We start from the raw sequence: 115,343 nt of genomic DNA, 5'->3' as shown, positions 1-115,343 counted from the left end.
ATTGTGTTAATGCGAAAAGGCAGAGACAAAAAAGCAGGCCATCGCCTGCTTTCTAATCAGTGGTGTTCTTCGTTGAGCAAATCATCTTTGGCAGCCATCAGATATTGGGCCATCGACCAGTATGTCAGTACAGTGGCAACATACAGTGCAGCAAAGCCAACCCAAACCATCCAATCGTCGTAACGCCAGATCAGTACCCATAAGGCGAACATTTGGCTGACGGTCTTAACCTTACCTACCCAAGATACCGCCACACTCGCTCGTTTACCAATTTCCGCCATCCATTCACGCAGTGCGGAGATGATAATTTCACGAGCTATCATAGTGACTGCAGGAATCGTTACCCAGATCGTGTGGTAGTGCTCTGTTATCAAAATGAGTGCGGTAGCAACCAATACTTTATCAGCGACTGGATCAATAAAAGCCCCAAAACGAGAGGTTTGACCTAGTTTTCGCGCCAACATACCGTCGAGCCAATCAGTAAACCCTGCGACCCAGAATACCATTGCTGCTGCAAAAGGAGACCAGCTATAAGGTAGATAAAAAACAACGACAAATACTGGAATCAAGAAAAGTCGCAACAAAGACAAGATGTTAGGGATATTTAAACGCATATTTTTAAAAGGCTCTTTTTGTTTGCGTATGGCTCTATTTGATATTTCAAACAGCGCCTTATGGTGCGGGATTTTTGCTATTGTTTCAATGCTTGATAAATGTTTTCTGCTAAAGAAATACTAATCCCTGGCACTTTGGCGATTTCTTCTACACTCGCTCGTTTCAATTCTTGCAAACCACCCATGTATTTTAACAGAGCTTGGCGACGCTTTGGTCCTACGCCTTCAATACCCTCTAAAGCACTCGTTCTACGGGTTTTTCCTCGTTTTGCCCTATGGCCAGCAATCGCATGACTATGGCTCTCATCACGGATGTGCTGCATTAAATGCAGTGCTGGTGCGTCACTAGGCAAATTAAATTCATCACCTTCGACGGTGATCAAAGTTTCGAGACCAGGTTTACGCGTGACACCCTTAGCAATACCAATCAAATGCGGGCGTTTTGGCCAATCTCCCCAGTAGCGAGAGATGATCTCATGAGCCCTGTTCAACTGACCTTTACCACCGTCGATAAAAACAATATCAGGGATTTTTTCTATATCGAGCTGCTTTGAGTAACGGCGTTCAAGTGCCTGCCCCATTGCTGCGTAATCATCACCACCCGTGATGCCCGTGATATTATAACGACGATACTCTTGCTTAACGGGGCCTTCCTGATTAAAAACCACACAAGAGGCAATTGTGCTCTCTCCCATGGTGTGTGAGATATCAAAACATTCCATTCGCGTAATGCTTTCCATATCAAGCAACTCTCTCAACGCTTTGAAACGTTGAGATATCGTCATCTTGTGATTGATCTTAGTCGTAATCGCAGTCAAAGCATTGGTGTTGGCCAGTTTAAGATAACGCCCTCGAGTGCTGGTCGGATTGACATGGAAGTGGACTCGGCGTCCCGCTAAGCTCGTTAAAGCCTCTTCCAACGGCTGTGATTCGTCAATTAAGCCCGAGTTGAGGATGATACGAGTCGGAATAGTTCGCGCCTCATTGTGGCTCAGGTAATACTGGCTCAGGAAGCTATAAAACACTTCTTGCTGAGTGGTATCGTTGGGTATTTTCGGAAAGTGGCTGCGACTTCCCAGAACTTTACCCTGACGAATCATAAGAATATGAATGCACGCAATGCCATTTTCTTGAGCAAAACCAAGTACGTCCATATCGTCCATCGAATCTTCCGAGACAAACTGTTGCTCTTGGACACGGCGAATAGCCTGAATTTGATCGCGGAATTTGGCGGCCTGTTCGAAGCGTAGTTCTTGACTCGCCACCTCCATCTTTTCGACAAGAGAGGCAAGCACTTGCTGATCTTTGCCCTGCAAAAACAGTCTTACGTAACCAACCAGTTCAGCGTAATCCTGTTCAGAAATAACACTACTCACACACGGCGCAGCACAACGACCGATTTGGTACATTAAACAAGGTCGAGTTCGATTACTGTAGACAGTATCTTCACACTGTCGCACCGGAAATATCTTTTGAATTAGATGCAAGGTCTCACGCACAGCGCCTGAATCTGGGTAAGGTCCAAAGTATTCGCCTTTACGCTTTTTCGCCCCTCGATGCATCGACAAACGTGGGTGTTTGTGTCCACTAATAAAGATATAGGGATAGGATTTATCGTCACGCAACAGTACGTTGTATTTAGGTAGGTACTGCTTGATGTAGTTGTGCTCTAAGATCAAGGCTTCTGTTTCGGTATGCGTCACCGTTACATCAATCTTGGCGATGTTGCTGACTAAAGCACGGGTTTTTTCACTATCAACTTTGCTACGGAAGTAGCTGGAGAGGCGTTTTTTGAGATCCTTCGCCTTTCCTACATAGATAACAACAGACTCGGCGTTATACATACGATAAACGCCGGGCTGGTTTGTTACTGTTTTAAGAAAGGCGGCTGAATCGAATTGGCTCATACCAATACCATTAGCTGAAGATTAAAATCACTGATGGTATTGGCACCTTATAGTGTCTCGGTATCTATCATTCCGTGTCGAATTGCTAAGTGAGTCAACTCAACATCACCGCTAATATCAAGCTTGTTAAACAAGCGATAACGGTAACTGTTTACTGTCTTAGGACTAAGATTCAACTGCTCAGATATGTCAGTGACTTTTTGCCCTTTAGTAATCATCATCATGATTTGCAGTTCACGCTCAGACAAATCAGCAAATGGGTTTTCCGATGCCGGAGAAAATTGGCTAAGAGCCATTTGTTGAGCGATCTCTGGTGATATATAGCGTTGTCCACTATTAACCATACGAATTGCGTTGACCATTTCATCAGGGCCAGCGCCTTTAGTCAGGTAGCCTGCGGCTCCTGCTTGCATCACTTTAGTTGGAAACGGATTTTCCGTATGAACAGTTAAAACGATGATTTTCACATCAGGATTAAATCGCAGGATCTTTTTGGTAGCCTCAAGACCACCGATACCAGGCATATTCATATCCATCAAAATGACGTCAGCATGGTTGCTTCGACACCATTTTACTGCTTCTTCACCGCTGTCAGCTTCCCCTGCTACGTTCATCCCACGGACGTCTTCAATAATACGTCGTATCCCTGTGCGAACCAGCTCGTGATCATCTACAAGGAAAACATTTATCAAACTTGTATCTCCACACTTTTTACTTGGCTCTGCACCCACATAGAGTGGATTACAGCATTGCTGCCTAGTCTAACTTAAAATTAAAATTTTGCTTACTCTGAATATGTGCTTAAACGCAAACTTTAGCAAGTAGTAATTTTCAGATCTGGTACTTAAATTGTTATTAATCTATTAATCAATCGCTTAGGTCAGTTTATTGGTTATTTTTCTACCAATTTCGCCTTAGATATTAGGTCTATTTCTTACCTTTGTATTTAACTTTTTCAGCATGTGATACTCTAGCCCTACTGTCTTGATCTCGCTTCAATCTAACCACCCTATTACGCACAATGATTCATAACGGTTTCTTACTCACTCGGCAGGCACGTGATGTCAGTGGCCAAACTCAAATCGAGCTGTGGCTATCAACGCCTCAAGGCCCCTCTCAACTCATTATTCGAGGTGAGAAGCCCGTTTTTTTTGTTGCACAAAGTCAGTTAGAACAATGCAAGTCTATCGCTGAACAAGAGAATCTTTTCGCAGAGTGGCGTCCACTGGAATTGACCAGCTTTGATCTGGAGCCACTAGCCGCTTGTTACACCACAACTATCAAACACTCTCAGCAGCTTAGCCGTGCATTACAGCTGGCAGATATTACGGTACTCGAAGACGATATTCGTTTGGCTGACCGCTATTTGATGGAACGTTTTATTAAAGGCGGGGTTGAGTTTAGTGGTATTGAGCAACTGGCCCCTCAAAGCCGACGATTCACATCAGTCAAGTGTCGTCAGGGGAGCTACACGCCCGATCTGAAAGTCGTCTCCCTCGACATAGAATGTTCTGAAAAAGGCATTCTCTATTCCATTGGACTTGATAGTCCGATGGATAGCCGTGTGATCATGATTGGTGATAAGCAGCCCGCCGAGACCCCTATAGAGTGGGTAAAAGATGAGAAAGCACTGCTAAACGCTCTCGTTAGCTGGTTCCAAAAGTATGACCCAGATGTGGTTATTGGCTGGAACGTTATTGACTTCGATTTTCGACTATTACACAAACGGGCAGAATGGAATCAAGTCAAATTGATGATAGGCCGTGGCCGTCAAGCGAGTTTTTTCCGAACCTCCAATACCACCCAGCAAGCCTTCGTTTCTGTGCCCGGCCGCGTGATTATGGATGGCATCGATACGCTCAAAACCGCGACCTATCATTTCCGTCGCTGGTCACTTGAATCGGTATCGCAAGAGCTGCTTGGTGAGGGGAAGCAGATCCATAATGTTCATGACCGAATGGATGAAATCAATCAGATGTTCCGTCGTGATAAGCCATCACTAGCGAAATACAACTTGCAGGATTGTATTCTGGTCAACAAGATATTTGCTCACACGCATCTACTCGAGTTTGCCATCGAACGCTCTAGACTCACAGGCGTCGAACTCGACCGAGTGGGCGGTTCGGTCGCCGCCTTTACTAACCTTTACTTGCCGCAAATTCATCGAGCTGGCTATGTTGCACCTAATCTGCAACCTGAGAACTGGTTGGCGAGTCCTGGCGGATACGTCATGGATTCGATTCCAAACTTGTATGACTCTGTATTGGTTCTCGACTTCAAAAGTCTTTACCCATCCATCATTCGTAGCTTCTTAATCGATCCAATAGGACTGATTGAAGGCCTTCAACTCGAAGTCGGACGCAAAGCTTCTCAAGCAGTGCCAGGGTTTCGAGGTGGCCAGTTTCACCGCTCTCGGCACTTCCTCCCTGAGATGATCGAAAATCTCTGGGCCGCCCGTGATGCCGCAAAGAAGAACAACGAAAAGGCATTCTCCCAAGCCATAAAGATCATCATGAACTCTTTCTATGGTGTATTGGGTTCTTCGGGCTGCCGCTTCTTTGATACTCGCCTTGCCTCGAGCATCACTATGCGTGGCCATGAGATCATGAAACAAACCAAAAAGCTTATCGAAGATAAAGGTTATCGCGTCATCTACGGTGATACCGATTCAACCTTCGTCTCCTTAAACGGTCAGTTCAGCCAGCAACAAGCTGATGAGATTGGTCTCGAACTAGTCAACTATATCAACCAGTGGTGGACGACACATTTAGCGCAAGAGTATCAGCTCGATTCAACGCTCGAACTGGAGTACGAAACTCATTACAAGAAATTCTTAATGCCAACCATCCGAGGACAAGAGACGGGATCGAAGAAACGCTACGCAGGGCTGATTGGAGAAGGCGATAGTGAGCGGATCATTTTTAAGGGCTTAGAGAGCGCTCGAACCGACTGGACGCCACTCGCGCAAGAGTTTCAGCAAACCTTATACTCGATGATTTTTCATGGCGAAAACCCGAGTGACTATGTCCGTGAATTTGTTGAGCAAACCAAAGCCGGAAAGTTCGATGACAAACTGACCTATCAAAAGCGCTTGAGACGAAGGCTGCATGAGTATCAGAAAAACGTTCCACCTCAGGTAAGAGCAGCCAGAATGGCGGATGAGATGAATGCCCAGCTTGGTAGACCTTTGCAATACCAGAACAAAGGGCAAATTGAGTACGTCATTACACTCGCAGGACCTGAACCCAAGGAGTATCAAAAAAATCCAATCGATTACCAACACTATATCGATAAGCAGCTTAAACCGGTTGGCGAAGCGATATTACCCTTTATCGGTATAGACTTCAGCTCACTCAGTGAACCTCAACTTGGGCTATTTTGAAGCATAATCGATGAATTTGTCTAAAGGCAGTGATTTGGCGTAGTACCAACCCTGCACAGATATATCAGAGTCACGACAAATATGGTCGAGCTGCTCTTTGGTCTCGACACCTTCGACAATTACCTTTAGATCCAATTGCTTCGCAATCGACAGAATGCTGCCGAATACTTTTTTGCCTTTTAGAGTACTCAGTGCCAATACAAATGAACGATCGATCTTTAGATAGTCGATCTCAAATTTATTGAGATAGCTGAGAGACGAAAAGCCAGTTCCAAAATCATCGATGTGGATCTTCGCGCCCAGATTATGTAGGCGGTTAAACGCAACAACCAATGCAAGTTCATCCTCAAGTAATGACTCTTCTGTAATTTCAATATGGATATACTGCGCATGGTGCTGAATGATTTTCTCCAATTCATCAATGTAACTAGGGTCAACTAATGTTTGAGGAGTAATGTTCACACTGACTGGAATGAATAGACCCGATTTCTGCATCCGCCGTATATCTTTGATCACCTGCTTAAAAACCCACAGATCGACATCTTTCATCAAATTGGCCTTGTCCAGCCATGGAATGAAAGAGTTCGGATATTGGAGTTTACCATCTTTATCAATTGAACGAATCAGCGCTTCACAGCCAACTGTCATCTCGCTATCACGCGACACTTGCGGCTGATACTCGATACAGAAGTCGCGCGAACTCAGTTGCTCAAGCTGATGTTCGATAAAAATGGTGCTTTTTTCCCTCTCGACAGCCTGCATAATGGGATCATCCATTAACGTGCGTGCTTCTTCTTGACGCCGAGCATAAAAGGTATCAAACACAGGCAACGATACTTTCTTCTCGCTTACACTCTGATTAAGTGCCCTAACCGACGGAAGATATATCACGACACCAATGGCGATATTGACAAGCTGAAGCACAACTGCCGCCCAATCACCTTGTGTCGCCATCCAAGCATTTAACAATATTGGGCTATTAAACGGAACAGAGACAGTGGGCGTCACCACCCATCCAATCGATACCGCAGCCATGCTGACGACAACGTTGGTCACCGGCGCCAACAGAAACGGCAGAAATAACCTAGGGTTGAAAATAATCGGCAGACCGAACAATAAGATCTCATTAATATTGAGCAAGCCTATTGGAATGCTCGCTAACGCAATCAACTTAAACCCATGTTGTTTGGAACACAGCAACAGCGCAATCACCAGCGACAATGTTGCCCCACTGCCACCAATAAACACAAATGCGCCCATAAAAGACAAGTTCATCAGATAATGAGCGTCGCCTCCTACCAGTACAGTGGCATAGTTAAGGTTGCTCGCTTCTTCTAGCAAATCAACTAACGGAAGTAATGCGTAATACCCATGAATACCAATAAACCACAATATCGAATTGAGTGTCGCGAAGAGAACACCAAAGGTGGTTGGCTCATTGGCATAGTCCGTCGTCAACACCGAAGAGTAAGCAACCGCCGATAGACCGAGCACGAGGATGTGGTTAATGACCACCACCAACAAAGCAGTGATGAACGCAGGAATCACCATATTCAACGACTCTTTGACAATCTGCCCTGCGGACTCGGTTCTTGTCAGTTTGAATATATCAAAGCGGAGTAAATAAGCTAACAGCGGAACCGCGTACAACGGCGTTATAATCGCTAAGATTATGTGGAAGGTGAGCAGTACTTTGCTATCTGGAATTGTCTGTTCAGTGATTAATAGCAATGTAATCATCAAAAGTGCGATTGGCGGTCTTGGCAAACGCCACTGCATCGCTAAAACATAGGAGATAGTGGCGGTCATTAAAAATGGAAAAAACCGAGCGATAGCATCATGCAAATCATACAGTTGGGATATCCAAACATTGCGCCCTTCTAATATAAACTCACCAATGCTGGCAAAGAAAAGCGCAAAAGATGACAACATTAAACAGGGAATAAGCCAAACCATTCCCTCTCTAATGGCCTGCAAAGAAGGGATAACAAATCGGTGATAAAGAGAGTAATTAGAAACACCATTTAATTGGCGGTTATCCGTTCCTTGGTACATGCTAACCTCAATATGTCCATACATATAAAAGCTAGCACAATTAAACGCATAAGAAGACTTTTCTCGATATCTCCTTAGCCGATTCTAAACTCGGTCTTTTTATACTGTTTTGCTAGCCAGTCACCAAAACCATCAAGAATGCCAATGACTGAGCGCTTCGCAATCACCCTTCCTGACAACAGAATACCCAGTCTTTCAATCTCGACTTGTTTGTCAGGATAATAACGTAAAAATTGCTGACCACATTCGATAGGATCTTCGAACCACTGTTTGTCTTTGTACATCACCAAAGAATAGCTTGCTCGCAATAACTTTTTCGCGATAATTCTCTGTGCTTTGACCTGTTCTTCTGGCTTATCCGCTCGAGCAATACGGTTACGATATACGGCTACCCAATCTTCTACGTCCATATTCCAATGTTTGGCAATCTCCCAGCTAGGTTCGTAATCACCAAAACACTCAGATAAATCTTCACCATACACACACACCGCACAGTGGCGTAATAGGAATCCCCACGAGAAAATACTGTCAAGACTCGCAACATCTTGTGCCAGTGCGGTTTTAAATGAAATTTCGGTAATATGGGGATGAGTTTTCTGAAAGCGCCATTTGATTGAATTAAATAGGGTTGTTCTGAGATCGGAGAATCCACGGTGAGTCACCACAACCACATCGATATTCGATTGATTTGGTTTGGCGGTTTTACGTGCCACACTACCATACAAGTAGACGCTGTGAAGGTTATCCCCTAACCCACTGGTTAAAAAGCTCACCAAATCATCAATGGCGGGTTGATATTTAGGCTGAAAGGCTTGTTTTGGGTCAATAGTGGATAAATGCATTTGATTGATAACAAAATAATCGAACTCAATGCCTTAATGTTCGCTCACCACGATGGATGAATCAAGATATTCCTTCCTTAACAGGGTCAGTATATAATGCTGCCACTACCTAACATACTAAGGAATATTGTTCATGCCAAAGGCAAGTGAGCTTAAAAAAGGTTTTGCTATCGAATCTAATGGTAAAACATTGTTAATTAAAGACATCGAAGTAACCACTCCTGGTGGTCGTGGCGGCGCAAAAATCTACAAACTGCGCTGTACAGACCTAACAACAGGTGCTCGCGTTGACGAACGCTACAAATCAGATGACGTTCTAGAAACTGTCGACATGTTCAAACGTGCTTCTTCTTTCTCATATGTAGATGGTGATGAATACATCTTTATGGATAACGAAGACTACACTCAATACACATTCAAGAAAGAAGAGATTGAGGACGAGTTGCTATTTGTAACTGAAGAGATCCAAGGTCTACATATCATTCTTGTTAATGGCAATGCGGTTGGTCTGGAACTTCCAGCATCAGTAGAGCTCGTTATCGAAGAAACAGACCCGTCTATCAAAGGCGCATCAGCTTCTGCTCGTACTAAACCGGCTCGTTTTTCTACAGGTCTTACTGTTCAAGTACCAGAGTACATTGCAACGGGTGACCGCATCGTGATCAACACGACTGAACGCAAATACATGAGCCGCGCATAGTCATGGCTGAATTAATGTCTTACGACGACGCGATTGATACCGCTTACGACATATTCTTGGAAATGGCGCCTGACAATCTTGAGCCAGCTGATGTGATCCTGTTCACTGCGCAATTTGATGACCGTGGTGCTGCGGAGTTAGTTGAAACAGGTGATGACTGGGCAGAGCATGTTGGCTTTGACGTCGACAAAGAAGTTTATGCTGAAGTGCGTATTGGTCTCGTAAACGAAGAAGACGATGTGCTTGATGATGTTTTTGCACGACTTTTGATTAGTCGTGATCCTGAACACAAGTTTTGCCACGCTCTTTGGAAACGTGACTAGACTTAGCGCACAAACAAAAACACCCTAGCCTTGGCTGGGGTGTTTTGTTATTGAGACCTAGGAGCGTGGAATCACACGCTCAATGCCTAATCTATCAAGCAGGATAAACTGAAACTTATCAGAGGCTTAGTCATCAACCTTAATATTTTCAACGCGGGCTTTTAATTTCTGCCCTGGGCGGAAGGTTACTACGCGACGAGCACTGATGGGAATGTCTTCACCTGTCTTCGGGTTTCGACCTGGACGTTCATTCTTGTCACGCAGATCAAAATTACCAAATCCAGACAGTTTTACCTGCTCGCCACTTTCGAGTGCCTTACGAATTTCTTCGAAAAACGCCTCAACCGTTTCCTTGGCATCCCGTTTACTGTATCCAAGCTTTTCAAACAGGTTCTCAGCCAAATCGGCCTTTGTGAGCGCCATAAAACTTTCCTCAAAGCTGTGTTAAACATTGCCACCCAAAGGCAGCGCCAAAACTTTTAACCAAGCCAATCAACAACCTATCGGCTTTACCTTGGAAAGTGTATGCCAAGCTTATGATTTACGCCAACTTTTTTCTTCAATGAGCAGAGTTTAACCACTTAAAACAACAACATAGATGCTATTTACAACAGTATTATCTATGATTTATGAGTAAATACCCCTTAAATATCAGAAGATTAAGCCATTACTGACACTTAACTCAGTAATAAAAGCTTAAATCCACTAACTTTTACAATTAAGCTGTTGATGTAGAAAGAGAAACAAAATACCCCTATTGGGTATGGGTTTTAACAAAGCACGAAGTAATACGGCATGCTCGGGAGGTACCTACTTCGCCATTTTGAGAACAGTGATTGTGTAACACAACAACCAATTTCTAGCGGCGAAGTAGGGAGTCATTTAATGATGATAACGGGTAGGTAGTTAGACAAATCAAATGAAAGTCGTTAGTTACACTTCCTTCACGCATAATGCCGTTACGTTAGTATAATCATTACCATCTTGTTCGAAATTACCTCTATGACCGAAATATTTCAAAAGATGCACACCTGGTTTTCCTGTGTCGTCTAGTAGCCAATGTCTAGCTATTTGCGGCCAGCCATAGTCGAGATAGGGACCATGAGGTTGTGTGACTCCAGAATTAATTTGTTTTTCAAACGCATAATGTTCCGACCAATATGGCAAACGATAGCCTTGCCCTAGGCTAGCACAATAAGAAACTGCGCTGTCGAACTTAAACAGAGGAAGAAAGGCATTAATGATTCCAGCAGCATAGGCGCCTGCGGCCTGAGTAGATATATAATCGCCTACGTCTTTTCGACCGACAGGGGGACAACGAAACATCAAAGATTTCCCGGTATCGGGTATGGATATTGTAATTGTTTCAACGCCACAGCCAACTTTCTCGCCTAAATTCAATAGGTCTTTAACCTCTATATCAATGGATTTAGTGAAACCCGCATATTCGGCAGTGATGGTTGCTTTGCCAGCCCCCGTACTTCGTAGGGTCTTACTTAAAACTCCCGCAATTCCAGGTGTGAAAATGATGACACTACTGTCGCTTGTCGTCCAATTTGCCTTTTCAGTGACATCAATAATTGAACCATTATTCATGATAGCTTTGAGATAGATTTTGCGCGATGCCCACTCAAGTTTAGGAGCATGTGATAAAACGACAGGATTTGCGTAAGACACTAATTTTGTATCAGAAATATACACAGGTTCGATATTAACCACTAATTCATTAGAGGAGAGGGTCTCATACTGTGCGCGAATCGTCGCTCTTGTGATTTTGCTTGCTGAGAAGAAACCATTAGTCCCTTGCCCAAAACTAATAGCAGAGGGATCCGAAAATTTCCATGTAACAGATTTAGGATCTAACAGATAAGAATTTCCATTTGTATCGATTACTTTTACGGTAGGATCAAATGAACTGCCTATCGATAATTGTTTATTATCAAGTTCAATAGAAAGACTAGACCATCTTATGCCTTTTTCATTATCGACTTCTGCAAATAGCTTTTCTTCACTTTTGCAGCCAAAAATTGCAGTAAGACAAATTAGCATTATTAACATCTTCATAAATAAGCCTTAGTTTGGACGATATGATTTAATTATTACCCTGCGTTCTTCTTGGTAACCATCACCATTACTTTTTGCAGAATAAGGAACGGTATAAGACATATTAATAATGTCGATTTTTGAATTGGGATAAAGCTCTTTTAAAGCACTTTCTACTCTTCGTGCCCGATCGATAGAAACAATAATGTCTTCGTTGTAACTCCTATATCCATATACAACGAAGTAATCGCCATCTAGAAATTGCGTTAGGTCATGGGAGGAAGTTAATAAACTTGATGATTCATCAAAATATAGAGTTGTGCTTACCACTTGTTGGTAATCAATGTTACTTTTATCCTGACTATTCTCTATCGCATTTTTGATTCGACGCTGAATTTGACTTTTCGAAAATGAGACACCAAGTAACAACATGTCAAAGTCTAAACCGTAAAAATTAGGAAAGTATTTAACGCTAGAACTGACATTAAGATCTAATAAGTTGACGTATCTTTCATACGCCAACATAAGGTATGCTGAGCTACCGACATGTTCACTGTCACTGATGCCGTATTGTTTGTCCTTCCATATAGAGAGCCCAATACCAAAATCTAGGCGAGAGTCGTGACCAAGTGGGTACTTGTATTTAGTAACGGTATTAAGCGACTTGATATTGAAGTCTTGTCGATTCTGAGTTTTTTCAGATTGAGCCTCGAAGTCATTGGCGATTAAAATTGAGCTACCCAGAGCTAAATTATGTGATTCAAAATCGATCCCAAATTCGTAATATATTGAATTTAAGTCACACTGATAGTAGCTCTCTGAGCACCCATCAGTACCGATAAGTAACCCGCTTCCAGCCGATAATCTTACATCCTCAAGCTCTATCGCATAACTAATTGTTGATATTATAAATAGCATTACGCATGAGATCGAACCAATGTTTGTCATTGCTTTTTTTCCTCCACTAAAGAAAATTTTATTAAATGACAATTTTGTAATTTAAATATTCTTTATAATAGGTTAGTCTAATGATAATAAAAAATTCTAATGATAATATAAAATCCTAATGATAATAAACAAAATTAGAATAAACTGGGCCTATATTTAATGTCAAATTTAATTGAGTTTAAAGTGGATAAAGTTACAAATCATAAAAATAGTGTGATCACGAGTCAACATACATATAAGTCGGATTTTTCCCACACAACCAAAGGATATTTCCCATGCACTAATAACGCTTAAGTTATTAATATTTAAGTGCTGAAGGATTTTTTAGCTGAAATATAGATAAACAATATTATTTTATAACCAAGGGAATTATCTAATATGATAATAAAAATATTTAAGTTAAGCATCGTGACGTCGTTAGTCATGTCGTCTTCGCTATCATATGCCGCGATGGAAATTGAGAGCTATTTAGGGTCTAGAGAGGAAACGCCAGTAGGCATACCTATTCTATCTAGCCCAGAGAATGGCCCGATTAAAAAGTATAACGATGATGGAAGCGTGAACCAGTTCGCGTGGATTGATAGTAGTGGACAAGTACAGTCAGACAACCTATTTTTTGCTCCGAGTCACAAGTTGCGTGGTAAAACCATCAAACTTTGTAACATCGATAATGTAAATATGGAATGTTCTAATGAACTTACAGTTGTACCCAATATTCGTCAACGTATGACGAGAAGCAATGTACTAAACTTCGAGGAATATTGGGACTTCAGCAATCAGTTTACCGACGATTTTATTCTTGATTCTGCGACTACAGTAAATACCAAAGCGACTTTTACTTACAAAGGGCCGGTAAATGCTTCAGCTGGACCTAAACCAGTAGGTATCCTTCGAGCCTTGTTTAATGGAAATACCGCGCTAACCACAGCACAATTGGAAGAGCTGACGCCTAGTTATGCTACATTTGAACATGAACGTGCATTTACTACAGATTTAAAGACCAATAACGTTGAACTACTCGGTTTGTGTTCGTCGGTGGTATTGACTGACGCCACCGTTGGCTACTTTACTCCCGAGTGTGATGAAAGATTAGTGCGAGATAGTGATATCGAGACGAATGATACGGTTTATTTTTATCCGCCATCGCCGGAACAGTTTTCAGCGCTATTCCCTAGCGAAACAATGAAGAAAATTGAATCTGTCACGCATAATGGTAAAACCAAGCGATATGTTTATGCCCCAAGAGCACGAGGAAACAACAATCTTCTGGAGACATACTGTGATGCGATCGGTGAATCTATTAAACCAATGACAGAAAGTGAAATGCTTGCTTTTGCGATTAGTCAAACGTTTAATCAATCTTGGCCAGGCTTTACTGGTTATTGGACCAAAGATAATGCTATTTTAAATACATGGTGGAGTAATGCAATCCCTGGGGGCAATGGTATTGTGGGTATCTTAACCGCATTAAACGCTAACCCAACGTTCACTCCTGCAGCCAACAGTTACTACCATGGTTTCTTTGCATGTAAGAAGGGTTAATTTCAACTAGTGTTTAACCATTAATAGAGTAAGCCGCATGAAACAAAGCGGCTTTTTTTATTCTTAGACTTTGATTTGATGGACGCACTTCCCTTCTAGCATTGATGTGCATAAGAAAAATGGTGCAATCGGTCTTAAAATCCTACAAGCATAGAGAATGAGCCTTGTTACCATACAATATGCTTTGTTATAGGGTGCTTTAACTGCGCGCCATTAGCCTCATTGGCTTGCTATTTAATCTAATACTAATGTGCTCAACATCAACTATTTGATTAATTATCAAGTTAAATATGAATTATTTATATCAATTTAGTTGCACACATACTCATCTGTATTAATACTAGCCATCTAAAAACAAAAATATACGACAAACGTCTATGGCTAACACAAACATCCCTGCTCCTGCCTCATCAGGAGTCGCGCACGACGCATACGCTTTATTTACGCAAATAGATCGGTTATTTGGCGATAACAGTGACTTGTTTTTCCAACAAGTACTCAATGAACGCCTACGTCTAGTCTGCGAAAGTGATCCGACATTGCAGGACAAAAACATCGCGACAAAGCTGATGTCTCCATTTTATTACGCGGAGCTAAAGCGCCCCCTCAGTATTGGTACAAAAGAGTGGCATCAAATTGAGCAAGATGCGCTTTTTCTGTTTGATGACTGGGCACAAGCTTGGTGCGGATATAAGATTTGGAAACTCAAAAAAGGCTACCACTCACTAAATGATTCCGCTCTTGACCAGAGACAGCGTAATCTCTCTCACAACGAAGCAGACTATTTTGACAGTGTGATCGACTGTATTGAGCAGCACAAAAAGCACTATTATACCTTGCACTGCCAACACGCTCTTACACTGCCCGATGCCATTGTATTGATTAACCTTTCGACCTTTGTCTGGCAACATAAATGGTATGAAATGCTTTATGAGATCAATCAATCAAGCTGCGGAACGCATTTCATTTTGGCAACTCAAGTCGCAGATTCAGATAGCGCGCTGATCGTCGCCAGCGCCAAAATAAATCACCATACACAGGCTGAACAGTGGCTCTACTTTTCCCCATTTTTTCAAACCGATAGTTGGCAATTGCTTGCAACAAAAAAAACCGTCGACCAACTTAGTGAGCACGGTTTGGTAGACAATCAAGACATTCCAAGGCATTCATCCGCCCATTTTGAAAACTCGTTGTGGCAGAAGATAGTGTCACACCAACAGTGTTGTGAAATCATCCGTCTTACCGTTAGCGGCAATCAGTCTCAGATGATTTTCTATCTCTATTTGGCTCAGAAGCGTTTAATGGAACAGTTGTTCTCACTCCGCTATAAAATTGCATTTGTTGTGATTGAGCAACCTTTAATGATTCAGTACTATTTGAGCTTAGGCGAAACGGTGTTCAGTCAGCTCAGTACGAGCCACGTTTCTAGTTCAGAGTTTGCTACCTATAAAGGACTGTGGTTTATCCAACCACTCAACCAAGAGCTAGCGAGAGCGAGCTATAAAAGCTACAAAAAACTCACCATCCGTCAGTTAAAAAAATATCGAAATCATGGACACAAACCTCACTATGCTTAGTTACTTAACCACTCATCTACTTTATCCAAAGGCAGTGGTGTTAATACTAACGGCACTACTGGTTTTTGTCTGGGCAGGCTATTTCTGTTCAACGCTGGCGAAAAAACATGGCTTTTCTAGCATCAAGCAGTATCTCTACTATGTGTCCTACACATTGGGCTTGTTTGTCTGGATTTGCAGCAACGCCTATTTCCATACTGGCTTGTTGCCCGATTGGGGAGCAAAAAGTGCCATTACAATGGCCATAATTGCTAACTTGTCCGCGCTGCTGGCCTTTGGCTCTGCCTACTTTTTTTCTGCAAAACTGAGAGCGCATTACACAGACAGCCATACCAGTCTGTGGCAGCTCGCCTTCGCCATCACAATTATTGTGATGTGTACTGTGGTAAACCTTATTCCCGGGTTGACTATCTTAGGTGTGACGATAGAGGGGCCAAGCCGATTTGTACTTGAATTTGGCCATTATACTCAACCATTCTTCATTGGTTTGACTCTGCTGTTTGCTTTAACGTTTGCCAATCTATTATCCATCAAGCAATCAAGTAACCGCATCCGTCGCACTCGGATTAACTACATGATCCTCGGAATGACCATTTTCATGGCCTCTACCGCGGTCATACAGTTGGGTTTCACTTACTTCTTTAATGACTTTTCCTTGACTTGGCTGCCGCCTGCATTATCAGTCAGTGAAATGCTATTTATGGGCTATGCGATACTGGCCTCTCGTTTTTACAGTTTTCGCTACCTGTGTTTGGTTGCTTGCTCTTTACTGCTTACTGCTGCGGCTTACACGGGAGTTATCGCGCTGTTTAAGCCCCTCGACTATCTCAGCACCGCTACGGTGATTACTTTGCTGATCACTATTGGTATTTCATGGCCATACGCGTCTCAAGTGATGAGAAGTTGTCTCAGCTTCGTTCTGTACGGTTCATCTACGCCCCCTACAGATAAAATTGCCCATTTAGAAGAAGAGTTTCAAAACTCACCATCGAAAGCGATCGAAGCATTGGCTAGCTACCTTGGTGTGCCAAGTGACAAGCTGAAATTACTCGATGACTATCAAGGGGCCAGTCTCTATCGCACGTACTTTGAAAATCATTCGACGCCTTTGGTGATCGACGAGTTGGAAGACGCAATAGAACAAACCAGTGACGCCGAGCTTTCCAATTTGCATACCAATATGAATCAGATGGATTCAGCATTGGTCTTGCCGATTTACGAAGGTAAGAACAAACTCTCTCACGTTTTAGTCTCAAGTCATAAACAAGGTGACGTTAATTTCTCATTCGAAGAACTGCGAGCGCTGGAGAGGGTACTGAAAAAAGTTCAAGTGCACATAAACTATGAGCGTAAAGTTAGACAGTCACAAGCACTTGCTAACTCTATCGCCCATGAGATGAGAAATCCTCTCGCACAAGTACAATATGAGTTTGAATCTCTGGAAAGCAAACTGAATAACATCAAAGATCAGAATGATCTGTTTCGTCATGTTCATAGTGGCAAGCAAGCGATTCGTCGCGGCAGGCAACTGATTGACATCATTCTGCGGGAGGTCAATAGCTCATCTCTCGATCAAGAGCCATCGGAAGCGACCTCTATTCGTCACGCCATTCATAGTGCGATCAATCAATATGGCTTTGAGAGCGAAGATGAATTTAATCGGATAGAGCTGAACCTTGAGAATGACTTTGTCGTTAAGATCAACGATACCCTGTTTAATTTTGTGCTGTTCAACCTATTACGCAATGCTATCTACTATTTTGATTCGTACCCAAAAAGCAGGATCGAAATCCGTACTGAAGTCGGCCTATATGAAAATCATGTCATCTTCCGTGACTCTGGCCCTGGTATTCCTCAGGTTTTACTCTCACGTATTTTCGATGACTTTTTCAGCCACAATAAGAGTGGTGGTAGTGGGCTAGGTTTAGGCTACTGTCAACGCGTCATGACGTCCTTTGGGGGTGGAATAAGTTGTCATTCTCTACCAGGCGAATTTACAGAATTTACTCTGACCTTCCCTTCTTCTAGCGTACGACTTGATGAAATAAAAACGTCACCTATCGCACCAACGGCGATCGATTTTGCCCCACCAATTAATCCTGAAGTGGCAAAAGGTGAGCTAGGTTTTGTTGCTAAGTCATCACATATGATTTTGGTCGTGGATGACAAAGAGATTCAGCGGACACTCGTTAAGCTCTATTTGGAGCAGCTTGGCTATGGTGTTGTGCTTGCTAACAACGGCAAAGTCGCAATCGAGATCATCCAAAGCAATCCCATTGATCTGGTGTTTATGGATATTCAGATGCCGGTTATGGATGGTTTTGAAGCAGCAAGCATTATACGTCAGTCATATCCAGCTATCCCTATCATTGCTCTTTCTGGTGAATCCGGAGAAAAAGATGTGCAAAGGATGAGCGAGCTTATGGATGGACGCCTATCAAAACCAACAACCAAAGACGCACTCGATACCATTCTGAAGTCGACTCTAGGACAAGAAATTCATTCGTAGCCACTGTATAGCAAAAGAGCAGATGCGCCTGTCAAACCATTGGCAATTCTGCTCTCAATTCGACTCGCATTTTGCATATCTGAAACCGTACCGCGAACCAATTTTCAGCAGTGGTATCCATCTCTATTAACGGCTAACGGCACCAATCATCGTGTTGTGATTAATTTGAACATCAAGTGGCACCGATTATGCTTCCTTTCGTACAACGAAGTAAAAGCGGCAAAGATTCGTCTTTGCGCTGATGTAAGAGGTACTGTTATGGAAGTTCAGCGTCACACCTACTATCGTCTGATTCATCACGGAATCAAGACTCTGCTCGTGGACCGTATTGGCCACTTTACCGAGCTTGAGTACCACGAATACCTCAACGGCATGACAGGCAAATCCAGTTGTTTTGCTATGAGTGACGAAGAGTTGCAATTTACGGTAGACAGTTTGCGTAGCGAAGGTTATCTCGAAGATTACAAGCGTTACATAGCCTAATCTCCCTACCTTGCTGTTAGTAGAGAAACCCGAGTTTGCCATTAAGCCCTTTGTCTTAACCAGAGATTTGGTTAGACTGAGGGCTTCTTGTTACACAAAAGACCATGCCAATGAAACAACTCATCGACTTCATCCCCCTAATTATCTTTTTCGCTTTGTATAAGCTGTTTGATATTTACGTCGCAACAGGGGCGCTGATCATTGCTTCCGCGGTTCAAATTGCTTTGACCTATATGATCTATAAGAAAATCGAGAAAATGCAGTTCATCACCTTCTTGATGGTTGCCGTATTCGGTGGAATGACAATTTTCTTACACGATGACAATTTCATTAAGTGGAAAGTGACCATCGTCTACATGGTGTTTGCTATTGGTCTTGCCGTCAGCCACCTCTTAGGCAAGTCTGCGATCAAAGGGATTCTGGGCAAAGAAATTTCTCTTCCTGAACCTTTGTGGGCTAAGGTCACTTGGGCATGGGTTGCCTTTTTCTCTTTCTGTGCCGCTTTAAACATCTATGTCGCATTTCAGTTACCATTGGATATCTGGGTAAACTTTAAGGTGTTTGGCTTACTCGCTGCCACGTTTGCGTTCACCCTAGTGACCGGGCTCTATATCTACAAGCATTTACCAAAAGAGAACAACGAGGCGAGCGCTGGCGAATAAGTGAATAGTTTTGTTACAATACCTCTTTTACAGCGACCACTTTGGTCGCTGTGTCGTTTGTAGTGGATGTCAAAATGAGCCAAGAAATTAATACACCAAAAGGTCAGCTCCTACTTAGAACCCTTGCCATGCCAGCCGATACCAATGCCAATGGCGACATTTTCGGCGGTTGGATTATGTCTCAACTTGACCTTGCCGGAGGGATTCTCGCCAAGGAAATTTCTTCAGGTCGAATCGTGACAGTATCCGTCTCTAGCATCACTTTTAAGAAACCTGTTCGTGTTGGAGATGTGGTTTGCTGTTACGGTGAATGTACACGTATTGGTCGTACATCAATGAGTATCGACTTAGAGGTGTGGGTGAAACCAGTAAAAGAGCACGGTCTTGAAGATCGCTTTATGGTTTGTGACGCCACATTTAACTATGTCGCTATTGACGCAGATGGCAAACCTCGACCAATACAATAAGTTCATGGCATAGACGAAATAACACCAAATCAATACTTTTAAAAACCAGTATTTAAGGTAGAGTAACCACCAACGGTTACATCATCGATATAAGGATATCTGTACATGTGGTATGTCATCTTTTCACAAGACGTAGAGAACTCATTAGAAAAACGACTGAGTGTCCGCCCTGCTCACCTAGAGCGTTTACAGGCACTGCAAGATGAAGGTCGTTTGCTAACGGCGGGGCCTATGCCTGCCATTGATTCTGACAACCCTGGTGAAGCTGGTTTTACTGGTTCCACCGTTATTGCAGAGTTTGATTCTTTGCAACAAGCGCAAGAGTGGGCTGATGCTGATCCGTACATTGAAGCTGGTGTATACGAAAAGGTTATTGTTAAACCTTTTAAGAAAGTCTTCTAATTATGCCATCTGTGTTTAAAACTCTCTCGATCTTAATGGTCGCACTGGTTGTTGCTGGATGCTCTTCTGCTTCAGCCGAGAAAGAGCGTCAACTCTCGCTGTTGGCGAATACTCGCGCTAATCTACTGGCGTCTAAGCTTCCGCTAGAAGCGGGGCCGCTTTCAATAATGCGCGCAAATTCTAATGGTTCAACCGTTGAGATTATGATGGTTTACAACGCTGATGCCCTCGGTGCAAAGCCTGCCACGCAGGTCATGAACAACAGCATCAACACGTATTGTACTGTTGCCGACACCAAAGCTAACTTAGAGGTTGGATTGAGTTATCGGATTAAAATGCGTAACAGCCGAGGCCAGTTGATTGCAGACGAGATTGTCACGCATGAACGCTGTTTGAACGCCAAACGCTAACCGCAGCTGTGTATACAAATTCAAAGCCTCGCTTATGCGAGGTTTTTTCATCCCCAAACTCAATGGATTGCTGTACAACAAGTTCAATAATATCGTCACACAGATCATATTTCACGCAGTCTTAACATACTGACTATGCTTACAAAGTAGGCTAATGCGGATACACATTGGTCTTTAATCTGGATACACAGCTAATACTTGGAGTTATTATGAAAAAAATTCTTACTGCAGTGGCAATCTCTACAGCGTTCGCCTCTTCTTTCGCTGTTGCTTCATCCCCAGTGATGTTCTCTTCTATCAATGATTTTAATGCACCAGATAACTCACAAGTTTCTGGCGTTCGTCTCGCAGCTCTACACGGTAAAGTAGACCAAGTGAAAGGTGTCGACTTTGCGATTGTCGGTATGTCTGAGACCAATACAACAACAGGTGTTAACTTTGGCCTCTTTTTAGGCGCTTCAAAAGTGAATCAAGAAATGACCGGCGCCTCTCTTGGTCTATTCAACTGGAATGAAGGGTTAACTACCGGGGTTAACCTTGGTGCGGTTAACATTACCAACAACGTGAATGGCGCAAACGTGAGTTTTGTTAACTACTCTGAAGGCGACACCATGGTCGACGTGGGGGCGGTTAACCTGTCGAGCGAGTCAACCGTTCAAGTAGGCGTGTTCAACAAGACAAGTAAAATTGAAGGGGTTCAAATCGGCCTAATCAACTGTGCTGATAACGGCTTCCTACCTTGTTTCCCAATCGTGAACTTCGCTAAGTAACACTCCAATCTTCATCTCAAACCAGTCGTAATATACGACTGGTTTTTTTTGTTCCCCAAATAGGCCTTAGTAGCAAATGATCACAAAGTAAAGTCGCAATAAATTTATGTGAATTTTTTATTTCACTACCCTTTTCAGTCTCAGTGCAACTCCCCTTCTAATTTCAATGCAATAGCCCATTTTGATCATGGTTTCATAACTGAAACAGAGTTCTTAAAAACTAAAATAGAACAAAAAATAATCAAATTAGATTGACGCTGGAAACATCCACTTCTAACTTTTCATATTAGTGTCATAACCAAGGAGGATCACCGCATGAAACGTGCTAGTAACTCATACCGTCTTCAGTTGATTAAAGAAGTTGCCACCAGGCAAGACCGGCTGAAAAGCGGTGATCCAATGGCAAGTTATATTCAGCATTTGATCGACGATCAACCCTCTTGCGAAAAGCATACCGAAGCTAACCATCGTTTCTCTGGTAGCCATTTTGATGAGCACGCCGGAGGATGGGTTAGCGACCGATGGGGCTTAAAGTAAGTAGGCGTCTATTTAACGGGATAGAGAGATTGTACGCACACTCTTAGTAAAATCTCTCTTTGTTCTGTCTCGGTCAGTTGGTACCAAAGATAACGTTCTTCACGGCTTCTGCCACAGCCTAAACAGAAACCTTTTGTGTCAACTTGACAATAGCCTATACAAGGGTTGGGTATTTGATTTCGTATATCCATACTACACCTTTAAATACAGTACACGATACTAAAGGTATAGCGGGAAAGAACAAAACTGTAAAGTATTTGATTTTAAAAAAGATCTTGTTGAGGGCTATCCGTACTATCTTGATCGATGCGATCTACTGAATCTCGTTTGATTTTTCTCAGGTATCGCTGTCGGCATAGCTTGATGACATGCAGTTGCTGGGCGGGCGTCATGGTTAACCAATTAAAGCGCTCTTCTCTTTTACGCATACACCCTTTGCAGTAGCCTTTTTCATCTACTGTGCATACGCCTACGCAAGGACTTGGTACGACAAAAAACTCTAACTGTTCCAAACGGTCACCCATTTGCTAAAAAGCACAAATTACACTCTACGGCATCTATAATTGGATGTTTATCAATAAGTTCCAATATGTGATTTAGACCAAACTATGACTCTCCTCTGACAAAAACAGTGTTTTATTAATTATACTGAAACCATCAAAGCCGAAGCTAAAAGGCTTATTATCTACTTATTGGAGTTGATTTATTATGAAGCTTAGTCCAAAAATGTTACTTGCAGCAATTACCCTACCTGTTGTAGTAACCGCATGTGCAAGCAATGGTGACGATGTGAAACAAATTACAGCTCAGGATCTCCAACACCACAACTGGGAGTTGGTTAGCATTGACGGTAAAGATATTGTACTAGAAGGCCGCCAGCAAGCTCCTCGCCTAGAGGTTGGCGAAAAGATGACAGCGAATGGTAACGCGGGCTGTAATAACTTCTTTGGTCAAGCTGAACTAAAAGACAACCAGTTCCGCATTGAAAAGATGGGCATGACCATGAAAATGTGTGTCGGCGATGTGATGGACGTTGAACAAGCATTTTCTCAAACACTCTCTGACTGGAGTGACATGACATTGACCAATGATTCAATGGTACTGAAAAACGACGTTCACACGCTTACGTTCAAATTGAGCGATTGGAAAAACTAATTCGACGCGTCAAGTCATCCTATTTTAGAAGCAGCCTTTCGGGCTGCTTTTTTACTTATTGCGACTCACTTTTTACACGATCCATCCACTTTTACCTCAAATATATAATAAACCTATCTTTTTTCAGTCATAATGAATGAATAAGTGAATTGTTCCGGTCTAACTCAATGGCCGATAGCAACAACCAACTAACAGGGACCATTATGACAAGGCTGATCACTTTACTTTCAACATTAATCGTGTCTTTTTCATCATTCGCAACTGATACTTGGCAGCAAACGATCGAACAAGCAAAAGGACAAACGGTATACTTCCACGCTTGGGGAGGCAGCCAAGAAATTAACCGCTATATCCAATGGGCGAATAGCCAGCTTCAATCTCAATACGGCGTCACACTGCAACACGTTAAAGTTACAGATATTGCTGAAACCACCAGCCGCCTAATTGCTGAAAAAGCCGCAGGAAAAAACAGCGGTGGTAGCGTTGATATGGTTTGGATCAATGGCGAAAACTTCAAATCAATGAAAGACAATCAATTGCTGTTTGGTCCATTTACAACTCGCCTACCTAATTGGCAATATGTCGACAAAACATTGCCGATAGACGTTGATTTTTCTGAACCTACAGAAGGCTTAGAAGCACCTTGGGGTGTGGGGCAACTGGTATTTATTCATGACAAGTTGAAACTCAATAACCCACCGACTTCGTTTAATGAGATGTTAAGCTATGCGAACGCTTTTCCAAATCGCCTAAGCTATCCTCGCCCACCAGAATTCCATGGCACCAGCTTCCTAAAAGCACTGCTGATTGAACTGACCAACAACGACGCTTCGTTAATGCAGCCAATTGATGAGAAGAGTTTTGCCATCATTACTCAACCGTTATGGCAATATTTGGATGAATTCCACAAAGTGGCTTGGCGTGGGGGTAAACAATTTCCATCAGGTACAACAGAGTCAATTCAGTTGCTCGACGATGGCCAGATCGATCTAGCTATCACCTTCAACCCTAATGCTGTGTATTCCGCCCAAGCAAATGGCAATCTTGCGAACTCAACCCAAGCCTATGCGATGGATAACGGTGCACTATCGAACATTCACTTCTTAGCGATTCCATGGAATGCCAACGCGAGCGCAGGGGCACAAGTCGCCATCAACTTTTTGTTAAGCCCAGATGCCCAATCACGCAAGGGGGATACTAAGATTTGGGGCGATCCATCCGTATTGAGTAGCCAATATCTCACTGGAACGGCCAAAAATACTCAGCAGTTCAAATCTATCGCCGAGCCTCACCCAAGTTGGCAAAATGCGTTAGAGCAAGAATGGCTTAAACGTTACGGAAACTAGAAGTGATTCGATGTTACGCGCAATCTACTTTTCTCTTATTCTAATTTGCATCTTGCCTACCATTCCGGGACTTGCCGGAGTGGTAGTGGCTGCGTTTGGTTATATTCCGCCCATTGGACTTGAGTCCTTTTCATTAAATGGCTTTGAGTCAGTTTTCGCTTGGCAGGGCATCGGACAGTCAGTGGGTCTCACGCTCTTTTCGACTCTTGCTAGTAGCTATCTTGCCTGCTTAGCGACCTTTGCGATTCTGCTTTCTAGTTGGCATCATCCATTTTGGCGTAAAATCGAGCTGACGTTATCCCCTTTACTCGCTATGCCACACGTCGCTTTTGCTATTGGTTTTGCCTTTCTTTTTTCTCCAACCGGATTGGTGGCTCGATCGTTGTACCATCTGTTTGGCTATGATCCGAATGCACAATCTGTCTCTGATCTCGCCTTTGTGATCAAAGATCCTTATGCAATAGGACTGGTTCTCATGCTGGCTATAAAGGAAATTCCCTTCCTATTGCTGATGAGCATCCCGATTCTACAGCAGCTAAAAGTGTCACAAACCGAAAAAGTAACCCTGTCACTGGGTTATTCTAGGGCGCAGACTTGGTGGAAATGCATCTTTCCACAATGGTTTGCCAAACTTCGCTTTCCGATGTTGGCTGTGATTGCCTACAGCCTTTCAGTGGTAGATGTCGCTTTGATTATCGGTCCAACCAATCCTCCAACCTTTGCTGTTTTAATTTGGCAGTGGTTTAACGAACCAGATTTAGATCAACTTCCTCGCGCTGCATCGGGTGCGACATTACTGTTTCTTATCGCCAGCGTACTGATTCTATTCGCCAGAATCGTCGAATGGGTGATCACAAAAGGGCTCAAACATTGGCAATATTCAGGGCGTTCAGGAATGGATCTGCCAGGTAAGTCCACCTTCAGCATTGTGCTCGTTTTAAGTCTGGCTATAGTACCCATTTTGGTTTTGTGGAGCTTTGCTCAGAGATGGCGATTCCCTGACCTACTTCCGACTCAGTTTAGTTTGCGCTTCTGGCAATATGAGTGGGCGGGTATTTTTAGCGCGCTCAATCAAAGCCTGTTAATCGCATTAGTCAGTGCCAGTATTGCTCTATTACTTGCGTTAGCGGCTCACGAGTACCACCAACGACATCATCGACAGATACCTGGATACGTGATTGCGATTCCAATGTTAATCCCACAGCTTTCGATTCTATTTGGTATTCAGGTAGTCACGCTCTATCTAAACAGCAGTGCTTACCTATTCTGGGTGTGCTGGGCACACGTATTTTTTGCCTTTCCTTACGTCTACCTCTCACTGGATGGCCCTTGGCGCAGCTTCGACAATGGCTTGACCCGTGTCGGTCTAAGTTTGGGTAAAAGCCCGATTCAAGTCTGGTGGCAGATTAAGTTACCGATATTGTTGCCCGCGGTGCTTTTTGCTTGGGCTATCGGTATTAGTGTCAGCTTGGCACAATACTTACCTACGCTAGTTTTAGGCGCAGGGAGGATAAGCACGATAACGACTGAAGCTGTGGCGCTTTCGAGTGGTTTTGACCGTCGTGTCACCGCAATTTATGCGTTGTGGCAAGCATTGTTGCCCCTCATTTTCTTCTCTATCGCTATGGTACTCAGCCGACTTCAGGTTAAATACCGTAGATTGTCTATTAAAGGATTGCTACCCAATGAGCCTTTGTCTCAAAAACCTCGTCATCTGTAACAAAAGTGGTGAGGTACTGTTTAACGCGCTGAACCTTCAAATCAATAACGGAGAAATTGTCACGCTAATGGGACCAAGTGGCTGCGGTAAATCAACTTTGCTTGATGCGATTGCCGGGCACCTAAGCAGTGACTTCACCTACCAAGGTCAAATCACGTTGAATCAAAAGCCGATTGACTCGTTGCCAGCGCATCAACGTCAGGTCGGTATTTTGTTCCAAGATGATTTACTGTTTCCACACCTTTGTGTATGGGAAAACCTCGCGTTTTCATTACCGAATGAAGTCAAAGGCGCTGCGCGTAAAGAGCAGGCGATGAAGGCCCTGAAAAACATTTCACTCACCAACTTAGCGGACTCTTTTCCCGACCAGATTTCAGGGGGGCAGCGTGCGCGAATTAGCCTAACTCGAATGCTACTCGCTAAACCTAATCTGGCCTTACTAGACGAGCCATTTAGTAAACTGGATAGAGAGTTGCGAGTTCAGTTTCGTCAATGGGTTGTGGAGCAACTCAAAAAAGCAGACATCCCTGCGCTTATGGTCACTCATGATGAAACCGACATTCCCGACAATAGCCGTTGCCTAACTTGGCCATGGGAGACGGTTCATGCTTGATCGTTTGAGTATCAAAGTTATTCGCTGGCCGTTGGCACAGTCAGCAAATCTCTTAGACCGATGTGGTATCACCGCAAACCAAACCACGATTTTTGGTTTTGCGCTTGGCTGTGTCGTCTTCCCTGCGTTGATTTTTGAGCAATATACTCTGGCACTGCTACTCATCATCGCCAATAGAATCTGCGATGGCCTGGATGGCGCTCTGGCGCGTATTCAAGGAATAACAGATGCGGGCGGCTTTCTCGATATTAGTCTCGATTTTCTGTTCTATTCGCTCATTCCTTTTGGGTTCGTATTGGCAAACCCTGAGCAAAATGCCGTTGCGGGTGCATTTTTGATTTTCTCGTTTATCGGTACCGGCAGCAGCTTTTTGGCCTTCGCAGTCATGGCAGGGAAACGAGGCATTGAAAATCCAGTCTATCAGCACAAATCTCTTTACTACATGAGTGGTCTGACAGAAGGGACAGAAACCATTGCGTGCTTTATCTTATTCTGCTTGCTTCCTAACCACTTTGCACTGATTGCCTATCTGTTTGGTGCAGCATGCTGGTTTACAACTCTAACTCGAATTTATTCGGGTTTTATGACTTTAAAACAGAGCCGTGATCAGGCTTAACGTAAGGCTTGAAACAGGCTCGCTAAATGGGCGCGAAGCTCTTTTTGAACAATGAGCGGGTAGCTCGTTTGGCTGATAGTGGCTATGGGCTGTCGTACGATAGAACGAAAAAACGGCCCAAATTGAGGGCCGTTCGTAAGAGTATGGTTCGCTATCCAGTGCATTCCAACCACTGTAAGTGATAGGGGTTGCCCTTAAAGGGCGTTTTTTATTTAAACAACATAACTTTTAATGACGCTTCACTGTCCACATCTGCGAATTCTGGTGGATTCTCAAGACGCTCAACAAAATTCAATGTAGGCGCTTCTTCCTTCATGCCATCGATCAAGAAATCGCACGTCACTTGCGGTGAGTTTACACACGCGAGCACTTGCCCATCCTCAGCCAAGAGTTCCGGAAGTTTTCTCAAGATACGTTTGTAGTCTTTAGTTAAAGCAAAGCTACCCTTTTGGAACGACGGTGGGTCAATAATAATAAGGTCGTAACGACCCATTTTTTTGATTTTCCCCCACGAGCGGAAAATGTCGTAGCCGAGAAACTTTACCTGATTAATATTGTGACCATTGAGTTTGTGGTTCTCTCTTCCTTTCGCCAGTGAACCTTTCGACATGTCAACGTTAACCACTTGATCAGCCCCCCCCTCAATCGCTGCCACGGAGAAACCGCAAGTGTAAGCAAATAAGTTGAGTACATTTTTATGTTTGGCGTTTGCCTTTACCCAGTCACGTCCATAGCGCATATCCAAAAACAGACCCGTGTTCTGGTTGCGTCCGATATCAAGCTGGTATTTCAACTGCGACTCAAGGACAACTGGACGACTGTTTAAATCGCCAAGCAGTACTTCAGAAGGCGCGCCTTCCGCATATCGGTGCTGAATGACTATTGCTTGCCCCTGTTTATCACTCCAGAGAGCAGACTGAGCAATCTCCATCAAACCCGCTTTAAGCGCTTTTAAAAATTGATCATCAACGGTTTTGAAGATACTGACAATCAACTGGCCTTGAATCCAATCACACGTTAACTGTTCTAAACCATCAAAACGACGCCCACGGCCATGGAACAAACGTCTTACTTCATTCGGCACCATCTCTAGTTGTGTGGTCAGTTGTGCAAAGAAACACGGTAAGTGTTCAGCCTGCATCGCGATTGGTGTTATTTGTTTATCTTCGGCCATGTTAACTCCCATGGTGTAAGCCAAGATTCGATACCTTGGCTGGTCATGTGTTGATTCCATTTTTCGCCACATTCGGCTCTGTTTCGTGGATCGCATACAAACTGATAGGCTTGCTGCTGATAGTCAAAACGAAGGGCAAAAGCATGGAGATAACCCCGATCAGCACTGTTGCTAGCGTTATAAATAGGGTCACCGGCAATTGCAGACCCTAACGACTTCAGCGCCACCCTAATCTGATGGGTCTTTCCCGTGTGTGGCCGACATAAAAACAACCTTTCCCCTGCCATGCCCGCTAGAGAGAAAAACTGTGTAATAGCAGGATTATCCTGTGTGTTGACCAATTTCCAAGCCGAACGTCGTGAACGTTGCATATCACCGCTAATAAGCCCTTGCTTCTTCTTTGGTTTATTACACCCAATAGCCAGATAGAACTTTTCCACTCGACGGTCAGCAAACTGTTTACTAAGTTCACTCGCCGCACCACTGTTGCGCCCTAATAGTAGGATTCCGGAGGTCATCTTATCTAGGCGGTGGATCAAATACAGTTTGTCATCACCCGTTAGTTTGGCGACTTCTGCAAGCAACATGGTATCGCCGTCATCTTTGTGTACTGAAACATTAGGATGTTTATTGATGACGATAAAATCGGGGTGGGTATATAAAATATCAAACATATATCGGGCTCCACTTTGGACGCATGAGTATACCCATTCTCATCGTGAAAACCAGTCTAACCACCCACGCTGCAAGCCTTACGCTAAAGTTGAAGCAAAAAAAAACCTCCTTTCGGAGGTTTTTTAAGGGTGGGTAATCCGATTACAGCTTTTTAGAGAAAACCGCTGTCAGTGCGATGATACCAAGACCTAACAGCATGATTTCACCTTTGCCACTATCGAAGCCTGACTTGACACCCATGAAGGCAACAATAGCGATAGCAACTGGAATTACGTATTTAACCAAGTTGTACCATAGGCCGAATAGTGGGAATGATACTTCGCCGTCGTTAGTGATTTCTTTCTCAAGGTCTGCACGAGATAGACGCCAGCCAGCAAAGATACACACCAACATACCGCCAACCGCTAGGAAGATCTTATCGGTTAACAAGTCAAAAATATCGAATGCACCTGTACCAAATAATGTTGGACCTACACCGCCTAGAGATAGTGAAGCGAACACACATAGTGAAGCCATTACTACGCTTGAGCTAAGTACTGCTGTTGAACGCTTCATGCCTTTTTCATCGATTAGGTAAGATACAACAACTTCAAGAAGAGAAACTGAAGATGTTAGTGCTGCTACCGTTAGTGCGATGAAGAACATTAGAGCGAATAGTAGACCGATTACGCCGCCCATTTCAGCGAATAGTTGAGGTACAACAACGAACACCAAGCCAGGACCTGCTGCGGGTTCCATACCGAACGCGAACATTGCTGGGAACATCGCGACACCGGCTAGGATCGCAACACCCGTATCCATAGCCGTCACCATACCTGTCGTCTGAACTAAGTTCTCTTTTTTCTTCAGGTAAGAACCGTAGGTCATCATACAGCCCATACCAAGACTTAGTGAGAAGAATGCCTGACCTAGCGCAGCTAGAACAACATTACTGTCTACTTTTGAAAAGTCTGGCATGAATAGGAATTCTAGACCTGCCATTGCACCTGGTAGCATCAAACCTTTTACCGAGACAACGATCAGAATTAGGAATAGAAGCGGCATTAGAATCTTACCCGCTTTCTCGATACCGCCTGAAATACCCTTCATTACGATAATGATGTTGAAAGCTAGATAGATACCCATCCACATAAGTGGCTGAACAGGATCTGAGATAAAGCTACCGAAGCTATCACCGATTGCTTCAGGTGTGCTTAGTAGACCACCACCCACTTTGAAGATGTATGCGAGAGCCCAACCACCTACGACAGGGTAGAAACCCATGATCAGTAGGCCACTTAGAACCCCCATTACCCCAGTAAAGGTCCAACGACGGTCAGTCGATTTGAACGCGCCTACTGCTGATAGACCTGTCTTACGACCAATAGCGAATTCTGTAAGCATTACGCTAAAGCCGATAAAAATTACAAAAAGTAGGTAAATTGCAACGAACGCACCGCCGCCACTCTCACCTGCTGTGTAAGGAAATTTCCATATGTTGCCTAAACCAACAGCAGAACCTGCTGCGGCCATGACGAAGCCTAGTTTAGACCCCCATGTATCACGGGGCTGTGCACTTGTACTTGTAGCCATGGTTACTCCATTAAATCATGTTTTAAGTTGTGTTTGCTTCTGTTAGGCGTCTTTAAAAGTGGTTGTATAATTTTTTTTACACTTATTAAACTTGTCAGTGACGCTAACGTTGTAGCAAGTAAAACAGTTTAAGATTAAAATTGGAAGCCCGAACAGTATATTTTTCCACCATAAATGTAAAGATTGTGTTTAAATGCTGTTTTTTTCACCTATAACACCCGCCAAACACCAGATTTTACATTCACATAACATATTTGTGCTTTTCAGCATTCATTCCGTATAGTTTCTACCGCCACTAATTTGTGACTTGTCCTAGCGCGCCGTGAGCTCTAATATTGGAGTGCTATATATTACCTAGGTATCTGAATGGAAAAGTTTTATCACTTCCTGACTCTCGCTGGCATTGTCTTTTACTGGATACTCGTTGCAGGTGTAACCATTCGTGTTGTACTAAAGCGCCGAGCGGTGAGTGTGTCGCTTGCCTGGTTAATGGTTATCTACATCATTCCGGTTGTAGGTGTCGCTTGCTATTTCCTATTTGGTGAACTCAACCTCGGCCGTAAACGGGCAGAGAGAGCAAAGGAGATGTTGTCTCCCTTTGCACAATGGTTCGCCAAACTCAATGACTGCCACGCTCACTCACCCGAAAGTTTCGGCCGACATATTTACCGTATAGACGAACTGTGTAATAACCGATTAGGCTTGCCTGCATTGTCTGGCAACTCCTTGTCACTACAAAGCTCGCCCGAACAAATCCTCCATTCGGTCATCGACGATATCGAAAATGCGCAATCAAGTATTCGAATGGTTTTCTATATTTGGCATCCGGGTGGACTAGCCGACTCCGTTGCATCTGCCTTAATCAAAGCTGCCAAACGTGGTGTAAATGTGAAGCTACTGCTTGACTCCGCTGGTAGTCCACGCTTTTTCCGCAGCGAGTGGTTAAAGATGATGAACAATGCAGGTATCGAAGTCGTTCAAGCTCTAGAAGTCAGTCCATGGCGTATATTCTTACGCCGCCTCGATTTACGTCAGCATAGAAAAATCATCGTTATTGATGAAAAAATTGCCTATACGGGCTCAATGAACATGGTTGATCCAGCGTACTTCAAGCAAGATTCTGGTGTCGGTCAGTGGATTGATATTATGGTTCGTATAACGGGCCCTACCGTCAATGTGCTATCAGCAATTCACTGCTGGGATTGGGAAGTGGAAACTGGCTCTCGTCGTTTTCCTCAGTTACCAGAATGCCGCATTAACCCGAACGAACCTCAGCACCCTATTCAAGTCGTTCCGTCTGGTCCAGGGATGCCTGATCACCTAATATCCCAGGTGCTCACATTAGCAATCAATCAGGCCAATCATTCCGTTCGAATTACTACACCCTATTTTGTGCCAAGTTCTGACTTACTAGAAACACTCAAAATGACCGCTCAAAGGGGTATTAAAGTTGAGTTGATCATCCCGCATAAGAATGACTCCATCATGGTTCAGTGGGCCTCTCGTGCCTTCTACAGTGAATTGCTTAGTGCAGGGGTCGAAATTTACGAGTTTTATGGTGGTCTACTCCACACTAAGTCAGTCGTGATCGATGAACAGTTCTGCTTAGTGGGCACCGTTAATATGGACATGCGTAGTCTATGGCTAAACTTCGAACTGACATTAGCAATTGACGATGAAGCCTTTACCAAAGAGATGTTGTGGCTTCAGCAAAGCTACATCAATCAATCTCATCAGGTCGACCTCGAACAATGGCAAAAACGCACTCTTTATTCGCGCTTTTTGGAACGAGTTTTTTACCTGTTTAACCCTCTACTCTGATCCGTGCTTGATATTGACGCCTTGCCATGGTTTAAATATGGCAATGCGTTAATAGATAAGGACTTCCAATGTCAGAAAGCAAACAGACCAAGTATGTTACGGCAGGCCGCGACAAAAAATGGACTAATGGGGTTGTCAACCCACCCGTTCAACGCGCTTCAACTGTGGTCTTCGATACCGTTGCGGAAAAACACCATGCAACCGTCAACCGAGCGAACAAGACTCTCTTCTACGGTCGCCGTGGTACCAATACGCATTTTGCTTTTCAAGACGCAATGACAGAAATCGAAGGCGGCGCTGGCTGTGCGTTATACCCATGCGGTACAGCAGCGATTGCTAACGCTATTCTGTCATTTGTCGAAACAGGAGACCATATTTTGATGGTTGACACCTGTTATGAGCCGACACGCGACTACTGTGACAAGATCCTCAAGAAGATGGGAATCGAGACCACCTACTATGAGCCAACCATAGGTGAAGAGATTCGCAGCCTCATCAAACCCAATACCAAGATCCTGTTTTTGGAATCTCCAGGCTCTATCACGATGGAAGTTCAAGATGTTCCTACCCTAGCGCGTATCGCTCATGAAAATGAGATGATTGTCATGCTCGACAATACATGGGCGGCGGGAGTGAACTTTTCACCGTTTGATCACGGCGTCGATATTTCTATTCAAGCGGCGACCAAATACATTGTCGGTCACTCAGACGTGATGCTTGGAACCGCGGTAGCCAACGAGAAGCATTGGGACCAACTTCGCGAACAAAGCTACTTAATGGGTCAGTGTGTTTCTCCGGATGACGCTTACCTTGGGCTGCGTGGTATACGAACACTCGACGTTCGCATGCGCCAACACGCAGAAAACAGCCTCAAAGTGGCACAGTGGCTCCAAACAAGACCTGAAGTTGACCACGTGCGTCATCCTGCCTTGGATTCTTGCCCAGGCCACGAATTCTTTAACCGTGATTTTACCGGCGGTAACGGCCTGTTTTCGTTTGTTCTAAAAACCAGCTATCCACGTGCAACTACCGCATTACTTGATGGTATGCAGCACTTTAGTATGGGTTACTCTTGGGGTGGATTTGAGAGTTTAATCTTAGCCAACGAACCTAAAAGTTTTGAGAACCTGCGCACCGTTGCCAATCCTAATTTTGAAGGCACACTAATACGTGTACATATTGGTCTGGAAAATGTTGACGATCTTATTGCAGACCTTGAAGCTGGTTTCGCACGTTACAACGCTTTAATTCTTGAGAAAGAAGCGACGGCTTAGTTGCGAAAAAGCCGCAGCTATTGGTAAGCCTCGTTCGCGAGGCTTTTTAATACCCTGATTTTATTGATAATTAACTTAGATACTTCACCACTCACTCATAGTGCATCAAAACTGTTGTTTTTTAGCCCGTCATCACGATTTAACATCTTATTAACCACTCTCTTTTCGTATTATCATTATTTTCTTCTACGGTTAAATATCTCATCAGAGGTCATACCAGAAGGAGTTAAACTTGAAACTGCTCTACTCCCTAGTCCTTAGCTGCACGTTAGCGGTTGGACATCCCATGCTAACCAATCTCGCGCACGCGAGCGGTTACACTCAAACTCACTACCCCATTGTGCTTGTTCATGGGCTGTTTGGTTTCGATTCTCTCGCCGGAGTCGATTATTTCTACGGCATACCTCACGCATTAACCCGAGACGGTGCCACTGTTTACGTCGCACAGGTTTCCGCGACTAACAGCACCGAAGTAAGAGGCGAACAACTACTTAGTCAGGTAGAGATGGTTTTAGCGGCGACAGGTACAGCCAAGGTCAATCTAATTGGCCATAGTCACGGTGGTCCAACCGCTCGTTATGTGGCGTCAGTACGGCCTGACCTCGTCGCCTCAGTAACCAGCATTGGTGGAGTGAATAAAGGTTCGAAAGTCGCAGATTTAGTTAGGGGAACCGTTCCTGAAGATTCAGGATTAGAAGGTTTGGCGGTAAAGCTCGCTGGAGGGCTAACCACACTGATTAATCTGCTCTCTGGTGGAACAGAGTTAGACCAAGATCCCTTGGCATCACTCGAGGCATTAACCACTGAAGGCTCGCTGGCGTTCAACCAAAATCACCCATACGGAATACCAACCACGGAATGTGGCAACGGAGACTTACTCGCTGACAATGGGGTTTACTACTACTCTTGGACTGGCTCTTCCACTTTTACCAATCTTTTAGATCCTACTGACGGAGCGTTAGTCGTCCTTGGCTGGGCTTTTAGTGAACCGAATGACGGTCTGGTGGGTGCGTGCAGTACTCATTTAGGTAAGGTGATTCGTGATGATTATCGAATGAACCATCTCGATGAAATCAATGGGCTTTTAGGGATTCACCATCTATTTGAGACCGACCCGGTCACTCTGTATCGTCAGCACGCGAATCGTCTGAAACAACAAGGGTTATAAGGATTACTTGATGAAAAAGGCCGCTCTCTTTACCATTATCATCATGACTTGTGTTGGTGTAGGCGCGGTCTTTTATCCATCTCCAGATCAGCAAGCCAAGATCTCAGACGCACCGTCCCAGCAAGATGTCGCCGCTGATACTGCCACGACAAAGCACTTCTTCGATTATTCATTGAGCAGCTTAGGGGAACAAAGCCTCGAAGAAATCACACAAAGAGTCAGTCAGAATGCTTCCACAGAGTTGGAGTCCACTCAACAACAAGCACTATTCTCACTCTACCTAGAATACAAACAGGCACTCACTGAACTTGAGCCATTAGAATCACAATCGATTACCGCGATCGATTTCGAACAATTGCACCTGCGTATTCTCGAGTTGCAACAGCAATTTTTTTCTCAATCACAAATTGACCTATTGTTCTCTGAGGAAAATCTTTTACGCGAATTGGCAATCAACAAGATGAAACTCCTTCATGACGATTTAGATAGCCAACAACAATTGAGTATAATTGAACAACAACTTGCAGATATGCCAGAGTACATTCAGACCGCAGAAATAAACAACCAACTGATCACAGTGCTTACTTCAATGTCAGCACTTGATACCCAAGCAAAGCATCTAGCCCGTGTTGAGCGAGTCGGTTCTGAAGCGGCCGCACGTCTTGAAACGCTCGATTTAGAGCGTGAAAGATTCCAAACAACGCTAGATTCCTATTTGCAGCAAAGGGAAGAGATTCTGACAGCCTCCTTCCTTTCAGAACAGGATAGAATCGAGCAAATCGCCCTCCTTAGAAAGCAAAGCTTCGATCCTATTCAACTGAAACGGGTTCAGGCACTGGAAAGGATTCATGATCAACAGCATTAATGTAACCATTGCTAACGGGATTTTTGGGGACAGTTAACTAGATGATCATCCACCATGCCTACCGCCTGCATAAAGGCATAGCAGATCGTCTCACCAACAAACTTAAACCCCTTTTTCTTGAGAAATTTGCTCATCGCTTTTGACTGTTCAGTAGAGACAGGCACATCACTCATCTCGGTCCAGTGATTGACGATGGGCTGTCCATCAACAAACTGCCACAATGCATCAGAAAGGCTGCCATACTCTTCCTTTAGGGCCAATGCGGCACGGGCATTACCGAATACCGAGGTGATCTTGCCACGATGTTTAACCACATCAAAATTCTCAATGATGCGTTCTACTTCCGATTCATCATATTGAGCGAGGGTTTCTAGATGGTAGTTTTCAAAAGCTGCACGATAGCCTGCTCTTTTTTTCAAAATAGTAATCCAACTTAGGCCGGCTTGCGCCCCTTCTAAAGTGATGAACTCAAATAACACGGTGTCGTCGTAAACAGGCACTCCCCACTCAGCGTCATGATAATTACGTTCAAGTTCATGGTTCATCGCCCATGCACAGGTTGTCTCCTTGCTCATTCCTTTTCTCCCTAAAAAAACAAACGCCCCCAACAGAGTCAGGGGCGCTTTTGTATTCAACCCGTTAGTTTGGCACTTTGACTTTGTGGAATAGACGATACAACACTGGTACGACAATAAGTGTCAGTACAGTTGCAAACCCTAAACCAAACATAATCGTCACCGCCATCGGCTTAAAGAAGATATCAGGTAAAAGAGGAATCATACCCAATATCGTGGTAATCGCCGCCATACATACAGGTCGCACACGGCTAAGTGCCGCATCTACGACCGCAACGTATGGATCTTTACCCGAATGCATCTCTATCTCAATTTGGTCAAGCAAGACGATACCGTTTTTCAGCAACATGCCGGACAAACTGAGGAAACCCAGCAAGGCCATAAAGCCAAACGGAGTATTAAGTGCCAGTAAGCCCGTGGTTACCCCAATAATGGCTAACGGTACAGTCAACCACACTATCAGTGGTTCTTTGACCGAGTTAAATAGGAACACGGTGACCAAGAACATGAACAGGTAACCCATTGGCATGGTAGTGAACAAAGATGCCTGTGCTTCACCAGAAGACTCGTATTCACCGCCCCATTCCAAAGAATAACCTGGTGGCAATTCAATAGCTTCTATCTGCGGCATTAGACGTTTCTGCAACGTCGCGGCTGTCTCTTCACCAAGTATGTCAGGGTCGGCCATTACCGTCAGCATACGTTTACGATTCTTACGCACAATAATCGGGTCTTCCCAGCGTAAGTCGTAACCCATAGTGACTTGTTGTAATGGAATGTACTCACCGAGTGCAGGACTCCATATCTTCATTCCTTCAATGTTACGGATATCGACTCGCTCATCTTCAGGTAAACGTGCCACGATCGGCATTAGCGTTGTTCCGTCTCGGTAGACACCTATCGATTTACCCGAGAACGACATTGCGAGGAATTCATCCACGTCTGATTTAGTGATGCCGTAACGTCGCGCCTGACTTTCGTTAAACTGAGGTTCAAGTACCTTAGTACGCTCACGCCAGTCATGACGAATGTTCGTCGCACCTGGGTCTGCATGCATGATGTCCGAAACTTGCTGCGCAATACCACGTAATACGGTCGGGTCAGAGCCAATGATTCTTGCTTCAATTTTTGCACCACCACCAGGACCTAACTCAATTTGTTTCAGCTTGTAGTTAATTTCTGGGAAGTTGTCTTCAAGGTGCTGCCTAAATTGCGTCATCAAATTTGCTAACTGCTCATAGCTGGCGACCCTAGTTGTAATCTCACCATAACCTGCGTAACTTTTTTCCGGCGCGTAGGTCAGCATAAAGCGCTGTAAGCCTTTACCTGCAGTCGTCGTAACGTGCTCAACGCCATCTTGGCTCGATAACCATGACTCTAACGCTTTTAGCTTGGTGTTAGTCGCTCGAATATCAGTCCCTTCAGGTAACCAAACATCGGTTTGGAAGATTGGCGTCGTCGACGATGGGAAGAATGATTGCTTAACTTGAGTAAATCCTGCGATGCTCGCTGCCAGACCAAGTATTAGAACCCCAACGGTCAGCCATGCTCGCTTCATACAGAACTCAAGGAAGCCTTTGTACATAACAAAGATCATGCCGTTGTATGGATCGCTCTCTTCACCTTCTTGCTTGAACTTTTGTCCCTTAAAGAAGATATCAGCAAAGAATGGTGTTAATGAGATTGCGGTAAACCAGCTTAGCATCAACGATATCAACAGTACGGTAAACAAAGTGCCACAGTATTCACCTGTTGCATCTTCAGATAAACCGATTGGTGCGAAAGCCGTCACAGCAATAACCGTAGCCCCTAGTAGTGGCCACTTAGTCTGAGTCACAATGTCGGTTGCCGCTTGCAACCTCGTTCGACCTTTCTGGGTTCCTATCAATATCCCTTCGACCACCACAATGGCATTGTCCACCAGCATACCCAAAGCGATAACCAGTGCACCAAGAGAAATCCTTTGCAAATCAATCGCGAAATACTTCATGAAGATAAAGGTGCCAAGTACCGTCAATAACAGAATCAATCCGATCAACAGACCTGAGCGCAACCCCATGAAGAAAAGCAGTACGATAATTACAATCGCCACCGCTTGACCAAGACTCACAACAAATCCACTCACCGATTTGTCGACTTCTTTTGGCTGACTGTATATCTCTGCAATATCGACACCCACAGGCTGCTGATATTTTAGCTCCGCTAAGCGGCGGTCGAAACGCTTACCAACTTCAACTACATTCACCCCTTGAGCAAAAGAGACCCCAAGGTTCAGCGCCAACTTGCCGTTAAAGGTAATAATATTACTTGGTACTTCGACATAACCACGTTTGATATCCGCGACGTCTTTCAAGTAAATCAAACCTTGAGCACCACTTTCGGTCAGAATCAAATCGCCCAACTGATCCACATTCTGGAACTCACCAGTCGGATGAATACGAATGTACTCATCACCAATTCTGATCGCACCGGCATCTGATACAACGTTTTGCGTCGCCAGTAAGTTGAACACCGTATTAGGAGACAAACCAAGACTGCTCATTCGCTTCATCGAGATTTCGATGAACACCTGCTCTTGTTGCTGTCCTGAAACGGAAATCTTGCTCACGCCATCGATAAGTTCCAAGTCTCGTCTTAGATAGTCGACATAATCGAGTAGCTCTTTATAACTGTATCCATCTCCCGTTACGGCCAGCAAAATACCATAAACGTCTCCAAAATCATCGATGACTTGCGGAGCATTGACGCCCGGTGGTAACTGCCCTTTCAAGTCATTCACTTTACGGCGCAGTTCATCCCAAATCTGAGGCAAATCATCAGGGCCATAGTTGTTTTTCATTGTCACGGTGATCTGCGACAACCCTCGGCTCGATATAGAATTGACTTCATCTACGTAGGTGAGTTGCTGAATGGCTTTCTCTAGCGGATAAGTCACTTCTTCTTCAACTTGCTGAGGTGTCGCGCCCGGATATGAGGTGACAACCATGGCATCTTTGATAGTAAAAGCGGGATCTTCTAACTGCCCCAATCCAAAAAATGCCGCTGTACCACCAATCAGAAATATCAGTGATATCATCCAACTGATAACACGGTTGCGAATAAAGTACGCCGCTATGCCGGTAATCTTGTCATCATCCTGAGGCAAGTTATTATTCACTTCACTCATTGCCTGCCTCCTGTTTAACCACTTGAACTTGCATTCCTTCTCTCAATCTCGACAGACCCGCAACCACCACGGTTTGATCTTGGCTTAAGCCATCTAAGATCTGGATTAGATCTTTACTAGCCTTACCTACAATCACTTGCTGCTTGGTCACTGTGCTATCCGAATTTAAGCGCCATACATATTTGTTCTCTTTATCCAGATCATCGCCATCCCCATTGAAAATGGCTTCAATTGGAATTTGAACCCCGAGGTTGAGCTTTAGACCGACATTCTCACCTTTCGATGTCACTTCCACAGGCATACCATCAAGAATGTACTCCTTTTCCGGCATTGGCATTGATAATGTCACCGTGAAGGTGCCAGTGGCAGGATCTGGCTCAGTGGTGAACTCTTTGATCTGAGCTGAATATTGATTACCACTCGGTACTTTTACGACCGCCTGAATTTTTGACAAGGTAGCCTGATTCGGCTGATTTGTATAAAGACGGTCAGGCAACTGAATCAGCACTTCAACACTGTCGACACTATGGATGTTGACCACTTGCTGCCCAACTTGAATGTTTTCAAACTGATCGGCATTGACACGAGAGATGATGCCATCCACCGGAGCATGAAGCTTGGTAAAGGACAAGCGTAGTTTAGCAAGTTCGAGCTCTGCGTAAGCGATTTGACGATTTGCCGCTATTTCATCGAACTGCGACTTAGCTAACAAGCCCTTATCAACTAACGGTTTAGAACGCTTGTATTGACTATCCACTACACTATAACGCGCCGAAGCATTGTCGACTGCAAGTTGGTAATCCGTTGGGTCTAACTCTGCAATTAAGTCACCCTGTTTTAATTGGTCACCTTCTTTAACATAGAGCCGACTAATTTCACCCGCGACACGAAAACTGAGATGTGAACGCTCAGCCGCATTTGCGACCGCTGGAAAGTAGAGTCTATCCTCAACAACAGACTGACTAGACAGATCAACGACTTTCACTTTAGGTGTACCAAAATCGACATACTGCGGTTCACCACCACATCCAGCCAACATGACTAAAGATGCGAGAGGACCGAGACATAACCACTGTTTCATCTTACAACCCTCGCTCTTTAATCCACTCGCGGACTTTGACACCCGCCTCAATACCACTGACACCAGACACAATAATTTGGTCACCTTCACTGAGGCCACTTTGCACCTGAAGTTTGTCGTTTATCTCGACATGGGCTTGAGAAACGATACCTTGGGAGTCAACACGCCAAACATACGTTTTTCCGTCTTGCTCCATTAACGCGGATTGAGGTATTTGAGTGGCGCCGGTGGATTCAACGGCAACGTGCACTGAACCTGCCATACCTGGCAGAATACCCACATCCTTAGGCCGTTCCATCACCATAGTGACTTTATATGATCCCGTTTTGGTGTCAGCTTCGGTATCCACTTCCTGAAACACTAAATCATATTGATTATTAGGGAAGGCATCGAAGGTCATGGTTGCGGTTAAATTTACCCCACTAGCAAACTTATTGAGCAAGTGATCGGGTAATTGGAAAATCACCTTCATTAGCTGGTTGGTCTGAACATTCATTACACCCTGTTTGGCGGCCATATACTCATGATTTTCCGCAGCAATAAGCGAGATAGTGCCATCATAAGGTGCAACCAGCTTGGTGTATCTGAGATTCGCACGGGCCTGCTCTAGCGTCGCTTTAGCAGAATTATGGTTAGCTTTGGCTTGATCAAAGTCTTGCTCTGAAACGACTTTATCTTCACGCAGCTTTTTATAACGCTGATATTGAACATCCGCTAAACGAAACTGGGCTTCGGCCTGCTTGGCGAGTAATGTGTACTCATCTGGATTGAGTGATGCCAGTACATCCCCTTTTTTCACCATCTGCCCCGCTAGGACATCGATGGATTGCATTTGACCGGGCACTCTAAACGCCAGCACTGCTTTATCACCGGCTTCTGACGTGGCAGGAAAATCACGTTCAAATTGGGCATTGCCGACAGAAACAGTAAATAATTTAGCAGGTCTGGATTCTGGTTCAGGGACAGGAGGGAGTTCCTTACCACAACCGCTTAGTGCCGAGGTTATGGCAAGCAACAACAAAGATTTATGCATGAGTCAATCATCCGTTTGTAGCTATTAGTTACAAAGATAGATGAATGATAACGCGACTTCCACAGCACTTGAGGTAAATTATTATGAAAATTAATAATTTGCCTTGATATGAGTATGGAGTCGCACTTTTGAACAATAGAACTATAAAGCCTTAAACTCTCTATCGACTTTAAAGGCATCTGAAGTGACATACGCTTCAATGTCACGGATTTGTGTTTCGAGCTGAGACAAATCCTTATCAATGGTATTAAGCAAAGAATCCGGCGTTTGCCCTTGCTGCCATGGTTTGTTTTTTAACTTATGCTCCTGCTGAGCCTTTATTGTCTCAACATAGTTCGCTGGCTGCTTTTCTATCATTAATGTCATCGCGACATAGGCGAGCAAAACTAAAAAACTCCCACCAAGCAGCGCCGCAGAAATGACCAGAATACGTACCAACCAAACTTCCAACGAAAAATAGTTGGCGAGACCCGCACATACCCCTGTAATTTTGCCATTTACCGTATCACGATATAGTTCTTTGCTACTCATAACGACGCCTCCAAGTTGGAGATTCTGCATCTAAAATGCGTTCTAGCGTTTCGACTCGTTTGTGCATTTTTTCTGCTTTATCGGAGAGTTGCTCTAGACGCTGAAGGTCTTCACTCGACAACCCTGTGCTTGCATTCTTCTTGCTGCGGTAATGAAGAAATAACCATAAAGGTGCAACAAAAATCAGAAAAACAATCAATGGCCCAGCAATAAGAAATGACGACATACAATAACTCCTTAGTAAAGGCAGATTGTTGGAACAAACCAGACTATCTGCCTATTTAAATTAACAAAACAAACCGAGAATTACTTTTTCTCTTCCATCTGCTGTTTGAGTTTTTGTAGCTCTTTCTCAATTTCGTCTTCGGCTTGCAACTCAGCAAACTCTTGATCCAAGGATTTGGCATTGCCCGTTTTAGCATAGAGATCCGCTTCGGCTTCCATCTCATCGATCTTGCGCGAGTACTGTTCAAACTTGGCCATTGCTTCACTGGTACGCGCCGTGTGAAGATGCTTTTGCACATCGCGACGATTTGAAGCCGTTTGGCTGCGAATCGCTAACGCCTGCTGCTTAGCGCGAGTTTCGGTAATTTTAGTTTCGAGTTTGCCGATTTCGCCAGTCAGCTTATCAATCGTCTCTTCCACTAATGTCTGTTCAGTGTGAAGACCTTTAAGAAGGTCTTGCAGCTTCTGTTTTTCAATCAGAGCCGCTCTCGCTAAATCTTCACGCTGCTTGGTTAGCGCAAGCGTTGCTTTTTGCTGCCACTCATTGATTGTGTCTTCAATAGACTCAACTTTGCGCGCCAATTCTTTCTTATCAGCAATCGCTTTCGCTGAATTGGTACGCACTTCAACTAGCGTATCTTCCATTTCCTGAATGATAAGGCGAATCATCTTTTCTGGATCTTCAGCTTTATCCAATAGAGCACTGATGTTTGAATTTACGATGTCTGCGAATCGAGAGAAAATACCCATAGCTAGGCTCCTTATTACAGTTAGCGAGAACCGATCTTCATCGGCTCAACAAAATACCTTGGTTCTAGTTCTATATAACAAATTACATGCCAAAAAAATAAACATTACAAATCAGTTATTTATAAAAACATACCAATACATACCATATCGATGTATGCTGAATTTAACCAACTATTGGTAAATTTCGCCACGGAGTCGCAGCATGCAGCAAAATCTCATCGGGGAATCCCCTGCTTTCCTATCGGTACTCGACAAAGTCTCGAAGCTGGCCGCCATAGAACGACCAGTATTAATTATTGGCGAGCGAGGTACGGGTAAAGAGCTGATTGCGCAGCGCCTACATTATTTGTCTAAACGTTGGGATCAGCCACTTATCTCACTCAACTGTTCGACGCTTAGCGAAGGTCTCATCGATTCAGAGCTATTTGGTCATGAACAGGGCTCATTTACTGGTTCAAAAGGCAGACATAAAGGGCGATTTGAACGTGCAGAAAATGGAACACTATTTCTTGATGAACTTGCCACCGCTCCACTACTGGTGCAGGAAAAACTCTTGCGTGTTATTGAGTATGGGCAGTATGAACGTGTAGGGGGACATCAGTTGCTTAACGCCAATGTGCGTTTAGTTTGTGCAACCAATGCTAACCTTCCTCAAATGGCAGAGAGTGGTGATTTTCGTGCTGACTTGCTCGACAGACTCGCGTTTGATGTCATTCATTTGCCTCCTCTGCGAGAAAGGCAAGAAGATATCTTACTGCTGGCAGAATATTATGCGATTAAGATGTGCCGTGAATTGGGCTATGAGTACTTTGTTGGCTTTTCCGCCCAAGCAGAGAAAAGCCTTCTCCATTACCATTGGCCAGGTAATGTTCGTGAACTGAAAAATGTCATTGAACGGGCCGTATACCAGCATGGTCAACAACAAGATCCGATCGACACCCTTGTCTTCGACCCTTTTCAATCTGGCTGGCAAACAACAGATTCTAGTGTGCAAGATGACGATATCTCTCCGGCTCACACGTTCACGTTCCCGCTCGACTACAAGCTGTGGCAAGAGCAGCAAGATCAACTCATTCTGACTGAAGCATTGAAACAGAGTCAGTTCAATCAACGGAAAGCCGCAGAAATGCTCGGGCTGAGCTACCATCAATTGAGAGGGATGGTTCGTAAGTACGACCTAACAAACCTCAATTAACCTTGCAAAACTGTACTTTTGCTTTGGTTACTGATTGTATTTAGTGGTAAATTATTAGGATCTTAAGGCATAATGATCAGTTCCATTATGCTTTGTCCCAGACAATTGTTCTTTCTATGAAAGCATTCATACAGTTTACATTAGGGTTATTTAGCCTCAGCCTCTTAGCTGGCTGCGGTGAAGAAATTGATCATAGCAAAATTCGTCAAAACGGTTTTGTTTATTGTGGTCAAGGCAGCCCAGCAACATTCAACCCGCAGTTGGTAGACAGCGGTATTACCTCTGAGACCTTGAGTCCCCAGATCTATAACACTCTGCTTACCTTAGATAATGATAATTACCAGCCCGTTGCAAGTCTCGCTACTGCTTGGCAAGTAAACAAACAAGGGACTGAGTACACCTTTGACTTACGTAAAGGCGTACAGTTTCAAACGACCGCTTGGTTTACGCCCTCACGCACCATGAATGCCGATGACGTTGTCTTCAGCTTCCATCGAATCATAGATAGCACCAGCCCATTTCATTATGTGGGCAGCGGCCTGTACCCTTGGTTTAGTGGTATCGACTTCAATAACCTTGTGATTGATGTGACTGCCCTTTCCGAGTACCGCGTCAAGTTTACTCTTAGCCGCCCCGACAATAGTTTTCTGTCTAACATCGCCACTAGCCATGCCGTGATTCTTTCAAAAGAGTATGCTAGTCAGTTAGAGCTGCGTGATGATAAAGGCATGATCGACTCTCATCCCGTTGGTACTGGCCCCTTCTATTTGGCTGAATATCAGGTTAACGATTTGATCCGCTTGAAGAAACACAAAGGCTATTGGAAATCGCAGCCAAAGATGGAACAAGTGGTATTCGATATTTCACAGCGTGGGACAGGAACGTTGGCGAAGCTGTTACGCAAAGAGTGTGATGTGCTCAATTCACCACTCTCAAGCCAGTTACCGATTATTGAACAGAGTGACGACGTTAAGCTGACAGCAAAACCTGCAATGAATATCTCTTTTGTTGCTGTAAACACCTCGCACCCAGCGTTGAATGATGCTCGCATACGCAAAGCTCTGAATTACGCGATAAACAGACAGAACATTCTCGATTCAGTCTACTATGGCACTGGCAGTCAGGCTTATTCTGTCTTACCTCCCTCGTCTTGGGCATATCAGAAAGACACTATCCAGATTCGTTATGACCGTAATTACGCCATCGCGTTACTACGAGAAGCGGGATACAGCAAAGGGTTAGAGCTGACAATGTCAGTGCCTCTAGAGCCACGTGCTTACAACCCTAGCCCTAGAAAAACGGCCGAATTAATCCAAGCAAACTTGGCCGATGTTGGCATAAAACTCAACCTGTTAACCAACGACCGCTACAGTCGTGGTGATGTGGATAGCAACGCCAATATTGACCTGTACTTAACGGGTTGGATTGCGAATACTGGCGACCCTGACAATTTTTTACGACCGCTGCTGTCGTGTGATTCAGATCGAGTGGGTCTTAATGTATCCAGTTGGTGTAACCCAGACTTCGATTTCTTACTCGACCTAGCGCTTGAAGTCGACAAACTTCGTTACCGAAAGAATCTGTATAAACAAGCGCAAAATATTTTGAATGAAGAATTTCCTGTTATTCCACTCAACCACGGAATGCAGTTGCAAGCGCACGATAGTTCATTGAAAGGATTTAAAGTGAGTCCGTTTAACGCTCAGCCATTTGATACCGTCGAGAGGGTTCGCTAATGCTGCTCTATGCTGTTCGACGACTCAACCTATTTATCATTACTCTGCTGATCCTGACCATGGTTGGCTTTAGCATCTTACGCCTAGAGCCCAACTCAGCGTGGGCGCTACAAGATTTTTGGAGTGGTTGGCTAACCTACCTCGGCGAGTTAATGCAACTTAATTTCGGCGTCAGTAAAACCGGCGTGGCCATCGTTGATGAGCTGAAAACCGTCTTCCCCGCAACGTTAGAACTGTGTTTGATTGCCTTTTCTATCTCTCTGTTTATTGGTATTCCCATCGGTACTCTGGCGGGTATGAAACAAGGTAAGTGGATCGATACGGCAATCTCATTTACTTCAATGTCAGGTTATTCGGCTCCGCTATTCTGGATTGCACTACTGATGATCATGGTGTTTTCCCTGCATTTTGAAATCTTCCCTGTTGCGGGTCGTTATGATCTGCTCTATCAGATCGATCATGTCACAGGGTTTGCCATCATCGATGCTTTCTTTGCTAATGGAGCTTATCGTGCTCACGCATTGCAAAGTGTTATTGAGCATCTCATTTTACCTTGTTTAGTCCTAGCACTGGCCCCAACAACACAGGTAATTGGCTTGATGCGTACATCGGTAGCTGAAGTGATGAGCCAAAACTACATTCGTGCTGCGCGCATAAAAGGTCTCTCGACCCACGAGATTGTCACTCAACATGTCCTGCGCAACGCTATCCCACCGATCATTCCAAAGATTGGTGTTCAGCTGTCTAGTATGCTCACTCTGGCGATCATCACTGAATCGATTTTTAACTGGCCTGGCATCGGTCGCTGGCTTCTTGATGCACTTTCTCAACAAGACTATGTCTCTATTCAAGCAGGGGTGATTGTTGTTGCTACCTTCGTGCTAACCGCAAACATCTTGTCGGATTTGATTGGCGCTATGATCAACCCGCTAGTAAGGAAAGAGTGGTATGCTAACCGATAACGTCTATCAAGAAGAACATATCCCAACCCAATTCGAGCGATTCTGGCGTAGCTTCCGCGCTAACAATTTAGCGATGTTCGGACTGTGGTGCCTATTATTCATCATTGTCATCACTCTGTTATCACCTTGGATCACGCCTCATGACCCACAAGCTCAAACTGGTGAGCTTTTGATCCCACCTTCATGGAATCCAGCGGGGACTGTTGAATATTTCCTTGGTACAGACGACCTAGGGCGTGACATATTGTCTCGCTTGATTGAAGGGTCAAGATTCACCTTTGGTGCCGCATTCCTTGTCACGATTATCGCCACTGTTGTAGGTTGTGTTATCGGCGTTCTCGCGGGTATGACGAAGGGTTTGTTATCAAGTACGTTAAACCATCTACTCGATACCGTGATGTCGATTCCGTCGCTGCTGCTTGCGATCATCTTCGTCGCATTTCTTGGTTTTGGCGAGTTCAATATCTTACTTGCGATCTGTTTAGCCCTGATCCCACGCTTTATTCGATCCGTCTATATTGCCGTCCACACAGAAGTCGAAAAAGATTACATCATGGCGGCAAGGTTAGACGGCGCGAACGACTTCTATCTGCTCTGGAACTCGATCTTACCTAACGTACTTGTTGTGGTCGCCAGTGAAGTAACCTTGGCTTGGTCTATTGCTATTTTAGATATCACTGCGCTTGGATTCTTGGGTCTGGGTGCACAAGCCCCCAGCACCGAGTGGGGTGCGGTATTGGGTGACTCTGTCGAGTTGATCTACTTGGCACCATGGACGGTGACACTTCCTGGTCTAGCCATCATGTTTACTGTAATTGTGATTAACCTCGTTGGTGAAGGTGTTCGCCAAGCGCTAAATGCGGGGATCGAGTAATGCCGTTGTTAGATATCCGCCACCTCACTATTGAGATCGAAACACCACAAGGCATGATGAAAGCCGTAGACCGAATGAGCCTAACCATGAATGAGGGCGAGATTCGTGGTTTAGTAGGTGAATCAGGTTCAGGTAAAAGCTTGGTCGCAAAAGCGATTGTCGGTGTCTGTAAAGACAATTGGAAAGTGACCGCGGACCGAATGCGTCTCGGCAACGTGGACTTGTTGCAACTCACGCCAAAAGAACGTCGCCGGGTCATAGCACGTGACATCGCGATGATTTTCCAAGAGCCATCAACCTGCCTCGATCCATCAGAAGAGGTAGGAAAACAGCTGATTGAAGCGATTCCTTCTCGTTCATTTGAAGGAAAATGGTGGCAACGCTTTAAATGGCGTCAAAAACAGGCGACCGCTTTGCTGCATAAAGTGGGGATTAAGAATCACCAACAGATCATGCGCAGCTACCCATATGAGCTGACCGACGGTGAATGTCAGAAGATCATGATTGCAATGGCAATTGCTGCCAAGCCAAAACTGCTGATCGCCGATGAGCCAACGAACGATTTGGATCCGATTACTCAGTCGCAAATTTTGCGTCTGTTGAGTCGAATGAACCAGATTCACAATACCTCTATCCTATTGATTGGTCACGACTTAACCACTATTACTCAGTGGGCAAATCGTATCACTGTTATGTACTGTGGTCAGTCAGTAGAATCAGCCGATACCAAAAAGATACTTAGCAAGCCGAAGCACCCTTATACCGTTGCGCTACTTAAAGCGATGCCTGACTTTAGTGATTGGATCCCACACAAAGAGAAGCTGCAATCGTTGCCAGGAACCATTCCTCCATTGCAGCACTTGCCAATCGGATGCCGACTTGGTCCGCGTTGCCCATATGCACAGCGCCAATGTGTAGAAATACCTATGACTCGAAGAATCAAGAATCACAAGTTTGCCTGCCACTTCCCGCTCAACATGGAGAAGAAAAAAGCATGAGTGCCCTATTAGAAGTCACCGACTTATCAAAAACCTTTGTCACTCGAGCCGGACTCTTTCGTAAAAAAGTTCACGAGGCGGTGAAACCTGTCAGCTTTAGTCTTGAGGCAGGGCAAACCATTGGCTTTATCGGACAGAATGGCTCAGGGAAATCGACCTTAGCACGTATGCTATCTGGCGTAGTCGAACCGACATCGGGCGAAATAAGAGTCAATGGTGAACGCTTAGAGCATGAAGATTACTCGACACGCTGTAAACTGATTCGAATGATTTTCCAAGACCCAAATACCTCATTAAACCCGCGCATTCAAATTGGTCGCATTCTGGAAGGGCCTTTGAAACGAAATACCAGCATGCCTCCTGAAGCGCGAATCAAACGTGTCAAAGAGACGTTACTGCGTGTCGGCCTGTTACCTGAACACGCGTACTTCTATCCGCAGATGCTTGCGACTGGTCAAAAGCAGCGTGTTTGTCTTGCGCGAGCGCTGATATTGCAGCCATCCATTATAGTCGCGGATGAAGCCCTAAACGGTCTCGACATGGCAATGCGTTCTCAAATCATTAACCTGTTTTTGGAATTGCAGGAGGAAATGGGCGTTTCCTTCATCTATGTATCGCAGCATATCGGCGTAGTAAAACACATTACCGATAAAGTGATGGTGATGCACGAAGGTGAAGTGGTAGAAAGTGGAGAGACTCATCAGGTACTCTCTTACCCAGAACACCCTATCACTCAAAGATTGGTAGAGAGCCATTTTAACAAGGCAACCTGCTTCAAATAGGATACGAGATGCTAAGGATAGCGTTAATCAGTCTACTCTCTTTCACGCTGCCTTCTGCGGCGCTCGCTTATTCCAATCAACAGACTTGGCTTGATACTCGCTTTGTCGAGAGTGCATTTGTCAATGTCGCCTTACGCAACGAGTATTCCGCAGGGAAAAAGCCTCTGGTGAAATGGAACAAGCCAGTGCGCATCTGGGTCGACCATAGGGTTCCTGACAGCGAACTGCATGATGAGTTAACCAATGCCCACATTCGTCATCTTGCTGCGATCACTGGCCACTCCATTACCCGAGTTTCATCACGTGAACAGGCAAACATTATCTGGATTTTTACTCAGGAATCTCAGTGGCGTGAGGACATTGAACGTGAGCTTGGCAAGCCTGCCTTGGATAATGTTTATGGTGCCATTTGTAAAGCGGGGTATCGGCTCAATCCCGATAGCTCTATGTCTGGTGCCGCCGTCATTATTCCTGTCGACCAAGCAAGAGAACACGGTAAACTGCTCGCTTGTATTGTTGAAGAAATCACTCAGGTCATGGGATTACCTAACGATTCAGAAAGTGCATACCCCTCTATTTTCAACGACCAAACCCCTGAAGATCTGCTGTCTCCACTGGATGTTATACTGCTCAAGTTACTCTATGAACCCGAATTAAAGACGGGAATGAGCGAACAGGAAGCGAAGCCAGTCGTTGCTAACATTTTGCGTAGATACAAAAAAAACGGCACGCTGGAACGAGCCGTTTCTGTTGCTAAAAGTGGCGAACTATTTCAGCTCATTGGCTACTAATTAGCGCGCTTTTTTAGTTCAAATTCGAATTCATCAGGGTAAAGAACGACCCCTTCTTCGTTGTCATTCGGGAAAACAACAACTGACAACTCATCATCTTCCAGACCATGCGTCCAACGGCTAAACCATTTTGCAGTCGATATTGATTCTGCTTTGCAATGTTCCCAGTCCCCCGTTGCCCATTGAGTTGCGAACTCCTCATGAGGCCAAACTGGGACACAGTCTTCATCTTCTGTATTGAGCATTACGCAGCCATGTTCATCGGTCAGAATCCATACTTGACGATGTTTCGCGATCTCTTTAATACAGTAATTAAATCGCTCATCAGGACGCATCTTGCTAACGGTTTCTAACTGCTCTTTAGATAGTGACATTTTTGTTCCTCTAAATAAAACGCCCACGGCGAAAGCCATGGGCGTTTAAAATTCATTGAGCTGGAAATTAAGCCAGTTCAGTTTGAAGCCAAGGCCAGCCTTGTTTCTTACGGCTTAGAGTGTTTTCCATCATAAGCATGCCATCTTTCTCATGCTTAACAAGCTTCTCTGCCCACTCACCCTTATAAAGTAGGCGAGTTTGCGCTGTTGTGATGTCGGTTAGCATTACTGCTGCAAACGCTAGGCCTTCTTCAGAACAACGACGCTCTAGGTCCGCTTCTAGTGCATCGATCATGCCGTCTACTTGCTCTAGTGTCGCAAGTTCAACCTGACCAACTACAACGTCACGACCGTTGAATGGGTAACCTTTTAGATCTTTTTCTACAAGTTGTGCCGCAGAAAGACCTTCGATATCTGTTTTAGCGATCAGTAGATCTTTAATGAATGCATCAACATCACATACATCAGCGATTTTGGCTAACTCTTCAACCGCATCTTTGTCTTTCTGAGTGCATGTTGGAGAAGCGAAACCTACTGTATCAGATAGGATAGCTGACATCATAAGCTTAGCAATTTGAGGCTTAATCTCATGACCTTCAATCTTAAACATGTTGAACAGTACAGTGTTAGTACAACCAACAGGCCAGATCCAAGCTTCCATTGGGTTCACTGTCATCACATCACCTAGACGGTGGTGGTCAACGATACCAAGAATTTCTGCTTCAGCCACATCATCCGGCGCTTGTGCTAGATCTGAGTAGTCTACTAACCAGATTTTCTCACCCGCTACCGAAGTACGTAGTTCAGGAACTTCTGCACCCGCAACTTCAAGAATATGTTGGGTTTCACGGTTAATCTCACCTTGGCGAATCGGCATAGCTTCAACACCACGAGCTTTCAGTAGCTCTGTCGCTACCAACGCACTACAGATACTATCGCTATCAGGGTTCTTGTGACCTACAACTAGAATCATCTTTTTTCCTATCTGACTAAATTTCTTCCCATACGATGGGTCATTACTCACGAGGGCAATATTTTACCTGATTCTGATAATTTGTCATCGCCTAGGCGAGAATATTTCGGCATAAGCAATGACTATTCGATTCATTGCACACCGCTCGACAATTAAGTTTAGCACTTATCACACTCTTTCGTGATTGAAGCGTCGCCCCCCTTTGGTCTCAAATACGCATCATCTTGCTAACCCCAATCATCAAGGAAAGTTAAAAATCATTATTGAAAATAATTCTCATTAGCATATTATTGATAATAATTCGCATTAAGGTTCGATATCTATGAGTCACTCACGCCTTTTACAAACCTTGCCGAACTGGCTAACACTGGCGCAGTTCGCTCCAGCTTACAAACGCTTGCTGCTGCCCGTTGCTTTAATTGTGCTCGTGGTTAATCCAACCACTAGGCTGGTTACTGTCAACACCCTATCAGACGCCTTCTGGGCTGTATCGAGCTACGTTGCCGTTACCCTCGCGATTTATCACTATCTATCGGGCTTTTTCAGTCAAAACAATCGCATTGTTAACCTTTATCAAAACTCACGAAATCATCAGGTCTTGTTTGCCGCACTACTTGGCGCGTTGCCAGGTTGTGGCGGTGCGATTATCGTCACCACACAGTTTGTCAGTGGGCGGGTTGGATTTGGCGCAATCGTTGCGGTACTTACCTCGACAATGGGGGATGCGGCGTTCCTTCTCCTCGCCAGTAAACCGGATATCGGTTTTGCGATTATCGGCCTTGGGGTAATCGTGGGCTGTGTTTCTGGCTGGATGGTGAACGAGATCCATGCCGACGACTTTTTACGACCCGACACTCAACGAATCACCCCTAGCGTAGATGTGTGTCGCATCGCGACCAGACGCGTTGAACTGCATGCCATCAATTTACAAGGTGTGTTTTGGAAGTGGCTATTGGTTCCAGCAACCGCCATCGCCTTTATGGGATCTTTTCAACTCGACATCAATCAAATACTCAGTTTGCCAACCATGACTATTGAGTGGATAGGAACGATATTGATCATCAGTAGCACTCTGCTCTGGTCTCTCACTAAAGAGATAAAAGACTACGAATCTACCGTGGCAGAAGATGCTAAGCAGGTCTCATCACATCCTATCCAGAAGGCAGCACAAGATACCAACTTTGTCACGGCTTGGGTGATCATTGCGTTTATGGCGTTTGAACTGTTTAGCTTCTTCGGACAAGTCGATATATCGACGAGCTTCGCGGGTTTAGGCGCTTGGATGCCCCTAATCGGTCTTGCTGTTGGGCTACTGCCAGGATGTGGGCCGCAAATTCTGGTAACCAGTCTCTATATTGCTGGCTTGGCGCCACTGTCCGCTCAACTAGCCAATGCGATATCTAACGATGGAGATGCGCTCTTTCCTGCTATCGCACTCGCTCCTAAGGCAGCACTAGTGGCGACCGTCTATTCAGCGATTCCGGCATTTCTCGTCGGTTACGGCTACTATTTTCTATTCGAAATTTAGCACTATCAGTGTCTAAGGCTAGGTCATAAGACCCAAATAGCGCCCCACTAGAGGGCGCACCTATTACGTTATCGATGAATCGCGAATATATCCTCGATGACAAAAAAGCCGCTTGTTCAGACTGCGGCTTTTTGTTTGACTTTTTTCGGTACGTCTATGTCGCCGAAACTACTTATGACGTTCCTTTAATTTGTTGATGACGTCATTCATCGACAAGCCCTGATCTTGAAGCAGAACCATCAAGTGATAAATAAGATCTGCAGACTCACAGATTAACTCCGCCTTATCGCCCGACGTCGCCGCAAGCGCGACTTCAACGCCTTCTTCGCCCACTTTTTGCGAAATACGCTTGGTACCACGGGAATATAAGTGTGCAGTATAAGAAGACTCAGGGTCGGTGTCCTTGCGGGCAACCAGTAGCTGCTCAAGTTGATGAAGCCACACCATTTGAGTCTCTTCTTGCTGATCGGCATCCCAACACGTTGTGGTTCCCGTGTGACAAGTTGGACCTATAGGATCGACTTTAACCAGTAACGTATCCTTGTCACAGTCAAGGGCAATATTCTTCAGTTGCAGAACATTTCCGGACGTTTCGCCTTTGGTCCATAGACGCTCTTTAGTTCGAGAAAAAAACGTCACCTGTCCCGTTTCCCCGGTTTTAGCCAACGCATCTTGATTCATGTAGCCCATCATAAGGACTTGGCTAGACTGAAAGTCCTGGACTATTGCTGGAACTAATCCATCCACCTTATCCCAATCAATTCTCTCTGCCAGTGTATTCACTTCCGCTGCGGTAAAACTCATAAACGCACCTCTACACCTTGTTGTTTCAGATACTGTTTTAGCTCACCAATGTTGATGACCTGCTTGTGGAATACCGAAGCCGCCAGCGCACCATCTACATTCGTTTTTTGGTATGCCTCAGCAAAGTGCTCCATTGCACCTGCGCCGCCGGAGGCAATCAGTGGTACTTTGCAAACTGCACGTACCATATTGAGTTGTTCCAAATCGTACCCGTTGCGAACACCATCTTGGTTCATCATATTCAATACGATTTCACCAGCACCACGCTGTTGTACTTCTTGTACCCAATCACGTGTTTCCCATTGAGTCGCTTTCGTACGCGCCTCATCACCCGTAAACTGATAAACCTGATACTTGCCTGACGCTTGGTCAAAGTAAGAGTCGATACCAACGACAATGCATTGTACGCCAAACTTATCCGCGAGATCGGTAATTAGCTGTGGATTCGCTAACGCCGGTGAGTTGATCGAGACCTTATCTGCGCCAAACTCTAAAATGCGAGCGGCATCTTCGGCAGACTTAATGCCACCAGCGACGCAGAAAGGTATATCAATCACTTCAGCCACTCGTTTAACCCAACTCTTGTCTACGACACGACCATCGCTCGAGGCAGTAATGTCATAAAAAACAAGTTCGTCTGCACCCTCTTCAGCATAACGCTGAGCAAGCGGTACAATGTCGCCGATGATTTCGTGATTACGAAACTGCACGCCCTTGACTACTTGCCCATCACGCACATCAAGACACGGAATTATTCGCTTTGCCAACATGCAAATGCCTCCTTTGCAGTAAACTTACCATCAAGCAGTGCTCGACCAACAATCACGCCTGCCACACCGCTGCCTTTCAGAGCTTCGATATCTGCCAGAGAACCAATACCACCGGATGACTGGAACTGAACTTGAGGGTACTGCTTACACAGATCAACGTAGAGTTCTACATTTGAACCTTCTAACGTACCATCACGCGAGATATCGGTACAAAGCACGTGTTTTAGCCCAACGGTTAGATAGTCATCGATAAGCGCCTCAATCGTGACACCTGAGTCTTCTTGCCAGCCAGAAATCGCGACCTTACGTACACCTTGTTCGTCAATATTAATGTCGAGTGCTAGAACAATTTTCTCCGCACCGTACTTTTCCATCCAACCCTTTACCAGTTCAGGCTGCTTAACCGCGGTTGAACCGACTACAACGCGTTGTGCGCCCGCTTCTAGCAGATCAACCACATCCTGCTCACTGCGCACGCCACCGCCAATCTGAATGCTCGCTGGCGTACTAGCCAGTAATTTGGCAATCAAATCCAGTTGGCGTGCTGTTGTATCTTTCGCACCAGTCAAGTCAACAAGGTGAAGCCAATCCGCCCCTGCCTTGTGATAGAGGTTGAACTGTTCGGCCGGATCGACTTTGTATTCTGTTACTTGGCCGTAATCCCCTTGATATAAGCGAACTACCTGGCCTTCAATTAAATCTAATGCTGGAATAATCACTAAACTATTTCCCTTTGATTCTTTAAATTACAGCTCTAAAAAGTTCTGAATAAGCTTCGAACCGGCTTTAGATGAGCGTTCTGGGTGGAACTGGACACCATAGTAATTGCCACTTTGAACCGCAGCGGTAAACGGATTACCGTAATCGCATTGTGCGATGGTGTATTCACCAACAGGCATGGCGAAACTATGGACGAAGTAAAAGTATTCTCCCTCTTCGATACCTCTAAATAGAGGGTGATCGGGTTTGGCTTTCACCGTATTCCAGCCCATATGAGGCAGTGGCAGATCACCAGTGTCCATCAGTCGGACTTCACCTTGACAAAGGCCAAGACACTCAACGATTTCGTCTGCTTTTTGGCCTTTTTCTTGCGAAAACTTACCTAAAAGCTGCATCCCTAAGCAAATACCGAGCAGAGGCCTTTCTACCTGTTTAACCAGCTCAATTAGGTCGCGCTCCTCAAGGTTTTTCATTGCTTCGCTCGCCGTGCCTACACCTGGCAGAAACAGCTTATCTGCGGCCAAAACGACTTGAGGATCTTTCGATATGCTCACTTGGTAACCGAGACGTTCAATGGCAAATCTCACTGAAGAAACATTGGCACAACCGGTATCAATAATGACAACTTTCTGATCTGTCATAACTCTATCCTTACAATACGCCTTTGCTGCTTGGTAACTCTGTGCCTTCTACCTTAATCGCTTGACGAAGCGTGCGACCAAAGGCTTTAAACAGACTCTCAATGATGTGGTGGTCGTTGTCACCGGCTGATGAAAGGTGCAAAGTACACGCTAATGTGTCAGTCAATGAACGGAAGAAGTGAACGACCATCTCTGTCGATAAGTCACCAACCTGTTCACGGCTAAACTGGGCATCAAATTTAAGATATGGACGACCCGATAGGTCCAGAGCACATTGAGCTAAACATTCGTCCATTGGTAAACTAAAGCCAAAACGGCCAATACCACGTTTATCACCCAGAGCATCTTTCAACGCCTGTCCTAAAGCTAGAGCGGTATCTTCAATGGTGTGGTGATCATCAATATGCAGATCGCCTTCAACCTGACAATTCATTTGGAAACCGCCGTGTGTAGCGATTTGATCCAGCATATGGTCGAAGAAACCTAATCCGGTAGAGATCTGGTTTCCACCTTGCTCATCCAGATTTACTTTGACTTTGATATCTGTTTCCTTCGTCGTACGAACCACTTCTGCGACACGAGCTTTTACCGTCAAGTCCTTGAGGATCTGCTTCCAGCCCATCGTTTCCGGGTTGTATTGAATACCGCGAATCGCCATGTTTTCAGCCAATTGCAAGTCTGTGTGACGATCGCCAATAACAACGGAGTTCTGGAAATCAACCTTACCGCCCTGCAAATACTCTTTAACCATGCCTAGCTTAGGCTTACGACATGAACAGTTGTCTTCTTCGAAGTGAGGGCAGATAAGAACGTCATCAAACTTGACGCCTTGCGACTCGAAAATGTCCATCATCATATTGTGCGGTGCATCGAAATCTTGTTGCGGATAGCTGTCCGTCCCTAGCCCGTCTTGGTTAGTCACCATAACTAAGCGATAGCCTGCATCTTGTAGCGACAGCAGACTAGGAATAACAAATGGTTCAAGCTTCAATTTGTCTAAACGATCCACTTGGAAATCAACCGGCGGCTCAACAATTAAGGTGCCATCACGATCAATAAAAAGGATTTTTTGCTGTTTACTCACGGGAACTTCCTTATTTCAAAATGGTTGGCAGCCGCAATCAGCCGCTGCCAATGATGCTTTAGTTATAATAATTTCTGATAAATCCGAGTGTCTTTTCACACTCATCACGGCTACCGATGCTGATTCGGACACAATTTTCAATTGGCGAATTACGTAAAATAATGCCTCGGTCCCAAGCGGCTTTAAATAGCGCATCACCATCAGGGAATTTCACTAATAAGTAGTTACCCCAACCTTCGAATATTTCTAGACCATGGATCATCGACAAACCAACCTGTAAGTAGGCGCGATTGGCATTGAGGTCCAATACCTGAAACTTAGCGCGTGCTAGGCCAGCTTCGGACAGAGCCTGAGTGGCGATTTCCGCGACAGGAATTGGCACGGGATAAGGCGCGATGACCTTGAGTAACACATTAATTAGTTCTTCGTTAGCGAGTGTAAAACCACAGCGAAGCCCAGCTAAGGCAAACGCTTTAGACAAAGTGCGTAAAATCGCCAAGTTCGGGTATTGCTCTAGCAGTCCGACGGTGGATGCCTCTGGACAAAAATCAATATAGGCTTCATCCATAACCACGATGGCTTTGTCTTTCGTCATTTCAAGTAAAGTGATGATATCTTCACGCTTGACTAGGTTGCCAGTCGGGTTATTCGGGCTACATACAAACACCAGCTTAACGTTTTCAAGGTTTTGTTCGATACCTTGTAAATCAAGCTGCCAATCCTGTGTCAGTGGAACTGTTTTGCGCTCAACACCGATAGTTTCAGCACTGATTGCATACATGCCATAGGTTGGAGGGCAATAGAGGATCGCATCCTCGCCCGGTTCACAAAACGCTCTAACGAGCAATTCGATACCTTCATCGGCACCACGCGACGTGAGTGTTTGCTCTGGTTTCACACCTGCGTATGCGGCATAAGCTGCGATCAGTTCTTTTGGCTGGCATTCGCTGTACCGGTTTAGGCGAGCGAAATCCGTTTTGTATTCATTATTAAACGGTGACTCATTGGCATTCAGCCATACATCCCCTGTCCCGCCAATGCGACGCGCAGAGAGATAAGGAGTGAGTTGTTGAATCTGTTTACGTGCTAGCTTTTCCATTGTCTCTACCTTACGCCTTTGCCAATTTTTCTACGCGAATTGTCACCGCTCTTTTGTGAGCATCTAGCCCTTCGGCTTCGGCCATAGTCACGACGGTTGGAGCAAGATTGATTAATCCTTCAGCAGACAGCTCTTGCACTGTCATGCGCTTAGAAAAGTCCGCTAAGCCGAGACTAGAATAAGTACGTGTGTAACCGTAAGTCGGTAATACGTGGTTAGTACCAGAGGCATAATCGCCCGCCGATTCTGGTGACCAATTACCCAAGAAAATAGAGCCTGCATTGTCAAGTAATGGCAGTAATTCTCTCGGCTGTTTGGTTTGTACTATTAAGTGCTCTGGACCGTAGTAGTTTGAAATCGATACCGCCTGAGTAATCGAGTCCGCGATAATAACCAAGCTTGAAGCCAAGGCTTTTTCTGCAATATCGGCACGTGACAACTGCTTCAACTGACGTTGTACAGCATCGATGACTTGATCGGCGATAATAGGTGATGGTGTCACAAGAACCACCTGAGAGTCTGGACCGTGTTCAGCCTGACTGAGCAGATCGGCGGCGATAAAGTCTGGCTCAGCTGTGTCATCTGCAATGACAAGTACTTCTGATGGTCCAGCAGGCATATCAATCGCAGCGCCACGGAAGTCGTTGCTCACCTGACGCTTCGCTTCCGTCACGTAAGCATTACCTGGGCCAAAAATCTTGTCTACTTTAGACACAGATTCGGTGCCGTAAGCCATCGCAGCGATCGCTTGGCCACCACCAACGTTATACACCTCATCAATACCACACAGTCTTGCGACATAGAGGATCTCATCCGCAATTGGCGGCGGTGAACATAACACCACTTTTCGACAACCTGCGATCTTTGAAGGAACGCCAAGCATTAATACCGTAGAAGGGAGTGGCGCACTTCCACCTGGGATGTATAAGCCGACCTTCTGGATTGGACGAGTGACTTGTTCACACAATACACCAGGTTGAGTTTCAACTTTAATTGGTTGCGGCTTTTGCGCTTTGTGGAACTTGGCAATATTAGAATAAGCTTGATTCAGAGCTTGCTTCATCGCATCCGTTAGACGATCACACGCTGCTTCAATTTCTTGCTCAGACACACGAATAGACTCGGGCTTAACGCCATCAAATTTTTCGGTCAGTTCGACCAAGGCTGCATCACCACCTGTGCGAACCTTTGCAATCACATCAGAGACGGCGGCAGTAATATTTGCACCTTCAGTAATCGCTGGACGCTCTAAAATCGAGTCCTGCTGAGATTCACTTAGCGATTGCCAGACAACTGTTCTCATGGTTGTTACCCCATCATTTTTTCGATTGGAAGGACAAGGATTGAGCTCGCACCCAGCTCTTTTAGCTGTTCCATTGTTTCCCAGAACAAGTTCTCTGTACTCACAAGGTGAACGGCAACTTTGTTTATCTCGCTTGATAGTGGTAGAACTGTTGGATCTTCCGCACCTGGAAGTAGCGCTTTGATTTTATCGAGTTTGTCTGTCGGCGCGTGCAGCATGATGTACTTAGACTCTTTTGCCTGCTGAACACCCTGCATACGAGTGAGCAGCTTTTCAATAAGCGCCTGCTTTTCAGCATCAAACTCACCAACACGTTGGATAAGCGTCGCTTTAGATTTGAAAATAATTTCTGCTTCTTTGAGACCATTGGCTTCCAACGTCGCGCCTGTCGATACCAAGTCGGCAATCGCGTCAGCCAAACCCGCTCGTGGCGCTACCTCAACAGAGCCAGTCAGCATACACGTTGAAAAAGGTACGCCCTGCTCGTCCATGTAGGCTTTAAGCAATTGTGGGTATGTGGTCGCGATACGTTTGCCCGCTAAATCTTGTGGACCGTTGTACTGAGCATCTTTGTCGATAGCAATAGATAGGCGGCAACCACCAAAGTCTAAGCGACGTAGTTGGACGAAGTCACATGGTTCACCCAGCGCTTTACGGTCAAGACGCACTTCTTCCAGTTCGTTTTCACCGATAAAACCAAGATCAACCACACCGTCCATAATAAGGCCAGGAATGTCATCGTCACGAACAAGCAACAGGTCAATCGGCATATTTAGTGAGTGAACCACAAGACGCTCACCCATGATATTGAATTTAACGCCGCACGTTTTTAGTAGAGTCTGACACTCTTTACTTAGGCGACCTTTCTTTTGGATTGCAATTCTTAGGCGTTGTGTTTGCATGACATTTTCCCTGTGCAAATATTTGAAATCGATAAACTTTTCAAGACTGTAAAACTGAAAAACCCTCGGAAGAGTTGGTCTCCCGAGGGTTCTAAATCTTGTAGTTTGCGATATTAGCCTCCGGGAGTTTCCTGTCTCCCGGGTATGCGTGCATCTCCCGAAAGACTAGACTGGGTGATGGTGATGATGAATATTCATGACTAAATTACGCATACTTAATAAGCTCTTCTGTTTCGCTTTGTTGTTATCCACACTAACTAAGCTATCAACATTTTTCAACCATTTATTTAAACTTTTTTCATTTTGTCATATACAAATAAAAAGGGAGCCGAAGCTCCCTTTAAATTTTTCGTTCAAATGATGTGGTTATGCGTTGTGGCAATTTGCCATTTTCGATTTAGACAATACCGAAAGAAGCACACAAATCGCGACGAAAGCAATCGAAGAAACCGCAAATGAAAGTCCAATTGAAGCAGTCATACCTAAGGTAACAAAGCCAATACACGAGACCGCCGCCACCGCCAGTGCATAAGGTAGCTGAGTGGATACGTGATCGATATGGTTACAACGCGCACCTGTAGACGACAGAATTGTGGTATCAGAGATTGGAGAACAGTGGTCACCGAATACCGAACCAGCAAGTACTGCACTTAGCATTGGCAGCATCAGCGCCAGATCCGTTGCACCAGCCATATCACCCGCAATTGGAAGCATGATACCGAACGTACCCCATGAGGTACCTGTCGAGAATGCCATTAAGCCAGATAGCAGGAACAAGATCACTGGTAACCAATGTGGGTTGATATTGCCTTGTGCAAGAGTCGAAAGGTACTTACCCGTGTTCATATCACCAATAACAGAGCCAATCGTCCACGCAAACACTAGAATAAGGATTGCACCAAACATTGATTTCGCACCAATCCAAAGCGTACGTGAGATTTCGCCCATCGCAATGCCCTGCTTAACCACGGTGAATAGTGCAAACGCAAGCCCGACTAAACCACCGTAGATAAGAGAGGTACCGACATCGGTATTCTCAAACGCACCCAGCAGATTAAATTCGACACCATCAGCAGCCAACGCTTGGCCACCGGTGTAAAGCATTGAAGCAACAGTTGCGATGATCAGGAATACAATTGGCAAGATCAAATCTAATACTTTACCGCCTTCGCTCTCGCGAATATCCAGCTCTTCATTCAACTCATGCGCTTCTTGGCTATCTTCAGCTTGTTCTGCGCTAAACCCATGTCCACGCGATGCTGCAATCTCATGCTCACGCATTTTACCAATGTCTAAGCCAAACCAAGCTACCGCAAACACCATTAGCAGTGCAAAAATCGCGTAGAAGTTCATTGGAATCAGACGTACATACGCACCAAGCGCAGAGTATTCAGTGATGCCATGAGAAACAAGAATGCCACCGATGATCGTCATGATGTAGGCACCCCAGCTCGAAGCCGGCATGATCACACACATAGGTGCTGCGGTTGAATCGAGGATATATGCCAGTTTCGCACGTGATACGTAAAAACGATCCGTCACAGGACGAGAGATGGCACCTACCGCCAAGCTGTTAAAGTAATCATCAACAAAAATGAAAACGCCTAAAAAAGCAGCCAGTAATTTTGAGCCACGTTTACTCTTAACACGTGTTTGTGCCCACTCAGCAAAAGCACGAGTTCCGCCGGAAAGCGTCAGCAATGCCGTCATCATACCCAACAGGATAAGGAAACCAACAATGCTCATATTCCAAACGTTTAAGCCGCCATCTTCAACAAAAACACTAGATACCGTTGAACCGACGTAACCCAGCGTATTTGCTGCAGAATAGTCATTTAGTAAGATAGCGCCAAGTAAGATACCGACACCGAGTGATACCAAAACGCGGCGCGTTACGATAGCAAGACTCAAAGCCACTAATGGTGGCAAGAGAGAAATAGGAGATGATGCAAAATCAATTAAATTCATGATCTTCAAAAACCAGTAATAAATGGTTAGAGATCTACTGCAGACTAATTGAAGGAAATCATTTCCTAACAATTAAGTGAAATTAGCGACGAGCAAGCGAATGCTTAACCCAGCCCTACAGTAGCGCTCCATAGTTTTACAAATTATAGACTATGGCAGTGTTACCCCTTTCGGGTGCAACCCCAGCAAGCATCGTTGATATGAATACTCACTTCGGCGAAATAACCTTTCCTGTTTGTTCATTGGCATCACCCCAACAAACATTACTGATTTATTCCGCGCCTCTACCGCGATGTGTAAAATATTAAACTACCGAAAAGTCAATTTAACAATAATTTAACCCGACAATCGCATTAGGTTCCAGCCATTGTACTTAACCTGAGAGTCGATTCAACATATTATTCGATTTTATTGTTAATTTGTCCCATTCGAAGCGACTGACTAAGATTCCATGACGGATGAATAGTCATCCGGTTTAATAGTCACTACTATTTAGCCGGTAATAATAGATGCGCAGGGAAAACAAGCTGACCCTATATGGTCTTTATTGACTCTGATTAACATACCCACATTAACAACGTGTATATATGTCTTAAAGTTAAAACAGTAACAACCCTACAATTAATAGGATTGATATATAGCTCTTCCCATATTGATATGAAACTGTAATAACAGTAACTCTGTCGTAATTTAATTAATCAGATTTACGACTCTATTGCGCTCTTCGCTTTTTAATTCATTGAGACAGCAACAGCGAAACATCCGCTGTTTTTTATATTTTTTATTGCAGAAGATTGTATTATTTAAATTTGAAGTTTATGATTCATTTATCGACAACTTATATACGAAGAGACGAATTAATGTCGGAACTAACTAAAACACTATTAAACATCCGTAGCCTACGTGCTTTCGCACGTGAACTAACACTAGAGCAACTTGAAGAAGCGCTAGATAAATTAACGACTGTTGTTAGTGAACGTAAAGAAACAGAAGAAGCTGAACGTGCTCAAGCTGCTGAACAAGAAGCGAAGCTAGCCGCAATTGCAGAGCAAATTGCAAGCGACGGTATCGACGTTGAAGCATTAATTTCTGCACTTGCCGGTGAAACTAAAGGCAAAGCGAAATCTAAGCGCGCTCCTCGTCCTGCAAAATATAAGTACACTGACAGCACTGGCCAAGAGAAAACATGGACAGGTCAAGGTCGTACGCCTTCTGCAATTCAAGAGCTATTAGACGCTGGTAAATCTCTAGACGATTTCCTAATCTAATCAGTCAACGTTTGTTACAAGCAATTAAAAAAAGCGCCCATTGGGCGCTTTTTTATCGCTAACAAACCTCACTCGAGTGAGGTTTGTTATTTATTCGTTGATTAACGTTCCCAATACGCTTCTTCCAAGCTATCTTCACGCTCAGGTAAACCACGAGACAAACGTGGTGAATGCTGAACTAAAACTTCATAACTCGCTCGGTTAGAATACTTACAAACTTGCGAGAAAGAGGAGTAAGTCAAATATGAGTACGCATGTTTACTTGAGTTAGGCACGTTTTCTTTGTGGTACTTATTTGCCGCCATATCATGCAATAACGCCGATAGTGCTGCATCCCCCGCTCCGTTGGTATTTTTGATTTTTTCCGGACCACCCATATATGGCGAAATATGAGAGTAAACTCTAATTGGATTCTCACACAAGTCTTTTGAAGCTGGTCGGCTAAATTCATAACGGTTGAATTCTGCAATACTACCAGGAAGAAGAGGCAAAGACGTTTCACGTTTAGCTGAATCCTCAGTGTAGCCAGCCATAAATAGACCAACAGGACCCGCAGTACATAATACTAAATCAACCCATTCCAGAGTTTTATCTGACGCCGCTAGAGGATCAGACTCACCCGTTAACGCTTCTGCTTCATCTTCATTCATTGCAACGACACTAACGTGATCACGTAAGAAATCCTGCCAGAATTGAGGATCGTCTTGAATCACAAACTTAGTTCCAAGTGTCAGTACGACCGGCACTTCATATTTCTTAGCATATTCAATCGCTCTCATCGTCGCTTCAGGCATCGGATCGCCCTCTTTACAACGAACCAAGTAAGCCGTTAGTACTAAAGCCGATGCGTTCTTGAATATTTTCTCAGGAATATTGTCAGGGTGAAGCTGGTTCATTTGCCCTTCACTGATTGCAAATGTGCGTTCACCATCTTCGGTAATAAGAGCAAAACAGCGGCCAATTGCACCATCAACACCTTGCAGATAATTGAGATCCATTCGGCTAGAGGTATTACATAGGTAGCGGTAGCCATAACTACCAATTTTAATATCTTGGCTCATTACACCCAGAAGTGTCGAACGATCATCCGCTAATACTGAGTAATTATGAAGCGTATTACCGATGGTACCACCAGCGTATTCATTGGTGATAAGTTGGCTTTCTTTCAACTCGTTATATAACGCTTCAGCTGTCTCATCATCAATAACCAGTGAGTGTCCCTTACTCAGCTTATATTTATCAATCAACTCGCTGTTTACTTTCGCTTCAATATCTACCAAGGTTTGATCGATACCAATAATGTGCGTACGCGACATTTTTTTGCTTTCTTGTGATTGAGTCACAAGCGGATCGCGAGCGTGAACAGGAAAGTAATGCTTCGATTTGCGTTGACCAGGAAATTTCATATTGATGATTCTGAATAAGGGATGAAAGGATGCCGGATTCTACCTCGCCCTTTTTAGCGCGGCAACTAGAGGAATTATAGCAAACGTTTGCAATCGTAATTAAATCTGAGGCGATTTAGTATGTATTAAATAAGAAGGGATTTTCATTAACAAAGTGGCTGATTGTTGCTACTTCGAGCACATTCGCTCTCCGTTCCCAAACAGAATGTCAGATCTCACATTCAATGTCACTGAGACCTGATCAAATGTGATATGACGGATTACTCGCCTTCCATAAAGCTAAGATCCGGTAAACTTGCTAGATTTTCAGAGTAACGCTTTAGGTTGAACTCACCGTCGTTTTTCATGACATCATAAATCTCAATAGCCACGGCACAAGCCATCATGGCAATGGCGTCTTCACGGGAGGTGCCTGTCATCATCAAACGCATCAAAGTCTCTTTGACTTTAATTGGGTTTCCATCCTCTAGCTGATTTTCAATCACCTCAATCAATTGTTGCTCTTCGATGATTTGGTTCTGGTCGCTCATTTCAGTTGCTCTGTGTAACTTGAATTTCTGCAACTATGCCATATATAGATTCTCTATACTCAATTATTCTCAGGTTTCTGTCAGTGATTGAGGGGAAATTGACCAAAATCGAAGTGTGAGTTCGATCTCGGATCTGTCCCCTTGCTATGCTTTCTGATAAAATCTGCCTCCAGTTTATTTAAGTGGTGTTTAGTAATGTCTGACAACTGTACTGATAACAGTCAAAAGAAAGTCATCGTTGGCATGTCCGGCGGTGTGGATTCATCCGTTTCTGCTTATCTTCTTAAGCAACAGGGCTATCAAGTTGAAGGCCTATTCATGAAAAACTGGGAAGAGGATGACAATGAAGAGTACTGTACAGCAGCTGAAGACCTTGCAGACGCGCAAGCAGTGTGCGACAAACTAGGCATCCACCTACACACCATTAACTTTGCAGCGGAATACTGGGACAACGTGTTTGAGTATTTCCTAGCTGAATACAAAGCAGGCCGCACGCCAAACCCAGATATCTTGTGTAATAAAGAGATCAAATTCAAAGCATTCCTCGAATTTGCTGATGAAGTTCTTGATGCTGATTACATCGCTATGGGTCATTACGTTCGCCGTACGTTCCCGACGGCTGAAGAGCTTGCAGCAGGTGAAAAACCTAAAATGCTGCGCGGCCTAGACAGCAACAAAGATCAAAGTTACTTCCTCTATACGCTAAGCAGCGATCAAGTGGCACGCAGCCTATTCCCTGTTGGTGAGTTAGAAAAGCCTGAAGTTCGCCGTATTGCAGAAGAACAAGATCTGATCACCGCGAAGAAAAAAGATTCCACGGGTATCTGCTTTATTGGTGAACGTAAGTTTACCGATTTCCTAGGTCGTTACTTACCTGCTCAACCAGGCGATATAGAAACACCTGAAGGTAAAGTGATTGGCAAGCACAATGGCCTGATGTATCACACTCTTGGCCAGCGTAAAGGTCTGCACATTGGTGGTCAGAAAGGCGGCGGCGGTAATGAAGACCCATGGTTCGTTGGCGAAAAAGATCTCAAACGCAACGTTCTTATCGCGGTGCAGGGTAAAGATCACCCAATGTTGAAGTCTCAAGGACTTATCGCTTCCCAATTGCACTGGGTTGATCGTGAAGCGATTAAAGAACCGTTACAATGCACTGTGAAAACTCGCTACCGTCAAACAGATATCCCATGTACTATCATCCCTATTGATGATGAGAACATCAAAGTCATCTTCGACGAGCCGCAAATTGCGGTGACACCGGGACAATCTGCTGTTTTCTATCAAGGTGAAGTCTGCTTAGGTGGCGGCATCATCGAAGAGCGAATTTAATTTATCTTAATCATTGGAGTAGAATTACGTGGCTAACACACTTTATGACCGCACTATCGCATTTGCTGGAATCTGCCAAGCTGTTGCTTTGGTACAACAAGTCGCTAAAAACGGTCACTGTGACTCTGACGCGTTTGAAACTTCATTAAAAGCGATCTTAAACATTAACCCTGCAAATACGGTCAGTGTTTATGGTCGTGAAGTCGATTTGAAGCTGGGGCTAGAATGTTTGGTCAAAGGAATCGATAGCACCCCTTCTGGCAGTGAGATTACCCGTTACATCATTAGTTTGATGGCATTAGAGCGCAAGCTTCAAAGCCGTAACGATGCGATGTCACAGCTCGGCGACCGTATCCAAATGCTCGAACGCCAACTCGATCACTTTGATTTACTCGACGAACAGATGCTGAGTAACCTTGCCAGCGTCTATCTTGATGTCATTAGCCCAGTGGGGCCTCGCATTCAAGTAACGGGGACACCTTCTGTGCTGCAACAGACTACAAATCAACATAAAGTTCGAGCTCTGCTGTTGTCTGGCATTCGCAGCGCGGTACTATGGCGACAAGTGGGCGGTAAGCGTCGTCACCTCATCTTTGGACGAAAAAAGATGGTAGAACAAGCACAGATCCTACTTGCGAGAATGTCATAATTAATTCCCAGCTCGTGCCTTAGCGCGAGCTGTTTCTTTATACCAAAATAAACCCCGCGCAAACGTTTGCGCAATATTCGTGACAAATCACTAAGATGCTGGTATAAAGCTCACAAAATTTCGAAACTCAATTCAGGAGAACATCATGGAACTGTCAGCATTGACTGCTGTTTCACCAGTAGACGGTCGTTACGGAAGTAAAACTATTGCACTTCGCAGCATCTTTAGTGAGTTTGGTCTACTAAAGTACCGCTCTATCGTTGAAATCCGCTGGTTACAAAAGCTAGCAGCTACAGATGCCATCGCAGAAGTCCCTGCATTCAGTGCAGAAGCCAATCAGTTCCTAGATGACCTAGCCGCAAATTTCTCTGAAGAAGATGCCGCTCGTATCAAAGAGATCGAACGCACAACAAACCATGACGTTAAAGCGGTTGAATACTTTCTGAAAGAGAAAGTTGCTGGTGTTCCTGAGCTACACGCAGTAAATGAGTTCATTCACTTCGCATGTACATCAGAAGATATCAACAACACCTCTCACGCTCTAATGCTGAAAGAAGCTCGCGACGAAGTTATTCTTCCTGAAATCAAAAACATCATCGACGCGATTAAAGCTCTTGCTGTTGAATACCGTGATATTCCACTACTGTCACGTACACACGGCCAGCCAGCTTCTCCATCAACCATGGGTAAAGAGATGGCAAACGTTGCGTACCGTATGGAACGTCAATACAAGCAGATCGCTAACGTTGAAATCCTAGCAAAAATCAACGGTGCTGTCGGCAACTACAACGCTCACCTATCCGCTTACCCTGAGCTAGATTGGCACACGTTCTCCGAAGAGTTCATCACCGAGTCGCTGGGTGTGACTTGGAACCCTTACACAACTCAGATCGAGCCACACGACTACATCGCTGAACTGTTTGATGCGGTTGCGCGTTTTAACACCATCCTAATCGACTTCGATCGTGACGTATGGGGCTACATCGCACTCGGTCACTTCAAACAAAAAACCGTTGCTGGTGAGATTGGTTCGTCAACGATGCCACACAAAGTTAACCCAATTGACTTTGAAAACTCTGAAGGCAACCTAGGTCTAGCGAATGCTGTATTCGGTCACCTAGCACAAAAACTGCCTATCTCTCGCTGGCAGCGTGACCTAACGGACTCAACAGTACTACGTAACCTAGGTGTTGGTGTTGGCTATGCAATCATCGCTTACACTTCTACTCTAAAAGGCATCAGCAAACTCGAAGTTAACCGTGAAGCACTACTAGCAGAACTGGACAAGAACTGGGAAGTTCTAGCTGAACCTGTACAAACTGTGATGCGTCGCTACGGTATCGAAAAACCATACGAGAAGCTTAAAGAGTTAACTCGTGGTAAACGTGTAGATGGTGAAGCAATGCGTCGCTTTATCGACGGTCTTGAACTTCCTGAGCACGAAAAAGCACGTCTTAAAGAGATGACGCCAGCAAACTACATCGGTCAAGCGATTGAGCTGACAGACAAGCTGTAAGTATCGAGTAGTGAGAGGGTTGGCGTTAAGGCGTCAACCCTTTTTATTTTGGTGAGCTGGATTATTATCTCGCTTTAGGAACGAGTCCTGTCGACACCTTCAAGACCAAAAGTTGGATCATTTTCCTACCAACACCCACTGCCAGTAGGGTGAAGCCCGAGCCAGTTATCCACAACTGTTTATTGCTTCTGGAAAAACAGGGTGATCGTGCCTACCTCAATGCCAAACTTTTTGATTTTGGTAAGGTTGAACACATGTTTGTCATCTTGTCTGTATAACCAATCATCGAAGGTCACCACCACCGTTGATTGTTCCATCTTCAATTCAAAATCATACTGCCATTGTAGAGCATTACCAACTTCTCGTCCTGTGGCAACACCAATAATGTCGTCGGCACGCCCTTGGTATTGACCACCACCAACCCGCTCGATTGACCAGATTCTCTGCGATGTCTCTCCGTCATCAAACACGAAATCTTCAACTAAGGTCAGCACATTGCCCGCTACGCTCCCTTTGATGTTAACTTCGAAACGCCGCGTCTGTTTACTGGAGTAGTCCTGCACCATTCCCCAAGCCGTCGACTCTCCCTGAAAATACTCGAACAGGTCAAATTTAGGTTGAGTAGATTGGTAATCATCCAATTCCGCCGCACAGCCTAGTAAAAACAGGATTACCAGAGTGGCGATAGCCGCACGTAGCTGAGTTATCATTGTGCTCTCCCAATCAGACGCTCTCTCAAGCTAGGATATTCAGTATCGGGCGAGAGCCAAATAGCCAAAAATGCATCATTAAGCTGTTCTTCTTCTATCACACCGATGAGCTTAACGCTCGCTTGCTGCTCAGAGAAATAAAACTGTCCCTGAACACCATCTGTTACATATGTCAAACTGTGTCCCTTCTTGATATTCGGGAAGATACTCGCTAAATGCTCTGCCCATTGCTGGGTTTGTGTTGCTTGGTAGCCGAGCTTTTGCCACTGTTCTAGCGTCGCATCGATCAATTGCTGCTGTGAAATCTCTCTTTGGTAGGTGATGGATAGTGCCAAAGGATGCGGGGTAATATCAGGGTCAAGTGTATATCGCCCACTCGGTGTAAGAAGCTGAGAGTGGTAAATATCAAAGAAAAGCATGGTAAGTTGCGCTTGTCCTACCTTTGACCAATTGCGCCAGTCTTGTTCCACCCTGTCAGAGACAACAGAAGCCAACGCACTAGCTGTCACTACTAGATAAGTGACGAGTATCAGGATGATTTTCATATCCGTACACCTTAAAAATCAATAAGACCATAATGGTCCACTCAATTAACAAGATGCCTGCTGTTAACACTATCGGCAATCCGAAAGTCACCGCGTTAAGCTTCTCACCGGCACTGTAACTGAGTGCTCCACCAATTCCACCTATGACTGATACGATAGATACTGGGTATTGGCTCACTACCGGATATAAAAAATAGCAGTACCAGACAAAAATAACCCATAGAGAGACTAACCATAACGGAAGGTACCCTTGCTCAAAATGCAAGAGTCCTAACGCCATATTAACCGAGTCTACGCTGATGCCCACTGCCACGATCACCGCGAGCTTTTTCCAAGCAAATTCGCTACGCATAGCGGTGATTAAGAGAGTAAAGGTGACTAACAACAACGTCAGCCAATGCCATGATGTTTGCCCAATAACAGCCACGAACCAGATAATCTGGAACCAAGTTGAGATGAGTATGAGACGCTTCATCAGCTCACTCTCTTTGTTAAGGACGTTGGAACGTCATGTGCACTGTACTGATCGATTTTGCTCGGAATCCGCCTTCACAATAGCAGAAGTAATAGTTCCACATGCGAATGAAACGTTCATCAAATCCGAGTTTATAAACCTGTTCTTGCGCAGCATTGAAACGCTCATACCAGTGACTAAGCGTGCGTGCGTAGTCCTGTCCTATGTCAAACAGATCTCTTAGTACCAAGTCACTATGCTTAGTGGTGGCTTGAGTTAAAGCGGTGATTGAAGGAAGAAAACCACCCGGAAAGATATACTTCTGGATAAAGTCAACGTTGTTGCTGTAGTAGTCATAACGTTGATCTGCAATGGTAATTGCTTGTATCGCCATCAGACCACCAGGTTTGAGTAACGATTGGCACTTCTGAATGTACGACGTCAAAAACTGTTTACCAACCGCTTCAATCATTTCGATCGAGACCAGCTTGTCAAATTCACCTTCAAGCAAACGATAGTCTTTCTTAAGTAACGTGATTCTATCGGTCAAGCCTTTCGCCTCTATGGCCTGTTTCGCATATTGGTATTGCTGCTCCGAAATCGTCGTTGTCGTAACATGGCAGCCATATGTTTCCGCCATATAGATCGCCATTGCCCCCCAACCCGTGCCGATTTCGATCACGCTATCGTTCGCTGTCAGCTTAAGTTGCTGACACAAACGTTCCATCTTGTTGATTTGCGCTTGCTCTAAAGAGTCACTGTCATCGTTAAACACAGCAGACGAGTAGAGCATTCTGGGGTCGAGAAATGTTTGGTAAAGGTCATTGCTCAGGTCATAGTGCGCTTCGATGTTTTTGGCTGAATTGGCCACCGTATTTCTGTTTAACCAATGGCTGACTTGATAAGTAAGCTTGGACAACAAACTAGAACGGCTCTCTATCGAGTCTAACGCTGACAAGTTGAGTGCCATCAACTCCATCAGTTGAGTAAGGTTAGGGCTATCCCACCAACCATCCATGTATGCCTCACCCGCAGCAATACTGCCCCCCTTGAGCAAACGGGCATAAAAGGCTGGATTCTTTACTTCTATGATAGCGCTGGGTTGACCTTCTTTAGGCTTGCCAAACTGCTCTCTTACGCGCAGTGCTGGTTCATCACTAAATGATTCAATCACAGTTAAAGAACCAACTTGTAGCTTGCAGAGACAAGAAAATGCGATATTTCGGGCTGTTTTTTGTACTGAACTTAACTGAACAGGCAAAGCCAGTGTCTGTGAGTTAATCATGTCATCGGTTCCTTGTTATTTTTTTAGTTCCGCGCCGCTGTTATCCGTTGAACTGTCAAGCCCTTGCTGATATTTAGGATGAGAGTAAAACGGTGCACCTTTAATCCAGAGCTTTAAAGCGTGCCAATAAATCCCTGTCATCACTTTTACTGCCATTATGGGTGTAACGATCAGGTGCTTGAGTAATACTTTTGAATTAAAAGGATGTTTGTTCATTTTAAGCGTAGCATCAAACTCCTTACTCTCTCGGTGACAAGCCAAGTGAACAGATAACTTGTCGCCCAGAGGTTTGATGTTCCAGTGGTATTGCTGTTCTAGCGGATTGAATGGCGAGACATGAAATGCTTTGCTGTGAGTCCAAGTATTCCGGTCATCAGCATCGAGCAGATAGTAGTGGCGCTCATTCCAAGGAGTATTACTGACTTCCGCAAGCAAGTATCTCCAATGACCTTGTTGGTCGTAAATGTAGTAAAAGTTCACCGGACTGAAGTAAATGCCAAAGTATCGAAGATGGATGACCGCTTTCACGGTTCCTTGAATCGGTTCTCCACCCAGCTGTTGAACCTTACTCAATACCGCTTGTTTTAAGTCCCCACTACCGAGATAGTCTTGGCGCTTAAACCTCGCCCAATGCCACCATCTCTGACCAAACCCCCACACTCTCTGTTGCAGAGCGTCGAGATCATCCAGATCAAGACAAGGCATAAATAGATGGTAGTTCAGCGCATGTTCAATGGGCGTAAAACGACGATGTCGGACGTTTCCAACCAGCAAATGGTTACGCTGTTCCAAGGACATCTTAAGCCGCTCCCTGAGATTGAAGGGTTTCACTGGCTAAACGTATTCCTCTCACGACATCCAATCCACTGCGAACGCCATCTTCATGGAACCCGTTGTACCAATACGCGCCACAAAACCATGTCCGAGACAAGCCATTAATTTCATTGCGTCTTGCCTGAGCGGCCATCGAGTCGCGGCTAAACACCGGATGGTGGTAGACAAAACTTTTCAGTATTTTGTCTTTGTCTATCTGATCGCTGCTGTTTAAAGAAACACAAAACGTTTTTGGCGCTTGGATGTGCTGTAGGATGTTCATATTGTAGGTCAACGTAGGTGGTCGAGATTGCTCTTGCTCACCGCCATCCAACCAATAGTTCCATGATGCCCATGCCGCTTTTCGTTTTGGCAGCAAAGATTCATCCGTGTGAAGCACGACTTCATTTGGCTGATAGGCTAAATCGGATAAGATTTCGCTCTCTACTGAGCTGATATCAGCCAACAAATGCTTAGCTTGATCGCTGTGACAAGCAAAAATCACTTGGTCAAAACGTTCGGTTTGACCATTAACTCTGACCGTAACCCCAGCTTGATCACGACTCACTGACTCGACCGGACTATTGAGTCGAATCTTGTCCGCAAACCCTTTAGTCAATGGCTTAATGTACTCTCTAGATCCACCTTTAATCACATACCATTGAGGTCTGTTTGTCACATCAAGCAGTCCATGATTTAAGAAAAAACGCGCAAAAAACTGGAGCGGAAACGCTCTCATATCTGCGAGAGTTGAAGACCAAATGGCCGCACCCATTGGAAGAATATAGTTGTCGCAGAAGTAATCGCTAAAACGGTGAGAGGTCAAGAAGTCGCCTAAGGTGTTCTCGCCCTTTGTTTGATCAACACACTCTTTGACTAGGCGGTTAAATCTCAATATTTCAAATATAAATGAGTAAAACTTAGGATTTAGCCAGTTTCTCTTCTGTGCAAATAAGGTGGTTAATGTGTGGCCATTATACTCAAGCCCATTACTGTCATTTCGGACGCTGAAGCTCATTTGGCTTGGTCTTCCTTCCACGCCAATCTCATTCATCAAGGCGATAAAATTCGGGTAGGTTCGATCGTTATAAACGATAAAGCCCGTATCAACGGAGTAGCGACTACCCTCAAGTTCGACGTCAACCGTCGCGGTATGCCCTCCAATATAATCATTCGCTTCAAACAAGGTTACATCGTGGTCACGACTAAGATAATAACCACACGTTAATCCAGAAATTCCACTGCCTATAATTGCGATTTTCATATCGTTACCTCTATCCCTGGGCGAGCAACTTTGCAGTCAGAGCATTTTGCCAACGGTATGGCAATGCACCAATCAATCGCAAAATTGATGTAAATTTAGTTGGAAAATAAATATGGCCTTTGCCCTTCGCTAAACCATGACGAATCTGTTGGGATGCTTGTTGCGCAGTCACCATCATTGGCATATCAAAGGTGTTCTTATCTGTGAGTGGTGTTTTCACAAAGCCTGGGTAGACTATCGAAACATCAATTCCCTGTGGTTTTAAGTCCAACTGTAAAGTTCTAGCGAGGTAGCTGACCGCCGCTTTTGACGCACCATAGGCTTCCGCTCTAGGTAACGCGACTTCACTGGCGATAGAGCCAATAATCGCCACCCTATGCCCCGCGCTGAAATTCGGCTGACACGCGTGGATAGCATTCGACAAACCAATCACATTGATATCGAAAACTCTCTTAATGAGTTCAGCGTCCAGTTGCCCATCTTCGATGTACTCACAATCACCCGCGTTGAATATCCATAACTGGGGCGTAATCGGCAAATGAGACAAAGCCGTTTTGGTCTGCTCAAGGTTTGTTTGATCAAAGGTTAGTGAAGAGATCGACGTTGACGACTCAACCATTTCATTGAGAACGGCAGTGTTACGTCCACAAGCAATAACATACCAGCCATTTTCGGCGTAATCTTTGGCTAACTGATAGCCAATACCCGATGTCGCACCCGTAATCAGAACGCAGTTCATTGGCCTAACCTCTGCTTGATGCTTTTTATAATTGAGCCAAGTAACGGTAGGTTCTCATACAGCATTTCACCCAAATCAAAATAGTCTCTGTGGTAGATGACTCGCCCTTCAGAAAACTTAATATGACTAACGCCATTGACATAAATCACCGTCCCTTTTGATAATTTTGGATGCTCTAATGCCATTCGCCAAGTGAGAAACCCACTATCATCCGTTTGCTGATGCTCCTGAATCTCAAAATCACAACGTGTCACGTTTTTGTAGAGTGTCTCAAAATAGCGCTCAAGCGCGTCCCAACCTTCCAAGCGGTGGGCAGCATCTTCAAACACCACTTCTTGATGATAAACATCCGACAGAAGGTGAAGATTTTCCTTGTTCAGTTGTTGATATACCTTGCTTACAGCTTGGACATCCATATGTCACTCCCTAAAAGCTATACATAAATCTTATTTGTATAACATGCAAATCATAGATGAAAAATTAAAGTTGTACAAAAATGATTTTGTATAACTTATGGCTTTTGTACGTAGGATTTTTCAAACGGATCAAAAAAGGCTTGGTTATAAACCAAGCCTTTTCAAATAATTATAGCGACAGATTAAGAATTGCGCAGTGCAGCAATACGTTTGTCTAGTGGAGGGTGGCTCATTAGTAGTTCTGTCATTGAACGCTTACCATTGATGCCAAACGCCATCATAGAACCTTCTAGCTGTGATTCATGACTTACTTTAAGACGTTCTAGCGCTGCGATCATCTTGTGCTTACCAACCAACTGTGCGGCACCTGAATCTGCGTGGAATTCACGATGACGGCTGTACCACATGGTAATAAAGCTCGCTAGGAAACCGAAGATGAGTTCTAGTACCATACTGACACCAAAGTACACCATCATATTACTACCACCTTCTTCTTCATTGTCGTTCGACGCAACAAGGTTAGCGATAAAACGAGATAAGAAGATAACGAAGGTATTTACAACACCTTGCATCAGGGTCATGGTAACCATATCACCATTGGCAATGTGGCTAACTTCATGCGCAAGCACCGCTTCTGCTTCATCACGAGTCATGTTGTGCAATAGGCCTGTCGAAACCGCGACCAAAGAGTCATCTCGTTTCGCACCTGTTGCAAAAGCATTGATATCCGCTGAATCATAGATAGCTACCGTTGGCATGCCAATACCCACTTGCTCAGATTGACGACGCACCGTTTCTAGCAGCCAATGTTCTGTTTCGTTACGCGGACTCTCAATAACCATGCCTCCCACTGAACGCAATGCCATACTCTTTGACATTAGCAATGAGATAAACGAACCACCAAAACCAAATACCGCGGCCATCACCAGTAACCCAGAAAGGCTGCCTGGTTGCATCCCTGTCACTGCATACACAATGTTGAGGACAACACTTAATACCAGTACAACAGCTAAGTTGGTTACAAGGAATAACATTACTCGCTTCATTACTTTTCTCCAAAAACGGAAGCTTTTTCTCTGTGCTGATGCATTCAAATCACGACCAGCTTGTTCTTTACCTAATAGATATAGTCTATCCCTTTTAATATCAAGGTTAAGCAGCAAATTGAAACATTTGATTTCTGGACGCAGCAAATTTCTCAATTTCATTACAATCAATGGATTAGCGCCATAATGTATCGTCAGCTTTCTCAACACCACGAGGCGTTAGACTTTGGTCGTATTGAGAGTCCAATCAAACATGCTAGATTTACTACTGATCCACTCCATGGGACATAGGGATAAGGGACAAAATCATGGTTGAAACTAACGACTATCAAATGGCTATTGATCTGTTGTGCTGCCACTTAGGGATCTCGGAAGATGAGGCAAAGCAGCAGTTAGGTATCTCTGTAGACAATCAAACACAAAAACGTATTGCAGAGACTCAAAGTGCGCTGATGGGGCTTAATCAAGAGCGATAATGCTGTTGACCAAATGCAAAAAGGGCTGCCAATGGCAGCCCTTTTAATATCTCTAACAGTCGCCCTTTAGCAAAGGCGTCACATCAATATACTTTGCAAGCCCTTTGCGCTTCACGCTTGGAACGTAAGGTATTTCACCAATTTTCGGAGCATCAATTTTTTGCTCTAGCATCTCAATGATATCAGCATAGTGCTCTGTGCCTGGGTTGATCCGGTTTGCGACCCAGCCGATGACTTGTAAACCGTCCGCTTTGATTGCATCGAGAGTCAACATTGCATGGCTAAGACAGCCAAGTTTAATACCGACCACAAGGACAACAGGTAGTTTTTCCTGCTGCACCCACGTTGACAAACAATCAGAGTCCGATACAGGTACTCGCCAACCGCCAGCGCCCTCAACTAACACGATATCCGCATTTTTCTTGTGCTGTGACAGCTTATCACTCAGTACGGCGTAATCGATGACGACTCCTTCTCGCTTAGCTGCAATATGTGGTGACGCTGGCAACGCTAGTGCGTATGGGTTGACGTCATCATACGCCACTTCCAACGTAGCGGCTTTTTGCAGATAGAGCGCGTCCGAGTTTCGCAATCCAAACTCCGTTTTCTCGCAACCCGCAGCGACAGGCTTATAGCCTATGGTTTTTAAATCCTTTTCCGCTAGCGCGTTTAAAATCGCTTTAGACGCAACTGTTTTTCCAACATCGGTATCCGTACCCGCAATAAAAAATGCATCAATCATAGATGAATAACCCCTAAACAGACCTGATATGTTGCAGGCAGAAGACCCTGATGATTTTGGTTTGTTTGATACTCTTGTTCGACACGTTGTAACGCTTTGCGACCAGTCAAGCCATTTGCCCTGCCACCCACATGCGTTGCACCAATGCCCTTAAGATCACGCATTAAAGAAAATGCCGTCTTGTACCAAACCGTAATGGTCGGTAAGTCTAGTTGATGCGTATGGCATTCAGATTGCGCTAACGCAATTTTTACCTGATTGACTGAGATAAATTGATTCACGTGTTGATATGAATCAATTTTGCTCCACGCTTGTTTTAGCTCGTTTAGAGAACCGTCGAGTAAAGTCGAAAAATAAATTGAACCCAGCGGTTTTATCACTCGACGCAGCTCACGAAGTGGCACGGATAAGTCATCACACCACTGTAGCGCTAAGCTGGAAAATGCAAAATCAATGCTATGATTTTCAAATGGCAACGCTTCGGCATCTCCTTGCAAGTACGTAGCCATCTCACCACAGCGCTGTTTAGCGGCGTCGAGCATCTGTTGCGACAGGTCAAAACAGATCACCGTCGCACCACGTTTTATCAGCTCTAATGAGAAATAGCCTGTCCCACATCCCAAATCCAATACCGTTTTACCCGTAAGATCTTGAGGCATTTTGGCCAACACACGTAAGCCCACATCACGCTGAAACTCTGCATGTTGATCGTACGTTTTGGCTGCTCTGCCGAATGCATCAGCAATCGCTGCTTTGTCGTTGACACAGTCAGGAGTAATCAATACCGCTTGTTCCATTAATCCACTTCCTTCAAAGCTGTTTTTAGCTGATTTGCCAATGCTCGTATGTGTGCTTTTTCATGGCTAGCCGTGAGAGTCACGCGCAGTCGTGCACTACCAACAGCAACTGTAGGGGGACGGATCGCCGTCGCCCAGATACCGTTAGCTTTGAGCTGTGATGCGATATTGATTGCCTTTTCACTACTACCAAGAATAAATGGCTTAATCGGCGTTTGAGTTGCACAGTAACCTTGTTCATTCCCTAACAGAGAATGGTAATACTCAGAGAGTTCGCACAATTTTTCTCTTCGCCATGACTGTTCCTGAATCATAGTGATCGCTTGAGTTAAGGCCACAGCCTGTGCAGGGGGCATCGCGGTCGAATAGACATGATGTCGGGCAAACTGAGTTAAATAGTCCCCCACCTCACGGCTACACATAATTGCAGCTCCAGATAGACCCAATGCTTTACCAAAGGTCACGACCAACAAATCAGGCTGAACCCCCGCATGATGGCAACTGCCACGACCATCTTTACCAAGCACACCAATACCATGAGCATCATCAACCGCAAGCCAGGCTTTTTTACGTGTCACTGAATAGATATCTGCCAATGGTGATAAATCACCATCCATGCTAAAAACCCCTTCTGTGACGACCAAAGTATTGCCATCAATGGAAGAGCAAAGGTGGTCAACATCGTTGTGTCTGAAACGCTTCATCTTCGCAGTCGACAACATACCAGCTTCGATCAGTGAGGCGTGATTGAGCTTATCTTGTAATAGCAGGTCATCTTTCTCTAATAGTGCAAATAGCATGGCTTGATTGGCAGAAAATCCCGAGCTAAACAATATCGCCCTTTCAAACCCCAGCCATTGGCATAAGCTCTGTTCTAGATCGCGATGAGCAGAGCTATGACCCGTCACCAATGGCGATGCCCCACTACCGTTGCCATAACGCTCTAGGCCTAGCTGCCACGCTTTGGTTAACTCTTTATCCGCGGCTAACCCAAGATAATCGTTGCTGGAAAAATTAAGGTAACTGTTACCTTCGTGAACTAAGTGGGTACGATTACCTTGTTCTATATTGAGTAAAGTACGGCTTAAGCCCTGAGTTTTACGTTGCTCAAGGGCTTTAGCAATTCGAGTATTAAACGCCTGCATCGTAGAATAAGTCGTCTTTCGTTGGGCGTGCAGCCACTCGTTCTACAACTCGATCAAGAAGATCATTCTCTTCGATTTCATCGGGCTTCTGAGACACTTGCTGGCTATTAATGCCAAGCTTATCGAACAGAAGCATATCTTTGTCTTCAGAAGGGTTTGGTGTTGTCAGCAGTTTACAACCATAGAAAACGGAGTTGGCCCCCGCCATAAAGCACAGCGCTTGCATCTGCTCATTCATGTTCTCACGACCAGCAGACAGGCGTACCGCAGACTTAGGCATCATGATTCGAGCAATCGCTATCAGACGGATAAAATCGAATGGTTCAACATCTTCTACCTTCTCTAGTGGGGTACCTTTCACTTTGACCAACATATTGATTGGCACACTCTCTGGGTGAGTAGGTAGGTTTGCCAGTTCAACAAGCAGGCCAGCACGATCATTGGCATTCTCACCCATACCAATAATACCGCCAGAACATATCTTCATGCCTGCATCGCGAACGTGAGAAAGTGTATCCAGACGGTCCTGATAAGTACGAGTAGTAATAATGTTGCCGTAGAATTCAGGCGAAGTGTCTAAGTTGTGGTTGTAGTAGTCTAACCCTGCATCGGCTAAAGCTTTCGCTTGATCCGAAGTAAGCATACCCAGCGTCATGCAGGTTTCTAACCCCATCCCTTTGACGCCCTTAATCATATCGGTCAGATGCGGCATATCGCGTTCTTTTGGGTTTTTCCATGCCGCTCCCATACAGAAGCGGGTCGAACCTGCATTCTTAGCCTTCTGCGCTGCATCTAAAACACGCTCGACTTCCATCAGACGCTCTTTCTCTACGTCCGTTGTATATCTTGCGCTCTGGGGGCAGTATTTACAGTCTTCAGGACAAGCGCCTGTTTTTATCGAAAGCAAGGTGCTGACTTGGACATGGTTGTGCTGCTGATATTGACGATGCACCAGTTGCGCTTCAAATAGAAGATCCATGAATGGCTTATCCATAAGTTCTCTAACTTGAGCAACTGTCCAGTTGTGACGTACTTCCACGGGGCTTCCTTTAATTATTGTCAGTTTGAATACTTGGCTAGTCTACTGACACAAGGTAGACTGTCAACACCCAGCAATTTCAAAAGTTTACACTTGATTAATTTTTAATCATTAAAATTTCAGGAACTGAACATGGATCTCGCTTTCGACCGCCGTCATATCTGGCATCCCTATACTTCAACGCTGACACCTCTGACCTGCTACCCAGTTGTTTCCGCCAAAGGAGTCATGCTGCAATTAGAGTCTGGTGAGCAGCTAATTGATGGCATGTCATCATGGTGGTCTGCGATTCATGGATACAATCACCCTTACCTAAATGCCGCAGCGCATGGCCAGATCGATAAAATGTCACACGTTATGTTTGGCGGGATCACTCATGATCCAGCGATTAACCTGTGTAAAAAGCTACTCTCATTTGCACCAAATAATCTTCAGCATGTCTTTTTGGCCGATTCGGGTTCTGTCGCGGTGGAAGTCAGCTTGAAAATGGCGTTGCAATACTGGCATGCAAAAGGTCAAGTGAGACCGAAGTTCCTAACACTCAGAGATGGCTATCATGGTGATACGTTTGCTGCAATGTCGGTAACTGACCCTAACAACTCAATGCACTCTTTGTATAAAGGATTTCTGCCTGAACACATCTTCGCCTCTTCTCCAAAAACCGGCTTCTGGGAGGAGTGGGATGAAGCTGATTTAGCCGACTTTAAGCACAAGCTCGCTCAAAACCATTCTCAGATAGCGGCCGTGATCCTAGAACCTATCGTTCAAGGCGCTGGCGGAATGCGAATCTATCATCCTCAATTTCTTAAAGGTGTTAGAGCATTATGTGATGAGTTTGGCGTGCTATTGATTCTTGATGAGATAGCGACTGGCTTTGGTCGTACCGGAAAAATGTTTGCCTGTGAGCACGCTGAGATATCCCCTGACATTCTATGTGTAGGTAAAGCATTAACCAGTGGCTACATGACGCTATCAGCAACGCTAGCCTCAAGTGATGTTGCGGATACGGTATGTGGCGGTGATGCAGGTTGCTTTATGCATGGCCCTACTTTTATGGCCAACCCGTTGGCCTGCGCAGTCGCGACAGCCAGCATGGAATTGCTAGAGCAAAATGAATGGCAGCAGCAGACAAAGCAAATCGAACAGCTTTTTTCTGAGTTACTGCCTAAGTTAAAGCAGCACAAGTTGGTAGAAGACGTTCGCTGGCTTGGTGCCATTGGCGTGGTTGAAGCCACGACGCCGGTCAATATGGAAGCGATTCAAGCACTGTTTGTCGAGAAAGGGGTTTGGATCCGCCCATTTGGCAAACTGATTTATATGATGCCGCCGTTCATTAGTGAACCTGAGCATATAGAAGCATTAGTAGATGCGGTTGAATGTGCGTTGAATTGTGAAGAATGCTTTAGTGGTTAACACTTAAGTTTCGAGCTGCGAGTAGCTCGCGACTCGAAACTTCAAGCTTTGTTTTACTCTTGGTCAATCATCCAACGGCGGAATTCTTTACGCTCTTGTTGAGAAGATTTTAGGTACCAAGCTTTTAGTTGTTCAACATTGCTTGAGGCAACAGGTTTAGCTGGAGACGTTTTTTCAACTTGACTTGCTGTTGATGTAACAGCTGTGCTTGTAGTCGCTACTGCAATAACTTGAGCTTCTACAGGTTTGTCAATTAGCTTGCCACCTTCAAAGAAAATTCCTTTTGACTGGTTGTACTCTGCAACTAGCTTATCCATGGCTACGTATGGAAACAAACTTCCGTTTGAAGGCAACAAGTCTTGAGTATAGTTCAGAGACTGGCCATCTTGAGACAGTTTCCACTCTGGCTGTTCTGACTTGAAAGCATTTACCGCTTCTTGGGTGCTTCTCGCTGTTGGGTGATCAATAACGATATCATTACCTGTCACGTTGAAATTAATAACGTATGGATAAGAAGTAAACACTTTTGCAGAATTACCACGACCTAGTTCTTTATCCATTTGAACAACCAATTGAACACTCCCTTGAGGTATATCCAATTTACCAATTTTGGACTCAGACTGTTCACCATTTATGTAAAGAACCGATAAACCTTTTGCTGGGGTTAAGACTGCAGCACTTGCTGTAAAAGAAAACAGCGCACAAAACGTTAGCATCCATTTCATCATAAAAATCTCTTTAATTCTGCGACAATTGGGGTTGATTTTAACAGCAGCTTAAACAAGTTAAAAGTAATAAGCCATTGTTATAAAAAATAAAAAGCCACCCCAAAGGGTGGCTTCGTGTTATTAATCAAAGACTTTCAATTAGAAAGAAGCTTTGATACCAACACCGTAACCTAGGTCAGTGTTGTCTTTGTCGTTGTCACCGATCTCTACGTAAACAGTAGTGTTAGGTGCAATACCGTAACCCGCGTTTAGGAACCACTGATCGAAGTCTTTTGTAGCTGCATCGCTGTAATCAGTTGTGCTGAAGCCACCAGCGAATGTAACTTTGTTCCATGTGTAGTCTGCAGCAACTGCTAGAGTATCTACATCAGAAGAAGCACCAGATTCTTTAGTGTCTACTTTGTAGTAACCTAGTTCTAGGTTTAGGTTTTCGATACCAGCGTAGCGAATCTCACCAGCGATTAGAGTTTCTTCTTTGTTTAGAGCAACAGAATCGCTGTCTACACCTTTAAGCTCTGCATCACCGTAGAAAACTGTGAAGTCGAAGTCAGCTACACGGTAACCAACTTTAGCGTCGAAGTAGTGACCATCTTCGCCAATAGCATCTTCATCGTGTTTGTCTTGGATTAGGCCTAGACCTGCGTAGAAAGAGCCGTTGTCGTAATCGTAACGTACTGCTTCATCACCACCGAAGCTAGCATCGTTGAAGAAAGAGTTAACACCGAAAAGGTAATCAGAACCGATACCAGCGTCGTCAAGTTGAGTATCTAGTTTACCAACTTTTAGAGTACCGTAAGCGTTGTGGTAGAAACCGAAGTAAACGTTACCTACAGAAGAGTTACCTTTCGCACGGTCATCGTTGTCACCAGAAAACTCAAGGAAAGCACCAACTTGGAAGTCGTCGTTTACAGCGTAACGAGTGTCGAAACCGAAATCAGCATCGTCGATCTCTTGCTTAGTGATTTGGTCTACGCCGATATCTTTTAGGTAACGTACTTCTACATCACCAGATAGGTTAACAGTTACACCGTCTTGGTTGTAAAGTTCGATTGCTTGAGCAGACGAAGCTGCTGCTAGAACTGAAAGAGCTACTAGAGTCTTTTTCATAATAATCCACTGCCTTTTCTATAGAATGGGAAATCCTTGTCCGGTTCCCTTTATGTTTTTGATGATGATTCCTTCCTCTAATGGGTCGGATATCAACGTCACTAAATTTCGAGGTCTAGATTGCAAAAGATTATTCGGCGTGTCAAATATTCTAAAAACAGAAAATAAAAAAACATTCATTCATTTGAAATCAATTAGTTACATAAAATTATGAGCAATTTTCGAGCGACTTCATAACTTTTAGCCTCGCAGTATCGAAAACTTAACAAACCATCAATACAGCATATAAACCCTAAAACTACATCCTGAAACATAAAAATCAGAATATTATTCCAGCCAAATCCCAAGTTTGGCGTGATATATTTTTTACATTTAGAATTAATTGTAAGTATCTGAAGGTTCAGTTTTTTTTTGTGAAGAAGATCCACATTTCGTTATTAAGGATTCTATTTCGTGAACTAAGTAGCGTTTAGCAAACTGTGCTATGATGCGTTACCCGCAATACAGGTCACAATATGAATACCAGTAAAATCCAACAATCCATTCGAACGAGTTATCAAAACCTCCAATCTCAGCTTGAAAACTTTGTGCCTCGTCGAGCTCAAAATTACCTCGTTGCGGAGATAGCGAAAACATTATGCGGTGAGTATCACAAATCTACCCGTATGCTCGTTGCAGAAGCTGGGACTGGAATTGGTAAGTCCCTCTCCTATTTAATGGCGACCATCCCTGTCGCGATTCATAACAATAGAAAAGTGGTCATATCTACTGCGACAGTGGCTTTACAAGAACAGCTGGTCAATAAGGATTTACCTTTATATCGCCGCCTGACTGATCGTGAGTTCTCTTTTATTTTAGCGAAAGGACGTCAGCGCTATTGTTGTGCCGAGAAACTTGCAACCGCCAGTGGCGTTGATGGTGGTCAGTTAGCCATGTTCGAGACAAAACCTAAGAAGAAAGATATCGAACAACTCGAAACAATGTACCGTTCGCTAGCGCAAAATAAGTGGGACGGCGATAGAGACTCCTGGCCTAAGCCAATCGCCGATGATATTTGGCAATTAATCGTTAGCGATAAACATAGCTGCAACAATAGTATGCCAGCGCATCGCAACTGTCCGTTTCAAAAAGCGCGCTCTGAAATGGATAAAGCAGATGTCATCATCGCCAACCATAGCTTAGTCATGGCTGATGCGGGCCTTGGTGGTGGTGTCATTCTGCCTGAACCAGAAAATACAATTTATGTTTTTGATGAAGCGCATCACCTACCACACGTAGCCAGGGACCACTCTTCTGCCGCAGCAAGCCTGAAGGGCGCGGCTAGCTGGCTAGAACGCCTTAACCAAGCGGTGACGAAATTTGCCAATATGGCAGACGAAAAACGTGTCGCTCGATTTCGAAACGAACTACAAGACTCAGTTCAGCAACTGATCCCATCGTTAACTCAGCTAGCAACTCGCTTTGATCCCACCCATTTCGAAGAAAACATTTATCGTTTTGAGAATGGCGAGTTGCCTCAGTGGCTCACAGAGGAATCTATAGAACTCAAAAAACTCAGCCACAAAGGTTCGCTAGCAGTCGCAAAAATTGCAGACCTGATTGCCGAACGAGTTAAAGAAGGTGAACTTTCAAATCGATTGGCAGAGCCAGCTCTTGCTGAACTGGGATTTTATATCCAACGTATGGATAATCTCGCTCAGGTATGGAACCTAATGGCCGAACCACAAAGGGAAAAAGGTGCGCCGTTAGCTCGCTGGTTGGAAGTCAGCCCCGAGCGTGAAGGCGACTTTATCGTCAACGTTTCACCTTTGGAAGTAGGCTGGCAACTTGACCAGCAACTTTGGAGTCGTTGCATTGGCGCGGTACTCACTTCTGCCACTATGCGTGCTTTAAACTCGTTTAGCTTTTTCTGTCGCCAAGCAGGCATCAGTGAGAAGGGCGAAGATGGTGTGCGATTTTTGGCTTTAGCATCGCCTTTTGACTATCAGAATCAAGCGGAGCTCTATGTCCCTAAAATGGCGTATGAACCGCAAGCACCCCAATTCACTGAACACTTGATTGAAAAGCTGCCTGATTTAATTGCAGACAAAAAAGCCAATTTAGTCCTGTTTTCTTCATACTGGCAGATGAATCAAGTCGCGCAAGCCCTCTCAACCGATTTCGTAAAAAGAGGCTGGGCACTGCAAGTTCAGGGTAAGGAGTCGCGCTCAGAAATACTCAAAAAACATAAAACCTTAGTTCAATGCCAAAAGACCAGCGTTTTATTTGGCACTGGCAGTTTCTCGGAAGGATTAGATTTACCTGGTGAATTGCTAGAAAACTTGATCATCACCAAAATCCCTTTCGCTGTACCGACTTCACCAGTAGAGCAGGCGCATGCGGAATACATAGAAAGTCGAGGGGGAAATCCTTTCATGCAGATCACGGTTCCTGAAGCGAGTAAAAAATTAATTCAGTCTGTCGGACGCTTGCTGCGTAAAGAGAGGGATTCTGGTAAAGTCATCATTCTCGATCGTCGCGTGATCACCAAACGCTATGGCAGCGCCCTACTCGATTCACTGCCACCATTCAAGCGGATCATCGAATAAGTATCCGTATTTATATAAGAAGAACTATTTTATGGAATTGTTTGAGCCAACCGTACTGTTGGTGTTGGCACTGGTTGCTTTCCTTGCTGGGTTTATTGATGCTGTTGCTGGTGGGGGTGGTATGCTGACCGTCCCTGCACTACTGTCATTAGGTTTACCACCCCATATTGCATTGGGAACGAATAAATTAGCCGCCACCTTTGCATCATCAACCGCGGCTTTTACCTACTACCGTAAGAAGCTATTTAAACCAAGTTGCTGGAAACGTGCTTTCTTCTCGACTTTGATCGGAGCAATTATCGGCACCTTGGTGGTAGACCTCATTAGTACACAGTGGCTGGAAAAAATTCTGCCATTGGTGATCCTCGCCGCGGCTATTTATACCATTTGGCATAAAACCCCTAGCACGGTAAAGAACGATACGCCTCAGCCTTGTCCAGTACTTAACAAAAAACAGTACGCGCAAGGTTTGACTTTAGGTTTCTACGACGGTGTTGCAGGCCCTGGTACTGGCGCGTTTTGGACAGTAAGTTCGATGGCCCTGTATCGTCTCAATATTCTTCTTGCTTCGGGGCTGGCCAAGGCAATGAATTTCACAAGTAACTTTACTTCATTAGTTACTTTCGCAATTCTGGGGCATATCGATTGGGTACTCGGATTGACTATGGGTCTCTGTCTCATGGCAGGGGCTTTCGTCGGCGCACATTCAGCAATACGATTCGGAGCCAAGTTTATCCGACCAGTTTTTGTTACAGTCGTAAGTATCTTAGCCGTCAAACTGGCCTACGAAGCTTGGTTTGTTAATCTATAGTTGAGAACGCCATGAGCAAATTCAATCAGCTTCAATCAACCTTGGAACAGCTTGCTGTCGATGCTGCTGCACTCGACCGCAAAAGGGGCGAGCACCACCAGCCACTATTTGACGAGCGACTGTTTCAAAGTCGTTCCAAATTGCTCGTTCCATGTGTTAAAGAGACTCAAGGGACTCTTGAAAGCATCATTAGAGAACAGACCGCCGGCAAACTAACGGCACTGCGAGCGGAATATCTAACGGAGCGTTTGCTCTCACAAGTAAGCGCGCTACAACGAGAACTCGCAACCACAAAGATTCGTAAACAAGAGCCTAAGCATAAAAGCCACTTTCAAAAACCGATCAACGAGTTATATCAAAATCTTGCTCAGCATCAGGAGTGGGAGCGTCGCTTACTTGAAATGGTTCGCGACAAGGAGCTGGCTCTACAGTATGCTCCTCCGTTTCAACAGCAAGCGGCACAGCAAGCTTTGATTACTACCGAGCAGAGACTTAAACGCTGCCAAGAAGCCAAACTGAAAGTTGAAAAGCAAATAACCTATCGTGAAAGGAACCAATAATGTCGTCGACCAATGAAGGACTTGAAAACGCTCCGGATGAAATCAAACTGGCGGTTGATCTTATTTACCTCTTAGAAAGCAACGAAGTAGAGCCAGATATCGCTTTAAAAGCACTGCAAATTGTTCAATCGGATATTGAGAAGAGATTACGACAAACTCACGCAAATTAAGGACGATTAGACCAATACCGATTGGATAAGCTGATCTTGTCACAACAATGAACAAAGGGCTTCGATGATTCGAAGCCCTTTTCGCATTTATCTGATCATGGCTCAGCGCTACACTTTAAACTGATTGACCAACTGCTGTTGTTTATCAGACAAGTCGCCAATTTGCCTACTTACCATCTCCGACTCTTCGGCTTGAGTTAAGATTTGAGCACTTAAATCACGAATATTACTCACGCTTTGATTGACCTCTGCGGAGACAGATTGCTGCTCTTCAGCCGCTTTGACAATTTGCGAGTTCATATCGTTGATTGACGCGATTGCTTCAAAAATTTGGTTCAGTTCTGCTGCAGCATTCTGAACTTGCTGCGCGGAGTCATTCGCTAAGTCATTTCCGTCTTGGATTGCCTTAACCACATCCCGTGTACCATTTTGCACGTTCTCTATCACTTTACGGATTTCACCCACTGACTCTTGAGTACGGCTGGCTAGGTTTCTGACCTCATCAGCCACAACCGCAAAACCGCGCCCTTGTTCCCCCGCTCGAGCCGCTTCAATCGCGGCATTAAGAGCAAGCAAGTTAGTCTGTTCAGAAATACCCTCGATAACCGATAGAATGTCCGTTATATTCGCATTGTTTGCTGCTAACTCTTCCACAACAGGTACAGCAGCTGTCATACGATCAACTAATCTAACCATTTCCGTTTGAGACAGCTCAATAACACGTTGCCCAGTCGCAGCGGCTTCATTAGCCTGCTCTGCTGCCCTCACTGCGATTTCAGCGTTTTGAACCACTAGGCTAGCAGTTTGAGTCATCTCTTCAGAAGCAGTCGCCACGAGATCGACTTCTTTAAACTGTGAATCACTGCTGGTGCGAGTTTGCTGTGCAGCAACACGAGACTGATGTGTGGTGGTACCGATCTGAAGCGTCGTGTCCACCACATCACTGATGATAGACTGTAATTTATCAAGGAATTGGTTAAAGCCAATCGCTAATCGGCCAATCTCATCTTGAGATTTAACTTCCAATCGTTGCGTCAAGTCACCTTCACCAGACGCAATATCATTCAAGCGCACCACCACTTCTCGAATAGGCTTCACTAGACGTGACGCCGCGACCGCGATAGTAGCAAGACCGAGTAGCATCAAAGCTGCACCAGCGATCACTTCAGTTTTTACACTTGAAGCCACTTGTTCGCTAATAATGGTATCCAGTGCTTCCGCATCAGCCAAGACACTCTCACGCGGCATGTCAAACAACACACCCCATGTCTGGTTAGCCACCATGATAGGCGCAAAAACATTCAGCCAGTTACCATCACTACTCCACTGAGTTTTCACCTCTTGACCAAACAACAAATCGGTCAATTGATCGCTTGAGACAATATCACTGTTATAAGGCTGACCAATGGTTTGAGTCACATCATCGCTTGCAATTAAAGAACCGTCGAGGCTGACTAAATTAATCGAACCCGTGCCAGAGAAAAGCAGTTGGTCAGATTCCGCAACGATATTTGTGAGGCTATCAAGACGCAAATCGATACCGAAAAACCCAATGGGGGTATCGTCGAGCATGAGGGGGACAGATATTGAACTGGTTAAGAAAGTAGTTCCATCTTGGTTAATTAACCTCGGCGTGGTCACACACGCGGTGCTGGACGCCATAGGGCAATAAAAGCGTTCACTGTTGATCGCGTCAGCCAATACCGCTTCTGACAGTACATTAGCCACAACGTTTTCGCCATTTTGCGATGTTAGCCAGTAAGGAGCAAAGCGACCAATTTCATTGGAGCCGACATACTCAGCATTCTCGTAATTGCTGTCTTCGTTATCGAGCATATTTGGTCGAAATACTAAGTAAGCACCCTGAATGGTCTCAAAACTCAATACAGAGCGGCGCACCATCTCATCTAAAGCGGTTCGCAGCTCTTCACTGTCACCGAAATTCTCTTCACTTAACGTCTTTTGGAACATAGCACTGGATGCCAGCATTTCTGCACGGTAGAGCGCTTCGTTCAAAAACTGAGTAACTTCTGTGGCATTGAGCAAGGCGCGTGTCTCAACAATCTGTTCAGACTTATTAATCACAGATTGAGAACTTTGCTGCTTAATTTGCTGCTGATTTGATACAGCGTTATAGACAGAAAAGCCGATCAATGAGAGAGATGTGATAAGAAGGCAGAAACCCGCTAAGAGCGTGATTTTCCACTGCACTGATAACGTTCGCATAATACATCCTTTTAGCAAACTCGGTGTTTTGAAGAGGGTTAATTAGCCCAGAGGCACAGACGAATTACACCACATTTGAATCGGTTATCAAACGAAAGTTTAAAAATATGTTAAATAAACACCAAGTAACTTTATCGGCTTTCCACCGTTCGTCTATTTGATGCTAGTATTGGCCAGACAAGAATTCAAATAGCCAAAAAGGGAACTCAATGAAAGTCATTTCCTTCAACATCAACGGACTTCGCGCCCGCCTGCATCAACTCCAAGCAGTTATCGACAAACATCAGCCGGACGTCATTGGTCTCCAAGAGATTAAAGTTCACGATGAAGCATTTCCATTAGAAGATGTTGAAGCCATGGGTTACAAAGTCTACTTCCATGGTCAAAAGGCACACTATGGCGTTGCAATGCTATGTAAAAAAGAACCTTTATCCGTTCAGAAAGGCTTTCCGACAGACAGTGACGATCATCAAAAACGCATGATCATGGTCACGATTGAAGACGATAATGGGCAGCCAGTTACCATTCTCAATGGTTATTTCCCTCAGGGTGACAATATTAACCATGAGAGCAAATTTCCATACAAGCGCCAGTTTTACGCTGATCTCATGACTTATCTCAATGACCACCATAACAATGAAGAACAGTTGGTTGTGATGGGCGATATCAACATCAGCCCAATTGATGCCGATATTGGTATTGGCGAACCTAACCGTAAACGTTGGCTACAAACGGGTAAGTGCTCATTCCAACCCGAAGAGCGCCAATGGCTTAAGACATTACTTGATTGGGGCTTTGTTGACACCTTCCGTCAGATCCACCCCGACGTAAACGACCGCTTCTCGTGGTTTGATTACCGTTCAAAAGGTTTCCCAGATAACCGCGGCCTACGTATTGATGTGGTACTAGCGACGCCTAAGCTGGCAGAGAAGTGTATCGAGTCAGACATTGACTATCAACTACGCGGGATTGATAAACCGTCTGATCACGCGCCGATTTGGTCGACGTTTGAATAGAGAAAAGTGAAGCGCTCTAAACTCTCGCAAACAAAAAGGGTTGGTGCGTAGCACCAACCCTTAAGTCGTATCTCGGAGCGAAGCGTTCTAGCCTCTCGCAGGACGAAGCCCGTTCTCGAAGCTATACGTTCTCTATCAAATCTCGATAAAGTCTGCTTCTACCGCTGGATTCACATCCGCGTCGTAATCAACACCTTCAACACCGAAACCAAACAGTTTCAAGAACTCTTCTTTGTACTCAACGTAGTCAGTAAGTTCTTTTAGGTTCTCTGATGTGATTTGTGGCCATAGGTCACGGCAGTGCTGCTGAATGTCATCACGTAGTTCCCAGTCATCCAGACGCAGACGGTTCTTGTCATCCACTTCAGGTGCTGAACCATCTTCTTTGTAGAGACGCTGGCTGAACATGCGGAAGATCTGTTCCATACAACCTTCATGCACGCCCTCTTCACGCATTTTCTTAAATACCATCGCGATGTAAAGAGGCATTACCGGAATTGCAGAACTTGCTTGAGTAACGACAGATTTAAGAACGGCTACGTTTGCTGTGCCGCCTTGAGCTGCAAGTTTCTCATTAAGAGCGGCAGCAGCGCGGTCTAGGTCCATTTTTGCTTTACCTAGTGCGCCATCCCAGTAGATCGGCCAAGTCAGCTCAGTACCGATGTAGCTGTACGCAACCGTCTTACAACCGTCAGCTAGAACACCCGCTTCAGAAAGAGCATTGATCCACAATTCCCAATCTTCACCGCCCATAACCGTAACAGTGTCGTTGATCTCTTGCTCAGTTGCTGGCTCTACGCTCGCCTCAATGATCACGTCTTTGTTTGTATCTACCGCAGTAGATGTGTACGTATCACCGATAGGTTTTAGAGATGAACGGATCACTTCACCCGTTTCTGGCATCTTACGCACTGGAGAAGCCAGTGAGTAAACCACCATATCAATCTGACCTAAGTCTTCTTTAATCAGATCGATCGTTTTCTGCTTAGCTTCATTTGAGAAAGCATCACCATTTAAGCTTTTTGCATAAAGACCTTCTTCACGCGCAAACTTTTCAAAAGCAACTGAGTTATAAAAACCCGCTGTGCCAGGCTTCTTCTCCGAACCTTCTTTCTCGAAGAAAACACCAATAGTAGAAGCACCGCCACCAAATGCCGCAGCGATACGAGAAGATAGGCCGTAGCCACTTGAAGCACCAACAACAAGTACACGTTTAGGTGCATCTTTGATTGGGCCTTGTGCTTTAGTGTAAGCAATTTGTTCTTTTACGTTAGCTTCACAGCCCATTGGGTGCGTAGTAGTACAGATAAATCCGCGAATTCTAGGTTTGATGATCATATTCAACTTCCTTAACAAAACCCCGCTAGGATAAAAGTTTCACCCGCAGTTCGCATCTAATTTCTGTAAAAATGTCGGTAAAATGCAAGTGGTTGGAGCACTTTCAGTCAGGATTATTAAATTGTGCACAAAATAAAGGCACCTACTGGAGGTGCCTTTAAAAATGAGCAAGTTTTTATCTAGAGTAGACGAAATCGTCTAAATCACGCTGCACTATCAAGCTTTGCTTTTGACTTTTTTGTCTCACCATGAGTACGAACTTCGCTGAAATCATGGCTAAAGTGGTCAACTTGAATCGCTTTGTAACGCAATTGGTCTGCTGCTAGAATTTGATCAACTTCTTCCTCTGTTAACACATCGGCTTCAAGCGCTTGTGCCAGACGATCTTTCAGTAACCCTTTACGAGCCACTTTACCCTCTTTCGCTGCGCGCATCAGTTTACGCTCCAGCCCCTTCACACCATACATCGCGAGGAATGCATTCTCCATCAGACCAACACTGTCGTTTTCATCTTTGCCTATGTAGCAAAGGTGAGTCAATCGGTCACGATGAGCGCCAGGAGTCATTAAACTTTCAGCCAATCGAACCGTTAGGTTGTCGCTTGGTTTCTGGTAGTGGTTGCCGAGTGGGAAGATTAAGCCTTTCAATAAACGACCAACGGCCTTTTGCGGGTAGTTAGCAAACGCTTCCTGTAACGACTGAGCAGCATGGTACAGACAGTGCTGAACAGCGTAGTGAACATAATCTAGGTCTTGTTGCTGACGACCTTCATCTTCATACTTCTTCAGTGCTGCTGATGCTAAGTACAAATACGCCAGAACATCGCCCAAACGAGCAGAAATCATCTCTTTGCGCTTCAAATCACCGCCTAAGGTTGCCATCGCGATGTCAGCACTCACTGCCAACGCTCGGCTTAAACGAGTCATCTCTTTGTAGTACTTTTGAGTCGGACCGCTCATGCTGGCTTTAATAAAGCGTGAACCAGTCAATGCCGCGCCAAACGCACCAAAGGTGTTCTTCATCGCATGACCTATATGCTTGAACAGCAGATCGTCGAACTCTTTTGCGCCTTGCTTCTCATCTGGGTTAGCCGCAGCTTCCATCTCTTTGAGTACGTAAGGGTGACAACGTGTCGCACCTTGGCCAAAGATCATTAAGTTACGAGTCAGAATGTTAGCACCTTCTACCGTAATTGCGACTGGAATACCAAGGTATGGCGCCGCCAAATAGTTCATTGGGCCATCTTGAATCGCGCGACCTGAATGGATATCCATCGAGTCATCTAGGATCTTACGCGCAATTTCCGTCATGTGGTATTTAGCAATCGCGGTGACGATTCCCGGCTTCTCTTTTAAATCAAGCGACGTTGTCGTTAGTGTTCGGCTTGCTTCAAGAAGGTAAGTTAAACCACCGATACGGCCTAACGCTTCTGCCACACCTTCAAACTTACCAATCGACATACCGAACTGCTTACGAACGTACGCATAAGCACCCGTGGTGCGAGCAGTTAAGTGTCCCATTGCCGTGCCTAGCGCTGGCAGTGAAATACCACGGCCTGCTGACAAACACTCAACCAACATACGCCAGCCTTTACCCGCATAATCTTGACCACCAATTAGCCACTCCATCGGAATAAAGACATCTTTACCGCGCGTTGGACCATTCATAAACGCGAGACCAAGTGGATCATGACGCTCGCCGATCTCAACACCTTTGTGGTTGGCAGGGATAAGGGCACAGGTAATACCCAGCTCTTTCTTGTCTCCCATTAAACCGTCTGGATCGTACATTTTGAATGCAAGACCAAGCACTGTCGCAACAGGCGCTAGCGTGATGTAGCGCTTGTTCCAGTTCAGACGAATACCTAGAACTTCTTTGCCTTCATGTTTGCCGTAACAGACAATACCGTCATCCGGAATACCGCCAGCATCTGAACCCGCTTCTGGACCAGTCAACGCAAAACAAGGAATATCTGTACCGTTAGCGAGACGCGGTAGCCAGTAATCTTTCTGCTCTTGAGTACCGTAGTGGGAAAGAAGTTCACCCGGACCTAACGAGTTTGGCACCATCACAGATACGGCAGCACTGATACTGCGTGTCGCGATGCGAGATACGATCGTTGAGTTCGCTAAAGACGAGAACTGACGACCGCCGTACTCTTTAGAAATGATCAGAGAGAAGAAACGCTCTTTGCGTAGGTATTCCCACACTTCTGCTGGTAGGTCGCGATCTTCTTTCACAATTTTATGATCATCGAGCATCGCCAACAGCGTTTCGAGCTCATTGTTCATGAACGACTGCTCTTCTGACGTCAGCGTAGGTTTCGGGTACTGATGCAACTTATTAAAGTCTGGTCGACCAGAGAACAGCTCTCCGTCCCACCATACGCTACCCGCTTCCATTGCTTCTTTCTCAGTGCTAGACAACGGAGGCAGCACTTTTTTAAACATTTTGAAAGCTGGGTCACTTACCCATTTTTGTCTTAGAGAGCTCATAATCAGATCCTTTTGTTCACTGTAGGGTGGTCCAATATTTTTGTTATTTGTCTAATCAGTTTATTCCGCAGCGACGCCTGCTGCTAAATATGGAATCAGTTGGTCAACGACAGATTTTGCATCCATCGCTTTACCGTAATCATTTTCTGCGATTTCCAGTAAGGCCTGACTTGAAGCCATGGTGAATACGCAAGTACCTAAGGTAAAGTGCAAACGCCAGAACAACTCTTCCTGAGTTAGTTTTGGATTCGCCTTCATTACCGATTCGGTAAACAACGATAATGTGTCTTGATAACGAGTGGTGATAAACCAACGCAAGTGTCCCTGAACATCGGTGTAACCACGACCAATTAACAACATAAAGCGACTGGTTCCATTCGGTCTTACGTCATTTAAGTTACGTAATGGAGAGCGTAAAGACTCAAACACGTCAGCCATTTTATAGCTGTCATTAAGGTTAAGGTTGATGAGAGCATCTTGCACCGCTGGCATAAACGCCTCTAAATAACGATTCAATACCGCTCTTACCAAAGTTTTCTTATCGCCAAAGTGATAATTCACAGAAGCTAAGTTAACGCCAGCTTTACTGGTGATTGTTCGTAAAGAGGTATCTTTAAAACCGTGTTCTGCAAACAAGGCTTCCGCTACATCAAGGATTTTCTCTTTGGTTGAGTTTCTCGCTGGCATTTCAATCACTCGTATTAAACAACTGTTTGAAATATACAGCCGAAACACAAAAGCAACAAGTTATTAACATCACACTTTTTAGTATTGGTCTGACCAGCACTCAAAAGACGGTGGTAACAGGCTGAATTGACGGGAATAAAATAAAATTAAAAAAATTTGGGAACTGTTTTGAATTTGCTCGGTCTGAATAGGTGTAGTTAGCAGAGTGTTCGAGGGTTTAACAACCCGATAAGTTTACAGGCCGTCAAACTTGTTTTCTTACTGAAACTACTAATTTACGCTGCTTTTTCTTATTAACTCCTATGTTTAATTGTATCCGCCCAGAGCCCCTTTGCTCTGGGCTTTTTTTATTTAGTGCGCTTTTTCAGCACCACTCGCGGCATCACTAACCCCGAGACTCTTGATGGCCCGCCCGATAAAATTTTGATCTAGATTGGTACAGCACAATAGTGATCCGTTAATATGATCGCCCATTTGGTTCACTACTTCGATCGATGAAACTCGCCAATACGCCAATTACTCAACATCAATTTGATGACATTCCTTTTTTCCTTAAGCGCGATGATCAGCTCCACACGCATTTCAGTGGGAATAAAGCGCGAAAATTTATGGCCGTATTGGAGCAAGATTACCCTGCAACTCGAACCTTGATCAGCTATGGTAGCGCACAAGCAAACTCGCTCTACTCTCTGGCGGCTTTAGCATCAATCAAAGGCTGGACGTTAGAGTTTTACGTTGACCATCTACCGCAGTGGTTAATCGATAGGCCGATGGGTAACTATCGTGGTGCTCTAGAGCTCGGGGCTAAGGTGATTGCAACCTCAGAGTACCACCTTCATCCCAAAGACTTTATTGAGCAAATGCGGCAACCGGATAGCAGTTGCCTTGTGATAGAAGAAGGGGGACGCTCGACTCTGGCTCGTTCAGGTATTGAACAACTGGCACGAGAAATACTCTCTTGGACTCGCTTTGAACCTCACAATCAGTTTGTTGTTGCTTTGCCAGCGGGGACTGGGACAACAGCACTATACTTGCATAAGTTCCTTAAGCCACATTCCATACCCGTTATCACCTGCCCTTGTGTCGGTGGCAAAGAGTATTTAATCAAACAATTTGAACAACTTGGTGAAAGCGACTTTCCACACATTCTGGAACTGGACCATAAGCACCATTTTGGCAAACTCTATCGACAAGATTATCTAATTTGGAAACAGCTTCTCGAAGATACCTCTATCGAATTCGATCTCCTCTATGACCCTATGATGTGGCAGTGTCTACAATCGTGGTATAAAGAGAATCAAGATAAAACCATCATCTATGTTCACCAAGGTGGCTTACTTGGAAACGAAAGCATGCTACCTCGTTACGAGCGTAAATATGGCCCTGATTTGGGAGAGAGTCTATGAAGTCGTACCTACCGCTGCTACTCGTTGTAATGCCATTTTCAACACAAGCCAATACGATTAGCACCACAGCAAAACCCATCGTCGCAGTGAATGCCAGCGAGATTGGCAAACGCGTTTGTTACTATCAAGATCAAGCCTATTCTGACGGCGCTATCCTTCAGGTTGGTGAACATTACATGATTTGTTCGGCAGCTAACGATTTCGAGACAAATGGCGCACTAAAGTGGTCCCCTTTAGCGGAACACAGCGAGGGTTCTACCAGCGAAGATAAACCTAAGGCCAAAGCGGTCAAACGCTACTCTAACAACGAATAAGGACTCATGTTGATCACACCGATTGCTGTGCGTCTCACCAAAGGTGACGACTTAAAACTTGCCCTTCAACGACTGGTCACTCAGCACCAAATTCGTGCTGGAAGTATCGCCTCTTGCGTCGGCTGCTTTACGCATCTCAAACTGCGCTTAGCTGGTGCGACTGAGACACTGCAACTTAATGAGCCGCTAGAGATTGTTTCCGTTATGGGTACACTGACTCCAGACCACCAGCACGTTCATCTTTCTGTCTCACGCGCAGATGGTTCAGTGGTTGGTGGACACCTACTGGAAGGTTGCCTGATTGATACCACGGCTGAACTGATTGTTCTCCAATACCATGAGCTTAATTTCAACCGAGAATACGACCCACAGACTGGCTATACTGAGTTGCACCTTGACTCTTCGAGCCAATGAAAAAAGGCTCCATGAAACATGGAGCCAGGAGCATAAATAGTTCGGGGGAACTATTTGACTAAATTCCTTAACGCTTTGACTGAATCAGGGCCGCTGCATTGTGCATCGCATCTTTGGTACTCACGTCTATAATGGCAATGTTCTTAAACCTTTCTGGCTCTTTAATCGCCACATCATGAGCAAATATCACCAACTTAGCGCGGGCAATATCGCGCTCGGTAATGCGATTGTTAATCCCATCTGCACCTTGGGTTTCTACCTTGATTCTCACCCCAACGGCGTTGGCAGCTTTCTCCAGTGACTTAGCCGCCAAAAAGGTATGCGCCACCCCAGACGGACATGATGTCACCGCCAGTACATCCGCCTCACCTTCTCCCTGAACCGAAGAATACACACGTTTCAACGAGCCGTATTCATCTTCATCTTTAACATTTTTCTTCAGTAGGATGACGATACAAGCGGTCGTCAACGAGCCAGCGAGCGTACCAACGATATAACCGAGTTTGCCATCAACGACAGGCAAAACTATCCAACCACCCCATGGCGCATGATTGAGTACGTGGAACATAAAGCCAATCACGTTACCCACAATCCCCCCCAGCACAATTGCAGGTAACACACGCGCAGGATCGGCAGCCGCAAAAGGAATTGCCCCTTCACTGATGCCAATCATGCCCATGATCCCAGCAGCCTTGCCTGCTTCACGCTCGTCACGCTTAAACTTCTGTGGCGATAGTAGCGTTGCGAGTGCCAACCCAAGCGGTGGAGTACAGATTGCGATGCCAACCCCTCCCATTAACCATGGCTGTGTATTCACTTGCGTTTGAGCAAACAGAGTAGCAACTTTATTGATAGGGCCACCCATATCAAAAGCGGTCATGGCACCCAGCACCATACCTAACACGATCTTGCCTGAACCAGCCATATCCGTCAGTAGGGTGTTAAGCGAATTCATGGTTGATGAGATAGGAACGCCAATCACCCACATTACTGCACCGCAGGTGACAAATGTGCCCACCAATGGATAGATAAAGATACTACCGAGCGAAATCATGCTTTCCGGCAATCTAATTTTCTTCAATAACCACACCACATAGCCAGCGAAAAAGCCAACCACTATCGCGCCAAGAAAACCCGTGTGGTACTGGTCAACGGCGACCCAAGAACCAATCATACCCGGTGCGAGTCCCGGCTTGTCAGCGATGGAGTAGGCGATATATCCACCAAGCACCGCAGTAAATAGTGTCAGACCGGCAATACCCATTTGCGCCATATCCGCCAGCATCCCTTTCTCTGGCACCGCACCATGCCCTGAGATCATTACCGACAGCGACAACAGAACGCCACCCGCGACGATAAATGGAATCATGTGCGACGTGCCAAACAGCAGATGCTCTTTAACCCGAGCAAGTTGATGCGCCACTAGACTTTGTGACTGGAAATGGGATTCCTGCAACAGCTGTTGGTGTGACAACGGATCATCAATCTGCTCATCAATGATCAGCGCAAGGGCCTGCTCAACGCTCTGTGCCTGTTTAAGCTGTTCAATAAACTCTGGTTCAATTAACTTACCAGATAGCTGTGCTAAGACTTCGATGTGATGATGATCATCCCCGTCCGGCGAAGCTAACATAAAAAATACAGCCGACAGCTCGCCATCTTCAGCGCCGTAGTCAATACCCGAGCGACTAATGCCAATCGCAACCGCTGGTTTTGCTACCGCACAGCTCTTTGCGTGGGGAATGGCAATCCCCTCTTCAAACCCTGTATTTCCAATGTTTTCACGCGCCCATAGATCAGCCAGAAATTGCTCTTTATCGGCAAGTTTTCCCGCCTTATCTAACATACCAACCAACTCTTCGAAAACTTGCTGCTTAGTGGTCGCTGTTAGCTCCAAACAGAGAGTTTCCGCTTGGATTAGGTTTGTTATGTCCATTGTCTCTACCTGCCGTACTCGCGCTCGAATATAGATTAATCAGCCCTATCTGTCAGAGATATAGGACTAAAACCGCATTAACTGGATTATTGTAACACTGACATTAAAGTGTGAAGTGTATCGGTGAATTTATTGTTCCGTGCCAATGAAATCTCAATTCGCTGTGCTAATATCCGCAAAAATACCCACAGAGATTGACTATGAAAATTATTGCTGTCACTGCCTGCCCAACAGGCATTGCACATACCTATATGGCAGCAGATGCGTTAAATAAAGCTGCGCCGAAATACTCTGTTCAGATTAAAGTCGAGACCCAAGGTGCAATGGGTATCGAAAATCTTCTGACGCCGCACGACATCGCTCAAGCAGACAAAGTGTTAATCGTATCTGACATTGAAATTGAACAAGCTGCGCGTTTTGATAGCATTCCGTGTATCCGACTCTCGATAGAAGAAGTGCTGCTCAATGTGGATAAAGTTTTCATCACTCACTGCCGCGCATAACCCCACCGATGACTGAATACCAGATAACGTTTCTTGTCAGTAACACTAGCGCCTCGACTCACGTCGCTCAGCCACTGCGTAGATTGGCGAAAAAGTTTAAAAGTTCGATCCGAATCATCAACATCACTCGCAATCGAAGTGCCGATTTGACCAAGTCAGTGGCACTGCTTCAGGCCGGACTTGTTGAAGGGGATCTGTGCCAGATCACCGCCTTTGGCATTGATGCTGAACTGGCATGCTTCGTGATTAAAGATGTTGTTGCGGAACACTATGATCTGGTTGGAGCGCAAATCAACCACGAGTTCTCTAACCAACTTGCTAAGCGTCTGCCACAGTTAAATACACCGAGCCCCGTGGAGTGGCACTACGCTAAAGCACATACCGCGTTGACCAAATTTGAGTGCCTCAAAGGCCTCGCGCAACTTATCCACCCGATAAATCCTGATGAGCTTATTCTGGCATTCATCAAACGTGAAGAGCGCTCTTCTACCTGTATCACCGCTGGTATTGCCCTGCCCCACGTGATGTTCGAAAACAAAAGCATCAATCATATTTCTATTGCGGTTATCAGTAGTGAAACACCAATAGACTGGGCTTCTCAAGTCGGCCAAATTCATCTAGCAATAGCACTGGTGATGCCTTCCTCGCCAACTCGCGATCAGATTGTCACTGCGACCAACCTAACCCGCAATCTGCTCTCTGGGCAGTTGGCTGAACGTTTGTTAGTGACCAAAAGCAGCATCGAACTGCAAGCCTTGTTGATGTATTCAATGTCGAGACTGATTGGATAGCGGTTAAATTGAGCCTCGATAATCGGAAGGGGTTCTGCCCGTGCGATTTTTAAATACCCGACAAAAGTAGTTTACATCCTTGAATCCGCAACGAACCGACACTTCATTCAGTTTAAAGTTGTATTTCTTGAGCATGAATTTCGCTCGATCTATCCGTACCCAAGTAATGTAATCGGCCAAGGTCATATGACCCTGTTGACGGAACAGCCTAGATAAGTGATTGGACGAGATGCTAAAGCGCTCCGCAATGCTATCTCGAGTGATCTGCCGATGGAAATTTTCCTGAATATAGATACAAATCCCCTGATAGAGATCTTGAACACGGTTATGTGATTTCTCTTCCGGCGCATCAAGCATGGTATTGCAGTATTGGAGCAATGCTTGAAGTAATAACTCATCCATCGGTTGTTTGATGCTTTCTCTCGCCAGCGAACTCAGGGCTTCTAGGATATTGTCGATAGCAAAGCCCGAACGGGTTTGTAAACTATGCTTCTGAATATCATAGAAACTCTCTTCACCTTTTCGCTTACTCACTAAGCTAAGCCCTAATTGTCGGCGACCAAAAAGAATGCTTAGCACAGAACAGTTGGTATCCCAATCTGGCTTGTTCCAGCAGTTTGGCGGAATAAAAATCGCATCGCCCGCCTGAGCAACGATCTGACTGACCTTACGTTGATGATCTTCCATCTCATTGATGTACTCACCTTCAAGCACCAGTTCCAAACGTGGAAAGTTAACCTGATAACTGCACTCTGGTGGAGTATGAAAGTCACCCGCAAACCAAATATTGTGGATTGGTTTACGTTCATTAAGTACCGCACAAATTAAATCTTGGAACATCATCTTTGGCCCCTCAACAGGACATTCTCTCTACTACACGCACAGGTATACCCCGTGATGAATCACGGCGCTACTGAGCAAAGTCACACTTCCACATTGATGATACAAAAATCCAGCAAAAGCAATAATTTTATAGTTAGACAATCATAGATCAACAAACAACAAGACGACCAATCACACCATAAGTTAATGTTTTAAAAACATTTAACATCAACAACCCCATAACACAACGGCGTTCAACCACGATCCAAATCACATCACGAAAATACAGTTACAATCGTCTAGTAAATGCATTTTTTCTTCACTACAGGACTTTCGCCTCGCCTTTCACAATACCCCTAGTAAAACAATAAAATGATAGGGGTTCCTAATGATCACCAAACTCATCAATGAGAATTTGATTGCGCTCAATCTTAATGCGCAGTCCAAAGAAGAGGTTTTTAACGAGCTAATCGAGATCCTGTACGCACAGGGTCGTATTTCAGACAAAGAACAGTTTCTTGCTGATATCAAAGCGCGTGAAGAACTTGGCAATACAGGTTTTGAACAAGGCGTCGCACTGCCGCACGCTAAGAGTTCTGCTGTCATCGAGCCCGCAGTGGTTATCGGTGTGCATAAAACAGGCATCGACTACGGCGCTGAAGATGGGCTTGCTTCGAAACTGTTCTTTATGATTGCTTCACCAGACGGAGGAGACAATCACCACATTGAGGTTCTGGCTGAACTCTCTTCTAAGCTGATCGAGCCAGGTTTTATTGAACAGTTTCTCGATTGCCAAGATAACCATGCTGCGCTGGAACTTTTACTGACAAAACAGCCTGAAACGGCATCGAACCAAGCACCAACCAAAGGCTTGATTATCGGAGTGACCGGTTGTCCTGCGGGTGTTGCCCACACTTATCTAGCAGCAGAAGCACTAGAAAAAGGGGCGGCAAAGTTAGGATACGAAATCAAGGTTGAAACGAATGGCTCGATCGGGGTCAAAAATAGTCCGAGCGAAGAAGAGATTGCACAAGCGGAAGCGGTTGTTGTTGCCTGCGACAAACAAGTTGATATGGCTCGCTTTGCTGGTAAACGCGTGATTAAAACCAATGTTAAAGCGCCTATACGCGATGCCGAAGGACTGATTCAACAAGCACTATCTGCACCAATTTACCAAGCAGAACAAACACAAGCGACCCAGTCTGTCGCAGACAAAGCCTCACAAGCTCGTTCCGATCTCTACCGTTACCTGATGAACGGCGTATCACACATGATCCCGTTTGTCGTAACGGGTGGTCTATTGATCGCTCTTGCCCTAGCCATTGGTGGTGAGCCGAGTGAATCGGGTATGGCAATTCCTACCGGTAGCATGTGGAACCAAATCCTTGAAGTGGGCGTGGTCGCTTTCACGCTGATGATCCCGATCCTAGCGGGTTACATTGCTTATGCGATTGCTGACCGTCCTGCCCTAGCCCCAGGCCTGATTGGCGGCTGGATTGCTAACAACGGTTCATTCTACGGCGCTGAAGCGGGTACTGGTTTTATCGGTGCTATCGTAGCTGGTCTGCTTGTGGGTTACTTCGTTAAGTTCATTACTTCAATCAACTACCACAAATTCATCCAGCCGCTTGTACCGATCATGATCGCGCCGATCACAGGTTCACTGTTTATCGCTGGTCTGTTTATCTTTGTCATCGGCGCACCAATCGCCGGACTAATGGATGGCCTGACTGCAATGCTAACCAGCATGAGCACAGGTAACGTTGTTCTACTCGGTATCGTACTTGGTGGTATGGCTGGCTTCGATATGGGTGGTCCATTCAACAAGGTCGCATTCCTATTCTCTGTCGGCATGATTGCTAGCGGTCAAACTCAATTTATGGGCGCAATGGCGTGTGCAATCCCAGTCGCTCCACTTGGTATGGCGATCGCAACCGCAGTTGGCCGTAAGTTCGATCTGTTTGAATCCTCTGAAATCGAAGCAGGCAAAGCAGCTGGCGCAATGGGACTTGTGGGCATTTCTGAAGGTGCTATTCCGTTTGCCGCTCAGGATCCGATGTCAGTTATCCCAGCGAACGTACTTGGCTCTATGGTGGCGGCAGTAATGGCGTTCTCATTCGGCATCACCAACAGCGTGGCTCATGGTGGTCCTGTTGTCGCACTGCTTGGAGCGATGAACTTCCCTATGCTTGCTCTGCTCTCAATGGCGACTGGCGCATGTGTTACTGCAATGACATGTATTGCGCTTAAAAATCTGCGTAAGGCGAAGCTAGCCGCTGCAACCGCTTAAACCGCTCTCCCCCTTATGGCTTGAGTGGTTTCATCCTCAAGCCATGTTTATTTCATGGTGACTTCTATGTCTGATTTTTCTATCTCGAATGACTCTCTTATTCGACAAGTCTTCTACCCTATGACTAACGTTATCCAGAATTACGCATGGGGTAGCCGCTGTTCTTTTGCTCAGCTATTTGGTATTTCCAATCAGAGTGGAGAACCCCAAGCCGAAATCTGGATGGGTGCCCATCCCAATGGCTGTTCTACCGTGAACACCGAGGGTGAAGAGACAAAACTCTCCAATCTAATCTCACAAAATTTAAGCCTGTTTCTCAGTGACAAAATTGCCAAACGCTTTGGTGAGTTACCCTATCTGTTTAAAGTGCTTGCAGCGGAAAAAGCCTTGTCGATTCAGGTTCACCCAAACAAACAACAAGCGGAACGTGGCTATCAGTTTGAAGAGCAGCAAGGGGTCCCGCTCACAGCTGGCAACCGCAATTACAAAGATCCTAACCACAAACCAGAGCTGGTCTACGCGCTGACTGACTACACGGCAATGAATGGTTTTAGACCGATTAGCGAGATCCTTGCCCATTTTAACTACCTTGATATTCCTGAACTCACGTCATTGGTTCACGACTTAGCAGGCGATCAAACACCGAATGGTTTAGCGAGCTTTTTCTCGGGTTTGTTGTCACTGCAAGGTGAGCAGAAAGAAATAGCGTTGATGATGCTAATCATGAAAGCCAAACTATCACCGACCCCGCTGTTTAACCTGATCAGTGAGCTTGAAGAGCAATACCCTGGTGATGTTGGTCTTTTCGCTCCATTAATCCTCAATGTGATTGCGCTAAAACCCGGTCAAGCGATGTACTTGGATGCAGAAACGCCCCACGCCTATATCAAGGGGACTGGGCTTGAGATCATGGCCAACTCAGACAACGTATTGCGTGCAGGTCTGACACCAAAATATATGGATGTAGAGGAACTGGTCTCCTGTACCAAATTCAATGAAAAACCTATCGACAGACTGCTACTGCAACCCCTTGAGCAAGATGGTGTGATGGAGTATCCGATCCCAGTTGAGGACTTTAAGTTTGCCATCCTCAGCAACTCCCATCAGCGCGAGATTAAAACCGAAGGTGCCGAGATTCTGCTGCCGCTGGATGAGGCTATGACACTGACGCACCAGTGCGGTGAAAGCTGCGTGATTGACAAAGGCCAGTCGGTATTTATTCCAGCCTATGCCAACAGTTACATCGTTGACTGCAATCGGCGTGTAGCACGCGCGTATAGCTAAGTAAAAAAATCACTTTGCACCAATGTAAAATGCCTCGCGACTGCGAGGCATTTTTGTTTTCAACCATTCACAAGGCACTGAATCTATTAATATTTATGACTAACATCACAAGAATGTCATTCACGAATAATGACGCTAATCACAGTTAGATTTGCTGGATACAAATGTACAGTGAAAGGCTTTTTTTTACTATTTCGCCACTGGCCACAATCCATTAATTTTTAACTCAGAAGTTCAATAAAGATTGAGTTAAATAAATGATCACAAAACTAACTAACGTCAGCCTAATTAACGCCAACCTTCAAGCAAATAATAAACAACAAGTGTTTGAAGAGTTAGCCCAAATGTTATTAAGCGACCAGCGTATCAATAACAAACAAGCGTTCTTAAATGATATCCATCATCGCGAGTCACAAAGCATTACGTCAATGGACGGCATCGCCTATCCACACGCTAAAAGTCAAGCAGTGACAGAACCAGCAATCGCTGTTGGCGTAAAGCGCGAAGGTATCGATTACGGCGACGAAGACGGCATCAAACCGACCGTATTTTTTATGATCGCCTCTCCGGATAACGGTGCGGATCATCATATTTATGTTCTACAAGAATTATTTGGAAAATTCAGTGATGAATTTATTCAAGATATTCACAACGCAAAAGACCAACAACAAATCCTAGATATTTTAATCAATTCATAAGGCGTAGTAACTATGAGTACCCTAACAGCTCAAGCTACAAACAATAGCGACTTTAAAAAACTACTTAGTACCATGAAAGGTCACCTTTTATTTGGTACCTCTCACATGCTTCCGTTTATCGTAGCCGGTGGTGTATTGCTGGCACTGGCGGTCATGGCATCAGGTAAAGGTGCGGTGCCTGCTGACGGCTTACTGGCAGATATCTCAAACATCGGCATTAAAGGCTTGGTGCTTTTCCCTATCATCCTTGGTGGCTTTATCGGCTACTCCATTGCCGACAAACCTGCCCTTGCGCCAGCTATGATCTCATCTGGCATAATGGCGGATATGGGCGGCGGCTTCCTAGGCTGTATCGTGGCAGGCTTTATTGCCGGTGGTGTGGTGTTCCAACTTAAAAAGATCCCTCTTTCAGCCAACATGACCGCGCTAGGCGCGTACTTTATTTACCCTCTGATTGGTACGCTGATTTCTGCAGGCATCGTACTATGGGGTATCGGTGAGCCAATTAAGATCTTTATGGCTTCAATGAACGAGTTCTTGGCCTCGATGGCTGGTGCTTCTAAAGTGGTGCTAGGTACCATTCTAGGTGGTATGACAGCGTTCGATATGGGTGGCCCAATCAACAAAGTGGCCACACTGTTCGCTCAAACTCAAGTAGACACACAACCGTGGCTAATGGGCGGTGTAGGTATCGCAATCTGTACGCCTCCACTCGGTATGGCACTGGCTACTTTCCTATTCAAGAAGAAGTTCACTAAGCAAGAGCAAGAAGCCGGTAAAGCAGCCGCTATCATGGGTTCAATTGGTATCTCTGAAGGTGCTATCCCATTCGCAGCAAACGACCCAATGCGCGTTTTGCCATCCATCGTTGCTGGCGGTATCGTGGGGTGTGGTGAACTGAAAGGGACAACAGGGCCACTTATTGAGAAATTTACAATTCGTCTTTGTTTTCACTAACAACTTGAATTATCGCTGAAAAAAGCCCCTATTGAAAGGGGTTGGGGTGTATATTTGACCACACTACTTTTAGAACGACACACAAATTTTCGCTTACAGGGGCACTTTGGCATCAATAATACAGGAAAAAACAACCAAAATTTAGCGCTATCTTGACCTCTAAAAACCACTAACGGAAACTCTTGAAAACAACATCTAAGTATTCGACAATATCGCCCTACTTTATATAACCTAATATCGTAGTCCTGTATCTAATCTGAGTATTATTTTAGGTTATCCTATAGTAAAGATTGAACCATTGGAAAAATATTTTAACAGCATAAAAACATAATAAGGATAACAAGAAAGCAATGGATTTCATTACTTTATTTATTTTCCTTATTGACAAAGCTCCATTGATTTTGCGTAGGTTCTACTTGAATAACGAGTTGATATTTCTCTTAGATTTTTACATTCCTCATAATTAGTAATTTTAGCATTAGAGGCCTGTCGAATAACGAAACTCATTAACGGAGATATAATAAAAATCAGTATCAAAGCTATTTTGTTTAATTTGTTAGGAGTTATAATGTAATTTAATACTTGACAGATGTAGTATAACAAGAAAAATGAACCAATTAAAACACCCGAAATAGAACCCCATACATTCAATATCCCATCAATGACAAAAATATCTTTCTGCGTGGAGCTAAAAAACACCATGTAGTCAGAGGATAAATACAATGAAAATAATGTAATTAATATACACAAAAAAATCCTAATTATAATCATTATAATACTCTTCCACAGCCCTTGTCATTTCCTTTGAATATCCATTTTCTTTATCTAAAATATCCAAACCTTTTCCTGTAATAAAAGACAATACAACAAATATAGAGCCCGTTAACAAAGTACTTGCTGTTGCTGGAACAAATGCAGCTGTAAACAGTGCGGCCGCTCCTAAGGCTGTCAGTCCTTTTATAACATCACTAGCTGAATTACCTAAAAACTCGGCTAGTGTAGCTTCATCTCTTAACGCATAATCAACGACATTGATACCAACTGATACAGCCACTTCTAAACCAACATTAAAGCGAACATAATGAACTGCACCTTTTAGATCATTTAAACCTAAACCTAATTGAATAATCCTTGGATTATTGGCTTTCCATTTATGCCCACGTTCAAGAGTTTTTAGGTGCTTACGATAGTTCTTAATTATGATCCAGTTCTGGCCATTTATATTTTTTGTATAAGCCTGAACACCCAAACCTCCTAAGCCCTTTGCTGTTTCAACAGCGTCATATATTCCTTTTCCTAAACCCTGTCCATAGTCTTTCATATTATTAAGAGTTTCTTTATAACCCATATCTTCATAGAGATTTTGTAAGAACTCATAAGCTTCTTCTGGGGACATCCAAGCGATACTGGTTATAGGCTTTACATACTCAACGTTAAGCGTTTTTTTGCCATCTTTAGCTAATGGGTTGTATGGTGGCCAAAAAGCGTTATTAGGATCGATTTGAGAAGCTTTTTGAGATACCACTGTTTTAGCTTGGCTTGCCGCTGCTGCTGACATAGCGGAAGCATTACCCATTGAACCACCGATAGATACACCACTACCACCAATATTAATATTGACACCATTACCGATAGATACACCGTTCCCCATATTTACAGATGAAACGATAGAGGCTCCTAACGTTACTTGGTTTGAGCTTTCAGCTAAATAGCAATTTCCACAACCTGTATCAACAAAATCGCCCGCTTTCGCAAATGATACACCATTAACCACTATATCCCTCGGACTTGTCGCTACGATAAGTCCTTGACCTCGACAAGATTTACTACCGCAGGTGCAAGTAGCCATATCACCAATCAAAGCAACAGGCCGATTGTTTATCACTACGCCAGAATTGCCACTTATCACTTCACCGCCCGTAGTCGTTTTACAACCTACTGTAATAGCGTCATTACCCATTATAATCACCCTTGTCTGCCGTAGCTTGGGGAAAAATACTAATAGAACCATCTTTAATAATAATCGGGGGGTTAGTTGGTGATGGGGTTGAATGTAGGTTGATTGATTTCCCTGTTATAAATAAACCATCTTCGGTGACTTTCAGCGATGCTTGATTTTTGGGGCTGACTGCTTGGTTACTCATAAGTGCTCTACTTAAATTGATAAATATGAGCCACTGAGCATATCACGCATTTAGGCAGCACAAATCACAAAAAAATACTTTTGGAAAGTAAATCAACAAGTAAATTCTTTTAGGTGTGGCTCTGACAATCCAATACTAAACAACACGCTTTAGGTTCAATTAGGTATTTTAATCGTTAATAATAAAAAGCTTTTCAATAACGAATGGCTTTGTTATTTTTTCTTTCGCTTTCTGAACAGATGGCGATGCCACTCTTTACACCAATATCAAAGTTAACAATGGTTAGTTTTAGTTGGTTGGGGTTACCGATACTGGGAACCTATGCATTTACTGGGCTATTTGGTGCTGTTGTGGTGGCACTAATCCAGTCTTTAAAGCTTCGTTGTCAGACAATACACTCACCAAAGTTTATTTTAATCCCTGCTTTGTGTTTCGGTGTGTTAGGAGCTGTCGTAAACTATGCTAACTATTACGTCGTCATTGAACCTTACGGCTTAGTCTAATGCCCTGATAAAGTAGGTTATGGTAAAAGTTTGCTTCGAGACTATGTAACAGATATCAAGTATTGCATAGAGCCATAAAGTCGATTCATACAAGGCGTTCAAGGCGGATTCACAACGCTTGGCAGCTTCAGTTCAAGTCCAGTTAAGTGTTTAAGGTATCAAGATACTTTTTCTCATCTGTCGCAATTCGTTCAGATTAATTACACTAAATTGATTCTGTCCAAAAGCTTCTCGGATTGAATTTTTACCTGTGGCACTTTCTAACTCGAAAGTGCCCCAAAGCTTGTTAGCTCCAGTACTGCTCGTTTTTGCGCAAAAGCACAACCAAATATGCAACAGAGTGATATTGTTGATAGTGCTATAACCGCGTATCCTATGGTTCAGAAACTAATCCACAGGATTAAAGGAAGAAATAACTCGGACAGAATCATGAGTAAAAATAGTAAGCTTCGTAGAGATGCTAAACGGAAAAAAGCTAAAAAAACGAACAAAAATACAAATGCTACCCCACAAAAATCAGACACTGCTTCTATGCCAGTTATGACACAGGTCAACAATCCATTTTCGGGATTATCCGACGAACAACGCAAAGAAGCACTATCTAAAATGGGAGAAAAAAGTAAAGAGGTCGTTATTGAATCTCTCGATTTTTTTGAGGACACGTTGCGTAAGTATGACGCTATAACATTGATCTCTAATATTGCGTGTTATGGCCTTACTGTTGGTGTAAGTGATTCAGGAGTATCGTCAAGGGATTCTGCCTCTGGAGTACAACAAGCGCATGTAGAGTTACTTCAAGCAATTTTGTTAAAAATACCTGAGGATGAAGTTGGTTTATACCCGATAACTCCAGATGTTGTGCAAACTGTTATAGATAAACTTCAGGAAGTTAGTCAGGCGTTTGCATTTAGTCGAATTAGTGATAGTTCGATTGAACTTTCCGATAGCGAAAGTGCAATAAGCCTCATTCAAGAAAAGCTAAGAGGTCACACTCAGATAGTTCGAAACTGGGGTTTCTACTCTCAAGTTAAAACGGTGTGTAAAGAGTTATACTCAAATTTCGATGGCTTGCTGTCTAATAAGTTGGGCTTTACCGCTTCGGATATCATTGCAACTTTCGAAGCCCTAACAGACATCATGGAAGATAATTTATCACAACGCTTTAAAGTCTTGTCTGAGCTTACCACGGCAAAGAAACCATTTGATCTGCTGTTAAGGTATCACCAGTTGATTGGTCAAGGACAAAAGGAAGCTGAAGAATTTGCACGCCAGATAGATATATCACGCATGTCTAAGCAGAAAGTGTTTGCAATGTGTTTGTCCCATTTCGATTTGAGAATGGCGGACTACTATCTGATTGACTTCGATAAGGTCTCTGAAGCAACAGGCTTGGATCCTTGCAAAGTAAAAGAGATTGCTGATTTGTTCTCGTATTCTCTTGGTGATTTAAAAAATAAAAAGACCTTCTTCTTTTTTCTAGATAACCCTGTTTGGCACAAACCAATAATTGTTTCTGAAAACAAGTACTACTGCATGCTACCTCAGCTATTCTTTAGTTTCGCTCTAGGTACGTTAGACGAGATAGTTGAAAAATATGATAAAGAGGGGCTACATAAGCGGCGAGCCCTATATTTAGAAAATAAAATTGAAAGCATTGTAAAGACACGCTTTCCTACCTCTAAAGTCGTCTCTGGGATTAAGTGGAGCCATGATGATGCGCAGTACGAAACTGATCTTATCGCTTTTATTGATTCGCATGCGATTATCATAGAAGCCAAATCTCACAAAATCTCGAAACCAGCGTTGAGAGGCGCCCCAGATCGAATAAGAAGGCATCTTCAAGAAGTACTGATTGATCCTAGCGTTCAGTCCTATCGTTTAGAGCAAAAACTTAATGAAATTCGAGATGAAAATTTACTTGATGATTTAGTTGAGAACTTGCCGATTAATATTCACGACATTAATAAGGTTCTGAGAGTTTCGGTATCATTGGAAGACTTTGCTACCCTTCAGTCAAACTTACGCTTATTCGAAGCCACTGGCTGGCTTCCTGATGAGTTTGTAGCTTGTCCTTCTATGAATATCGGGGATTTCGAAACCTTGTTCGACCTCTTAGAACATCCAGTTCAGATAGTGCATTACCTATTGAGAAGGACAGAACTTGAAAAGAATTACAAGTTTGTTGGTGATGAATTAGACTTCTTAGGACTATATCTTTCAACTTTGCTAAACATGGGAAATATGGCTGATGATCCATCTGTGGAGATGATTATTACTGACATGTCAAACCCAATAGATCTCTACTATATGTCTAAAGAACAAGGGATTAATGTAGATAAGCCTCAGCCAAAGACGTCGCGTTGGTTCAGAGATATATTCCACACACTTGAACAAAGAGCGACACCCCGATGGAGTGAGATCGGCTGTATTTTGAATCGTTTTCCTCCAGACGATCAAAGAAAGATGGTGAAGCATATTGAAGACCTTTCGAGAATTGTCCAAAGAAACTGGAAAATCGAAGGTCACAAAAATAGCCTGATCTACAGTCCACCTGAGAGTTCAGAGTATGCTTTAGCTGTCGTGCTATTTAAAAATGAAAACCGTGAAAAGCGCTATGATTTTATTGACAATGCATCGTCAATGGGATTAGAGCCTGACCATGTAAAATACTGCCTAGTTATTGCAGTGAATATTGATCAGGAAGACCATCCTTATCACTTCATTGCACTGACTGAGAAAGAAATATCAGATGCCAAGAGTCTAGAAGAAGTAGCTAACGTAAGTTAGCACTTAGCTTAGCTCCAATTTCGGTGGACAAGGGAAGTTCACCAGCCACATTAAGGAAGGTCATTTAGCTGCAATATTGGAAGAAATCCGAACAGTCAGATTCCTCCATGGGTAGTAACTCACTTTTGTCCATCTTCGAGTCAGCTTTATCTGAGCTGACTCATTTGTGCCCCATTGTGTGTTTCGACCACCATAGAAAATCATTACTAAACCTAATGAGAAATATCTCCAATAACGATGTATGTGTAGCTTGATAACCAATAGTCTAAGAGCAACGCTTATTCATATATCGTTATCAATTCGCATTGTAAAGTCAATGTTATTGTTTTTTATAGCATTAGTTGATAGCTTGAAATGTGTAGGCTTGCTCTGCACTCCGTAGCATAGTGCGTTGTGAGGGTGAACCGTAAAGTAGGCGCTTACGCATAATTATGGAGAATATTTTGAGTATGAGTGAAGGAAAAGGAGAGTTGGTTAAAGTCGGCTCCACTGAACTAAGTCAACCAATCGATGATTTACACCAGCAGCTCGAAGGGTATCTTACGCATGTTGGCCTTCCAATTGATAATGTCGTCGTCCCAATCTCTGAGAGGAAAAAGGTGATAGCCTCTTTGGAAGATTCGCTATCTATTATCCCAATAGATGATCGGATTAAATCGCATTACTTATCAAAATATACAGTTGCTATCTCGGTTGGTTTATTTGATGGAGCGTTAAATTATCTATGGGATGAAACAGTAAGAGCTTTTCGTCGCCTAATTATTGCCTTCGATTTACAGTATTTCTATTCGATCGCTGAAAAAATCAGTTCTAGGTACAAAAACCTGTCGAAAGAAGAAGATATTGACCAAGTAAGTGAACATGATCTACTTGAAGCTTGTAGAAGAATAGGTTTGCTTTCAGATGTTAACTACCAACGATTAGAGCATGTGAATTACATGCGAAATCACGCAAGTGCTGCACATCCAAATGACAATGACATTGATGGGCATGAGATGCTGGGATGGCTTAGCGTTTGTCTTCGGCACGCAATTACAGCTAAACCAGATCATTCACTAATAGCAGTAAAGCAACTCTTAACCAATATACGGACCACAGTAATACCTCAAGATGACTATTCAATAATTGGTGCGGACTTCATTAAACAGTCGATTGAGAGAATTGATGACTTCCTTTGGACGATATTTGGTCTGTATACGACTGATAAAACCACGAGCGATACCAAACAAAATATCGCTGGTATAGCTCCATTTATATGGAATGCTGCTACCGAGGATCGTAAGTACGAAATTGGTGCAAAATTTGGTGTTTTTAGGAAAAATGCTGAAGTTCATAGAAAGGAGGCTTGCCAAGAGTTTTTACAGCATGTGGATGGCCTTAACTATAAAGATGAAGATAGTTTAGCTGGTGAAATTATTGAGAAGCTAGAGAATCTAAACCGTGCGCATTTTGGGTCTAATAATTTTTATAATGAGTACCCTCATGCAAAGGCATTAGATGATTCGCTTCCTCCGAATGGCACTATCCCTAGAGCCTCTCGATCTATGTGGGTAAAAGTAATTTCTGTATGCTTTGTAGGGAACGGGTATGGATATCGAGAAGGTGTCGATGAGTCAGCTTTACCTTACTATAAGAAGCACATAAACAACTTTAATGAGGCCGAAATAGTAGAATTTATTCGTCTCTTTGGAGATCCTGAATTCACGTCTCCTTTAGCACGTACAAAACCGAGTTCCCGTGTTCGCCAGCAAGCCAGTACACTAAAAGAAAAAACAACTAATGCCCATATAATAAAATCACTGGATTTGATTATAAATGCGCCTAGCGTGAGTGTTCATAAGGTCCATACAACAACTGCATTTAAAAACAATTTAGAGTACCTTCCAGCCAACTAGAGTTGATTAACGAGGATTAAGCGCTGCAAAGCCAGCGCTTAATCCGACATGAATACTTAAAGTTATCCGTATTTTGCTAAATTAGGAAAACCCCTGACAAAGTTCTGTCCAGAAACGTGTTGAGACTCTATTTAATCAACATATTGCAGCTCCCTAGCCTCATCTAAGGAGCTTATGTAAACCTCCCCTAATTAGTTGCGCCCATAATTAGAGGTTTCGGTTTGTTCATTCTTCATTAAATATTCCCATGG

General features: G+C 44.4%; 106 protein-coding genes, 3 pseudogenes, 1 riboswitch and 1 other annotated feature. Of the genes and pseudogenes, 52 read left to right on the top strand and 57 right to left on the bottom strand.

The features are described from left to right. Window positions 1–56: 56 nt before the first annotated feature. The 3 genes from pgsA to uvrY all read right to left on the bottom strand — a co-directional run bounded on the left by pgsA (window position 57) and on the right by uvrY (window position 3,213). Window positions 57–614, bottom strand: coding sequence for a CDP-diacylglycerol--glycerol-3-phosphate 3-phosphatidyltransferase (gene pgsA, locus ACQEXT_RS03010; protein WP_138970367.1), 558 nt, complete (start codon window positions 612–614; stop codon window positions 57–59). Between the two features lie 77 nt (window positions 615–691). After that, entirely contained in the window at window positions 692–2,521 is a 1,830-nt protein-coding gene (uvrC, locus tag ACQEXT_RS03005; RefSeq protein ID WP_426950571.1) for an excinuclease ABC subunit UvrC, read from the bottom strand. Between the two features lie 47 nt (window positions 2,522–2,568). Beyond that, complete coding sequence (gene uvrY / locus ACQEXT_RS03000) at window positions 2,569–3,213, bottom strand: UvrY/SirA/GacA family response regulator transcription factor (protein WP_138970365.1); 645 nt, start codon at window positions 3,211–3,213, stop codon at window positions 2,569–2,571. A 329-nt stretch (window positions 3,214–3,542) separates the two neighbouring features. Here uvrY and ACQEXT_RS02995 point away from each other — a divergent pair, with 329 nt between their 5' ends. Next, window positions 3,543–5,903 carry a DNA polymerase II gene (locus tag ACQEXT_RS02995; protein WP_426950570.1) on the top strand — a complete coding sequence of 787 codons (2,361 nt, stop codon included), beginning with the start codon at window positions 3,543–3,545 and terminating at the stop codon, window positions 5,901–5,903. Here the strand turns inward: ACQEXT_RS02995 and ACQEXT_RS02990 are convergent. Then, window positions 5,895–7,958, bottom strand: a complete 2,064-nt coding sequence (locus ACQEXT_RS02990) for a PTS sugar transporter subunit IIC/EAL domain-containing protein (RefSeq protein ID WP_426950569.1) — start codon at window positions 7,956–7,958, stop codon at window positions 5,895–5,897. The genes ACQEXT_RS02995 and ACQEXT_RS02990 overlap by 9 nt on opposite strands. A gap of 74 nt (window positions 7,959–8,032) precedes the next feature. Next, window positions 8,033–8,800 carry a nucleotidyltransferase domain-containing protein gene (locus ACQEXT_RS02985; protein WP_426950567.1) on the bottom strand — a complete coding sequence of 256 codons (768 nt, stop codon included), beginning with the start codon at window positions 8,798–8,800 and terminating at the stop codon, window positions 8,033–8,035. A 133-nt stretch (window positions 8,801–8,933) separates the two neighbouring features. On the opposite strand from ACQEXT_RS02985, the gene yeiP reads away from it, so the two are divergent. Continuing rightward, window positions 8,934–9,500 carry an elongation factor P-like protein YeiP gene (gene yeiP / locus ACQEXT_RS02980; protein ID WP_138970361.1) on the top strand — a complete coding sequence of 189 codons (567 nt, stop codon included), beginning with the start codon at window positions 8,934–8,936 and terminating at the stop codon, window positions 9,498–9,500. 2 nt (window positions 9,501–9,502) lie between these two features. Continuing rightward, window positions 9,503–9,823 (top strand): HI1450 family dsDNA-mimic protein, encoded by a 321-nt coding sequence (locus ACQEXT_RS02975; RefSeq protein WP_138970360.1) that lies wholly within the window; start codon window positions 9,503–9,505, stop codon window positions 9,821–9,823. A gap of 126 nt (window positions 9,824–9,949) precedes the next feature. On the opposite strand, the gene ihfA is transcribed toward ACQEXT_RS02975, so the two are convergent. From ihfA to ACQEXT_RS02960, 3 genes are all read right to left on the bottom strand, one after another. Continuing rightward, window positions 9,950–10,246 carry an integration host factor subunit alpha gene (gene ihfA / locus ACQEXT_RS02970; RefSeq protein WP_006879539.1) on the bottom strand — a complete coding sequence of 99 codons (297 nt, stop codon included), beginning with the start codon at window positions 10,244–10,246 and terminating at the stop codon, window positions 9,950–9,952. A gap of 510 nt (window positions 10,247–10,756) precedes the next feature. Further along, entirely contained in the window at window positions 10,757–11,887 is a 1,131-nt protein-coding gene (locus ACQEXT_RS02965; protein ID WP_426950565.1) for a hypothetical protein, read from the bottom strand. A gap of 9 nt (window positions 11,888–11,896) precedes the next feature. Then, window positions 11,897–12,814 (bottom strand): hypothetical protein, encoded by a 918-nt coding sequence (locus ACQEXT_RS02960; RefSeq protein WP_426950563.1) that lies wholly within the window; start codon window positions 12,812–12,814, stop codon window positions 11,897–11,899. A 378-nt stretch (window positions 12,815–13,192) separates the two neighbouring features. On the opposite strand from ACQEXT_RS02960, the gene ACQEXT_RS02955 reads away from it, so the two are divergent. From ACQEXT_RS02955 to ACQEXT_RS02910, 10 genes are all read left to right on the top strand, one after another. After that, on the top strand, window positions 13,193–14,356 hold the full coding sequence (locus ACQEXT_RS02955; protein ID WP_426950561.1) for a hypothetical protein: 1,164 nt from the start codon (window positions 13,193–13,195) through the stop codon (window positions 14,354–14,356). A gap of 377 nt (window positions 14,357–14,733) precedes the next feature. Next, window positions 14,734–15,933 carry an acyl-homoserine-lactone synthase gene (locus ACQEXT_RS02950; RefSeq protein WP_426950560.1) on the top strand — a complete coding sequence of 400 codons (1,200 nt, stop codon included), beginning with the start codon at window positions 14,734–14,736 and terminating at the stop codon, window positions 15,931–15,933. After that, the gene (locus ACQEXT_RS02945; protein ID WP_138970394.1) at window positions 15,926–18,442 is read left to right on the top strand and encodes a hybrid sensor histidine kinase/response regulator; all 2,517 of its coding nucleotides are present in this window, start codon (window positions 15,926–15,928) and stop codon (window positions 18,440–18,442) included. Before ACQEXT_RS02950 ends, ACQEXT_RS02945 begins: the two co-directional genes overlap by 8 nt. 258 nt (window positions 18,443–18,700) lie before the next feature. Next, window positions 18,701–18,925 carry a hypothetical protein gene (locus ACQEXT_RS02940; RefSeq protein WP_138970393.1) on the top strand — a complete coding sequence of 75 codons (225 nt, stop codon included), beginning with the start codon at window positions 18,701–18,703 and terminating at the stop codon, window positions 18,923–18,925. A gap of 110 nt (window positions 18,926–19,035) precedes the next feature. Continuing rightward, window positions 19,036–19,587, top strand: a complete 552-nt coding sequence (locus ACQEXT_RS02935) for a septation protein A (RefSeq protein ID WP_138970352.1) — start codon at window positions 19,036–19,038, stop codon at window positions 19,585–19,587. A 74-nt stretch (window positions 19,588–19,661) separates the two neighbouring features. Beyond that, window positions 19,662–20,054 (top strand): acyl-CoA thioester hydrolase YciA, encoded by a 393-nt coding sequence (yciA, locus tag ACQEXT_RS02930; protein ID WP_138970351.1) that lies wholly within the window; start codon window positions 19,662–19,664, stop codon window positions 20,052–20,054. Between the two features lie 105 nt (window positions 20,055–20,159). Next, a complete protein-coding gene (locus tag ACQEXT_RS02925; RefSeq protein ID WP_004746701.1) occupies window positions 20,160–20,456 on the top strand; it encodes a YciI family protein in 297 nt (98 codons plus the stop codon). A 2-nt stretch (window positions 20,457–20,458) separates the two neighbouring features. After that, window positions 20,459–20,866, top strand: a complete 408-nt coding sequence (locus ACQEXT_RS02920) for a GspS/AspS pilotin family protein (RefSeq protein ID WP_331426997.1) — start codon at window positions 20,459–20,461, stop codon at window positions 20,864–20,866. A 209-nt stretch (window positions 20,867–21,075) separates the two neighbouring features. Continuing rightward, window positions 21,076–21,636, top strand: a complete 561-nt coding sequence (locus tag ACQEXT_RS02915) for a VC2662 family protein (protein ID WP_269377335.1) — start codon at window positions 21,076–21,078, stop codon at window positions 21,634–21,636. A gap of 315 nt (window positions 21,637–21,951) precedes the next feature. Then, window positions 21,952–22,173 (top strand): hypothetical protein, encoded by a 222-nt coding sequence (locus ACQEXT_RS02910; RefSeq protein WP_269377334.1) that lies wholly within the window; start codon window positions 21,952–21,954, stop codon window positions 22,171–22,173. Between the two features lie 8 nt (window positions 22,174–22,181). On the opposite strand, the gene ACQEXT_RS02905 is transcribed toward ACQEXT_RS02910, so the two are convergent. Further along, window positions 22,182–22,364, bottom strand: coding sequence for a DUF1289 domain-containing protein (locus ACQEXT_RS02905; RefSeq protein ID WP_138970347.1), 183 nt, complete (start codon window positions 22,362–22,364; stop codon window positions 22,182–22,184). Between the two features lie 72 nt (window positions 22,365–22,436). Continuing rightward, a complete protein-coding gene (locus ACQEXT_RS02900; RefSeq protein ID WP_426950558.1) occupies window positions 22,437–22,685 on the bottom strand; it encodes a DUF1289 domain-containing protein in 249 nt (82 codons plus the stop codon). A gap of 196 nt (window positions 22,686–22,881) precedes the next feature. Here ACQEXT_RS02900 and ACQEXT_RS02895 point away from each other — a divergent pair, with 196 nt between their 5' ends. From ACQEXT_RS02895 to ACQEXT_RS02875, 5 genes are all read left to right on the top strand, one after another. After that, window positions 22,882–23,328 carry an META domain-containing protein gene (locus ACQEXT_RS02895; protein WP_269377331.1) on the top strand — a complete coding sequence of 149 codons (447 nt, stop codon included), beginning with the start codon at window positions 22,882–22,884 and terminating at the stop codon, window positions 23,326–23,328. Window positions 23,329–23,531: 203 nt separating this feature from the next. Next, window positions 23,532–24,674, top strand: a complete 1,143-nt coding sequence (locus ACQEXT_RS02890) for an ABC transporter substrate-binding protein (protein WP_331415869.1) — start codon at window positions 23,532–23,534, stop codon at window positions 24,672–24,674. A 10-nt stretch (window positions 24,675–24,684) separates the two neighbouring features. Then, window positions 24,685–26,394 carry an ABC transporter permease gene (locus ACQEXT_RS02885; RefSeq protein WP_426950556.1) on the top strand — a complete coding sequence of 570 codons (1,710 nt, stop codon included), beginning with the start codon at window positions 24,685–24,687 and terminating at the stop codon, window positions 26,392–26,394. Next, on the top strand, window positions 26,360–27,007 hold the full coding sequence (locus ACQEXT_RS02880) for an ATP-binding cassette domain-containing protein (RefSeq protein WP_426950555.1): 648 nt from the start codon (window positions 26,360–26,362) through the stop codon (window positions 27,005–27,007). The genes ACQEXT_RS02885 and ACQEXT_RS02880 overlap by 35 nt, the downstream gene beginning before the upstream one ends. After that, complete coding sequence (locus ACQEXT_RS02875; protein ID WP_426950554.1) at window positions 27,000–27,623, top strand: CDP-alcohol phosphatidyltransferase family protein; 624 nt, start codon at window positions 27,000–27,002, stop codon at window positions 27,621–27,623. The genes ACQEXT_RS02880 and ACQEXT_RS02875 overlap by 8 nt, the downstream gene beginning before the upstream one ends. Before the next feature lie 208 nt (window positions 27,624–27,831). Here the strand turns inward: ACQEXT_RS02875 and ACQEXT_RS02870 are convergent, their stop codons facing one another. The 3 genes from ACQEXT_RS02870 to ACQEXT_RS02860 all read right to left on the bottom strand — a co-directional run bounded on the left by ACQEXT_RS02870 (window position 27,832) and on the right by ACQEXT_RS02860 (window position 31,044). Beyond that, complete coding sequence (locus tag ACQEXT_RS02870; RefSeq protein ID WP_426950669.1) at window positions 27,832–28,764, bottom strand: class I SAM-dependent methyltransferase; 933 nt, start codon at window positions 28,762–28,764, stop codon at window positions 27,832–27,834. Window positions 28,765–28,775: 11 nt separating this feature from the next. Then, complete coding sequence (locus ACQEXT_RS02865; protein WP_426950552.1) at window positions 28,776–29,471, bottom strand: TIGR01621 family pseudouridine synthase; 696 nt, start codon at window positions 29,469–29,471, stop codon at window positions 28,776–28,778. 142 nt (window positions 29,472–29,613) lie between these two features. Next, on the bottom strand, window positions 29,614–31,044 hold the full coding sequence (locus tag ACQEXT_RS02860) for a sodium-dependent transporter (protein WP_426950551.1): 1,431 nt from the start codon (window positions 31,042–31,044) through the stop codon (window positions 29,614–29,616). 366 nt (window positions 31,045–31,410) lie between these two features. On the opposite strand from ACQEXT_RS02860, the gene cls reads away from it, so the two are divergent. The 4 genes from cls (at window position 31,411) to ACQEXT_RS02840 (ending at window position 36,172) form a co-directional block, all read left to right on the top strand. Continuing rightward, window positions 31,411–32,865 carry a cardiolipin synthase gene (gene cls / locus ACQEXT_RS02855; protein ID WP_426950549.1) on the top strand — a complete coding sequence of 485 codons (1,455 nt, stop codon included), beginning with the start codon at window positions 31,411–31,413 and terminating at the stop codon, window positions 32,863–32,865. Window positions 32,866–32,933: 68 nt separating this feature from the next. Then, window positions 32,934–34,139, top strand: a complete 1,206-nt coding sequence (locus ACQEXT_RS02850; protein WP_426950548.1) for a cystathionine beta-lyase — start codon at window positions 32,934–32,936, stop codon at window positions 34,137–34,139. Window positions 34,140–34,371: 232 nt separating this feature from the next. Then, window positions 34,372–35,307, top strand: coding sequence for a lipase family alpha/beta hydrolase (locus ACQEXT_RS02845; RefSeq protein ID WP_426950546.1), 936 nt, complete (start codon window positions 34,372–34,374; stop codon window positions 35,305–35,307). A gap of 10 nt (window positions 35,308–35,317) precedes the next feature. Then, entirely contained in the window at window positions 35,318–36,172 is an 855-nt protein-coding gene (locus ACQEXT_RS02840; RefSeq protein WP_426950545.1) for a lipase secretion chaperone, read from the top strand. Window positions 36,173–36,183: 11 nt separating this feature from the next. On the opposite strand, the gene ACQEXT_RS02835 is transcribed toward ACQEXT_RS02840, so the two are convergent. From ACQEXT_RS02835 to pspA, 7 genes are all read right to left on the bottom strand, one after another. Beyond that, window positions 36,184–36,747: a DNA-3-methyladenine glycosylase I gene (locus ACQEXT_RS02835; RefSeq protein WP_426950543.1), complete on the bottom strand. Its 564-nt coding sequence runs from the start codon at window positions 36,745–36,747 to the stop codon at window positions 36,184–36,186. Between the two features lie 64 nt (window positions 36,748–36,811). Continuing rightward, on the bottom strand, window positions 36,812–39,913 hold the full coding sequence (locus ACQEXT_RS02830; protein ID WP_426950542.1) for an efflux RND transporter permease subunit: 3,102 nt from the start codon (window positions 39,911–39,913) through the stop codon (window positions 36,812–36,814). Continuing rightward, on the bottom strand, window positions 39,906–40,994 hold the full coding sequence (locus ACQEXT_RS02825) for an efflux RND transporter periplasmic adaptor subunit (protein WP_138970330.1): 1,089 nt from the start codon (window positions 40,992–40,994) through the stop codon (window positions 39,906–39,908). Before ACQEXT_RS02825 ends, ACQEXT_RS02830 begins: the two co-directional genes overlap by 8 nt. A gap of 1 nt (window position 40,995) precedes the next feature. Beyond that, window positions 40,996–42,027: an efflux RND transporter periplasmic adaptor subunit gene (locus ACQEXT_RS02820; protein ID WP_426950541.1), complete on the bottom strand. Its 1,032-nt coding sequence runs from the start codon at window positions 42,025–42,027 to the stop codon at window positions 40,996–40,998. A gap of 141 nt (window positions 42,028–42,168) precedes the next feature. Continuing rightward, window positions 42,169–42,588, bottom strand: coding sequence for an envelope stress response membrane protein PspC (pspC, locus tag ACQEXT_RS02815; RefSeq protein ID WP_171052107.1), 420 nt, complete (start codon window positions 42,586–42,588; stop codon window positions 42,169–42,171). After that, on the bottom strand, window positions 42,551–42,784 hold the full coding sequence (pspB, locus tag ACQEXT_RS02810) for an envelope stress response membrane protein PspB (protein WP_138970327.1): 234 nt from the start codon (window positions 42,782–42,784) through the stop codon (window positions 42,551–42,553). The genes pspC and pspB overlap by 38 nt, the downstream gene beginning before the upstream one ends. Window positions 42,785–42,864: 80 nt before the next feature. Then, window positions 42,865–43,533, bottom strand: coding sequence for a phage shock protein PspA (pspA, locus tag ACQEXT_RS02805; RefSeq protein ID WP_138970326.1), 669 nt, complete (start codon window positions 43,531–43,533; stop codon window positions 42,865–42,867). A gap of 202 nt (window positions 43,534–43,735) precedes the next feature. On the opposite strand from pspA, the gene pspF reads away from it, so the two are divergent. The 7 genes from pspF (at window position 43,736) to ACQEXT_RS02770 (ending at window position 50,871) form a co-directional block, all read left to right on the top strand. Next, window positions 43,736–44,728, top strand: a complete 993-nt coding sequence (pspF, locus tag ACQEXT_RS02800) for a phage shock protein operon transcriptional activator (protein WP_426950540.1) — start codon at window positions 43,736–43,738, stop codon at window positions 44,726–44,728. Window positions 44,729–44,844: 116 nt separating this feature from the next. Further along, window positions 44,845–46,464: an ABC transporter substrate-binding protein SapA gene (gene sapA / locus ACQEXT_RS02795; RefSeq protein WP_426950538.1), complete on the top strand. Its 1,620-nt coding sequence runs from the start codon at window positions 44,845–44,847 to the stop codon at window positions 46,462–46,464. Beyond that, a complete protein-coding gene (locus ACQEXT_RS02790; RefSeq protein ID WP_138970323.1) occupies window positions 46,464–47,426 on the top strand; it encodes an ABC transporter permease in 963 nt (320 codons plus the stop codon). Before sapA ends, ACQEXT_RS02790 begins: the two co-directional genes overlap by 1 nt. Continuing rightward, a complete protein-coding gene (gene sapC, locus ACQEXT_RS02785) occupies window positions 47,413–48,300 on the top strand; it encodes a putrescine export ABC transporter permease SapC (RefSeq protein WP_138970322.1) in 888 nt (295 codons plus the stop codon). Before ACQEXT_RS02790 ends, sapC begins: the two co-directional genes overlap by 14 nt. Further along, the gene (locus ACQEXT_RS02780) at window positions 48,300–49,298 is read left to right on the top strand and encodes an oligopeptide/dipeptide ABC transporter ATP-binding protein (protein ID WP_426950537.1); all 999 of its coding nucleotides are present in this window, start codon (window positions 48,300–48,302) and stop codon (window positions 49,296–49,298) included. The genes sapC and ACQEXT_RS02780 overlap by 1 nt, the downstream gene beginning before the upstream one ends. Then, the gene (locus ACQEXT_RS02775) at window positions 49,295–50,080 is read left to right on the top strand and encodes an ATP-binding cassette domain-containing protein (protein ID WP_138970320.1); all 786 of its coding nucleotides are present in this window, start codon (window positions 49,295–49,297) and stop codon (window positions 50,078–50,080) included. The genes ACQEXT_RS02780 and ACQEXT_RS02775 overlap by 4 nt, the downstream gene beginning before the upstream one ends. 8 nt (window positions 50,081–50,088) lie before the next feature. Next, window positions 50,089–50,871, top strand: a complete 783-nt coding sequence (locus ACQEXT_RS02770; protein ID WP_426950535.1) for a DUF2927 domain-containing protein — start codon at window positions 50,089–50,091, stop codon at window positions 50,869–50,871. Here the strand turns inward: ACQEXT_RS02770 and ACQEXT_RS02765 are convergent. Both ACQEXT_RS02765 and ACQEXT_RS02760 read right to left on the bottom strand, forming a co-directional pair. Beyond that, window positions 50,868–51,245: a DUF2750 domain-containing protein gene (locus ACQEXT_RS02765; RefSeq protein WP_138970318.1), complete on the bottom strand. Its 378-nt coding sequence runs from the start codon at window positions 51,243–51,245 to the stop codon at window positions 50,868–50,870. The genes ACQEXT_RS02770 and ACQEXT_RS02765 overlap by 4 nt on opposite strands. Before the next feature lie 67 nt (window positions 51,246–51,312). After that, window positions 51,313–52,218, bottom strand: coding sequence for a manganese-dependent inorganic pyrophosphatase (locus tag ACQEXT_RS02760; protein WP_269377291.1), 906 nt, complete (start codon window positions 52,216–52,218; stop codon window positions 51,313–51,315). Between the two features lie 322 nt (window positions 52,219–52,540). Here ACQEXT_RS02760 and ACQEXT_RS02755 point away from each other — a divergent pair, with 322 nt between their 5' ends. Beyond that, on the top strand, window positions 52,541–53,746 hold the full coding sequence (locus tag ACQEXT_RS02755; protein ID WP_426950533.1) for a putative manganese transporter: 1,206 nt from the start codon (window positions 52,541–52,543) through the stop codon (window positions 53,744–53,746). Window positions 53,747–53,914: 168 nt separating this feature from the next. Here ACQEXT_RS02755 and hisIE read toward each other — a convergent pair whose 3' ends face one another. From hisIE to ACQEXT_RS02710, 9 genes are all read right to left on the bottom strand, one after another. Further along, window positions 53,915–54,550: a bifunctional phosphoribosyl-AMP cyclohydrolase/phosphoribosyl-ATP diphosphatase HisIE gene (hisIE, locus tag ACQEXT_RS02750; protein ID WP_426950532.1), complete on the bottom strand. Its 636-nt coding sequence runs from the start codon at window positions 54,548–54,550 to the stop codon at window positions 53,915–53,917. Further along, window positions 54,547–55,320, bottom strand: a complete 774-nt coding sequence (hisF, locus tag ACQEXT_RS02745; RefSeq protein ID WP_138970314.1) for an imidazole glycerol phosphate synthase subunit HisF — start codon at window positions 55,318–55,320, stop codon at window positions 54,547–54,549. The genes hisIE and hisF overlap by 4 nt, the downstream gene beginning before the upstream one ends. Beyond that, a complete protein-coding gene (hisA, locus tag ACQEXT_RS02740) occupies window positions 55,302–56,039 on the bottom strand; it encodes a 1-(5-phosphoribosyl)-5-[(5-phosphoribosylamino)methylideneamino]imidazole-4-carboxamide isomerase (protein WP_331415902.1) in 738 nt (245 codons plus the stop codon). Before hisA ends, hisF begins: the two co-directional genes overlap by 19 nt. Window positions 56,040–56,066: 27 nt before the next feature. Then, entirely contained in the window at window positions 56,067–56,681 is a 615-nt protein-coding gene (gene hisH / locus ACQEXT_RS02735; protein ID WP_426950530.1) for an imidazole glycerol phosphate synthase subunit HisH, read from the bottom strand. A gap of 10 nt (window positions 56,682–56,691) precedes the next feature. Beyond that, window positions 56,692–57,765 (bottom strand): bifunctional histidinol-phosphatase/imidazoleglycerol-phosphate dehydratase HisB, encoded by a 1,074-nt coding sequence (gene hisB / locus ACQEXT_RS02730; RefSeq protein WP_426950529.1) that lies wholly within the window; start codon window positions 57,763–57,765, stop codon window positions 56,692–56,694. Window positions 57,766–57,823: 58 nt separating this feature from the next. Next, entirely contained in the window at window positions 57,824–58,864 is a 1,041-nt protein-coding gene (gene hisC, locus ACQEXT_RS02725) for a histidinol-phosphate transaminase (protein ID WP_426950528.1), read from the bottom strand. A gap of 10 nt (window positions 58,865–58,874) precedes the next feature. Then, window positions 58,875–60,167 (bottom strand): histidinol dehydrogenase, encoded by a 1,293-nt coding sequence (hisD, locus tag ACQEXT_RS02720; RefSeq protein ID WP_426950527.1) that lies wholly within the window; start codon window positions 60,165–60,167, stop codon window positions 58,875–58,877. A 5-nt stretch (window positions 60,168–60,172) separates the two neighbouring features. Then, the gene (gene hisG / locus ACQEXT_RS02715) at window positions 60,173–61,069 is read right to left on the bottom strand and encodes an ATP phosphoribosyltransferase (protein WP_138970308.1); all 897 of its coding nucleotides are present in this window, start codon (window positions 61,067–61,069) and stop codon (window positions 60,173–60,175) included. Window positions 61,070–61,122: 53 nt separating this feature from the next. Next, window positions 61,123–61,259 (bottom strand) — a sequence feature (His leader region). Between the two features lie 176 nt (window positions 61,260–61,435). Further along, on the bottom strand, window positions 61,436–63,037 hold the full coding sequence (locus ACQEXT_RS02710) for a Na+/H+ antiporter NhaC family protein (protein WP_426950526.1): 1,602 nt from the start codon (window positions 63,035–63,037) through the stop codon (window positions 61,436–61,438). A gap of 113 nt (window positions 63,038–63,150) precedes the next feature. Next, a riboswitch (Lysine riboswitch) is annotated at window positions 63,151–63,332 on the bottom strand. A gap of 565 nt (window positions 63,333–63,897) precedes the next feature. On the opposite strand from ACQEXT_RS02710, the gene ACQEXT_RS02705 reads away from it, so the two are divergent. Then, window positions 63,898–64,305, top strand: coding sequence for an H-NS family nucleoid-associated regulatory protein (locus tag ACQEXT_RS02705; RefSeq protein WP_426950525.1), 408 nt, complete (start codon window positions 63,898–63,900; stop codon window positions 64,303–64,305). Between the two features lie 101 nt (window positions 64,306–64,406). On the opposite strand, the gene ACQEXT_RS02700 is transcribed toward ACQEXT_RS02705, so the two are convergent. Next, window positions 64,407–65,711: an inosine/guanosine kinase gene (locus ACQEXT_RS02700; RefSeq protein ID WP_426950524.1), complete on the bottom strand. Its 1,305-nt coding sequence runs from the start codon at window positions 65,709–65,711 to the stop codon at window positions 64,407–64,409. 260 nt (window positions 65,712–65,971) lie between these two features. Further along, a complete protein-coding gene (locus tag ACQEXT_RS02695) occupies window positions 65,972–66,241 on the bottom strand; it encodes a hypothetical protein (protein ID WP_426950523.1) in 270 nt (89 codons plus the stop codon). 195 nt (window positions 66,242–66,436) lie between these two features. Here ACQEXT_RS02695 and mnmA point away from each other — a divergent pair, with 195 nt between their 5' ends. The 3 genes from mnmA (at window position 66,437) to purB (ending at window position 69,738) form a co-directional block, all read left to right on the top strand. Next, window positions 66,437–67,573, top strand: coding sequence for a tRNA 2-thiouridine(34) synthase MnmA (gene mnmA, locus ACQEXT_RS02690; RefSeq protein WP_138970303.1), 1,137 nt, complete (start codon window positions 66,437–66,439; stop codon window positions 67,571–67,573). 28 nt (window positions 67,574–67,601) lie between these two features. Next, window positions 67,602–68,222, top strand: a complete 621-nt coding sequence (gene hflD, locus ACQEXT_RS02685) for a high frequency lysogenization protein HflD (protein ID WP_426950521.1) — start codon at window positions 67,602–67,604, stop codon at window positions 68,220–68,222. A 145-nt stretch (window positions 68,223–68,367) separates the two neighbouring features. Next, window positions 68,368–69,738 (top strand): adenylosuccinate lyase, encoded by a 1,371-nt coding sequence (gene purB, locus ACQEXT_RS02680; protein ID WP_426950519.1) that lies wholly within the window; start codon window positions 68,368–68,370, stop codon window positions 69,736–69,738. Between the two features lie 179 nt (window positions 69,739–69,917). Here purB and ACQEXT_RS02675 read toward each other — a convergent pair whose 3' ends face one another. The 9 genes from ACQEXT_RS02675 to htpX form a co-directional block, all read right to left on the bottom strand. After that, window positions 69,918–70,448, bottom strand: a complete 531-nt coding sequence (locus ACQEXT_RS02675) for a DUF3833 domain-containing protein (protein ID WP_426950518.1) — start codon at window positions 70,446–70,448, stop codon at window positions 69,918–69,920. Continuing rightward, window positions 70,445–70,993 carry a chalcone isomerase family protein gene (locus ACQEXT_RS02670; protein WP_426950516.1) on the bottom strand — a complete coding sequence of 183 codons (549 nt, stop codon included), beginning with the start codon at window positions 70,991–70,993 and terminating at the stop codon, window positions 70,445–70,447. Before ACQEXT_RS02670 ends, ACQEXT_RS02675 begins: the two co-directional genes overlap by 4 nt. Beyond that, complete coding sequence (locus tag ACQEXT_RS02665) at window positions 70,947–71,468, bottom strand: DUF2878 domain-containing protein (protein WP_426950515.1); 522 nt, start codon at window positions 71,466–71,468, stop codon at window positions 70,947–70,949. The genes ACQEXT_RS02670 and ACQEXT_RS02665 overlap by 47 nt, the downstream gene beginning before the upstream one ends. Before the next feature lie 16 nt (window positions 71,469–71,484). Next, the gene (locus ACQEXT_RS02660) at window positions 71,485–72,732 is read right to left on the bottom strand and encodes a class I SAM-dependent methyltransferase (RefSeq protein WP_426950514.1); all 1,248 of its coding nucleotides are present in this window, start codon (window positions 72,730–72,732) and stop codon (window positions 71,485–71,487) included. 15 nt (window positions 72,733–72,747) lie between these two features. After that, complete coding sequence (locus ACQEXT_RS02655) at window positions 72,748–73,530, bottom strand: DUF1365 domain-containing protein (RefSeq protein WP_331415916.1); 783 nt, start codon at window positions 73,528–73,530, stop codon at window positions 72,748–72,750. 1 nt (window position 73,531) lies between these two features. After that, window positions 73,532–74,809 carry an NAD(P)/FAD-dependent oxidoreductase gene (locus ACQEXT_RS02650; protein WP_426950513.1) on the bottom strand — a complete coding sequence of 426 codons (1,278 nt, stop codon included), beginning with the start codon at window positions 74,807–74,809 and terminating at the stop codon, window positions 73,532–73,534. A 10-nt stretch (window positions 74,810–74,819) separates the two neighbouring features. Continuing rightward, on the bottom strand, window positions 74,820–75,548 hold the full coding sequence (locus ACQEXT_RS02645; RefSeq protein ID WP_426950512.1) for an SDR family oxidoreductase: 729 nt from the start codon (window positions 75,546–75,548) through the stop codon (window positions 74,820–74,822). Further along, a complete protein-coding gene (locus ACQEXT_RS02640; RefSeq protein ID WP_331415919.1) occupies window positions 75,545–75,964 on the bottom strand; it encodes a nuclear transport factor 2 family protein in 420 nt (139 codons plus the stop codon). Before ACQEXT_RS02640 ends, ACQEXT_RS02645 begins: the two co-directional genes overlap by 4 nt. Before the next feature lie 182 nt (window positions 75,965–76,146). Further along, a complete protein-coding gene (htpX, locus tag ACQEXT_RS02635) occupies window positions 76,147–77,010 on the bottom strand; it encodes a protease HtpX (RefSeq protein WP_138970292.1) in 864 nt (287 codons plus the stop codon). A gap of 308 nt (window positions 77,011–77,318) precedes the next feature. Between htpX and ACQEXT_RS02630 the strand changes: the two genes are divergently transcribed. Next, the gene (locus ACQEXT_RS02630) at window positions 77,319–77,486 is read left to right on the top strand and encodes a hypothetical protein (protein ID WP_269377266.1); all 168 of its coding nucleotides are present in this window, start codon (window positions 77,319–77,321) and stop codon (window positions 77,484–77,486) included. A gap of 52 nt (window positions 77,487–77,538) precedes the next feature. Here the strand turns inward: ACQEXT_RS02630 and bioD are convergent, their stop codons facing one another. Genes bioD through bioB form a run of 4 tightly spaced genes read right to left on the bottom strand, consistent with a single transcriptional unit; the run spans window position 77,539 to window position 81,209 of the window. Further along, window positions 77,539–78,228 carry a dethiobiotin synthase gene (bioD, locus tag ACQEXT_RS02625; RefSeq protein ID WP_331415920.1) on the bottom strand — a complete coding sequence of 230 codons (690 nt, stop codon included), beginning with the start codon at window positions 78,226–78,228 and terminating at the stop codon, window positions 77,539–77,541. After that, window positions 78,225–79,025 carry a malonyl-ACP O-methyltransferase BioC gene (bioC, locus tag ACQEXT_RS02620; protein WP_426950510.1) on the bottom strand — a complete coding sequence of 267 codons (801 nt, stop codon included), beginning with the start codon at window positions 79,023–79,025 and terminating at the stop codon, window positions 78,225–78,227. The genes bioD and bioC overlap by 4 nt, the downstream gene beginning before the upstream one ends. Further along, the gene (gene bioF / locus ACQEXT_RS02615) at window positions 79,025–80,170 is read right to left on the bottom strand and encodes an 8-amino-7-oxononanoate synthase (protein WP_426950508.1); all 1,146 of its coding nucleotides are present in this window, start codon (window positions 80,168–80,170) and stop codon (window positions 79,025–79,027) included. The genes bioC and bioF overlap by 1 nt, the downstream gene beginning before the upstream one ends. After that, complete coding sequence (gene bioB, locus ACQEXT_RS02610) at window positions 80,157–81,209, bottom strand: biotin synthase BioB (protein WP_138970287.1); 1,053 nt, start codon at window positions 81,207–81,209, stop codon at window positions 80,157–80,159. The genes bioF and bioB overlap by 14 nt, the downstream gene beginning before the upstream one ends. 132 nt (window positions 81,210–81,341) lie before the next feature. Here bioB and bioA point away from each other — a divergent pair, with 132 nt between their 5' ends. Continuing rightward, window positions 81,342–82,622 (top strand): adenosylmethionine--8-amino-7-oxononanoate transaminase, encoded by a 1,281-nt coding sequence (bioA, locus tag ACQEXT_RS02605; RefSeq protein WP_426950506.1) that lies wholly within the window; start codon window positions 81,342–81,344, stop codon window positions 82,620–82,622. A 53-nt stretch (window positions 82,623–82,675) separates the two neighbouring features. Here the strand turns inward: bioA and ACQEXT_RS02600 are convergent, their stop codons facing one another. Both ACQEXT_RS02600 and ACQEXT_RS02595 read right to left on the bottom strand, forming a co-directional pair. Then, on the bottom strand, window positions 82,676–83,350 hold the full coding sequence (locus ACQEXT_RS02600; RefSeq protein WP_331415924.1) for a DUF2057 family protein: 675 nt from the start codon (window positions 83,348–83,350) through the stop codon (window positions 82,676–82,678). Window positions 83,351–83,488: 138 nt separating this feature from the next. Next, entirely contained in the window at window positions 83,489–84,457 is a 969-nt protein-coding gene (locus ACQEXT_RS02595; RefSeq protein WP_331415925.1) for a porin, read from the bottom strand. Window positions 84,458–84,972: 515 nt separating this feature from the next. Here ACQEXT_RS02595 and dinG point away from each other — a divergent pair. From dinG to rsmS, 4 genes are read left to right on the top strand one after another with little or no spacing between them, the layout of a single operon-like run. Continuing rightward, window positions 84,973–87,045: an ATP-dependent DNA helicase DinG gene (dinG, locus tag ACQEXT_RS02590; RefSeq protein ID WP_331426952.1), complete on the top strand. Its 2,073-nt coding sequence runs from the start codon at window positions 84,973–84,975 to the stop codon at window positions 87,043–87,045. A gap of 31 nt (window positions 87,046–87,076) precedes the next feature. After that, on the top strand, window positions 87,077–87,856 hold the full coding sequence (locus ACQEXT_RS02585) for a sulfite exporter TauE/SafE family protein (protein ID WP_138970282.1): 780 nt from the start codon (window positions 87,077–87,079) through the stop codon (window positions 87,854–87,856). 11 nt (window positions 87,857–87,867) lie between these two features. Further along, window positions 87,868–88,416: a primosomal replication protein gene (locus tag ACQEXT_RS02580; protein ID WP_138970281.1), complete on the top strand. Its 549-nt coding sequence runs from the start codon at window positions 87,868–87,870 to the stop codon at window positions 88,414–88,416. Next, window positions 88,416–88,586, top strand: coding sequence for a pleiotropic regulatory protein RsmS (gene rsmS / locus ACQEXT_RS02575; RefSeq protein ID WP_426950505.1), 171 nt, complete (start codon window positions 88,416–88,418; stop codon window positions 88,584–88,586). The genes ACQEXT_RS02580 and rsmS overlap by 1 nt, the downstream gene beginning before the upstream one ends. Window positions 88,587–88,694: 108 nt before the next feature. Here the strand turns inward: rsmS and ACQEXT_RS02570 are convergent, their stop codons facing one another. Then, window positions 88,695–90,812, bottom strand: a complete 2,118-nt coding sequence (locus ACQEXT_RS02570; RefSeq protein ID WP_426950504.1) for a methyl-accepting chemotaxis protein — start codon at window positions 90,810–90,812, stop codon at window positions 88,695–88,697. A gap of 209 nt (window positions 90,813–91,021) precedes the next feature. On the opposite strand from ACQEXT_RS02570, the gene xthA reads away from it, so the two are divergent. After that, entirely contained in the window at window positions 91,022–91,828 is an 807-nt protein-coding gene (gene xthA, locus ACQEXT_RS02565; RefSeq protein WP_426950503.1) for an exodeoxyribonuclease III, read from the top strand. Between the two features lie 135 nt (window positions 91,829–91,963). Here the strand turns inward: xthA and fabV are convergent, their stop codons facing one another. The 3 genes from fabV to ACQEXT_RS02550 all read right to left on the bottom strand — a co-directional run bounded on the left by fabV (window position 91,964) and on the right by ACQEXT_RS02550 (window position 96,348). Beyond that, the gene (fabV, locus tag ACQEXT_RS02560; protein ID WP_138970278.1) at window positions 91,964–93,166 is read right to left on the bottom strand and encodes an enoyl-ACP reductase FabV; all 1,203 of its coding nucleotides are present in this window, start codon (window positions 93,164–93,166) and stop codon (window positions 91,964–91,966) included. Between the two features lie 203 nt (window positions 93,167–93,369). Next, a complete protein-coding gene (locus ACQEXT_RS02555) occupies window positions 93,370–95,661 on the bottom strand; it encodes an acyl-CoA dehydrogenase (RefSeq protein ID WP_426950502.1) in 2,292 nt (763 codons plus the stop codon). Between the two features lie 60 nt (window positions 95,662–95,721). Beyond that, window positions 95,722–96,348, bottom strand: coding sequence for a TetR/AcrR family transcriptional regulator (locus ACQEXT_RS02550; RefSeq protein ID WP_331415932.1), 627 nt, complete (start codon window positions 96,346–96,348; stop codon window positions 95,722–95,724). Between the two features lie 494 nt (window positions 96,349–96,842). Here ACQEXT_RS02550 and ACQEXT_RS02545 point away from each other — a divergent pair, with 494 nt between their 5' ends. The 3 genes from ACQEXT_RS02545 to ACQEXT_RS02535 are packed head-to-tail and all read left to right on the top strand — an operon-like array spanning window position 96,843 to window position 98,482. Continuing rightward, window positions 96,843–97,754, top strand: coding sequence for a 1-aminocyclopropane-1-carboxylate deaminase/D-cysteine desulfhydrase (locus ACQEXT_RS02545; protein WP_331415933.1), 912 nt, complete (start codon window positions 96,843–96,845; stop codon window positions 97,752–97,754). Then, a complete protein-coding gene (locus tag ACQEXT_RS02540) occupies window positions 97,751–98,068 on the top strand; it encodes a DUF1496 domain-containing protein (RefSeq protein ID WP_426950499.1) in 318 nt (105 codons plus the stop codon). Before ACQEXT_RS02545 ends, ACQEXT_RS02540 begins: the two co-directional genes overlap by 4 nt. Before the next feature lie 9 nt (window positions 98,069–98,077). Then, a complete protein-coding gene (locus tag ACQEXT_RS02535) occupies window positions 98,078–98,482 on the top strand; it encodes a PPC domain-containing DNA-binding protein (protein ID WP_138970391.1) in 405 nt (134 codons plus the stop codon). Between the two features lie 67 nt (window positions 98,483–98,549). Here ACQEXT_RS02535 and ACQEXT_RS02530 read toward each other — a convergent pair. Both ACQEXT_RS02530 and ACQEXT_RS02525 read right to left on the bottom strand, forming a co-directional pair. Beyond that, window positions 98,550–99,902: pseudogene (locus tag ACQEXT_RS02530) on the bottom strand (fructose-specific PTS transporter subunit EIIC); the annotation flags it as partial. Window positions 99,903–99,976: 74 nt separating this feature from the next. Then, window positions 99,977–100,418, bottom strand: a pseudogene (locus ACQEXT_RS02525) (PTS sugar transporter subunit IIA); the annotation flags it as partial. 200 nt (window positions 100,419–100,618) lie between these two features. Here ACQEXT_RS02525 and ACQEXT_RS02520 point away from each other — a divergent pair. Together ACQEXT_RS02520 and ACQEXT_RS02515 are read left to right on the top strand one after the other, a co-directional pair. Continuing rightward, window positions 100,619–100,921, top strand: coding sequence for a PTS fructose transporter subunit IIB (locus tag ACQEXT_RS02520; RefSeq protein WP_138970272.1), 303 nt, complete (start codon window positions 100,619–100,621; stop codon window positions 100,919–100,921). Window positions 100,922–100,929: 8 nt separating this feature from the next. Continuing rightward, the gene (locus ACQEXT_RS02515; protein ID WP_426950497.1) at window positions 100,930–101,712 is read left to right on the top strand and encodes a PTS sugar transporter subunit IIA; all 783 of its coding nucleotides are present in this window, start codon (window positions 100,930–100,932) and stop codon (window positions 101,710–101,712) included. A 3-nt stretch (window positions 101,713–101,715) separates the two neighbouring features. Here ACQEXT_RS02515 and ACQEXT_RS02510 read toward each other — a convergent pair whose 3' ends face one another. Then, window positions 101,716–102,555, bottom strand: a complete 840-nt coding sequence (locus ACQEXT_RS02510) for an AraC family transcriptional regulator (RefSeq protein WP_331415937.1) — start codon at window positions 102,553–102,555, stop codon at window positions 101,716–101,718. Between the two features lie 367 nt (window positions 102,556–102,922). On the opposite strand from ACQEXT_RS02510, the gene ACQEXT_RS02505 reads away from it, so the two are divergent. From ACQEXT_RS02505 to ACQEXT_RS02490, 4 genes and pseudogenes are all read left to right on the top strand, one after another. Next, complete coding sequence (locus ACQEXT_RS02505; RefSeq protein WP_426950495.1) at window positions 102,923–104,824, top strand: PTS fructose transporter subunit IIABC; 1,902 nt, start codon at window positions 102,923–102,925, stop codon at window positions 104,822–104,824. Between the two features lie 66 nt (window positions 104,825–104,890). Continuing rightward, a complete protein-coding gene (gene manA, locus ACQEXT_RS02500; RefSeq protein ID WP_426950494.1) occupies window positions 104,891–106,108 on the top strand; it encodes a mannose-6-phosphate isomerase, class I in 1,218 nt (405 codons plus the stop codon). A gap of 257 nt (window positions 106,109–106,365) precedes the next feature. Next, window positions 106,366–106,806: a fructose PTS transporter subunit IIA gene (locus tag ACQEXT_RS02495; RefSeq protein ID WP_331415940.1), complete on the top strand. Its 441-nt coding sequence runs from the start codon at window positions 106,366–106,368 to the stop codon at window positions 106,804–106,806. A 12-nt stretch (window positions 106,807–106,818) separates the two neighbouring features. Further along, window positions 106,819–107,697: pseudogene (locus ACQEXT_RS02490) on the top strand (PTS fructose transporter subunit IIC); the annotation flags it as partial. Window positions 107,698–108,520: 823 nt separating this feature from the next. Here the strand turns inward: ACQEXT_RS02490 and ACQEXT_RS02485 are convergent. Next, the gene (locus tag ACQEXT_RS02485) at window positions 108,521–109,723 is read right to left on the bottom strand and encodes a PAAR domain-containing protein (RefSeq protein WP_426950492.1); all 1,203 of its coding nucleotides are present in this window, start codon (window positions 109,721–109,723) and stop codon (window positions 108,521–108,523) included. Next, window positions 109,716–109,907, bottom strand: coding sequence for a hypothetical protein (locus tag ACQEXT_RS02480; RefSeq protein ID WP_426950491.1), 192 nt, complete (start codon window positions 109,905–109,907; stop codon window positions 109,716–109,718). The genes ACQEXT_RS02485 and ACQEXT_RS02480 overlap by 8 nt, the downstream gene beginning before the upstream one ends. Before the next feature lie 932 nt (window positions 109,908–110,839). Here ACQEXT_RS02480 and ACQEXT_RS02475 point away from each other — a divergent pair. Both ACQEXT_RS02475 and ACQEXT_RS02470 read left to right on the top strand, forming a co-directional pair. Further along, a complete protein-coding gene (locus tag ACQEXT_RS02475) occupies window positions 110,840–113,197 on the top strand; it encodes a hypothetical protein (protein ID WP_426950490.1) in 2,358 nt (785 codons plus the stop codon). A gap of 449 nt (window positions 113,198–113,646) precedes the next feature. Beyond that, on the top strand, window positions 113,647–115,092 hold the full coding sequence (locus ACQEXT_RS02470) for a hypothetical protein (protein WP_426950489.1): 1,446 nt from the start codon (window positions 113,647–113,649) through the stop codon (window positions 115,090–115,092). Window positions 115,093–115,343: the final 251 nt, after the last annotated feature.

Source organism: Vibrio sp. TRT 29B02 (genome assembly GCF_050113655.1).
GTDB lineage: Bacteria > Pseudomonadota > Gammaproteobacteria > Enterobacterales > Vibrionaceae > Vibrio.
The sequence above is the reverse complement of the archived record's forward strand: the minus strand, read 5'-3'. Positions and strand labels throughout refer to the sequence as shown.

Bases quoted from the DNA above. Each gene is read 5' to 3' on its own strand.
- ACQEXT_RS02755 (WP_426950533.1), top strand. From the start codon at position 52,541: ATGAGTCACTCACGCCTTTTACAAACCTTGCCGAACTGGCTAACACTG.
- ACQEXT_RS02540 (WP_426950499.1), top strand. From the start codon at position 97,751: ATGAAGTCGTACCTACCGCTGCTACTCGTTGTAATGCCATTTTCAACA.
- ACQEXT_RS02645 (WP_426950512.1), bottom strand. From the start codon at position 75,548: ATGAACTGCGTTCTGATTACGGGTGCGACATCGGGTATTGGCTATCAG.
- ACQEXT_RS02780 (WP_426950537.1), top strand. From the start codon at position 48,300: ATGCCGTTGTTAGATATCCGCCACCTCACTATTGAGATCGAAACACCA.
- pspC (WP_171052107.1), bottom strand. From the start codon at position 42,588: ATGCAGAATCTCCAACTTGGAGGCGTCGTTATGAGTAGCAAAGAACTA.
- ACQEXT_RS02630 (WP_269377266.1), top strand. From the start codon at position 77,319: ATGGTTGAAACTAACGACTATCAAATGGCTATTGATCTGTTGTGCTGC.
- yciA (WP_138970351.1), top strand. From the start codon at position 19,662: ATGAGCCAAGAAATTAATACACCAAAAGGTCAGCTCCTACTTAGAACC.
- ACQEXT_RS02985 (WP_426950567.1), bottom strand. From the start codon at position 8,800: ATGCATTTATCCACTATTGACCCAAAACAAGCCTTTCAGCCTAAATAT.
- ACQEXT_RS02960 (WP_426950563.1), bottom strand. From the start codon at position 12,814: ATGACAAACATTGGTTCGATCTCATGCGTAATGCTATTTATAATATCA.
- ACQEXT_RS02915 (WP_269377335.1), top strand. From the start codon at position 21,076: ATGAAAAAAATTCTTACTGCAGTGGCAATCTCTACAGCGTTCGCCTCT.
- cls (WP_426950549.1), top strand. From the start codon at position 31,411: ATGGAAAAGTTTTATCACTTCCTGACTCTCGCTGGCATTGTCTTTTAC.
- ACQEXT_RS02790 (WP_138970323.1), top strand. From the start codon at position 46,464: ATGCTGCTCTATGCTGTTCGACGACTCAACCTATTTATCATTACTCTG.
- ACQEXT_RS02470 (WP_426950489.1), top strand. From the start codon at position 113,647: ATGAGTGAAGGAAAAGGAGAGTTGGTTAAAGTCGGCTCCACTGAACTA.
- ACQEXT_RS02910 (WP_269377334.1), top strand. From the start codon at position 21,952: ATGAAACGTGCTAGTAACTCATACCGTCTTCAGTTGATTAAAGAAGTT.
- hisF (WP_138970314.1), bottom strand. From the start codon at position 55,320: ATGTTGGCAAAGCGAATAATTCCGTGTCTTGATGTGCGTGATGGGCAA.
- ACQEXT_RS02905 (WP_138970347.1), bottom strand. From the start codon at position 22,364: ATGGATATACGAAATCAAATACCCAACCCTTGTATAGGCTATTGTCAA.
- ACQEXT_RS02555 (WP_426950502.1), bottom strand. From the start codon at position 95,661: ATGAGCTCTCTAAGACAAAAATGGGTAAGTGACCCAGCTTTCAAAATG.
- ACQEXT_RS02880 (WP_426950555.1), top strand. From the start codon at position 26,360: ATGAGCCTTTGTCTCAAAAACCTCGTCATCTGTAACAAAAGTGGTGAG.
- manA (WP_426950494.1), top strand. From the start codon at position 104,891: ATGTCTGATTTTTCTATCTCGAATGACTCTCTTATTCGACAAGTCTTC.
- ACQEXT_RS02965 (WP_426950565.1), bottom strand. From the start codon at position 11,887: ATGAAGATGTTAATAATGCTAATTTGTCTTACTGCAATTTTTGGCTGC.
- ACQEXT_RS02940 (WP_138970393.1), top strand. From the start codon at position 18,701: ATGGAAGTTCAGCGTCACACCTACTATCGTCTGATTCATCACGGAATC.
- ACQEXT_RS02835 (WP_426950543.1), bottom strand. From the start codon at position 36,747: ATGAGCAAGGAGACAACCTGTGCATGGGCGATGAACCATGAACTTGAA.
- ACQEXT_RS02600 (WP_331415924.1), bottom strand. From the start codon at position 83,350: ATGATGAAATGGATGCTAACGTTTTGTGCGCTGTTTTCTTTTACAGCA.
- ACQEXT_RS02820 (WP_426950541.1), bottom strand. From the start codon at position 42,027: ATGCATAAATCTTTGTTGTTGCTTGCCATAACCTCGGCACTAAGCGGT.
- pspF (WP_426950540.1), top strand. From the start codon at position 43,736: ATGCAGCAAAATCTCATCGGGGAATCCCCTGCTTTCCTATCGGTACTC.
- fabV (WP_138970278.1), bottom strand. From the start codon at position 93,166: ATGATCATCAAACCTAGAATTCGCGGATTTATCTGTACTACTACGCAC.
- ACQEXT_RS02765 (WP_138970318.1), bottom strand. From the start codon at position 51,245: ATGTCACTATCTAAAGAGCAGTTAGAAACCGTTAGCAAGATGCGTCCT.
- ACQEXT_RS02825 (WP_138970330.1), bottom strand. From the start codon at position 40,994: ATGAAACAGTGGTTATGTCTCGGTCCTCTCGCATCTTTAGTCATGTTG.
- ACQEXT_RS02485 (WP_426950492.1), bottom strand. From the start codon at position 109,723: ATGGGTAATGACGCTATTACAGTAGGTTGTAAAACGACTACGGGCGGT.
- ACQEXT_RS02945 (WP_138970394.1), top strand. From the start codon at position 15,926: ATGCTTAGTTACTTAACCACTCATCTACTTTATCCAAAGGCAGTGGTG.
- ACQEXT_RS02950 (WP_426950560.1), top strand. From the start codon at position 14,734: ATGGCTAACACAAACATCCCTGCTCCTGCCTCATCAGGAGTCGCGCAC.
- ACQEXT_RS02830 (WP_426950542.1), bottom strand. From the start codon at position 39,913: ATGAGTGAAGTGAATAATAACTTGCCTCAGGATGATGACAAGATTACC.
- ACQEXT_RS02480 (WP_426950491.1), bottom strand. From the start codon at position 109,907: ATGAGTAACCAAGCAGTCAGCCCCAAAAATCAAGCATCGCTGAAAGTC.
- ACQEXT_RS02650 (WP_426950513.1), bottom strand. From the start codon at position 74,809: ATGAAAATCGCAATTATAGGCAGTGGAATTTCTGGATTAACGTGTGGT.
- ACQEXT_RS02760 (WP_269377291.1), bottom strand. From the start codon at position 52,218: ATGATTCTAGTTGTAGGTCACAAGAACCCTGATAGCGATAGTATCTGT.
- ACQEXT_RS02640 (WP_331415919.1), bottom strand. From the start codon at position 75,964: ATGGATGTCCAAGCTGTAAGCAAGGTATATCAACAACTGAACAAGGAA.
- ACQEXT_RS02840 (WP_426950545.1), top strand. From the start codon at position 35,318: ATGAAAAAGGCCGCTCTCTTTACCATTATCATCATGACTTGTGTTGGT.
- ACQEXT_RS02675 (WP_426950518.1), bottom strand. From the start codon at position 70,448: ATGATAACTCAGCTACGTGCGGCTATCGCCACTCTGGTAATCCTGTTT.
- ACQEXT_RS02495 (WP_331415940.1), top strand. From the start codon at position 106,366: ATGATCACAAAACTAACTAACGTCAGCCTAATTAACGCCAACCTTCAA.
- rsmS (WP_426950505.1), top strand. From the start codon at position 88,416: ATGTCGTCGACCAATGAAGGACTTGAAAACGCTCCGGATGAAATCAAA.
- ACQEXT_RS02700 (WP_426950524.1), bottom strand. From the start codon at position 65,711: ATGAAATTTCCTGGTCAACGCAAATCGAAGCATTACTTTCCTGTTCAC.
- ACQEXT_RS02595 (WP_331415925.1), bottom strand. From the start codon at position 84,457: ATGAAAAAGACTCTAGTAGCTCTTTCAGTTCTAGCAGCAGCTTCGTCT.
- dinG (WP_331426952.1), top strand. From the start codon at position 84,973: ATGAATACCAGTAAAATCCAACAATCCATTCGAACGAGTTATCAAAAC.
- ACQEXT_RS02975 (WP_138970360.1), top strand. From the start codon at position 9,503: ATGGCTGAATTAATGTCTTACGACGACGCGATTGATACCGCTTACGAC.
- pspB (WP_138970327.1), bottom strand. From the start codon at position 42,784: ATGTCGTCATTTCTTATTGCTGGGCCATTGATTGTTTTTCTGATTTTT.
- ACQEXT_RS02770 (WP_426950535.1), top strand. From the start codon at position 50,089: ATGCTAAGGATAGCGTTAATCAGTCTACTCTCTTTCACGCTGCCTTCT.
- ACQEXT_RS02520 (WP_138970272.1), top strand. From the start codon at position 100,619: ATGAAAATTATTGCTGTCACTGCCTGCCCAACAGGCATTGCACATACC.
- ACQEXT_RS02665 (WP_426950515.1), bottom strand. From the start codon at position 71,468: ATGAAGCGTCTCATACTCATCTCAACTTGGTTCCAGATTATCTGGTTC.
- uvrC (WP_426950571.1), bottom strand. From the start codon at position 2,521: ATGAGCCAATTCGATTCAGCCGCCTTTCTTAAAACAGTAACAAACCAG.
- ACQEXT_RS02585 (WP_138970282.1), top strand. From the start codon at position 87,077: ATGGAATTGTTTGAGCCAACCGTACTGTTGGTGTTGGCACTGGTTGCT.
- ACQEXT_RS02515 (WP_426950497.1), top strand. From the start codon at position 100,930: ATGACTGAATACCAGATAACGTTTCTTGTCAGTAACACTAGCGCCTCG.
- ACQEXT_RS02775 (WP_138970320.1), top strand. From the start codon at position 49,295: ATGAGTGCCCTATTAGAAGTCACCGACTTATCAAAAACCTTTGTCACT.
- ACQEXT_RS02705 (WP_426950525.1), top strand. From the start codon at position 63,898: ATGTCGGAACTAACTAAAACACTATTAAACATCCGTAGCCTACGTGCT.
- ACQEXT_RS02545 (WP_331415933.1), top strand. From the start codon at position 96,843: ATGAAACTCGCCAATACGCCAATTACTCAACATCAATTTGATGACATT.
- hisC (WP_426950528.1), bottom strand. From the start codon at position 58,864: ATGGAAAAGCTAGCACGTAAACAGATTCAACAACTCACTCCTTATCTC.
- ACQEXT_RS02695 (WP_426950523.1), bottom strand. From the start codon at position 66,241: ATGAGCGACCAGAACCAAATCATCGAAGAGCAACAATTGATTGAGGTG.
- ACQEXT_RS02920 (WP_331426997.1), top strand. From the start codon at position 20,459: ATGCCATCTGTGTTTAAAACTCTCTCGATCTTAATGGTCGCACTGGTT.
- hisD (WP_426950527.1), bottom strand. From the start codon at position 60,167: ATGAGAACAGTTGTCTGGCAATCGCTAAGTGAATCTCAGCAGGACTCG.
- mnmA (WP_138970303.1), top strand. From the start codon at position 66,437: ATGTCTGACAACTGTACTGATAACAGTCAAAAGAAAGTCATCGTTGGC.
- ACQEXT_RS02870 (WP_426950669.1), bottom strand. From the start codon at position 28,764: ATGCAGGCTGAACACTTACCGTGTTTCTTTGCACAACTGACCACACAA.
- ACQEXT_RS02885 (WP_426950556.1), top strand. From the start codon at position 24,685: ATGTTACGCGCAATCTACTTTTCTCTTATTCTAATTTGCATCTTGCCT.
- sapA (WP_426950538.1), top strand. From the start codon at position 44,845: ATGAAAGCATTCATACAGTTTACATTAGGGTTATTTAGCCTCAGCCTC.
- ACQEXT_RS02990 (WP_426950569.1), bottom strand. From the start codon at position 7,958: ATGTACCAAGGAACGGATAACCGCCAATTAAATGGTGTTTCTAATTAC.
- ACQEXT_RS02850 (WP_426950548.1), top strand. From the start codon at position 32,934: ATGTCAGAAAGCAAACAGACCAAGTATGTTACGGCAGGCCGCGACAAA.
- ACQEXT_RS02670 (WP_426950516.1), bottom strand. From the start codon at position 70,993: ATGAAAATCATCCTGATACTCGTCACTTATCTAGTAGTGACAGCTAGT.
- ACQEXT_RS02865 (WP_426950552.1), bottom strand. From the start codon at position 29,471: ATGTTTGATATTTTATATACCCACCCCGATTTTATCGTCATCAATAAA.
- hisIE (WP_426950532.1), bottom strand. From the start codon at position 54,550: ATGAGTTTTACCGCAGCGGAAGTGAATACACTGGCAGAGAGAATTGAT.
- pspA (WP_138970326.1), bottom strand. From the start codon at position 43,533: ATGGGTATTTTCTCTCGATTCGCAGACATCGTAAATTCAAACATCAGT.
- yeiP (WP_138970361.1), top strand. From the start codon at position 8,934: ATGCCAAAGGCAAGTGAGCTTAAAAAAGGTTTTGCTATCGAATCTAAT.
- bioF (WP_426950508.1), bottom strand. From the start codon at position 80,170: ATGCAGGCGTTTAATACTCGAATTGCTAAAGCCCTTGAGCAACGTAAA.
- bioC (WP_426950510.1), bottom strand. From the start codon at position 79,025: ATGGAACAAGCGGTATTGATTACTCCTGACTGTGTCAACGACAAAGCA.
- bioD (WP_331415920.1), bottom strand. From the start codon at position 78,228: ATGATTGATGCATTTTTTATTGCGGGTACGGATACCGATGTTGGAAAA.
- ACQEXT_RS02580 (WP_138970281.1), top strand. From the start codon at position 87,868: ATGAGCAAATTCAATCAGCTTCAATCAACCTTGGAACAGCTTGCTGTC.
- ACQEXT_RS02510 (WP_331415937.1), bottom strand. From the start codon at position 102,555: ATGATGTTCCAAGATTTAATTTGTGCGGTACTTAATGAACGTAAACCA.
- ACQEXT_RS02995 (WP_426950570.1), top strand. From the start codon at position 3,543: ATGATTCATAACGGTTTCTTACTCACTCGGCAGGCACGTGATGTCAGT.
- ACQEXT_RS02550 (WP_331415932.1), bottom strand. From the start codon at position 96,348: ATGCCAGCGAGAAACTCAACCAAAGAGAAAATCCTTGATGTAGCGGAA.
- ACQEXT_RS02475 (WP_426950490.1), top strand. From the start codon at position 110,840: ATGAGTAAAAATAGTAAGCTTCGTAGAGATGCTAAACGGAAAAAAGCT.
- ACQEXT_RS02570 (WP_426950504.1), bottom strand. From the start codon at position 90,812: ATGCGAACGTTATCAGTGCAGTGGAAAATCACGCTCTTAGCGGGTTTC.
- sapC (WP_138970322.1), top strand. From the start codon at position 47,413: ATGCTAACCGATAACGTCTATCAAGAAGAACATATCCCAACCCAATTC.
- xthA (WP_426950503.1), top strand. From the start codon at position 91,022: ATGAAAGTCATTTCCTTCAACATCAACGGACTTCGCGCCCGCCTGCAT.
- purB (WP_426950519.1), top strand. From the start codon at position 68,368: ATGGAACTGTCAGCATTGACTGCTGTTTCACCAGTAGACGGTCGTTAC.
- pgsA (WP_138970367.1), bottom strand. From the start codon at position 614: ATGCGTTTAAATATCCCTAACATCTTGTCTTTGTTGCGACTTTTCTTG.
- ACQEXT_RS02860 (WP_426950551.1), bottom strand. From the start codon at position 31,044: ATGGCTACAAGTACAAGTGCACAGCCCCGTGATACATGGGGGTCTAAA.
- ACQEXT_RS02925 (WP_004746701.1), top strand. From the start codon at position 20,160: ATGTGGTATGTCATCTTTTCACAAGACGTAGAGAACTCATTAGAAAAA.
- ACQEXT_RS02660 (WP_426950514.1), bottom strand. From the start codon at position 72,732: ATGATTAACTCACAGACACTGGCTTTGCCTGTTCAGTTAAGTTCAGTA.
- ACQEXT_RS02890 (WP_331415869.1), top strand. From the start codon at position 23,532: ATGACAAGGCTGATCACTTTACTTTCAACATTAATCGTGTCTTTTTCA.
- ACQEXT_RS02955 (WP_426950561.1), top strand. From the start codon at position 13,193: ATGATAATAAAAATATTTAAGTTAAGCATCGTGACGTCGTTAGTCATG.
- ACQEXT_RS02935 (WP_138970352.1), top strand. From the start codon at position 19,036: ATGAAACAACTCATCGACTTCATCCCCCTAATTATCTTTTTCGCTTTG.
- ACQEXT_RS02895 (WP_269377331.1), top strand. From the start codon at position 22,882: ATGAAGCTTAGTCCAAAAATGTTACTTGCAGCAATTACCCTACCTGTT.
- hisG (WP_138970308.1), bottom strand. From the start codon at position 61,069: ATGCAAACACAACGCCTAAGAATTGCAATCCAAAAGAAAGGTCGCCTA.
- bioA (WP_426950506.1), top strand. From the start codon at position 81,342: ATGGATCTCGCTTTCGACCGCCGTCATATCTGGCATCCCTATACTTCA.
- ACQEXT_RS02505 (WP_426950495.1), top strand. From the start codon at position 102,923: ATGATCACCAAACTCATCAATGAGAATTTGATTGCGCTCAATCTTAAT.
- ACQEXT_RS02875 (WP_426950554.1), top strand. From the start codon at position 27,000: ATGCTTGATCGTTTGAGTATCAAAGTTATTCGCTGGCCGTTGGCACAG.
- ACQEXT_RS02710 (WP_426950526.1), bottom strand. From the start codon at position 63,037: ATGAATTTAATTGATTTTGCATCATCTCCTATTTCTCTCTTGCCACCA.
- ihfA (WP_006879539.1), bottom strand. From the start codon at position 10,246: ATGGCGCTCACAAAGGCCGATTTGGCTGAGAACCTGTTTGAAAAGCTT.
- hisH (WP_426950530.1), bottom strand. From the start codon at position 56,681: ATGACAGATCAGAAAGTTGTCATTATTGATACCGGTTGTGCCAATGTT.
- ACQEXT_RS02655 (WP_331415916.1), bottom strand. From the start codon at position 73,530: ATGTCCTTGGAACAGCGTAACCATTTGCTGGTTGGAAACGTCCGACAT.
- htpX (WP_138970292.1), bottom strand. From the start codon at position 77,010: ATGAAGCGAGTAATGTTATTCCTTGTAACCAACTTAGCTGTTGTACTG.